The 103,183-nt window shown below is 68.7% G+C and carries 96 protein-coding genes, 1 tRNA gene, 1 other RNA gene, 1 pseudogene and 1 riboswitch; of the genes and pseudogenes, 49 read left to right on the top strand and 50 right to left on the bottom strand.

Annotated elements, in window-relative coordinates; translation table 11 throughout:
- Together DIE22_RS27120 and DIE22_RS27115 are read left to right on the top strand one after the other, a co-directional pair.
- Positions 1 to 210, top strand: a pseudogene (locus DIE22_RS27120) (ABC transporter ATP-binding protein); the annotation flags it as partial.
- Between the two features lie 246 nt (positions 211 to 456).
- On the top strand, positions 457 to 1,128 hold the full coding sequence (locus DIE22_RS27115; RefSeq protein WP_124500379.1) for a DUF2278 family protein: 672 nt from the start codon (positions 457 to 459) through the stop codon (positions 1,126 to 1,128).
- A gap of 21 nt (positions 1,129 to 1,149) precedes the next feature.
- On the opposite strand, the gene DIE22_RS27110 is transcribed toward DIE22_RS27115, so the two are convergent.
- The 3 genes from DIE22_RS27110 to DIE22_RS27100 form a co-directional block, all read right to left on the bottom strand.
- Positions 1,150 to 1,605: a GNAT family acetyltransferase gene (locus DIE22_RS27110; protein WP_124500380.1), complete on the bottom strand. Its 456-nt coding sequence runs from the start codon at positions 1,603 to 1,605 to the stop codon at positions 1,150 to 1,152.
- A gap of 13 nt (positions 1,606 to 1,618) precedes the next feature.
- Positions 1,619 to 2,803, bottom strand: coding sequence for an acetylornithine transaminase (locus DIE22_RS27105; protein WP_124500381.1), 1,185 nt, complete (start codon positions 2,801 to 2,803; stop codon positions 1,619 to 1,621).
- 292 nt (positions 2,804 to 3,095) lie between these two features.
- Positions 3,096 to 4,127: a CDP-6-deoxy-delta-3,4-glucoseen reductase gene (locus DIE22_RS27100; protein ID WP_124500382.1), complete on the bottom strand. Its 1,032-nt coding sequence runs from the start codon at positions 4,125 to 4,127 to the stop codon at positions 3,096 to 3,098.
- Between the two features lie 107 nt (positions 4,128 to 4,234).
- Between DIE22_RS27100 and DIE22_RS27095 the strand changes: the two genes are divergently transcribed.
- A complete protein-coding gene (locus tag DIE22_RS27095; RefSeq protein WP_124500383.1) occupies positions 4,235 to 5,272 on the top strand; it encodes an NAD-dependent epimerase/dehydratase family protein in 1,038 nt (345 codons plus the stop codon).
- On the opposite strand, the gene DIE22_RS27090 is transcribed toward DIE22_RS27095, so the two are convergent.
- Positions 5,255 to 5,443, bottom strand: a complete 189-nt coding sequence (locus DIE22_RS27090) for a hypothetical protein (protein WP_124500384.1) — start codon at positions 5,441 to 5,443, stop codon at positions 5,255 to 5,257. The genes DIE22_RS27095 and DIE22_RS27090 overlap by 18 nt on opposite strands.
- Positions 5,444 to 5,548: 105 nt before the next feature.
- Positions 5,549 to 6,265, bottom strand: coding sequence for a pseudouridine synthase (locus tag DIE22_RS27085; RefSeq protein ID WP_124500385.1), 717 nt, complete (start codon positions 6,263 to 6,265; stop codon positions 5,549 to 5,551).
- Positions 6,266 to 6,472: 207 nt separating this feature from the next.
- On the opposite strand from DIE22_RS27085, the gene DIE22_RS27080 reads away from it, so the two are divergent.
- From DIE22_RS27080 to DIE22_RS27070, 3 genes are all read left to right on the top strand, one after another.
- Entirely contained in the window at positions 6,473 to 6,973 is a 501-nt protein-coding gene (locus DIE22_RS27080) for a DinB family protein (RefSeq protein WP_124500386.1), read from the top strand.
- A gap of 196 nt (positions 6,974 to 7,169) precedes the next feature.
- Entirely contained in the window at positions 7,170 to 7,943 is a 774-nt protein-coding gene (locus DIE22_RS27075; RefSeq protein ID WP_027785181.1) for an SDR family oxidoreductase, read from the top strand.
- A 178-nt stretch (positions 7,944 to 8,121) separates the two neighbouring features.
- Positions 8,122 to 9,051, top strand: a complete 930-nt coding sequence (locus DIE22_RS27070) for a LysR family transcriptional regulator (protein ID WP_124500387.1) — start codon at positions 8,122 to 8,124, stop codon at positions 9,049 to 9,051.
- 83 nt (positions 9,052 to 9,134) lie between these two features.
- Here DIE22_RS27070 and DIE22_RS27065 read toward each other — a convergent pair whose 3' ends face one another.
- Positions 9,135 to 10,031 (bottom strand): LysR family transcriptional regulator, encoded by an 897-nt coding sequence (locus DIE22_RS27065; RefSeq protein WP_124500388.1) that lies wholly within the window; start codon positions 10,029 to 10,031, stop codon positions 9,135 to 9,137.
- A gap of 105 nt (positions 10,032 to 10,136) precedes the next feature.
- Here DIE22_RS27065 and DIE22_RS27060 point away from each other — a divergent pair, with 105 nt between their 5' ends.
- Positions 10,137 to 11,027, top strand: coding sequence for an alpha/beta fold hydrolase (locus tag DIE22_RS27060; protein ID WP_124606491.1), 891 nt, complete (start codon positions 10,137 to 10,139; stop codon positions 11,025 to 11,027).
- A gap of 30 nt (positions 11,028 to 11,057) precedes the next feature.
- Here DIE22_RS27060 and DIE22_RS27055 read toward each other — a convergent pair whose 3' ends face one another.
- Together DIE22_RS27055 and DIE22_RS27050 are read right to left on the bottom strand one after the other, a co-directional pair.
- Positions 11,058 to 11,957, bottom strand: coding sequence for an SDR family oxidoreductase (locus DIE22_RS27055; protein WP_124606490.1), 900 nt, complete (start codon positions 11,955 to 11,957; stop codon positions 11,058 to 11,060).
- A gap of 71 nt (positions 11,958 to 12,028) precedes the next feature.
- The gene (locus DIE22_RS27050) at positions 12,029 to 12,766 is read right to left on the bottom strand and encodes an SDR family oxidoreductase (protein WP_124500391.1); all 738 of its coding nucleotides are present in this window, start codon (positions 12,764 to 12,766) and stop codon (positions 12,029 to 12,031) included.
- A 117-nt stretch (positions 12,767 to 12,883) separates the two neighbouring features.
- Between DIE22_RS27050 and DIE22_RS27045 the strand changes: the two genes are divergently transcribed.
- Positions 12,884 to 13,786: a LysR family transcriptional regulator gene (locus DIE22_RS27045; protein WP_124606489.1), complete on the top strand. Its 903-nt coding sequence runs from the start codon at positions 12,884 to 12,886 to the stop codon at positions 13,784 to 13,786.
- A gap of 28 nt (positions 13,787 to 13,814) precedes the next feature.
- Here DIE22_RS27045 and DIE22_RS38330 read toward each other — a convergent pair whose 3' ends face one another.
- The 4 genes from DIE22_RS38330 to DIE22_RS27030 all read right to left on the bottom strand — a co-directional run bounded on the left by DIE22_RS38330 (position 13,815) and on the right by DIE22_RS27030 (position 16,478).
- Positions 13,815 to 13,982, bottom strand: a complete 168-nt coding sequence (locus tag DIE22_RS38330) for a hypothetical protein (protein ID WP_185640697.1) — start codon at positions 13,980 to 13,982, stop codon at positions 13,815 to 13,817.
- Between the two features lie 152 nt (positions 13,983 to 14,134).
- Positions 14,135 to 14,219, bottom strand: a tRNA-Leu gene (locus tag DIE22_RS27040).
- A 95-nt stretch (positions 14,220 to 14,314) separates the two neighbouring features.
- Positions 14,315 to 15,472, bottom strand: a complete 1,158-nt coding sequence (locus tag DIE22_RS27035) for an ABC transporter substrate-binding protein (protein ID WP_124606488.1) — start codon at positions 15,470 to 15,472, stop codon at positions 14,315 to 14,317.
- 64 nt (positions 15,473 to 15,536) lie between these two features.
- A complete protein-coding gene (locus DIE22_RS27030) occupies positions 15,537 to 16,478 on the bottom strand; it encodes a CysB family HTH-type transcriptional regulator (protein ID WP_085041128.1) in 942 nt (313 codons plus the stop codon).
- Positions 16,479 to 16,695: 217 nt separating this feature from the next.
- On the opposite strand from DIE22_RS27030, the gene DIE22_RS27025 reads away from it, so the two are divergent.
- The 6 genes from DIE22_RS27025 (at position 16,696) to cobA (ending at position 22,886) form a co-directional block, all read left to right on the top strand.
- Complete coding sequence (locus tag DIE22_RS27025; RefSeq protein ID WP_124500394.1) at positions 16,696 to 18,375, top strand: nitrite/sulfite reductase; 1,680 nt, start codon at positions 16,696 to 16,698, stop codon at positions 18,373 to 18,375.
- A 25-nt stretch (positions 18,376 to 18,400) separates the two neighbouring features.
- A complete protein-coding gene (locus DIE22_RS27020) occupies positions 18,401 to 18,943 on the top strand; it encodes a DUF934 domain-containing protein (protein ID WP_124500395.1) in 543 nt (180 codons plus the stop codon).
- Positions 18,940 to 19,683 carry a phosphoadenylyl-sulfate reductase gene (locus DIE22_RS27015; protein ID WP_124500396.1) on the top strand — a complete coding sequence of 248 codons (744 nt, stop codon included), beginning with the start codon at positions 18,940 to 18,942 and terminating at the stop codon, positions 19,681 to 19,683. Before DIE22_RS27020 ends, DIE22_RS27015 begins: the two co-directional genes overlap by 4 nt.
- A gap of 75 nt (positions 19,684 to 19,758) precedes the next feature.
- The gene (gene cysD / locus DIE22_RS27010; protein ID WP_124500397.1) at positions 19,759 to 20,721 is read left to right on the top strand and encodes a sulfate adenylyltransferase subunit CysD; all 963 of its coding nucleotides are present in this window, start codon (positions 19,759 to 19,761) and stop codon (positions 20,719 to 20,721) included.
- Positions 20,722 to 20,743: 22 nt separating this feature from the next.
- Entirely contained in the window at positions 20,744 to 22,060 is a 1,317-nt protein-coding gene (locus DIE22_RS27005; protein ID WP_124500398.1) for a sulfate adenylyltransferase subunit 1, read from the top strand.
- A 76-nt stretch (positions 22,061 to 22,136) separates the two neighbouring features.
- Entirely contained in the window at positions 22,137 to 22,886 is a 750-nt protein-coding gene (gene cobA / locus DIE22_RS27000; protein ID WP_124500399.1) for a uroporphyrinogen-III C-methyltransferase, read from the top strand.
- 118 nt (positions 22,887 to 23,004) lie between these two features.
- Here cobA and DIE22_RS26995 read toward each other — a convergent pair whose 3' ends face one another.
- From DIE22_RS26995 to lptF, 3 genes are read right to left on the bottom strand one after another with little or no spacing between them, the layout of a single operon-like run.
- The gene (locus tag DIE22_RS26995) at positions 23,005 to 23,388 is read right to left on the bottom strand and encodes a sirohydrochlorin chelatase (protein ID WP_124500400.1); all 384 of its coding nucleotides are present in this window, start codon (positions 23,386 to 23,388) and stop codon (positions 23,005 to 23,007) included.
- 25 nt (positions 23,389 to 23,413) lie between these two features.
- A complete protein-coding gene (lptG, locus tag DIE22_RS26990) occupies positions 23,414 to 24,562 on the bottom strand; it encodes an LPS export ABC transporter permease LptG (RefSeq protein WP_124500401.1) in 1,149 nt (382 codons plus the stop codon).
- A gap of 3 nt (positions 24,563 to 24,565) precedes the next feature.
- Positions 24,566 to 25,657 (bottom strand): LPS export ABC transporter permease LptF, encoded by a 1,092-nt coding sequence (gene lptF / locus DIE22_RS26985; protein ID WP_124606487.1) that lies wholly within the window; start codon positions 25,655 to 25,657, stop codon positions 24,566 to 24,568.
- 122 nt (positions 25,658 to 25,779) lie between these two features.
- Here lptF and DIE22_RS26980 point away from each other — a divergent pair, with 122 nt between their 5' ends.
- Genes DIE22_RS26980 through DIE22_RS26970 form a run of 3 tightly spaced genes read left to right on the top strand, consistent with a single transcriptional unit; the run spans position 25,780 to position 28,520 of the window.
- Complete coding sequence (locus tag DIE22_RS26980; RefSeq protein ID WP_124500403.1) at positions 25,780 to 27,291, top strand: leucyl aminopeptidase; 1,512 nt, start codon at positions 25,780 to 25,782, stop codon at positions 27,289 to 27,291.
- Between the two features lie 34 nt (positions 27,292 to 27,325).
- On the top strand, positions 27,326 to 27,742 hold the full coding sequence (locus tag DIE22_RS26975) for a DNA polymerase III subunit chi (protein ID WP_124500404.1): 417 nt from the start codon (positions 27,326 to 27,328) through the stop codon (positions 27,740 to 27,742).
- Positions 27,743 to 27,767: 25 nt separating this feature from the next.
- On the top strand, positions 27,768 to 28,520 hold the full coding sequence (locus DIE22_RS26970) for a DUF2486 family protein (protein WP_124606486.1): 753 nt from the start codon (positions 27,768 to 27,770) through the stop codon (positions 28,518 to 28,520).
- Positions 28,521 to 28,663: 143 nt separating this feature from the next.
- Here the strand turns inward: DIE22_RS26970 and DIE22_RS26965 are convergent, their stop codons facing one another.
- Both DIE22_RS26965 and ilvD read right to left on the bottom strand, forming a co-directional pair.
- A complete protein-coding gene (locus DIE22_RS26965) occupies positions 28,664 to 28,993 on the bottom strand; it encodes a c-type cytochrome (RefSeq protein ID WP_124500406.1) in 330 nt (109 codons plus the stop codon).
- A gap of 125 nt (positions 28,994 to 29,118) precedes the next feature.
- Positions 29,119 to 30,792 (bottom strand): dihydroxy-acid dehydratase, encoded by a 1,674-nt coding sequence (ilvD, locus tag DIE22_RS26960; RefSeq protein ID WP_124500407.1) that lies wholly within the window; start codon positions 30,790 to 30,792, stop codon positions 29,119 to 29,121.
- 135 nt (positions 30,793 to 30,927) lie between these two features.
- Here ilvD and DIE22_RS26955 point away from each other — a divergent pair, with 135 nt between their 5' ends.
- Together DIE22_RS26955 and lgt are read left to right on the top strand one after the other, a co-directional pair.
- Complete coding sequence (locus tag DIE22_RS26955; RefSeq protein WP_124500408.1) at positions 30,928 to 31,845, top strand: LysR substrate-binding domain-containing protein; 918 nt, start codon at positions 30,928 to 30,930, stop codon at positions 31,843 to 31,845.
- Between the two features lie 89 nt (positions 31,846 to 31,934).
- Positions 31,935 to 32,825 (top strand): prolipoprotein diacylglyceryl transferase, encoded by an 891-nt coding sequence (lgt, locus tag DIE22_RS26950; protein ID WP_124500409.1) that lies wholly within the window; start codon positions 31,935 to 31,937, stop codon positions 32,823 to 32,825.
- 165 nt (positions 32,826 to 32,990) lie between these two features.
- Here the strand turns inward: lgt and DIE22_RS26945 are convergent, their stop codons facing one another.
- The 5 genes from DIE22_RS26945 to DIE22_RS26925 form a co-directional block, all read right to left on the bottom strand.
- A complete protein-coding gene (locus tag DIE22_RS26945; RefSeq protein WP_124500410.1) occupies positions 32,991 to 33,731 on the bottom strand; it encodes an SIMPL domain-containing protein in 741 nt (246 codons plus the stop codon).
- A gap of 193 nt (positions 33,732 to 33,924) precedes the next feature.
- On the bottom strand, positions 33,925 to 34,386 hold the full coding sequence (locus tag DIE22_RS26940) for an EVE domain-containing protein (protein ID WP_124500411.1): 462 nt from the start codon (positions 34,384 to 34,386) through the stop codon (positions 33,925 to 33,927).
- A 70-nt stretch (positions 34,387 to 34,456) separates the two neighbouring features.
- Positions 34,457 to 34,638: non-coding RNA, 6S RNA (ssrS, locus tag DIE22_RS26935), on the bottom strand.
- An 80-nt stretch (positions 34,639 to 34,718) separates the two neighbouring features.
- Positions 34,719 to 35,033: a cell division protein ZapA gene (locus DIE22_RS26930; RefSeq protein WP_011885730.1), complete on the bottom strand. Its 315-nt coding sequence runs from the start codon at positions 35,031 to 35,033 to the stop codon at positions 34,719 to 34,721.
- Entirely contained in the window at positions 35,030 to 35,380 is a 351-nt protein-coding gene (locus DIE22_RS26925) for an ATPase (RefSeq protein WP_124500412.1), read from the bottom strand. Before DIE22_RS26925 ends, DIE22_RS26930 begins: the two co-directional genes overlap by 4 nt.
- Positions 35,381 to 35,556: 176 nt before the next feature.
- Positions 35,557 to 35,810, top strand: a riboswitch (cobalamin riboswitch).
- A 389-nt stretch (positions 35,811 to 36,199) separates the two neighbouring features.
- Here DIE22_RS26925 and DIE22_RS26915 point away from each other — a divergent pair.
- The 5 genes from DIE22_RS26915 to cobC are packed head-to-tail and all read left to right on the top strand — an operon-like array spanning position 36,200 to position 40,450.
- Complete coding sequence (locus tag DIE22_RS26915; protein ID WP_124500414.1) at positions 36,200 to 37,198, top strand: iron ABC transporter permease; 999 nt, start codon at positions 36,200 to 36,202, stop codon at positions 37,196 to 37,198.
- Entirely contained in the window at positions 37,195 to 38,007 is an 813-nt protein-coding gene (locus DIE22_RS26910; RefSeq protein ID WP_124500415.1) for an ABC transporter ATP-binding protein, read from the top strand. The genes DIE22_RS26915 and DIE22_RS26910 overlap by 4 nt, the downstream gene beginning before the upstream one ends.
- Positions 38,008 to 38,059: 52 nt before the next feature.
- Positions 38,060 to 39,115 carry a nicotinate-nucleotide--dimethylbenzimidazole phosphoribosyltransferase gene (gene cobT, locus DIE22_RS26905; RefSeq protein WP_124500416.1) on the top strand — a complete coding sequence of 352 codons (1,056 nt, stop codon included), beginning with the start codon at positions 38,060 to 38,062 and terminating at the stop codon, positions 39,113 to 39,115.
- Positions 39,105 to 39,881, top strand: coding sequence for an adenosylcobinamide-GDP ribazoletransferase (locus DIE22_RS26900; RefSeq protein ID WP_124500417.1), 777 nt, complete (start codon positions 39,105 to 39,107; stop codon positions 39,879 to 39,881). The genes cobT and DIE22_RS26900 overlap by 11 nt, the downstream gene beginning before the upstream one ends.
- Positions 39,866 to 40,450 (top strand): alpha-ribazole phosphatase, encoded by a 585-nt coding sequence (gene cobC, locus DIE22_RS26895; RefSeq protein ID WP_124500418.1) that lies wholly within the window; start codon positions 39,866 to 39,868, stop codon positions 40,448 to 40,450. The genes DIE22_RS26900 and cobC overlap by 16 nt, the downstream gene beginning before the upstream one ends.
- Before the next feature lie 47 nt (positions 40,451 to 40,497).
- Here cobC and DIE22_RS26890 read toward each other — a convergent pair whose 3' ends face one another.
- From DIE22_RS26890 to cobU, 4 genes are read right to left on the bottom strand one after another with little or no spacing between them, the layout of a single operon-like run.
- On the bottom strand, positions 40,498 to 41,415 hold the full coding sequence (locus DIE22_RS26890; RefSeq protein ID WP_124500419.1) for a cobalamin-binding protein: 918 nt from the start codon (positions 41,413 to 41,415) through the stop codon (positions 40,498 to 40,500).
- On the bottom strand, positions 41,412 to 42,431 hold the full coding sequence (cobD, locus tag DIE22_RS26885) for a threonine-phosphate decarboxylase CobD (protein ID WP_124500420.1): 1,020 nt from the start codon (positions 42,429 to 42,431) through the stop codon (positions 41,412 to 41,414). The genes DIE22_RS26890 and cobD overlap by 4 nt, the downstream gene beginning before the upstream one ends.
- Complete coding sequence (cbiB, locus tag DIE22_RS26880) at positions 42,424 to 43,368, bottom strand: adenosylcobinamide-phosphate synthase CbiB (protein WP_124500421.1); 945 nt, start codon at positions 43,366 to 43,368, stop codon at positions 42,424 to 42,426. The genes cobD and cbiB overlap by 8 nt, the downstream gene beginning before the upstream one ends.
- Positions 43,362 to 43,922 (bottom strand): bifunctional adenosylcobinamide kinase/adenosylcobinamide-phosphate guanylyltransferase, encoded by a 561-nt coding sequence (cobU, locus tag DIE22_RS26875; protein ID WP_124606485.1) that lies wholly within the window; start codon positions 43,920 to 43,922, stop codon positions 43,362 to 43,364. The genes cbiB and cobU overlap by 7 nt, the downstream gene beginning before the upstream one ends.
- Positions 43,923 to 43,997: 75 nt before the next feature.
- Between cobU and DIE22_RS26870 the strand changes: the two genes are divergently transcribed.
- From DIE22_RS26870 to DIE22_RS26860, 4 genes are all read left to right on the top strand, one after another.
- Positions 43,998 to 45,500 (top strand): cobyric acid synthase, encoded by a 1,503-nt coding sequence (locus DIE22_RS26870; RefSeq protein ID WP_124606484.1) that lies wholly within the window; start codon positions 43,998 to 44,000, stop codon positions 45,498 to 45,500.
- 82 nt (positions 45,501 to 45,582) lie between these two features.
- Entirely contained in the window at positions 45,583 to 45,723 is a 141-nt protein-coding gene (locus DIE22_RS38325) for a hypothetical protein (RefSeq protein WP_185640696.1), read from the top strand.
- A gap of 164 nt (positions 45,724 to 45,887) precedes the next feature.
- Positions 45,888 to 46,301, top strand: a complete 414-nt coding sequence (locus DIE22_RS26865) for a DoxX family protein (protein ID WP_124500424.1) — start codon at positions 45,888 to 45,890, stop codon at positions 46,299 to 46,301.
- 127 nt (positions 46,302 to 46,428) lie between these two features.
- Positions 46,429 to 47,088: a ParA family protein gene (locus DIE22_RS26860; protein WP_124500425.1), complete on the top strand. Its 660-nt coding sequence runs from the start codon at positions 46,429 to 46,431 to the stop codon at positions 47,086 to 47,088.
- 190 nt (positions 47,089 to 47,278) lie between these two features.
- Here the strand turns inward: DIE22_RS26860 and panD are convergent, their stop codons facing one another.
- The 4 genes from panD to DIE22_RS26840 all read right to left on the bottom strand — a co-directional run bounded on the left by panD (position 47,279) and on the right by DIE22_RS26840 (position 49,871).
- Entirely contained in the window at positions 47,279 to 47,665 is a 387-nt protein-coding gene (gene panD, locus DIE22_RS26855; protein ID WP_006754524.1) for an aspartate 1-decarboxylase, read from the bottom strand.
- Positions 47,666 to 47,706: 41 nt separating this feature from the next.
- The gene (gene panC, locus DIE22_RS26850; protein ID WP_124500426.1) at positions 47,707 to 48,546 is read right to left on the bottom strand and encodes a pantoate--beta-alanine ligase; all 840 of its coding nucleotides are present in this window, start codon (positions 48,544 to 48,546) and stop codon (positions 47,707 to 47,709) included.
- 259 nt (positions 48,547 to 48,805) lie between these two features.
- Complete coding sequence (locus tag DIE22_RS26845; RefSeq protein WP_059450996.1) at positions 48,806 to 49,678, bottom strand: ScpA family protein; 873 nt, start codon at positions 49,676 to 49,678, stop codon at positions 48,806 to 48,808.
- A 4-nt stretch (positions 49,679 to 49,682) separates the two neighbouring features.
- On the bottom strand, positions 49,683 to 49,871 hold the full coding sequence (locus DIE22_RS26840) for a DUF3460 family protein (protein ID WP_124500427.1): 189 nt from the start codon (positions 49,869 to 49,871) through the stop codon (positions 49,683 to 49,685).
- 266 nt (positions 49,872 to 50,137) lie between these two features.
- Between DIE22_RS26840 and DIE22_RS26835 the strand changes: the two genes are divergently transcribed.
- Positions 50,138 to 51,964, top strand: coding sequence for an autotransporter assembly complex family protein (locus tag DIE22_RS26835; RefSeq protein ID WP_124606483.1), 1,827 nt, complete (start codon positions 50,138 to 50,140; stop codon positions 51,962 to 51,964).
- 28 nt (positions 51,965 to 51,992) lie between these two features.
- Positions 51,993 to 56,048 (top strand): translocation/assembly module TamB domain-containing protein, encoded by a 4,056-nt coding sequence (locus DIE22_RS26830; protein ID WP_124606482.1) that lies wholly within the window; start codon positions 51,993 to 51,995, stop codon positions 56,046 to 56,048.
- Positions 56,049 to 56,184: 136 nt separating this feature from the next.
- Here the strand turns inward: DIE22_RS26830 and metG are convergent, their stop codons facing one another.
- Positions 56,185 to 58,347 carry a methionine--tRNA ligase gene (metG, locus tag DIE22_RS26825; protein WP_124606481.1) on the bottom strand — a complete coding sequence of 721 codons (2,163 nt, stop codon included), beginning with the start codon at positions 58,345 to 58,347 and terminating at the stop codon, positions 56,185 to 56,187.
- Between the two features lie 376 nt (positions 58,348 to 58,723).
- On the bottom strand, positions 58,724 to 59,365 hold the full coding sequence (locus tag DIE22_RS26815) for an OmpA family protein (RefSeq protein WP_124500431.1): 642 nt from the start codon (positions 59,363 to 59,365) through the stop codon (positions 58,724 to 58,726).
- Positions 59,366 to 59,717: 352 nt separating this feature from the next.
- Here DIE22_RS26815 and apbC point away from each other — a divergent pair, with 352 nt between their 5' ends.
- From apbC to DIE22_RS26790, 5 genes are all read left to right on the top strand, one after another.
- Entirely contained in the window at positions 59,718 to 60,809 is a 1,092-nt protein-coding gene (apbC, locus tag DIE22_RS26810; RefSeq protein ID WP_124500432.1) for an iron-sulfur cluster carrier protein ApbC, read from the top strand.
- 133 nt (positions 60,810 to 60,942) lie between these two features.
- The gene (sodC, locus tag DIE22_RS26805) at positions 60,943 to 61,479 is read left to right on the top strand and encodes a superoxide dismutase [Cu-Zn] (RefSeq protein WP_124500433.1); all 537 of its coding nucleotides are present in this window, start codon (positions 60,943 to 60,945) and stop codon (positions 61,477 to 61,479) included.
- A gap of 267 nt (positions 61,480 to 61,746) precedes the next feature.
- Positions 61,747 to 62,316 carry a dCTP deaminase gene (dcd, locus tag DIE22_RS26800; protein ID WP_006398615.1) on the top strand — a complete coding sequence of 190 codons (570 nt, stop codon included), beginning with the start codon at positions 61,747 to 61,749 and terminating at the stop codon, positions 62,314 to 62,316.
- Positions 62,317 to 62,397: 81 nt separating this feature from the next.
- Positions 62,398 to 64,677 (top strand): arginine/lysine/ornithine decarboxylase, encoded by a 2,280-nt coding sequence (locus tag DIE22_RS26795; protein WP_124500434.1) that lies wholly within the window; start codon positions 62,398 to 62,400, stop codon positions 64,675 to 64,677.
- Positions 64,677 to 65,507, top strand: coding sequence for a lysozyme inhibitor LprI family protein (locus DIE22_RS26790; protein ID WP_124500435.1), 831 nt, complete (start codon positions 64,677 to 64,679; stop codon positions 65,505 to 65,507). The genes DIE22_RS26795 and DIE22_RS26790 overlap by 1 nt, the downstream gene beginning before the upstream one ends.
- A 95-nt stretch (positions 65,508 to 65,602) precedes the next feature.
- Here DIE22_RS26790 and DIE22_RS26785 read toward each other — a convergent pair whose 3' ends face one another.
- The 3 genes from DIE22_RS26785 to DIE22_RS26775 form a co-directional block, all read right to left on the bottom strand.
- Positions 65,603 to 66,286, bottom strand: coding sequence for an HAD family hydrolase (locus DIE22_RS26785; RefSeq protein ID WP_124500436.1), 684 nt, complete (start codon positions 66,284 to 66,286; stop codon positions 65,603 to 65,605).
- Between the two features lie 94 nt (positions 66,287 to 66,380).
- Positions 66,381 to 67,790 carry an argininosuccinate lyase gene (argH, locus tag DIE22_RS26780; protein WP_059701917.1) on the bottom strand — a complete coding sequence of 470 codons (1,410 nt, stop codon included), beginning with the start codon at positions 67,788 to 67,790 and terminating at the stop codon, positions 66,381 to 66,383.
- 138 nt (positions 67,791 to 67,928) lie between these two features.
- Positions 67,929 to 68,738, bottom strand: a complete 810-nt coding sequence (locus DIE22_RS26775; protein ID WP_124500437.1) for a helix-turn-helix transcriptional regulator — start codon at positions 68,736 to 68,738, stop codon at positions 67,929 to 67,931.
- A 183-nt stretch (positions 68,739 to 68,921) separates the two neighbouring features.
- Between DIE22_RS26775 and DIE22_RS26770 the strand changes: the two genes are divergently transcribed.
- Positions 68,922 to 69,674 carry a class I SAM-dependent methyltransferase gene (locus DIE22_RS26770; RefSeq protein WP_124500438.1) on the top strand — a complete coding sequence of 251 codons (753 nt, stop codon included), beginning with the start codon at positions 68,922 to 68,924 and terminating at the stop codon, positions 69,672 to 69,674.
- 129 nt (positions 69,675 to 69,803) lie between these two features.
- Here the strand turns inward: DIE22_RS26770 and ppc are convergent, their stop codons facing one another.
- Positions 69,804 to 72,809, bottom strand: a complete 3,006-nt coding sequence (ppc, locus tag DIE22_RS26765) for a phosphoenolpyruvate carboxylase (protein WP_124500439.1) — start codon at positions 72,807 to 72,809, stop codon at positions 69,804 to 69,806.
- A gap of 218 nt (positions 72,810 to 73,027) precedes the next feature.
- On the opposite strand from ppc, the gene hemC reads away from it, so the two are divergent.
- The 3 genes from hemC to DIE22_RS26750 are packed head-to-tail and all read left to right on the top strand — an operon-like array spanning position 73,028 to position 77,189.
- Positions 73,028 to 74,029, top strand: coding sequence for a hydroxymethylbilane synthase (gene hemC / locus DIE22_RS26760; protein ID WP_124500440.1), 1,002 nt, complete (start codon positions 73,028 to 73,030; stop codon positions 74,027 to 74,029).
- The gene (hemDX, locus tag DIE22_RS26755) at positions 74,029 to 75,999 is read left to right on the top strand and encodes a fused uroporphyrinogen-III synthase HemD/membrane protein HemX (protein ID WP_124606480.1); all 1,971 of its coding nucleotides are present in this window, start codon (positions 74,029 to 74,031) and stop codon (positions 75,997 to 75,999) included. The genes hemC and hemDX overlap by 1 nt, the downstream gene beginning before the upstream one ends.
- Before the next feature lie 2 nt (positions 76,000 to 76,001).
- The gene (locus DIE22_RS26750) at positions 76,002 to 77,189 is read left to right on the top strand and encodes a heme biosynthesis protein HemY (protein ID WP_124500442.1); all 1,188 of its coding nucleotides are present in this window, start codon (positions 76,002 to 76,004) and stop codon (positions 77,187 to 77,189) included.
- Positions 77,190 to 77,312: 123 nt separating this feature from the next.
- On the opposite strand, the gene DIE22_RS26745 is transcribed toward DIE22_RS26750, so the two are convergent.
- From DIE22_RS26745 to DIE22_RS26735, 3 genes are all read right to left on the bottom strand, one after another.
- Positions 77,313 to 78,617, bottom strand: coding sequence for an MFS transporter (locus DIE22_RS26745; protein ID WP_124500443.1), 1,305 nt, complete (start codon positions 78,615 to 78,617; stop codon positions 77,313 to 77,315).
- A gap of 141 nt (positions 78,618 to 78,758) precedes the next feature.
- A complete protein-coding gene (locus DIE22_RS26740; RefSeq protein ID WP_124500444.1) occupies positions 78,759 to 79,517 on the bottom strand; it encodes an SDR family oxidoreductase in 759 nt (252 codons plus the stop codon).
- Positions 79,518 to 79,592: 75 nt separating this feature from the next.
- Entirely contained in the window at positions 79,593 to 81,032 is a 1,440-nt protein-coding gene (locus DIE22_RS26735) for an aldehyde dehydrogenase family protein (protein ID WP_124500445.1), read from the bottom strand.
- Positions 81,033 to 81,281: 249 nt separating this feature from the next.
- On the opposite strand from DIE22_RS26735, the gene ppa reads away from it, so the two are divergent.
- A complete protein-coding gene (ppa, locus tag DIE22_RS26730) occupies positions 81,282 to 81,809 on the top strand; it encodes an inorganic diphosphatase (RefSeq protein ID WP_011885693.1) in 528 nt (175 codons plus the stop codon).
- Positions 81,810 to 81,865: 56 nt separating this feature from the next.
- On the opposite strand, the gene DIE22_RS26725 is transcribed toward ppa, so the two are convergent.
- Both DIE22_RS26725 and DIE22_RS26720 read right to left on the bottom strand, forming a co-directional pair.
- Positions 81,866 to 82,711: a GIY-YIG nuclease family protein gene (locus DIE22_RS26725; RefSeq protein WP_124606479.1), complete on the bottom strand. Its 846-nt coding sequence runs from the start codon at positions 82,709 to 82,711 to the stop codon at positions 81,866 to 81,868.
- Positions 82,712 to 82,760: 49 nt separating this feature from the next.
- Positions 82,761 to 83,795, bottom strand: a complete 1,035-nt coding sequence (locus DIE22_RS26720; protein ID WP_124606478.1) for an AraC family transcriptional regulator — start codon at positions 83,793 to 83,795, stop codon at positions 82,761 to 82,763.
- Between the two features lie 151 nt (positions 83,796 to 83,946).
- Between DIE22_RS26720 and DIE22_RS26715 the strand changes: the two genes are divergently transcribed.
- Positions 83,947 to 86,205 (top strand): glycoside hydrolase family 3 C-terminal domain-containing protein, encoded by a 2,259-nt coding sequence (locus DIE22_RS26715; protein WP_124606477.1) that lies wholly within the window; start codon positions 83,947 to 83,949, stop codon positions 86,203 to 86,205.
- Between the two features lie 71 nt (positions 86,206 to 86,276).
- Here the strand turns inward: DIE22_RS26715 and DIE22_RS26710 are convergent, their stop codons facing one another.
- On the bottom strand, positions 86,277 to 87,452 hold the full coding sequence (locus DIE22_RS26710; protein ID WP_124606476.1) for a GNAT family N-acetyltransferase: 1,176 nt from the start codon (positions 87,450 to 87,452) through the stop codon (positions 86,277 to 86,279).
- Positions 87,453 to 87,561: 109 nt separating this feature from the next.
- Between DIE22_RS26710 and DIE22_RS26705 the strand changes: the two genes are divergently transcribed.
- Positions 87,562 to 89,268 (top strand): NAD+ synthase, encoded by a 1,707-nt coding sequence (locus tag DIE22_RS26705; RefSeq protein ID WP_124500450.1) that lies wholly within the window; start codon positions 87,562 to 87,564, stop codon positions 89,266 to 89,268.
- Between the two features lie 83 nt (positions 89,269 to 89,351).
- A complete protein-coding gene (locus DIE22_RS26700) occupies positions 89,352 to 89,690 on the top strand; it encodes a P-II family nitrogen regulator (RefSeq protein WP_006398637.1) in 339 nt (112 codons plus the stop codon).
- Between the two features lie 167 nt (positions 89,691 to 89,857).
- Here DIE22_RS26700 and DIE22_RS26695 read toward each other — a convergent pair whose 3' ends face one another.
- Positions 89,858 to 90,943 (bottom strand): porin, encoded by a 1,086-nt coding sequence (locus DIE22_RS26695; RefSeq protein ID WP_124500451.1) that lies wholly within the window; start codon positions 90,941 to 90,943, stop codon positions 89,858 to 89,860.
- Between the two features lie 577 nt (positions 90,944 to 91,520).
- Positions 91,521 to 92,447, bottom strand: a complete 927-nt coding sequence (locus DIE22_RS26690) for a LysR family transcriptional regulator (RefSeq protein WP_124606475.1) — start codon at positions 92,445 to 92,447, stop codon at positions 91,521 to 91,523.
- A 139-nt stretch (positions 92,448 to 92,586) separates the two neighbouring features.
- Here DIE22_RS26690 and DIE22_RS26685 point away from each other — a divergent pair, with 139 nt between their 5' ends.
- Positions 92,587 to 93,084: a GNAT family N-acetyltransferase gene (locus DIE22_RS26685; RefSeq protein ID WP_124500452.1), complete on the top strand. Its 498-nt coding sequence runs from the start codon at positions 92,587 to 92,589 to the stop codon at positions 93,082 to 93,084.
- A 55-nt stretch (positions 93,085 to 93,139) separates the two neighbouring features.
- Here DIE22_RS26685 and DIE22_RS26680 read toward each other — a convergent pair whose 3' ends face one another.
- The 4 genes from DIE22_RS26680 to DIE22_RS26665 form a co-directional block, all read right to left on the bottom strand.
- Positions 93,140 to 93,919, bottom strand: a complete 780-nt coding sequence (locus DIE22_RS26680) for an ABC transporter ATP-binding protein (RefSeq protein WP_124502156.1) — start codon at positions 93,917 to 93,919, stop codon at positions 93,140 to 93,142.
- Between the two features lie 16 nt (positions 93,920 to 93,935).
- The gene (locus tag DIE22_RS26675; protein WP_124606474.1) at positions 93,936 to 94,649 is read right to left on the bottom strand and encodes an ABC transporter permease; all 714 of its coding nucleotides are present in this window, start codon (positions 94,647 to 94,649) and stop codon (positions 93,936 to 93,938) included.
- Positions 94,646 to 95,335 carry an ABC transporter permease gene (locus DIE22_RS26670; protein ID WP_124502158.1) on the bottom strand — a complete coding sequence of 230 codons (690 nt, stop codon included), beginning with the start codon at positions 95,333 to 95,335 and terminating at the stop codon, positions 94,646 to 94,648. The genes DIE22_RS26675 and DIE22_RS26670 overlap by 4 nt, the downstream gene beginning before the upstream one ends.
- Before the next feature lie 228 nt (positions 95,336 to 95,563).
- Positions 95,564 to 96,340 (bottom strand): ABC transporter substrate-binding protein, encoded by a 777-nt coding sequence (locus tag DIE22_RS26665; RefSeq protein ID WP_124502159.1) that lies wholly within the window; start codon positions 96,338 to 96,340, stop codon positions 95,564 to 95,566.
- Positions 96,341 to 96,706: 366 nt separating this feature from the next.
- Here DIE22_RS26665 and DIE22_RS26660 point away from each other — a divergent pair, with 366 nt between their 5' ends.
- Entirely contained in the window at positions 96,707 to 97,405 is a 699-nt protein-coding gene (locus DIE22_RS26660; RefSeq protein WP_124606473.1) for a pirin family protein, read from the top strand.
- A 70-nt stretch (positions 97,406 to 97,475) separates the two neighbouring features.
- Here the strand turns inward: DIE22_RS26660 and DIE22_RS26655 are convergent, their stop codons facing one another.
- Positions 97,476 to 98,027: a periplasmic heavy metal sensor gene (locus DIE22_RS26655; protein ID WP_124606472.1), complete on the bottom strand. Its 552-nt coding sequence runs from the start codon at positions 98,025 to 98,027 to the stop codon at positions 97,476 to 97,478.
- Positions 98,028 to 98,253: 226 nt separating this feature from the next.
- Between DIE22_RS26655 and DIE22_RS26650 the strand changes: the two genes are divergently transcribed.
- Both DIE22_RS26650 and DIE22_RS26645 read left to right on the top strand, forming a co-directional pair.
- Entirely contained in the window at positions 98,254 to 98,979 is a 726-nt protein-coding gene (locus DIE22_RS26650) for a response regulator (RefSeq protein ID WP_009693256.1), read from the top strand.
- Positions 98,963 to 100,279, top strand: a complete 1,317-nt coding sequence (locus DIE22_RS26645) for an ATP-binding protein (RefSeq protein ID WP_124502162.1) — start codon at positions 98,963 to 98,965, stop codon at positions 100,277 to 100,279. The genes DIE22_RS26650 and DIE22_RS26645 overlap by 17 nt, the downstream gene beginning before the upstream one ends.
- 40 nt (positions 100,280 to 100,319) lie before the next feature.
- On the opposite strand, the gene DIE22_RS26640 is transcribed toward DIE22_RS26645, so the two are convergent.
- Positions 100,320 to 100,586, bottom strand: coding sequence for a hypothetical protein (locus tag DIE22_RS26640; RefSeq protein ID WP_027786765.1), 267 nt, complete (start codon positions 100,584 to 100,586; stop codon positions 100,320 to 100,322).
- A 491-nt stretch (positions 100,587 to 101,077) separates the two neighbouring features.
- Here DIE22_RS26640 and DIE22_RS26635 point away from each other — a divergent pair, with 491 nt between their 5' ends.
- Positions 101,078 to 102,835, top strand: coding sequence for an ABC transporter permease subunit (locus DIE22_RS26635; protein ID WP_124606471.1), 1,758 nt, complete (start codon positions 101,078 to 101,080; stop codon positions 102,833 to 102,835).
- 22 nt (positions 102,836 to 102,857) lie between these two features.
- Positions 102,858 to 103,183, top strand: a 326-nt coding sequence (locus tag DIE22_RS26630; RefSeq protein ID WP_124606470.1) for an ATP-binding cassette domain-containing protein, incomplete at its 3' end; no start/stop codon positions are given.

The following is a 103,183-nucleotide window of genomic DNA, read 5'->3' as shown; positions in this document are numbered from 1 at the left end:
TCGCCGATCATGGTCGAGAAGATCTTCGAAGTGGTGCGCGAGATCTCGAAGGAGGGCATCACGGTGCTGCTCGTCGAGCAGAACGCGCGTCTGGCGCTGCAGGCGGCCGATCGCGGCTACGTGATGGATTCGGGTACGGTCACGATGGAAGGCGATGCGAAGCAGATGCTCGATGATCCGAAGGTGCGGGCCGCGTATCTGGGTGAATGAGCGGGCCCGGTGCGGCGCGACGGCGGATGCCGGCGTGCCGCGCAAGGGCTGTCGAAAGGCTGTCACGGGATGCCGTGACAGCCTTTTTTTCGTGTGGCGCGCGCGGATGCGACTCCATTCATTCGACAGTGACGCCGGCCATGCGGTGCGGGACCCGGTAGCGTAAAGGCCGTCCGCCACCGGCCGTCCGCAAACCGACACGCGGGCTGCGTAGCATGATCGATCCATCGGGCACGGAGAGCACGCATGAGTCTGGACTACGGTTTCGTGAAGGCGAAGGTGACGTCGGTGGCGAAGCTGAAGGGCTCGCCGCACGGCGGCGAGATCCAGTATCACATCCACCTGACGCTCGCGTTGCCGGCGGGCGACTGGGACGTCGCGATCAACGTCGGCACCAACGACGCGGACGACCTGCTGAACTACAAGCTCGTCTACGATTTCCACCATCCGGTCACGGCGACGCTCGCGGCCGCGGCCGAAGGCTACACGGATCTCACCGGGCAAGCCGCGCTGCCGGCGCTCGACTATCTGCGCGGCGACATCCTGAACGAGACGGGCGCATGGCGCGCGAGCGCGGTGATGGACGGCACCGAGAACGCGGAGCCGATCCCGTCGCTGCTGCGGCTCGTCAATGCCGCGCAGTCGCAGGGGCTCGACGTCGTCGTGTTCGGCCGCACGTATCGGGAAGGCAACGGCATCCACGACACGCACATGAACCAGGGTTCGACGGGCTCGAACTACCTGCACCGCGCGGGCGATGACCACAACGATCACAACGACGTGTGGCAGGACGGCGCGCTGATCGTGCGCGTGAGCGAGTCGCAATGGGCCGCGTATTTCGCGGCGTTCGAGCAGCAGGCCGTGCCGACCGACGCGCTCGGCAACCCGCTGCCGGGCGCGGGGCCGATCACGCGCTGAGGGCGGCGGCCGCCGGCGGCGTCACGCGGCCGGCAGCGTCTTGCCGAACGAGATGCGCGCCTCGACGCGATAGCCGAGCGCCGCATAGAAGCAGCACGCATCGTCGTTGCCGGGCAGCACCTGCAGATTGATCTTAAGGCAGCCGCGCGCGGCGAGCGCGCGTTCCGCATGCGCGATCAGCGCGCGGCCGATGCCGAGTCGCCGCGCGTCGTTCGACACGCCGAACGAGTAGAGCCAGCCGCGATGTCCGTCGAAGCCCGCCATCAGCGTGCCGACGACCCGCGCGCCGCAGGTCGCGACGAAGAACAGCTCCGGCTGCGTCGCGAGCTTCAGCTCGATCGATCGCAGCGGATCGCGGTGCGGCGGCGCGCCGGCTTCGTCGTACTGCGGGAACGCGTCGCGCCAGACTGCCAGCACGGCATCGGTGTCGGCGCGTTCGAACGGGCGGATGGCGACGGCATCGGCAGCGGCATCCATCGCGGCGGTCTCCTTAGAGCGTGTCGAGGATCGACCGCAGCATCGCCATCATCTGGTCGATTTCGTCGGTCGTCACGTTCAGCGCGGGCATGAAGCGCAGCAGGTTCGGGCGCGCCGCGTTCAGCAGCAGGCCGTCGGGCTGCATGTCGCGCGCCTTCTCGACGATCTGCGGGCCGATGTCCTTGCCGAGCAGCAGCGCGCGCAGCAGGCCTTCGCCGCGTTCACCCTCGAAGCCGCGCTCCTCCGACAGCTCGAGCAGCTTGCGCTTCAGGTATTCGCTGCGCGCGCGCACGCCTTCGAGGAAACCCGGCGCGACGAGCTGCGAGATCACCGAATAGCCGGCCGCCGTCATCAGCGGGTTGCCGTTGTACGTGCCGCCCTGGTCGCCGGCCTCGAACACCGCGACGTCGGCCTTCGACAGCAGCGCGCCGAGCGGCACGCCGCCGCCGATGCCCTTCGCGAGCGTCATGATGTCCGGCTCGATGCCGGACAGCTCGTATGCGAACAGCGTGCCGGCGCGGCCGCAGCCGCTCTGCACCTCATCGACGATCAGCAGCAGGTTGTGCTGCTTCGTCAGCGCACGCAGCGCCTGCATGAACTCACGCGTCGCCGGAATCACGCCGCCTTCGCCCTGGATCGGCTCGAGCATCACCGCGACGGTCTTGCCGGTGATCAGCTTCTCGACCGAATTGATGTCGTTCAGCTCGGCCTTCGGGAAGCCCGGCACCTGCGGTGCGTAGATCGTGTCCCAGCCCGGCTTGCCGCTGGCCGACATCGTCGCGAGCGTGCGGCCGTGGAAGCTGTGGTCGAACGTGATGATCTCGTACGCGCCGTTCCTGAACTTGCGGCCCCACTTGCGGGCGAGCTTGATCGCGCCTTCGTTCGCCTCGGCGCCGCTGTTCGTGAAGAACACCTTGTCGAACACGCTGTGCTGCGTGAGCAGCCCCGCGAGCTTCGCCATCGGCTCGTTGTAGAACGCCGGCGACGGGTTCAGCAGCTTTTCTGCCTGGTTCTTCAGCGCTTCGACCACGCCATCGTTGCAGTGGCCGAGGCTGTTGACGGCCCAGCCCTGGATGAAGTCCAGATAGCGCCTGCCCGTGTGATCGTAGAGCCACGAACCCTTGCCGTGCGTAAACACGATGTCGGGGCGGTTCGTGATGTACATCAGCGAGTCGATCGGGTAATCGTTCAGGGGCATGGCAGCAGACTCCAGCGGGCGTTGAAAGGGAAACGGGCAATAAAAAAGCCACGGAAGGCCGTGGCTGGTGGGTCGAACAGCTTGTGCGTAACCGGTGAAGCGGAGGAGGGTTACGCGCGAGTCCGTGACGAGCCGGCGGCATCCGGGCGGAGCGGCGAGCGGCGACGTCGAAGGGCGGACAGGAAGCGGTTCATGTGCGCAAGCATAAGGCATCCCGCACCCCACTGTAAACCGCCGCGATGCCACGGATGTGACACGGCGGCGCGCAGCGGGGCGCGGGCGCGCCCGGTGCTCAGACCGGATGCGCGAGGTCGGCGGCGCTCGTGAATGAGTCCGCGTAGAACTCGTCGGCCGGCAGCGCGTGGTGCTGCGTGAAGTCGCGCTGCGCGGATTCGACCATCACCGGCGCGCCGCATGCGTACACCTGGTGACCCGACAGGTCGGGCAGGTCCTCGATCACCGCGCGGTGGACGAAGCCGGTGCGGCCGGTCCACTGGTCGGCGTCGTCCGGCTCGGACAGCACCGGCACGTAATTGAAGTTCGGGATCTCGCGCGCCCATTGCTCGGCGAGCTCGCCGAGGTAGATGTCCTTCTTGCGGCGGGCGCCCCAGTAGAGCGTCATCGGGCGCGTGATGCCCGAATGCTTCACGTGCTCGATGATCGCCTTGATCGGCGCGAAGCCGGTGCCCGACGCGAGCAGCACGATCGGCTTGTCGGAATCCTCGCGCAGGAAGAACGTGCCGAGCGGGCCTTCGAAGCGCAGGATGTCGCGCTCCTTCATCGCGCCGAACACGTGGTCGGTGAACTTGCCGCCCGGCATGTGGCGGATGTGCAGCTCGATCGGGCCTTCCTCGTGCGGCGCGTTCGCCATCGAATAGCTGCGGCGCGAGCCGTCCTTCAGGATGAACTCGACGTACTGGCCCGCGAGGTATTGCAGGCGCTCGTTGGCGGGCAGTTGCAGCTTCACGACCATCACGTCGTCGGCGCGGCGCTCGAGCGCGGCGATCCGGCACGGCAGCTTCTTCACCTGCACGCCGTCGACGCCGGCGATTTCACGCACGTCGATCTCGAGGTCGCATTGCGCCTTCGAGCAGCACAGCAGCGCGAGCCCGCGCGTGCGTTCGTCGTTGGACAGTGCCGACGCGGCGTGCGGGCCCTGTTCGATCTGGCCCGACACGATCTGGCCCTTGCAGGAGCCGCACGCGCCGTTCTTGCACCCGTACGGCAGATGGACGTTCTGGCGCAGCGCCGCCGCCAGCACGGTTTCGTCCGACTCGACCTGGAACTGCCGGCCGCTTTGCTTGAGAGTAACGTTGAATGCCATAGAACCAAAAAGAACAAAATGTGGGGGACCGTGCATGTCGCGCACGGCAGCTACAATGCAAGCCCGTTGCGCGCCGCGCAACGGTGGCTACTGATTTCGCAACCAACATGATCGCGACTCGAAACCTGCGCCGGCCGCGCGCACTGATCGTCGGCTGCGGCGACGTCGGCCTGCGCTGCGTGGCGCAATGGTGCGACGCGCGCCGCAACCTGCGCATCGTCGCGCTGACGAGCCATCCGGGCCGCCGCGACGAATTGCGCGCGGCAGGCGCGACGCCGATCGTCGGCAACCTCGATCGCCGGGCGACGCTCGGACGGATCGCGGGGCTCGCCCGCACGATCCTGCATCTCGCGCCGCCGCAATCCGACGGCCGCGACGATCGCCGCACCCGTGCGCTGATCGCCGCATTGTCCGTGCCTGCACGGCGACCCTGCACACCGTCGGTGTCTTCGGTCGGCCGGCTTCGCACGCTGCGCGCCGCGACCCGACAGGCCGGCGTGCCGGGGCGGGCAGCGCGTATTGTACCCGACGCCCTTCGCGCACCGACGCTCGTCTACGCCAGCACGACGGGCGTATACGGCGATTGCGGCGGGGCGCGAATCGATGAAACGCAGCCGCTGCGCCCCGCGAATCCGCGCGCGTTCCGGCGCGTGTCGGCCGAGCGTCAACTGCGGGCGGCGACGGTGCGCGGCGTGCTGTCCGCGCGCATCGTGCGCATTCCCGGCATCTACGCGGCGAACCGGCTGCCGCTCGCGCGGCTCGAGCGCGGCACGCCGGCGCTCGAGCCGGCCGACGACGTCTACACGAACCACATCCATGCGGACGATCTCGCAACGATCCTGCGCCGCGCGGCCGTGCGCGGCAAGCCGGCGCGCGCCGTGCACGCGTCGGACGACAGCGAACTGCGGATGGGGGAGTATTTCGACCGGGTCGCGCGGGTGTTCGGCCTGCCGCTGCCGCCGCGCATCAACCGCGCGGACGCCGAGCATCAGCTCGAGCCGTCGCTCCTGTCGTTCATGCGCGAGTCGCGGCGCCTGTCCAATGCCCGGCTCAAGGCCGAATTGTGCGTGACGTTGCGCTATCCGACCGTAGACGAATTCCTTCAAACGCTCGTGCCGGGCCGCACGTCAGGTCAGCGCCGGTAACGCCTCGATCAGCAGGAAGCACAGCAACGCGCCGATCAGTGCGCCGATCAGGTTCGGATGATATTTGTGCTTCATGTGCATCGCGGCCAGCAGCCCGCCGATCACGAGAGCACCCGCGACCGCGAACGCGATCGTCACGTACGACAGTTCGAAAGAATGGTTGAGGTTCATGATGTCTCCCCTGCATCGCTGCTCGTACAGCTTGTGATTTCAGTATAGCGGGGGATGCTGCGGCCGCGATGCGGCCGGACACCGAACGGTCGTGCGGATTTTCCCTTACAGGGTTTTGACGGGATTGCGCAGGGCTGAAAGGTCGCTTTCCCCGAGCCAGAGCCACGCGCCGGGCGCCAGGTCGTCCGGCAGCGTGAAGCCGCCGATGCTTTCGCGGTGCAGCGCCTCGACCCGGTTGCTGGCCGCGGCGACCATGCGTTTCACCTGATGATATTTGCCTTCGAGGACGGTCAGCGCGAGCGCGCGCGTGTCGCGCGCGTCGGCGGCGACCGCCGCGATGGGCTTCGGCTCGCCGTGGAGCTGCACGCCGGCGCGCAGCGCGTCCAGCTGGGCGTCGTCGAGCGGGTGGCGCACGGTCGCGACGTAGGTCTTCGGCACCTTGCGCTTCGGCGACGTGTACGCGTGCACGAACTGGCCGTCGTCGGACAGCAGCAGCAGGCCCGTCGTGTCCTGGTCCAGGCGGCCGACGCACTGCACGCCGCGTGCGACGAGCGGCGCGGGCAGCAGGCTGAACACGCTCGCGTGGTGTTGCGGCTCGCGCGAACACTCGTAGCCGGCCGGCTTGTTCAGCGCGAGATACGCGCGGGCGTGGAACGGCCAGGCGGTGTCGTCGACCGTGAACACGAGACCGTCGGTGTCGAACGACGCGTCAGGGTCGGTCGCGCTCGCGCCCGCGACGGTGACGCGACCCGTTTCGATCAGGCCGCGGCACTGGCGGCGCGAGCCGAAGCCCTGCGTGTAGAGAATGCTTTCGAGATCCATAGCGCGCGCATTCTATCAAGCTGCGTGCCGGCAGCGGCACGAACCCGTCCGCGCTGGTAAGCTGCCGGAGCGCCGCGCGCGTTCATGCTTCGCGACCGACAGGCATCGCACGCAAGGGGCGTACGGCTTCAGCGCGAAGTCGTGCCACGGCGGCGGCAGGCCGGTGCCCGGGCTGCCGCGGCCTTCATCCGACATGAGGTTTGCCGCATGAATCCGATGACGTTCGATGCACTCGCCGATTTTCCCCGCCAGCTCGAAGCCCATTTCGCCGCCGTGCCGGACGGTTATGCGAGCTGGACCCCCGACGACTGGAGCGGAATCCCGAGCGAGCACTTCTCGCCGCTCGGGCAGCTCTGCCACGTGCGCGACATCGAGATCGACGGCTACCACGTGCGGCTGCGGCGGATGCTCGACGAAGATCACCCGCTGCTCGTGTCGGTCGACGGCGACGCGCTTGCGCTCGAACGCCGCTACGACGCCGCGCATGCATCCGGCGTGCTCGCGGCGATTCGCGACGCACGGCGCGAGACGCTCGACCTCGTGGCGCGCCTCACGCCCGCGCAGCTTGCACGCACCGGCGAGTTCGAAGGCTACGGCGCGCTGACCGTGCGCGGCCTCCTTCACTACCTGTGCAGCCACGACCAGCAGCATCTGGCCGGCATGCAATGGCTGCTCGGCAAGATCGACGCGGTGCTGTACGCACGCTGACCCGCGCGACCCGGCGGCCGTGCATCGGGTCATGCCGCATCGAGCACATTTCGCGGTGGTCGTCGGTGGGGCAGGCCACCGTTCCGGCCTCGTGATTGGATCGTTTTTCTGGATAATCCATCCAGCCGCGCCCGGCTGACCGTCGCGTCGCACGTGCCTACACTCCTAGCTTCATTCAACGCTAAAAGGAGTCACCGTGGCTACTCACACGCTCGCAGACAAGGTCGTCCTGATCGCAGGCGGCGCCAAGAATCTCGGCGGCCTGATCGCCCGGGACCTGGCCGGCCACGGTGCGAAGGCGGTGGCGATTCACTACAACAGCGCGGCGTCGCAGGCGCAGGCGGAAGAGACGGCCGCCGCCGTGCGCGCGGCCGGCGCGCAAGCCGCGACGTTCCAGGCCGACCTGACGACGGCCGCCGCGGTCGAGAAGCTGTTCGACGACGCGAAGCAGCGCTTCGGCAAGATCGACATCGCGATCAACACTGTCGGCAAGGTGCTGAAGAAGCCATTCACCGAAATCTCGGAGGCCGAATACGACGAGATGTTCGCGGTGAACAGCAAGTCGGCGTTCTTCTTCATCAAGGAAGCGGGGCGGCACCTCGAGGATCACGGCAAGCTCGTCACGCTCGTGACGTCGCTGCTTGGCGCGTTCACGCCGTTCTATGCGGCCTACGAAGGGTCGAAGGCGCCGGTCGAGCACTTCACGCGCGCCGCGTCGAAGGAGTATGGCGCGCGCGGCATCTCGGTGACGGCGGTCGGGCCGGGTCCGATGGACACGCCGTTCTTCTATCCGGCCGAAGGCGCCGACGCGGTCGCGTATCACAAGACGGCGGCCGCGCTGTCGCCGTTCAGCAAGACGGGCCTCACCGACATCGAGGACGTCGTGCCGTTCATCCGCCATCTCGTGACCGACGGCTGGTGGATCACCGGCCAGACGATCCTGATCAACGGCGGCTATACGACCAAGTAACGGGCCGTGCAGGGGGCGTCGCGTGCGTGCGGCGGCCCGCAATGGACCGTTTGCATGGACAATGGACGGGCGCGCGGGCACGAAGCCGCGCGCCCGTTTCGTCTGTGCCGCCGGGATCTGCCGCGACGCGCGGCAGTGGCCGGTGACGGGCGTCTGAACCCACGTTTTCCGCCTGCCGATGGACAAGCTGGACCAGGTCAGAATCTTCCTTCAGGTTGCCGAGATGGGCAGCTTCATCAAGGCCGCGCATGCGCTCGACGTGCCGCGCGCGACCGTGTCGGCTGCTGTCCAGCAGCTCGAGACGGCGCTCGGCACGCGCCTGTTGCACCGCACGACGCGGCAGGTCCAGCTGACCGCCGACGGCGCGCTGCTGCTCGAGCGCGGCCGGCGCCTGCTCGCGGAAGCCGACGAACTCGACCGGCTGTTCCGGCGCCGCGATCGCGACGTGATCGGGCGGCTGAACGTCGATGTGCCGAGCCGGATCGCGCGCCGCGTGATCGCGCCGGCACTGCCGTCGCTGTTTCGCCGCCACCCGAAGCTGCAACTGTCGCTCGGCTCGACGGACCGCTCGATCGATCTCGTGCAGGAAGGTGTCGACTGCGCGATCCGGGTCGGGCGGCTCGCGGACAGCAGTCTCGTCGTGCGGCCGCTCGGGCAGTTCGCGCTGATCAACTGCGCGAGCCCCGACTACCTGCGCGAATGCGGCGTGCCCGAGCATCCGGATGCGCTCGCGCACGGGCACTGGGCGATCGGCTATGCGTCGCCGACGACCGGGCGCGAGCTCGGCTGGGAATACTGCGCGGACGGCGGGCGCCACACGCTGGCGCTGCCGAGCCGCGTGATCGTCAACAACGCCGAAACCTATATCGCGAGCTGCATGGCCGGGATGGGGCTGATCCAGATTCCGCGCTTCGACGTCGTGCACCTGCTCGACAGCGGCGCGCTGGTCGAGGTGATGCCCGGCCATCGGGCCGCGCCGATGGACGTGTCGGCCGTGTATCCGCATCGCCGGCACCGGTCGCGGCGGCTCAACGCGTTCATCGAGTGGTTCGGGGAGCTGATGGCGGATGCGCTGCACGACACGGGTGCGACCGCGAGCGGCGACTGAAGACGGGCGCAGTGCCTGAACGCGCTGACGGCGATCGGCGGGTGCCGGCGGTATGCGACAGGTATGGCGGCCGGCGCGCGCGTTCAGCCGGCCTGCGCGGCGAATTGCCGGGTGCGCCCGGTGGCCCGCACCGCGTCGATCAGCGCGGCGCCGGCGCCGTCAGGCCTGGACGCGAACGCATAAAAACGTGCGGCCGGCAGCGCCGGCAGACCGTCGTGCGGCCCGCACGCGCGCAGGCCGTCGCGCAGCTGGCTGCGTGCGAGTGCCGTGACCGCGAAGCCGGCGAGGGCGGCCGATATGCAGCCGGCCATGCTGCCGCTTTCGAACAGCACGCGGAATGGCCGCAGCGCGGCGGCGAGCGCGGACACCGCGGCTTCCCGATACACGCACGGCTCCGGAAACAGCGCGAGCGGCACGTGGCCTTCGGCGTCGAGCGCCGTATCCGACGCGAATGCCCACACGAGCGGTTCTTCCCACAGCAGTTCGCCCGGTGCGTCGACCCGCCGGCATTGCTTGCCGAACACGACGTCGAGCCGGCCCACCGTCTGCTCGCGCAGCAGCGACGCGGTGATCCCGACCTTCAGCTCGATCGACGTGCGCGGATGGCTGTCGCGGAACGTGCGCAGCACCTGCGGCAGCCACGTGCCCGCGAAGTCTTCCGACGCACCGACGCGCAGCCGGCCGTGCGCGGGCGCGCCGCGCAGCCGGGCGCGCACTTCGCGCTCCATGTCGACGATGTTGCGCGCGTACGCGTACAGCGTGTCGCCGGCCGGCGTGAGCGCGACACGGCGCGTGGTGCGCGCGAGCAGCATCGTGCCGGCCGCCTGTTCGAGCCGCTTGATGTGGCCGCTGACCGCGGACGGGGTCAGCGCGAGGCGTTCCGCGGCCGGCGCGAAGCCGCGGCTGTCGACGACTTCGAGGAAGGTGCGCAACAGCGCGATGTCGAGGGCGGTCGACGCGGGATCGGTCGGCGGTTCCATCGGTCGATTCAACGCAATATTCGAAGAATGGATCATGATACTCCGCGAATCGTGATTAGAAGCGGCTCTACCATCGACCTTCAGACTGACCCACCGGAGTGCACGATGACCGCTTATCGATTTGCGACGACCGCGTCGCTCGAACTCGCCTATCTCGAATGGAATCCGCGCGGCGAACGCGCGGCCGTGTTGCTGCACGGCTGGCCGGATAGCCCGGTCGGCTGGGAGGCGGTGGCGGAAGCCCTGGCTGTCCGCGGCTATCGCGTGCTCGCGCCCGCGCTGCGCGGCTTCGCACCGACCCGTTTTCGCGACGCGACCGTGCCGCGCAGCGGCCAGCTCGCGGCGCTCGGGCGCGACGTGCTCGAATTCGCCGACGTGCTCGGCCTCGAGCGGCCCGTGCTGGTCGGGCACGACTGGGGCGCCCGCGCGGCCGCGAACGCATGCGGGTTGCGCGATGGCGTCGCGTCGCGCCTGGTGATGCTGTCAGTCGGCTATGGCACCAACGATCCCGCGCAGCCGCTGTCGCTGCAGCAGGCGCGCAACTACTGGTATCACTGGTTCATGGCGACGCCGCGCGGGGAGAGTGCGTTGCGCGACGACCGCCGCGCGTTCGCACGCCTGATGTGGGACACGTGGTCGCCGCCGGGCTGGTACAGCGATGCGGAATTCGAGGCCGCCGCCGCGGCGTTCGACGGACCCGACTGGATCGACGTCGTGCTGCATTCGTACCGGCAGCGCTGGGGCTTCGCGCCCGGCACGCCGGCCTATGCGGACGACGATGCGCGGCTGAACCCGGCACCGGTGCTGGCGGTGCCGACGCTCGTGCTGCATGGCGGCGCGGATACCTGCAATCACCCGGACGGCTCGGCCGGTCGCGAGCGGTTCTTTACGGGGCGCTACGCGCGACAGGTGCTGGACGGCGTGGGGCACTTCCCGCAGCGGGAGGCGCCGGCGGCGGTCGCGGCGGCAATCCTCGGGTTCTGCGAGCGAGACTGAGGCGCGCCGGCCGGCCCGGCGCGCGGCGGATCAGTTGCCGATGCGGGGCGCAAGCAGGTCGGCGAGTCCGATGTTCCTGAACATCTCGCGGCGAATGCGATCGCCGACGCGGAATACCTCCTCCGCGCCGTCCTGCGACGGATCGACGAACACGCGGTACGGGCGCGTGCCGGACGGCGCGCCGACGATGTCGACGATTGCCGTCGCGACGGCGGCGGCATCGGCATCCGCGGGCTCGAGTGCGGCAAGGCCCTTCAGCGCGTGCTCGGCGACGCCCGCGTACGGGCCGTCGTCGTACGCTGCCTGCACCGCCGCGTCGGCCGGCTTGCCCGCGTGGGCGAAGTGATTCGTGCCGCGGGTGAACGCGCCCGGCACGACGATCGACGTTTCGATACCCCAGCGCGCGAGTTCGGCCGCATAGGACACCGCGAGCGAATCCATCGCGGCCTTCGCGGCGAAGTAGGGCGCAAGGAACGGCGGCGTGCCGCCGCGCGCCGACGAGGACGACACCCACACGAGCAGGCCGCGGCCGCGGCTGCGCAGGTGCGGCAGCGCAGCGCGGTTCACGCGCTGGGTCGACACGACGTTGATGTCGTAGAGCTGCGCCAGTTGTTCGGGCGTGAACGCTTCGGCCGGGCCGAACACCATGTGGCCGGCATTGTGGACGACGACGTCGAGGCGGCCGTTGTCCGCGATCACGCGCTCGATCGCGGCAGCGACGGATGCGTCGTCGCCGACGTCGAGTTCGACGGTGCGCAGGTCGACGCCGTGCTCCCGCGCGTAGTCGGCGATGGCGGCGACGCGCGGCGCGTTGCGGCCGGCGCTCTCGCGCATCGACGCGTAGACCGTATGACCGGCGCGGGCGAGCGCCTGGGCCGTCAGCAGGCCGAAGCCGCTGGACGCGCCCGTGACGAGTATGATTTCCTTCATGATCGATCTCCTGCGAGCGGGTTGGCGCGAACCGCGGCGGGCGGCCTGTTCGCGCGATTCATCGGTGTCCGTCAGCACATGCCGCCGTTGGCGCGCAGGATCTGGCCGTTGACCCACGCGCCGTCGGGGCCGGCGAGGAATGCGACGACGCCGGCGATGTCCCCGGGCTGGCCCAGCCGCTCGAGCGGATTCATCTTTGCCAGCCGATCGACGAGTTCGGGGCTCTTGCCCTCCAGGAACAGCTCGGTCGCGACCGGCCCCGGCGCGACGGCGTTCACGCTGATGCCACGGCCGCGCATCTCCTGCGCGAGGACCTGCGTCAGTCCTTCGACGGCTGCCTTGGTCGCGACGTACACGCCGTAGGTAGGCAGGCGCACGCCGACCATCGTCGACGACAGGTTGACGATGCGGCCGCCGTTGCGCACGCGCTTTGCCGCCTCGCGGCTGACGTTGAAGGTGCCTTTGAGGTTGATCGCGACGGTCTGGTCGAACGTGGTGTCGTCATAGTCGGCGATCGCCCCGAGCTTCATGACACCCGCGCTGTTGACGACCACGTCGATGCGCCCGAACGCCTGCTCGGCCGCGTCGAACAGTGCGGCGACCGCCGCCGGGTCGGCGATGTCAGCCTGCACCGCGATGGCTTCGCCGCCGTCGGCGGCGATCGCGTCGACCACCTCCCGGGCCGGGCCCGCGCCACCCGCGTAGTTCACGACGACCCGGAAGCCGTCCCGGGCGAGACGGCGGGCGATTTCCGCGCCGATGCCGCGCGATGAGCCCGTGACGAGGGCGACCTTTTCCGATGTGCTCATGTCCTGCTCCTTGGTTCGTGAGTGCCGGGCGATCCGGCGACAGGACAAATGTAGGCTTCCTCGGTCAATAAAAATAATGAATAATGATCAGATCAAGAATGACTGAAAGTATGTCTCATGGCCTTTGACAGCAGGCTCCTGAGCGGTATCGGCGTGCTCTCGGCGGTGATCGAGGCCGGTACCTTCGCGCGCGCGGGCGAGGCGATGGGGCTGACGCAGCCGGCGGTGAGCCGCGCGGTCGCGCGGCTCGAAGAGCGCGTCGGCATCCGGATCTTCAACCGGACGGCGCGCGCGATCACGTTGACCGACGAAGGGCGGCGCTTCTACGAGGCCGTCGCGCCGCTGCTGGCCGGCATCGAGGAGGCGGCGGTCGACGCCGGCCGTTCCCGGGCGCGTGTCAGGGGGCGGCTGCGGGTCAACGTGGACGGCACCTTCGGCCACTACGTGCTGGCGCCGAGGATGGCCGAATTCCTCGACCGCTTCCCCGAACTGTCCGTCGAGATCAGCGTGCGCGACCGGATGGGCGATCTCGTTGCCGACGGGTTCGACGTCGCGGTGCGTTTCGGCGTGCCGGAACCGTCGTCATACCGTGCGCGGCTGCTGCTCGAGACGCGCGTGCTGACCTGCGCGTCGGCGGCCTATGTCGCGCGTCATGGCGAACCGCGGCACCCTCGGGATCTCGCGGACGGGCACCGTTGCGTGCTGATCCGCGATCCCGTGACCGGACGGCCGTACGAATGGGAATTTCACCGGGGCAAGGAGGTCGTGCCGGTCGACGCCGCTGGCAGGCTGACGGTCAACGACACGGGCGGGCTGCTCGGCGCCTGCCTCGGTGGCGTCGGCATTGCGCAACTGCTGGAACTCTATGCGCGGGACATCCTCGCCGACGGGCGGCTGGTCCTGCTGCTGCCGGAATGGACGGACGAGACCTTCCCGCTTTATGCGTATCACCACGCGTCGAACCTCGTTGCCGCGAAGGTGAGGGTGTTTCTCGACTTCGTCCGCGAGTTGATGGCCTGAGCGTGACGGGCGGCACGCCGCCGCCGGATCACTCGGTGCGGTGCGGAATGTTCTCCGGGAACGGGTAGGGCGCATGCGGCCCCGGCCAGTCGGGCACGGGCGGCTCGCTCAGCAGGTCGCATCCGCCCAGCATGAGCGACAGCAACGCGGCGAGCACGCCGCGACAGATCCGGCTTGAAATGACGCGCGTGGACATGGGCGGCCTCCGTGCTTGCGTGTCCTGATGCTTGGACCGCCGGGGGGAGGTGCGCGTTGCGGTGTGCCCGGCGCGCGGCAAAAACAAAAAACCCGCGAAGCGGCGAGCTTGCGCGGGTTTCGACAGGTGCAGCACATGACGCTGCGAAAGACTGGTGCCCAGGGCCGGAATCGAACCGGCACGCCTTGCGGCGGGGGATTTTGAGTCCCCTGCGTCTACCAATTTCACCACCTGGGCTTTGATCCTGGCCGCACATACGATTGTGCGCGGCGAAACGCGGATTATGGCGGAAAACGGGGCATCGGGCAAGCTGCCCGGCACCCGTCCGTGTGTCACTGGCTCAGATAGACGAACTGGCCGTGTTTCACGATCCCCATCACGCTCGCACGCTGGTCGAGTCCCACGTGATCCCTGTCGCTCGTATTGACGATGCCGTTCGGCACGACGAGTTCGCGTGCGCGTTCGAGTTCGCGCCGCAGCGCCGCGCGGAAGGCCGGTGTGCCGGGCTGCGCGGTCTTCAGCGCGCGGCCGACCGCGTCGGCAAGGCGCGGGTACACGCCCGCCGCGTCGCCCGCGAACTGCGTGACGGTGCCGGCACCGTATTTCGTCTCATATGCATCGACGAATGCCAGTGCAGCCTTGCGGGCCGGATGGTCGGCGGGCAGCGTGCGCGCGACGACGACCGGCTGGGTCGGGAACAGCGTCCCGTCGACGTCCTTGCCGCCGAGCTTGATGAATTCCGGCGTCGCGATCCCGTGCGTCTGGTAGATCGCGCCCTTGTAGCCGCGCTCGATCAGCGTGCGCTGCGGCAGCACGGCCGGCGTGCCCGAGCCCGCGATCAGGATCGCGTCGGGTTTCGCCGCGATCAGCTTCAGCGCCTGGCCGGTGACGCTCGCGTCGGTGCGGTTGAAGCGCTCGGTCGCGATCACGCGGATCTTGCGCACCTCCGCGAAGCGCGTGAATTCGTTCAGCCAGCTATCGCCGTAGCTGTCCGCGAAGCCGATGAAGCCGACCGTCTTCACGCCGTGGTTGGCCATGTAACGCGTCATCACGTCGGCCATCGCGCTGTCGCTCTGCGCCATCTTGAATGCCCAGGTCCGCGCGCCTTCCTGCGGCTCGACGATCGCGCCGGAACCGACCAGCGTGATCATCGGCGTCTGGGCCGCCGCCACCGCGTCGAGCGCCGCGAGCGCGGCCGGCGTGATGTTCGGCCCGACCACGACGTCGACGTGATCCTCGTCGACCAGCTTGCGGATGTTGCGCACGGCGGTGCCCGGGTCGGACGCGTCGTCGAGCACCGTCACCTGCACCGGCTGCCCGGCGATCGTCTTCGGCCACATCAGGATCGCGTTCTTGCTGGTGATGCCGATCGCGGCGGCCGGGCCGGTCGACGACAGGTCGACGCCGACCTTCAGGTCGGCATGCGCGGCCGCGCAGGCGAGCACGAGGGCGGCGCCGGCGGCGCGGCGCATCAGGGCGGGAAGCGTCATGCGGGAATCTCCGTCGGGCAACAAAAAGGGGCGCGATATGCGCCCCGTCGTTTATACACGCGGGTCAAAGCTCGTACGATTCGGATTCGCCCTTGAGCGCCTGCTCGATCAGCTTGCGGTTCAGCGTCGGCGACAGCAGCTCGACCAGCGTATACACATAGCCGCGCAGGTAGGCGCCCTGCTTGAGCGCGACGCGCGTCACGTTGCTGCCGAACAGGTGGCCCACCGGAATCAGCCGCAGGTTGCGGTCGCGCTCCGGGTTGAACGCGATGTCGGCCATGATCCCGACGCCGAGGCCGAGCTCGACATAGGTCTTGATCACGTCGGCATCGATCGCCTCGAGCACGATGTCCGGCGACAGCCCGCGCAGCGCGAACGCATGGTTGATCTTCTTGCGGCCGGCGAACGCATCGTCGTACGTGATCAGCGGGTACTGCGCGAGATCGTCGAGCGTGACCGGCTTGCGTTCGAGCAGCGGATGGTCGGCCGGCACGACGGCCGCGTGGTGCCACTGGAAGCAGGGCAGCGACACGAGTTCCTTGTAGTCGGAGATCGCCTCGGTCGCGATCGCGAGATCGGCCTGGTCGTGGATCACCATCTCGGCCACCTGCGTCGGGCTGCCCTGCAGGATCGACAGATGCACCTTCGGGAAGCGCTTCTTGAACTCGGCGATCGCGGCCGGCAGCGAGTAGCGGGCCTGCGTGTGGGTCGCCGCGATGGTCAGGTTGCCCTGATCCTGTGCGGCATAATCCTTCCCGACCCTTTTAAGGCTTTCAACCTCCTGAAGAATCCGCTCGACCGACGCGAGGATGATCCGGCCCGGCTCGGTGAGCGAGCGCACGCGCTTGCCGTGCCGCGTGAAGATCTCCACGCCGAGCTCGTCCTCGAGCTCGATGATCGCCTTCGACACCCCCGGCTGCGACGTGTACAGCGCCTTGGCGGCCTCGGTGAGGTTGAAATTCTGCCGGACGGCCTCGCGCACGAAGCGAAATTGGTGCAGGTTCATTTATAACCCTTCCGCATATCAACAGAATTTTTTAGTCGTTTGAAATATAAGGCGAGTTTATTACGATTCACCGGAGTTTTTCAAATATGGATATCTGTTTTCGTCATTAGCAATCCAGCCGGGCAGCGGAAGGCCGGCGGTGGCGGCGGAACGGAGATTCGGGCGCGACGTGGCTAGGACGTCGCGCGGTCACCACGAAAACCCCTGGGGTCCCCGAATGTATCAGTACGACCAGTACGACCAGACGATCGTCGACGAGCGAGTCGCACAGTACCGCGATCAGGTGCGCCGCCGCCTGTCGGGCGAGTTGAGCGAAGACGAATTCCGTCCGCTGCGCCTGCAGAACGGCCTGTACATGCAGCGCCACGCGTACATGCACCGCATCGCGATTCCGTACGGCAACCTGCGCAGCGAACAGCTCCGCATGCTGGCGCGCATCGCCCGCGAGCACGACCGCGGCTACGGCCACTTCTCGACCCGCTCGAACATCCAGTTCAACTGGGTCGAGCTGGAAGACACGCCCGAGATTCTCGCGAAGCTCGCATCGGTGCAGATGCACGCGATCCAGACGTCGGGCAACTGCATCCGCAACATCACGGCCGACCAGTTCGCCGGCGTCGCGCAGGACGAAGAGATCGATCCGCGTCCGTGGTCCGAGATCCTGCGCCAGTGGTCGACGTTCCATCCCGAATTCGCATGGCTGCCGCGCAAGTTCAAGATCGCGGTGTCCGGCTCGAAGGACGACCGCGCGGCCGTGCAGATCCACGACCTCGGCGTGTACCTGAAGAAGAACGAGCAGGGCGAAGTGGTCGCGAGCATCCTCGCGGGCGGCGGCCTCGGCCGTACGCCGATCGTCGGCGCGGTGATCAAGGAAGACCTGCCGTGGCAGCACCTGATCACGTACTGCGAAGCCGTGCTGCGCGTGTACAACCGCTACGGCCGCCGCGACAACCTGTACAAGGCGCGTATCAAGATCCTCGTGAAGGCGCTGTCGCCCGCGAAGTTCGCGCAGCAGGTCGAGGAAGAGTGGCAGCACCTGAAGGACGGCCCGTCGACGCTCACGCAGGCCGAGCTCGACCGCGTGTCGCAGTACTTCTTGCCGCCCGTCTACGAGAAGCTCGCCGACACCGACGCGTCGTTCGAGCAGCACCTGCTCGAGAACAAGGCGTTCGCGCGCTGGGTCGAGCGCAACGTCGCACCGCACAAGGTGCCGGGCTATGCCGCCGTCACGCTGTCGCTGAAGGACCACCGCGTGGCGCCGGGCGATGCGACCGACGCGCAGATGGACCTGGTGGCCGACTGGGCCGACGCGTACTCGCTCGGCGAACTGCGCGTGTCGCACGAGCAGAACCTGATTCTCGCGAACGTCAAGAAGCGCGACCTGTTCGCGGTGTGGGAAAAGGCGAAGGCGGCCGGCTTCGCGACGCCGAACGTCGGCCTCCTGACCGACATCATCGCGTGCCCGGGCGGCGACTTCTGCTCGCTCGCGAACGCGAAGTCGATCCCGATCGCGCTGGCGATCCAGCAGCGTTTCGACGATCTGGACTACGTGTACGACCTCGGCGACCTGTCGCTGAACATTTCCGGTTGCATGAACTCGTGCGGTCATCATCACGTGGGTAACATCGGCATCCTCGGCGTCGACAAGGACGGCGCCGAGTGGTACCAGGTGTCGCTCGGCGGCGAGCAGGGCACGGGCCGGAACGGCGCGCGCCTCGGCCGCGTGATCGGGCCGTCGTTCTCGGCGGAAGAAGTGCCGGACGTGATCGCGAAGCTGATCGACACGTTCGTCGAGGCGCGCATCGACGGCGAGCGCTTCATCGACACGTACGACCGCATCGGCATCGCACCGTTCAAGGAGCGCGTGTATGCGGCGCGCCAGGCAGTGAACGCGTAACCAACCGGGTAGAAGGAATTTGCAGATGGCTTCGATTATCAAGAACCGCGCAGTGATCGACGACGCATGGCAGGTCGTGCGCGCGGCGGAAGACGGTGCGCTGCCCGCGGTCGACGCATTGCCGGCCGGCAAGGTGCTGGTGCCGTTCACCCTGTGGCAGGTCGAGCGCGCGGCGCTCGTCGCCGCGAAGACGAAGGACGAACTCGGCGTGTGGCTCGCGCCGGACAGCGAGCCGGCCGATCTCGTGGCCGACTTCGGCGCGATCTCGCTGATCGCGGTCGATTTCCCGCGCTTCGCGGACGGCCGCGGCTACAGCATCGGCCGCCTGCTGCGCGAGCGCCACGGCTGGACGGGCGAGCTGCGCGCGATCGGCGACGTGCTGCGCGACCAGCTGCTGTACATGTCGCGCTGCGGTTTCGACGCGTTCGCGGTGCGTGCCGACAAGGACATCCACGACGCGCTGAACGCGTTCGGCGAGTTCACGCAGCGTTACCAGGGCGCGTTCGACGAGCCGGCGCCGCTGTTCCGCCGCCGTGCCGCCACGGCAGACGCCAAGGTGAGCGCATGAGCACCGCGGCCGCACTGACGCCGGAGCTCGCCGCGAAGGTCGAGCGCCTCGACGCGCTGCTCGCGCAGATCGGCGCGCGTCACGAGAAGGTGAAGTTCGCGAGCAGCCTCGCCGCGGAAGACATGCTGCTCACGCACGCGATCCTGTCGAAGGGCGTGTCGATCGGCATCTTCTCGCTGAACACCGGCCGCCTGCATGCGGAAACGCTGGGCATGATCGATCGCGTGCGCGAGCGCTACGGCTACGAGATCGAGCAGTTCCACCCGCGGCAGGACGCGGTCGACCAGTACGTCGCCGAGCACGGCCTGAACGCGTTCTACGAGAGCGTCGAGCTGCGCAAGTCGTGCTGCCACATCCGCAAGGTCGAGCCGCTGAACCGCGCGCTGGCCGACGTCGGCGCGTGGGTCACGGGCCAGCGCCGCGAGCAGTCGGTCACGCGTGCGGAGCTGCACGAGGAAGAACAGGACGAAGCGCGCGGGATCGTGAAGTACAACCCGCTCGCCGACTGGACGGAAGCCGACGTGTGGGCGTACCTGAAGGCGTTCGACGTGCCGGTCAATCCGCTGCATGCGCGCGGCTACCCGAGCATCGGTTGCGAGCCCTGTACGCGCGCGATCCGTCCCGGCGAAGACAGCCGGGCGGGCCGCTGGTGGTGGGAGTCGCGCGACACGAAGGAATGCGGGCTGCACATCACGATCACGCCGATTCCCGCGGCGGCCGATGCCGGCGCCGCGCACTGACAGCCGACAAGAAACCGAATATTGCGCCGCCCGCGACAGCGGGCGGCACGAACCCAGAAGAGAAGGACTGAAATCATGAGCACGACGCTCGAGCAATCCGCCTTTGCCCCGCCCACCGGTGCCGATAACCGCATGGGCCACCTCGACTGGCTCGAAGCCGAGTCGATCCACATCCTGCGCGAACTGGTCGCCGAGTGCAGCAAGCCGGCGCTGTTGTTCTCGGGCGGCAAGGATTCGGTCGTCGTGCTGCACCTCGCCCTGAAGGCGTTCGGCCTCGGCGCGAACCGCAAGACCACGCTGCCGTTCCCGCTCGTGCACATCGACACGGGCCACAACTACGAGGAAGTGATCGACTTCCGCGACCGCCGTGCGCAAGAGCTCGGCGCCGAGCTGGTGGTCGGCCACGTCGAGGATTCGATCGAGCGCGGCACGGTCGTGCTGCGCCGCGAAACCGATTCGCGCAACGCCGCGCAGGCCGTCACGCTGCTCGAGACGATCGAACAGCACGGCTACACCGCGCTGATCGGCGGCGCGCGCCGCGACGAAGAGAAGGCGCGTGCGAAGGAGCGGATCTTCTCGTTCCGCGACGAATTCGGCCAGTGGGATCCGAAGGCGCAGCGCCCGGAACTGTGGAGCCTCTACAACGCACGCCTGCACAAGGGCGAGCACCTGCGCGTGTTCCCGATCTCGAACTGGACCGAACTCGACGTGTGGCAGTACATCGCGCGCGAGAACCTCGAACTGCCGTCGATCTACTACGCGCACCAGCGCGAGATCGTGCGCCGCAACGGGCTGCTCGTGCCGGTCACGCCGCTCACGCCGATGCGTGACGGCGAGACGAGCGAGCTCGCGCAGGTGCGCTTCCGCACGGTCGGCGACATCAGTTGCACGTGCCCGGTCGAGAGCGACGCGGACGACGTCGAGAAGATCATCGCCGAGACGGCGGTGACCGAGATCACCGAACGCGGCGCGACCCGGATGGACGACCAGGCCTCCGAAGCCGCGATGGAACAGCGCAAGAAGCAAGGTTATTTCTGAAGCACACGAGGACAATCACATCATGAGCATCATCGAGAACACCGAAGACCTCGGCGTGCTGCGCTTCATCACCGCGGGCAGCGTCGACGACGGCAAGAGCACGCTGATCGGCCGCCTGCTGTACGACAGCAAGGCCGTGCTGTCCGACCAGCTGTCCGCGCTGTCGCGCGCGAAGAACAAGCGCACGGTCGGCGACGAGCTCGACCTCGCGCTGCTGACGGACGGGCTCGAGGCCGAGCGCGAGCAGGGCATCACGATCGACGTCGCCTACCGCTACTTCGCGACCGCGAAGCGCAAGTTCATCATCGCCGACACGCCGGGCCACGAGCAGTACACGCGCAACATGGTGACGGGCGCATCGACCGCGCACGCGGCGATCATCCTGGTCGACGCGACGCGCGTGACGATCGAGAATGGCGTCGCGCAACTGCTGCCGCAAACGAAGCGTCACAGCGCGATCGTGAAGCTGCTCGCGCTGCAGCACGTGATCGTCGCGATCAACAAGATGGACCTCGTCGACTACAGCGAAGCGCGCTTCAACGAGATCCGCGACGCGTACGTCGCGCTCGCGAAGCAGCTCGGCCTGAAAGACGTGCGTTTCGTGCCGGTGTCGGCGCTGAAGGGCGACAACATCGTCGGCGCGAGCGAGCGCATGCCGTGGTACGCGGGCGAGCCGCTGCTCGACGTGCTCGAATCGCTGCCGGTCGAGACGCAGGCGCATGACGCGCTGCGCTTCCCGGTGCAGTGGGTCGCACGCCAGGACGGCAGCTCGGCCGACGATTTCCGCGGCTACATGGGCCGGATCGAATCGGGCGAGGTGAAGGTCGGCGACGCGATCGTCGTGCTGCCGTCGAACCGCACCGCGACGATCGCCGAGATCGTCGCGCCGGTGCCGGGCGGCACCGCGTCGGTCGCGCACGCATTCGCGGGCCAGACGGTGACGATTCGTCTCGAAGAGGATGTCGACGTGTCGCGCGGCGACATGTTCGTCACGACCGCCGAGCCGGTCGAGCCGGCGAAGAAGCTCGAGGCGGACCTGTGCTGGTTCGACGAGACGCCGCTGTCGCCGCAGCGCAAGTACCTGCTCAAGCAGACCACCAGCACGGTGTTTGCGAAGATCGGCGCGGTCAAGGAAGTGCTCGACGTGCATACGCTGTCGCACGCGACCGACCGCCAGGAACTGAAGATGAACGACATCGGCCGCGTCGCGCTGACGCTGCAGAAGCCGATCGTCTGCGACACGTACGACGCGCATCCGGGCACGGGCGCGTTCGTGCTGATCGACGAGGCGACGCACCACACGGTCGCCGCCGGCATGATCCGGGCATTCTCGGCGTAACCGGCATTCCGCGCCGCCCTCGCGGCGGCGCGGGCCGGCCGCCGTCCGCACGAGCAGGACAAGCGAAGCGACAATCATGGGCAAGGTGTATCTGATCGGAGCAGGGCCGGGCGCCGCGGACCTCATCACGGTGCGCGGCGCCCGGCTGCTCGAGCAAGCCGACGTGGTGCTGCATGACGCGCTCGTCGAGCCGGCGATGCTCGACTGCGCGCCGAACGCGCGGAAGATCGCGGTCGGCAAGCGCTGCGGGCAGCGTTCGACCGCGCAGCACTTCATCAACAAGCAGATCGTCGACGCGGCGCGCGAGCATGGTTGCGTCGTGCGGCTGAAGGGCGGCGACCCGATGCTGTTCGGTCGCGCCGAAGAGGAAATGCGCGCGCTCGAGGCGGCTGGCATCGACTATGAGGTCGTGCCGGGCATCACCGCGGCGCTGGCCGGCGCGGCGACGCTGAAGCGCTCGCTGACGTTGCGCGGCGTGTCGCGCAGCGTCGCGTTCGCGACGCACAGCCGCGCACCGGGCAGCGACGAGATTCGCGAGGCCGCGCGCGCCGATTCGATCGTCTACTACATGGGCCGTGACAGCGCGCCCGGCATCGCGCAGGAACTGATCGACGCGGGCCGTGCGCCCGCGACGCCGGTGGCGATCGTCGAGGCATGCAGCACCGCGCGCGAACGCACGCTGACGCTGACGCTCGGGCAGATGGCGGCGGGTGGTGCGCAGGCGTGGCTCGATCCGGCGGAGCCGAGCCTGCTGATGATCGGCGATGCGTTCGCCGAACGCGCGCGGCTCGCGAAAGAGGGCGATACGTTGCGCAGTGCCGCTTGAGTCTCGGTAGCGGTCCTGGCGGCAAGAGATGTGTCGATTGCCGTCGGTCCGCGTGCCAAATGAAAAGCGCCGGCTTCTTCGGAAGCCGGCGCTTTTTTGTTTGGGCCTGCCGATTCGCTTACGCGTCGCGGCCGATCTGGTCGATGCAGTAGCGTGCGATCGCGTCGAGCACGCCGTCGTCTTCCCCGACGGCCGTCGCGCAACGGATCTCGACGCCCGGATGCGCGGCGCGGCAGGCATCGACGAGTTGCGGCAGGTCGCGACGGACATGGCCGCCCTGGCCGAAGAACACGGGCACCACGGTGATGCGCGTGCAGCCGGCCGCGACCTGCGTGGCGACGGCTGTGTCGAGCGACGGCGTCATCAGTTCGAGAAACGCGAGCGACACATGCGGGGCAGGGTCGCCGGTCGTGCGCAGCCGTGCGGCCAGCCGTTCGAACGGCTCGGCCCAGCGCGGATCGCGTGCGCCGTGGCCGAACAGGACGATGCCGTGCGAACTCATGTCGAAGCCTCCGTCGTCGCGGCGCTCAGTGCCGGTCGACCCACTTGAGCGCGAACAGGCCGAGCGCGAGATAGATGAGACCCGGCGTCGCCGCGGTCAGCGGCGCGGGCCACGTGTTCAGCGTGCCGATGTGCGAGAACAGCGTGTTGAGCAGCTGGAAGCTCATGCCTAGCATGATGCCGCCGAACACCTTCACGCCGACCACGCCGGCGCGCGTATGCAGGTAGGCAAACGGCAGCGACAGCACGAGCATCACGAACACGGCGAACGGGTAGAGCAGCTTGCGCCACAGCGCGATGTCGTAGCGCTGCGTGTCCTGCTGGTTCTCGCGCAAGTGCTGGATGTAGCGGAACAGGTTGATGATCGACATCCGTTCCGGCGACACGAGCAGCACCGACAGGATCTGCGGCGTCAGGTCCGAGCGCAGCCGGTATTCGGGCAGCGTCACCTGCTGCGACCGGTACACGGGGTTCAGCGCGTCGGCCGGTGCGCCGCTGATCGGCTTGATCGGCGTCAGTTCGGTTTCGGTGACGCCCTTGAGCAGCCAGTGGCCGGGCGGCTCGTAGCGGCCCGTCTGCGCGATCCGCACGTTCTGCAGCTGGAATTTCGAGTCGAACTCGTAGATGCGCACGTTGCTGATCGTCGAATCGGGCGACAGGCTGCCGACGTTGACGAAGCGCGTGACCTGCTCGCCGTTCTCGCGGGCCGCGAGCGTGTCCTTCACCCACACGCCCGACTGGAAGTTCGACGACACCGACGCGCCGAGCGCCTGCAGCCGCACGCGTTCGGACAGCTGGTCGGCGTACGGGCCGACGAATTCGCCGATCAGGTAGGTGACGATCACGAGCGGCACGCCGATCTTCAGCAGCGAGCGCAACGCCTGGTTGGTCGCGAGGCCCGATACGCGGAAGATCGTGAATTCCGAGTTCGCGGCCATCTGCGCGAACACGTAGATCGCGCTGATCAGCGCGGCGACCGGGATGATCTCGTAGAAGCGCGACGGGGTTTGCAGCGCGACGCGCAGTACCGCGTAGCCGAACTTGTAGTTGCCGTGCCCGATCGAGTTCAGTTCGCTGATCAGGTCGAAGAAGAAGAACAGGCCCGAGAACGCGAACAGGATGAAGACGAACGTGACGTAGATCTGCCGCGCGAAGTATTTTTCATAGAGCCGCATCGATCATGCTCCCGAGCGGCCGAACAGCGCGCGTGTAAACAGCGGACGATTGCGCACGCGCAACCAGAAGATGATCGCGACGATCGCCGCGACGACCAGGTGCAGGCCGACCAGGCCGACGACGAACGACATCTTGCCCTGCTCGATCTGCGCCTGCACGACGTTCAGCAGGTTCGAGTACGTGAGGTAGATCAGCACGGCCATCACGAGGTTGATCGTGCGGCTGCGGCGCGGGTTCTGGTACGACAGCGGGATGCCGAGCACCATCAGGTTGATCGCGATCAGCGGCAGACCCGCGCGCCACGCGAATTCCGCGAGGTTGTCGCGCGTCGGGTTGCGCAGCAGGTCGGGCGTCGGCGTGCTGTTGGTGGTCGGCACGTTGGTGACCGGCGTGCTCGTGATCTTCACGCCGTAGCGCTGGAACTCCATGATCTTGAAGTTCGGCTGGCCGGGCGTGCCGTCGTAGCGGCGGCCGTCCTCCAGCACGACGAAACGGTCGCCGTCCTTCGATTCCGTGTGGCCCGTACGCGATACGACGATATTGACCTTGCCGTTCTCGGTCGACGTGACGAACACGTTCTGCACCTTGCTCTGGTCGGGCGTCATCTTCTCGATGAAGAACACGCGGTGGTTCGACGCCGATTCGCGGAACTGGCCCGGCGCGAGCAGCGAGATCTCGTCGCGCTGCTGGAAGCGCGCCTTGATCATCTTGCTCTGCTGGTTCGACCACGGCCAGCCGACGAACGCGAAGAACGCGATCAGCAGGACGATCGGCGTGGCGAACACGCCGATCGGCTTGATCAGGCGCGTGAGGCTCACGCCCGACGCGAGCCAGACCACCATTTCGGAGTCCCGGTACCACCGGGTCAGCACGAACAGGATCGACACGAACAGCGTGACGACGAGCATCACGGCGAGATAGCCGATCACGGTCAGGCCGATCAGCACGAGCACGTCCTTCGGATCGATTTCACCGGACGCGGCGTAGCCGACGATGCGGATCATCATCGTCGTGAGCATGATCGTGAGCAGCACCATGAACACGGCACCAGCCGTATACGCAAGCTCGCGCTGGAGGGAGCGTTCGAAGATCATTCTTGATGAGAAGAGGGCGGGAGGCTGCGCACGCGTGGTGGAGCGCTCGCGCCGCCACGGGAAAAATAGCGGATAATTGCGGCTTTCATCCTTAGCCCAGATTTTATCCGAGGACAAGCGCGATGGACTTTAGCATAAAAGGCTGTGATTGGAGCAAAGGCGAGGCCAAGGGGTTCCTGACCGGGAAGTCCGATTGCATCGTGCTCGGCATCTTCGAGGCACAGACCCTTTCGGGCGCGGCGCTCGACATCGACACGGCCACCAAGGGGCTGATCGCGCGCGTGGTGAAGGCCGGCGACATGGACGGCAAGCGCGGCAAGACGCTGTTCCTGCACGAGGTGTCGGGCATCGGCGCGTCGCGCGTGCTGCTCGTCGGGCTCGGCAAGCAGGATGCTTTCAATCAGAAAGCCTACAACGACGCAGTGACGGCCGCGTGGCGCGCGCTGCTGGCGACCAGGATCGTCCAGGTCACGTTCACGCTCGCGCAGCTGCCGGTCGACGAGCGCGGCTCCGACTGGGGCGTGCGTGCGGCGATTCTCGCGCTGCGCAACGAGACCTACCGCTTCACGCAGATGAAGAGCAAGCCGGAGCCGGCATCGCTCACGCTCAAGCGCGTCGTGTTCAGCGTCGATCCGGCCGATGAAAAGGCGGCGAAGCTGGCGGTCAAGCAGGCCGTCGCGCTGGCGAACGGGATGGATCTCACGCGCGACCTGGGCAACCTGCCGGGCAACGTATGCACGCCGACCTATCTCGGCAACACCGCGAAGAAGATCGCGAAGGATTGGGGTCTGAAGGTCGAGGTGCTCGGCCTGAAGCAGATCCAGGCGCTCAAGATGGGCTCGTTCCTGTCGGTCGCGCGCGCGTCGGTGGAGCCGCCGCAGTTCATCGTGCTGCATTACCAGGGCGCCGCCGCGAAGGCCGCGCCGGTCGTGCTGGTCGGCAAGGGCATCACGTTCGACACGGGCGGCATCTCGCTGAAGCCGGGCGAGGGCATGGACGAGATGAAGTACGACATGTGCGGCGCGGGTTCGGTGCTCGGCACGATGCGTGCCGTGGCCGAAATGGGCCTGAAGGTCAACGTCGTCGCGATCGTGCCGACCTGCGAGAACATGCCGGGCGGCAACGCGACGAAGCCGGGCGACATCGTCACCAGCATGAAGGGGCTGACGATCGAGGTGCTGAACACCGACGCCGAGGGTCGCCTGATCCTGTGCGACGCGCTGACCTATGCGGAGCGCTTCAAGCCGGCCGCGGTGATCGACGTGGCGACGCTGACGGGCGCTTGCGTGGTCGCGCTCGGCGCCCACAACAGCGGCCTGTTCTCGAAGGACGATGCACTCGCGGGCGAACTGCTCGACGCATCGCGCGAAGCGAACGATCCGGCATGGCGCATGCCGCTCGACGACGAGTACCAGGATCAGCTGAAGTCGAATTTCGCGGACATCGCGAACATCGGCGGGCGTCCGGCCGGTGCCGTGACGGCCGCGTGCTTCCTGTCGCGCTTCACCGACAGCTATCCGTGGGCGCACCTGGACATCGCCGGCACCGCATGGAAGGGCGGCGCGGCGAAGGGCGCGACCGGCCGTCCGGTGCCGCTGCTCGCGCAGTTCCTGATCGACCGCGCCGGCCAGTGATGGCAGGTCTCACGACGATGCGGGACCGCGGGCAATGACGCGAATCGATTTCCATTCGAACGTCGGCGATTCGCTCGCGTATGCATGCCGGCTGCTGCGCAAGGCCTACCTGGCCGGGCAGCCGGTCGTCGTGCTCGCGGAACCCGCGCGCCTGCGCGCGCTCGACGAGCGGCTCTGGACGTTCTCGCCGCTCGATTTCATCCCGCATTGCGGCGTCGACAGCGCGCACGCGGCCGGCACGCCGATCGTGCTGGCCGCCGATCTCGACCAGACGCCGCATCATCACGTGCTGCTGAACCTCGGCGCGGCCGTGCCCGCGCAGTTCGCCCGCTTCGAGCGCCTGCTCGAAGTGGTCGGCAACGCGCCGGACGAACTGGCCGCGGGCCGCGACCGCTACCGCTTCTACCGCGATCGCGGTTACGCGCTGAACAACTACAAGCAGGGCAGCTAGCCGCAACCGTCGACGGAGCCTTCCCGTGACACAAGCCGAATCATCCTCGATCCCGACACTGACCGACGTGCTGGTGCCGGGCAAGCCGGTGCCGGCGCGTTCGTCCGCGCCCGATGCGCCGCCGCGCGACGATGCCGCCGTGCCGGTGCTGACCGACGTGGTCGCGCCGGACCGTCCGGCCACGGCGTTGGCTGCATCGGAACAGGCGGGAACCGACCCCGAATTCGTGGTGGTCGATCCGGTACCGACGCCGGACGTCCCGACCGTCGAACTGCCGGGCGACAGCGACGCGCCGGCGCAACCCGGCGCCGCCGGGCACGTCGTCGCCGAAGAGTCGGCGGAGATGCAGGCGCCGCTGCGCTCCGCGCTGTCCGACGACGACGCGCAGGATTCCGGCTTTGCCGCGGCGCCGCCCGGGCCGGCCGGCCATGCCGAGGAAGCGGTGCTGCCCCAGGCGATCGTCCCGGCTGCCGAAGGACTGGTCGTGGATCACCTCGCCCGTGCATCACAGGCCACGCATGCGGCCGCCGCGCTGACGCCGGAGGACGCGCAGCATATCGCCGAGCGTCTGCGCAATCGGCTGACGAATTATCTGACCGGAGAAGGGCGCGAGGCCATCGAGGCCCGCTGCCGCGACGCGCTGCACGACCATACGGCCTGGCTGGTCGGCCAGATCACGCGCGAAGTGGCACTGGCACTCGAAACCGAAGTGATGGAATGGGTTCGCGACGCGGTCGACGAAGAGATCGCGCGCCGCCGGACCGGTCGTTCAGGCTGAGCGCACGATCGTTTCGTGCGCCGGAACCGCGGACGCGGCTCCGGTCACCGTCGATGACGCTCGCCGACCCGGTCATATCGAGGCGCGCGGCGCCGAGCCCGGCGAACAAGCGCAGCGCGCGTGCACGCGCCCGCTCATCCGGTTCAATGCAGCGACAGCACCCACTGCGCGAGCGTGCGCGCTTCGGCGCTCGTCAGCTGTGTATTGGCGGGCATCGGCACGCTGCTCCACACCCCGACACTGCCCTTCACGATCGATTGCGCGAGGTAGTCGGCCGCATCGGCGCGCGCCGCGTACTTGCCGGCGATGTCGTGGAACGACGGGCCCATCAGCGGCTTGCTGACCGCATGGCAGGCCATGCAGTTCTTGCGCTGCGCGAGCGCGAGCCCGTCGCCGGCCGGGTCGGCGTGCGCGGCCGCCGTGCTGCCGGTCAGCAGCGTCGCGAGCAGCGCGCGCAATATCGTCTGTTTCATGCAGTTCTCCGCCGGCGGGGACGGCCGGCTTCACGGTCCGCGCATTATAAAAGCAAAGGGAACGCGCGTTTTGCGCGTTTCCGCGGCGGCCGTCCGCAATGGGGTCGCATGCCCCGCGCGCCGCATCAGCCGGTGACGGCACCCTTGTTCGCCGGGCGGGCCAGGGCCGCATACTTGGCGAGCACGCCGCGCGTGTAGCGCGGCGCCGGCTGCTTCCACGCGGCGCGCCGGCGCGCGAGCTCGGCGTCGTCGACGTTCAGCTGCAGCACCAGCCGGTGCGCATCGATCGTGATCGAATCGCCTTCCTGCACGAGCGCGATCGTGCCGCCGACGAACGCCTCGGGCGCGACGTGGCCGACCACCATTCCCCAGGTGCCGCCCGAGAAGCGGCCGTCCGTGATGAAACCGACCGATTCGCCGAGCCCCTTGCCGATGATCGCCGATGTCGGCGCGAGCATTTCCGGCATGCCGGGGCCGCCTTGCGGGCCGAGATAGCGCAGCACCAGCACGTCGCCCGCGCGAATCCGGTCGGCGAGGATCGCGTCCATCGCGCTTTGCTCGTCGTCGAACACACGCGCCGGGCCCGTGATCACCGGGTTCTTCAGGCCGGTGATCTTCGCGACCGCGCCATCTTCCGCGAGGTTGCCCTTCAGGATCGCGAGATGGCCTTCCTTGTACAGCGCCCGATCGATCGGGAAGATGACCTGCTGGTCCGCGCGCGGCACGCCCGGCACATCCTTCAGTTCCTCGGCGATCGTGCGGCCCGTGATCGTCATGCAGTCGCCGTGCAGCAGCCCGGCATCGAGCAGGATCCGCAGCACCTGCGGGATGCCGCCGGCCTGGTGCAGGTCGGTCGCGACGTACTGGCCCGACGGCTTCAGGTCGCAGATCACCGGCACGCGCTTGCGGATGCGCTCGAAGTCGTCGATCGTCCAGTCGACCTCGGCCGCGTGCGCGATCGCGAGATAGTGCAGCACCGCGTTGGTCGAGCCGCCGGTCGCCATGATCAGCGACACCGCGTTCTCGATCGACGCCTTCGTGATGATGTCGCGCGGCTTCAGGTCGCGCTTCACGGCCTCGACCAGCACGCGCGCCGATTCGGCGGCCGAATCGACCTTCTCCTGGTCGGGGTTCGCCATCGTCGACGAGTACATCAGCGACATGCCGAGCGCCTCGAACGACGAGCTCATCGTGTTTGCGGTATACATCCCGCCGCACGACCCCGACGTCGGGCACGCGTTCCGCTCGACCCCTTCGAAATCCTCCTGCGACATCCGGCCCGCGGTGAACTCGCCGACCGCCTCGAACGACGACACGATCGTCAGGTCGCGGCCCTTCCAGTGGCCGGGGCGGATCGTGCCGCCGTACACGTAGATGCCCGGCACGTTCAGGCGCGCGAGCGCGATCATCCCGCCCGGCATGTTCTTGTCGCAGCCGCCGACCACCACCACGCCGTCCATCCACTGGCCCTGCACACAGGTCTCGATGCAGTCGGCGATCACTTCGCGCGACACGAGCGAGTACTTCATCCCCTCGGTGCCCATCGACATGCCGTCGGAGATTGTCGGCGTGCCGAAGATCTGCGGGTTCGCGTCGGCCGCCTTGACCGCCGCGACGGCCGCGTCCGACAGCCGCTGCAGGCCGGAGTTGCAGGGTGTGATCGTCGAGTGACCGTTCGCGATGCCGATCATCGGCTTGTCGAAATCGTCCTTCTGGTAGCCGAGGGCGTAATACATCGAGCGGTTCGGCGAACGGGCCACGCCTTGCGTGATGTGCTTCGAGCGGCGGTTGTACGGCATGGGGGACTCCATCGTTGTATTGGCGACGCCCGCGAACGGCGCGCCGGTTCGGATCAATCAAGAATGGAGTTTCCCGTTTGGAATGTCCAATATATTATTTGTCGCTTATTAAGTCGTTTTGCGAATGAGTGAGGCATGGCCGACCCGACGCCCGACCTGCGCCAGTGGCGCTATTTCGTGACCGTTGCCGACGAGCGCCATTTCGGCCGTGCGGCCGAGCGCCTGTCGATGACGCAGCCGCCGCTGTCGCAGGCGATCCGGGCGCTCGAGGATGCGCTCGGCGTCGCGCTGTTCGTGCGCACCAAGCGCTCGGTCGCGCTGACGGCGGTCGGCGCGGCGCTGCTGCCTGACGTGCGCCGGCTGCTCGCGTCGGCCGACGCGCTGCCGCCGCTCGCGCGGCGCCTCGCGCGCGGCGAAGCCGGCTCGCTGTCGCTTGCGTTCGTGTCGACGGCCGATTACGGACTGCTGCCGTCGCTGCTGCGCGCATTCGGCGCGCGCTATCCGCAGGTGCGGCTGCAGCTCGCGGAGGCGACGAGCGACGTGCAGATCGACGAACTCGTCGCGGGCCGTATCGACGCGGGGCTCGTGATTCCGCCGGTGCCGCCGCGGCACGCGGCCGGGCTGTCGTACCTGCCGGTCGTGCGCGAGCCGCTGGTGGTCGCAATGCCGGCGGCCGCGGCGCCCGACCTGCCCGAGGACGAACCCGTGCATCTGGCCGACGTGGCCGCGCTGCCGCTCGTGATCTTCCCGCGCCGTTTGGCGCCCGGCTTTTATGACATCATTACGGGCTGCTACGGCGCGGCAGGCGAAACCCCGCGCATCGGCCAGGAGGCGATCCAGATGCAGACGATCGTCAGCCTCGTGTCGGCTGGCATGGGCGTCGCACTGGTGCCGCAGTCGCTGTGTAACCTGCGGCGCACCGGCGTGGTCTACCGGCCGCTCGCCGGCGGCGCGCCGGTCGTCGAGACGGGCCTCGTGTGGCGCACGGGCGATGTCAGCCCCGTGCTCGCCGGCTTCATCGACGTCGTGCGCGCGCACGGTCTCGCCGCGTGATGCGAACGATGGCGCGCCGGCGCCGTCCAATGCGCGGTGCGGCGCCGGTGCGAGCGCCATACCGCATTCGAAAACTTCATCGCTAACCCATGATCATTCACCCGAATTTCGACCCCGTAGCGATCCATCTCGGGCCGCTGGCCGTGCGCTGGTACGGCCTCATGTATCTCGTCGGCTTCATCGCGGCGATCGTCGTCGGCCGGATCCGCCTGAAGCTGCCGCATGTCGCGGCGCAGGGCTGGACCGCGAAGGACATCGACGACATGATGTTCTACGGCGTGCTTGGCACCGTGCTCGGCGGCCGCCTCGGCTACGTGCTGTTCTACAAGGCCGACTTCTACTTCTCGCATCCGCTCGACGTGTTCAAGGTGTGGGAGGGCGGGATGTCGTTCCACGGCGGCTTCCTCGGCGTGACGCTCGCGATGGCGCTGTTCGCGTGGCAGCGCAAGCGCCACTGGCTGCAGGTCACCGATTTCGTCGCGCCGATGGTGCCGACGGGGCTCGCGGCCGGCCGGCTCGGCAACTTCATCAACGGCGAGCTGTGGGGCCGCGTGACCGATCCGAACGCGCCGTGGGCGATGCTGTTCCCGGGCGCGATGCGCGACGACGCGGCATGGCTGCCGAAGCATCCGGCGCTCGTCGAGAAGTGGCATCTCGCCGACGTGTTCATGCAGTACCAGATGCTGCCGCGCCATCCTTCGCAGCTCTACGAAATCGCGCTCGAGGGCATTGCGCTGTTCTTCGTGCTGTTCTTCTTCTCGCGCAAGCCGCGGCCGATGGGCGCGGTGTCCGCGCTGTTCCTGATCGGCTACGGGCTCGCGCGCTTCACGGTCGAATTCGCGCGCGAACCGGACGACTTCCTCGGCCTGCTCGCGCTCGGCCTGTCGATGGGGCAGTGGCTGTCGCTGCCGATGATCCTCGCGGGCATCGGGTTGCTGGTGTGGGCGTATCGCCGCCGCGCGGCGACTGCGGCCGCGTGATGCGGTTGCGTCATGCGCGAGCTGCATGACGCGTGATTGACGCGTGACGCATGATGCGATGCCGATGCGCAAGATCGGCATGTGCATCGATCGCGGAATCTCGAACGAAAAACGCCGGCCCGAGGGCCGGCGTTTTCGCATCTGCCGTGCGCAGCGCGATGCGCGTTACTTCATCTGCACCGAGCCGTTGACCGTGACCGACACGGTCGCCTTGCCGCCTTCGACCGAGATCGGCGCGCTCATCTTCGCGCTGTCCATCGGCGCCGCGGCCATCGCCATCATGCGCGGGTACGGCTGCACGTTGCGGCCGCCGCCGACGTTCACGTCGCGGATCGAGTAGCTGCTGTAGCCGAAGGCCTTCGCGGCTTCGTCCGCGCGTGCGCGGAACGACTTGATCGCCTCGGTCGTGAGTTTCTGCTCGGCCGCGCGCTGCGCTTCGGGCGACAGCGAGAACTCGACGTTCGCGATCTGCATCTGGTTCGACAACTGGCCCGCGAGCTTCGACGCCGCCGCGAAATCGCGCGATTCGAGCACGACTTCGGTACGGCCGCGCCATGCGGAGATCTTGCCGTCGCGATCGGTGCTCGGATACACGGAGAACGCGCCGGTATGCGCGCTGACGCCCGATACGCCCTTCGCCTGAGCGAGCGCCGCATCGGCGCGCTGGTTCAGCGCTGACGTCAGGCTGCCCGGATCCTTCGCCTGCTGTTCGTAGAACAGCGTGATGTGGATGATGTCCTGCGGCACGTCGGCGCTGGCCTGCGACGACAGCGACAGCACGCCCGCCGGCTCCGGAAAGTGCGGGTTCGCGGTCTGCGCGTGCGCGGCCGGCGACGCGAGCGTCAGCGCGACGGGCATGGCGGCGGCGAGGGCGAGCGACAGCGCGAGTGCGGATTTCTTGGTCATTGTTGGACTCCTTGTGCGAGGGCGCGCACGCGGATCACGCGTGCGCGACGCGGGCGTACCGCGCGACGAAAAAACGGCCGTCGGCCCGATCGGACGACAGCGGTTGCTTAGGCCGCGCGAACGCGCCGCGAGTTCCGTGGCGGTGGCGCGTGTTGACCGGATTTGACGTTTGGCGTGCGTTTACCGCGTGCGCCTACTTCATCAGCTTTTCGGTGATGAAGCGCCATTCGGCGCGCGTGACGGGCGTGATCGACAGCCGGTTGCCGCGTGCGAGCACGCGCATGTCGGCGAGTTCGTCGTGTTCGCGCAGCGCGGCGAGCGGCACGAGCGGCGACTTTTTCACGAAGCGCACGTCGACGAGCAGCCAGCGCGGTGCTTCCTGCGTCGACTTCGGATCGTAATAAGGGCTTTTCGGATCGAACTGGGTGGGATCGGGGTAGGGCGTCGACGAGACTTCGGCGAGGCCCGCGATGCCCGGCTCGGGGCAGCTCGAGTGATAGAACAGCACGCCGTCACCGACCGTCATCGTATCGCGCATGAAATTGCGCGCCTGATAGTTGCGCACGCCGGTCCAGGGCAGCGAGTGCTGCGGCGCGTGCGCGAGATCGTCGATGCTTGCTTCGTCCGGTTCGGACTTCATCAGCCAGTATTGCATGGATCGTGATCGACGCAGAAAGGGCCGCTGCAAAAGGAAACGGCATCGGGACTCGCCCGATGCCGTTGAATAGGTCCCCGCCTTGGCCGCTAGGCCGGCATCCTGAACCTGAGGTTCAGAATTGGTCGCAGTTAGCAGCACATCGGGTACATCAGACAGAGTGACGCGCGCGCCCGTGCTACAAATTTCCGCAACCGTGCACATGGCATTGGTTCAAGGAATATATGACCTTGGCGAACCAGGCAGGGAAGCTGACTGAACTGTGTTTCGTTGCGCCAATTTGACCACCGTTGATCGCCGAGATCAAGGGGAATCGACGCATCGATCAAACCTTACTGCGTCTCGTGCTGTGCGAGCACCGCGCCGAGCTGTTCGTTCATCTGGTGCATTGTACGACGGATTTCTTCCGCCGGAAATGCTTCACCGTGCCGCACGCTCGTTTGCAGCCGCAGCAATTCGGATGCGAGCGACAGTGCCGCCATCACCGCGATGCGATCGGTGCCGCGCACCGAGCTGTTCGCGCGGATCTTCGACATTTCGGCGTCGACGCGCGCGACGGCCTCGAGCAGCGCCGCTTCGGTCTCGGCCGAACAGGCGAGCCGATAGGGCTGACCGAGAATCGAGACTTCGATCTGCTTGGTGCTCATGCATGTTCTCCGTGGCTGGCCGCGTCGTCGCTATCCGTGCGCGCCTGCGCATCCAGCAGGTCGAGCTGGTTGTCGGCTTGCTCCACGCTCTTCGTGCGCGGCAGCTTTTCGAGAATCGCGTTCAGTTTGACCTGGGCGTCGTCGATCTTTGCCGACAGCGTGTCGCGCTCGGCCGCGAGCGCATTGCGTTCGTCGCGCAGTTGCGCGAGTTCCGCGCGGACGGTGTCCGCTTCCGCGCGCATTTGCGCGACCTGCTCCTCGAGCGCGAGCCGTTCCGAGTGATAGCGCTTGTTCAGCGAGATCAGACGGCCAATATTTTGAGATAAGGTTTCGAGTTCGTTGAGCATTTGCTGCGTCCTCTAAAGACCCAGCATTTTAGCGCGGAATAACGCGCATTCCGACATCTGTAACGTTTCCAGTCGTAACACCCCGGCTTCTTGCTGCGAATGCGCGGGTCCGGCGCGTGCGCGATGCGCTTCCGGCACGCGTCCGGCCGCTTTCTTGACGCTCGTGCGGCCCGCTCCTAAACTGGCGCCGCCTCGGTGCTCGCGCGTGCGTCGCGCGGTTAAACGGGAAGCAGGGCGCGCGCTCCGCCCGGAGATCGCCAACCTGCGCTGCCCCCGCAACGGTAAGCGGCCGCGTCGCATGATGCAGGCCGGCTCGGGCGCGTTTCGCGTGCAGGTCGCACGCGGGCGCGGGCCACTGCGCGTGAAACGCGCGGGAAGGCGAGCCGGTACGCCGCCAGCCCGGATACCGGCCGAGGCGAGGAGCCTGCACGGCTTCATGACGCGCGGCCTGCGGGGAAGCGGGGCGCGCAGTGTTTCACGGGACTTGTCTTCGATGCTGACCCCAATCGTCCGCACGGCGCTCGGCGCCCGCCGCGGCACACCGCTTGCCGCCGTCGCGCAGACTGCGGCGGAAGCCGATCGACCCGATGCGGCGCCTTCCACTATATTGCGCAGAACGCCCGCTGCGCGAAGGTGCGGCCCGAGGGGGCGCGGCCGTCGCATGCCGGTATGGCCGGCGCGCGGCGCAACAACCCGTTCGACAAGGATGACGAGCTTGCGTATGCCTACAACGCGCCGAGGCGCGACGCCCATGCCGCACTCGGCCCGCAACAGCGGTCAGCCGGCGTGTCGCGCATCGTGCACGATGCCGCGCACCGCATGAGCGCCGCGCGTGCCGCCGCGATCTGGGCCGTGCTCGCGGCCGCGGTCGCGCTGCTGTTCGTCGCGTCGCTGTCGATCGGCAGCGTGCCGATGTCGCCATGGCAGGCGCTCGCGTCGCTCGTGCCGCACGGTGGCGATGCGCTGTTCGCCGACATCGTGCGCACGCTGCGGCTGCCGCGCGCGCTTGCGGGCTTCGCGTGCGGCGCGCTGCTTGCGCTTGCCGGCGCGCTGTTGCAGGTGCTGTTGCGCAATCCGCTCGCGGAGCCATACGTGCTCGGCGTGTCCGGCGGCGCGGCCGGCTTCGCGCTCGTCTCGATGATCGCGGGCGCCGCCTGGTGGCTCGTCGATGCGTCCGCGTTCGCCGGCGCGCTCGTGTCGGTCGCGCTCGTGCTCGGGCTAGCCCGCCGCGAGCTGTGGCGCGCCGATTCACGCGACGCGTCGCCGCGGTTGCTGCTCACGGGCGTCGTGATCGCGGCCGGATGGGGCGCGCTCGTCACGCTGCTGCTGTCGCTCGCGCCCGATGCGCGGCTGCGTGGCATCCTCTTCTGGCTGACGGGCGACCTGAACGGCGTGACGGCGCCGTGGTTCGCATCGGGCGCGCTGCTGCTGGCCGCGGGCGTCGCGCTGCCGGCCGCGCCGCAGTTGAACGTGCTGCTGCGCGGCGACGCGACCGCGCTCGCGCTCGGCGTGCCGGTCGCGCGGCTGCGCATGCGGATCTACCTCGTCGCGTCGCTGGCCGCCGCGGCGGCGGTGACGACGGCCGGCACGATCGGCTTCGTCGGCCTCGTCGTGCCGCACGCGCTGCGGCTCGCATTCGGCAACGACCAGCGCATGCTGCTGCCCGCCGCGATGCTCGCGGGCGGCGGCGGCGTGATGGCGGCCGACCTGCTCGCGCGCACCGCGATCGCGCCCGCGCAATTGCCGGTCGGCGTGATGACCGCGTTGATCGGCGTACCGGTGTTCCTGTGGATGTTGCTGAGGAGACCGATGCGATGACCCACGCCGCACCGCATGCCGCCGGCGACATGACCTGCGCGGCGCTCGACCTGACACTGAAGGCCGGCGAACGGACGCTGCTCGACGGCTTCACGCAGGCGTTCCGGCCTGGCGAGATCTGGTGCGTCGCGGGACCGAACGGCGCAGGCAAGACGACGCTGCTCGCGACGCTCGCGGGTTTGCAGCGGCCGGCCGGCGGCCAGGTCGAGATCGACGGCCGGCCGCTCGCCGCATGGCCGCCCGAACAGCTCGCACGGCGCCGCGCGCTGATGCCGCAACAATTGCACGACGCGTTCAGCGCGACGGTATTCGACACGGTTCTGCTCAACCGCTTTCCGTATCTCGGCGGCTGGGGCTGGGAGCGCGACGGCGACCGCGCGGCCGCGCGTGACGCGCTCGCGACGTTCGGGCTGGCCGCGCTCGCGTCGCGCGACGTGCTGTCGCTGTCGGGCGGCGAGCGGCAGCGCGTCGCGCTGGCCGCGACGCTGTGCCAGGACGCGCCGCTGATGCTGCTCGACGAGCCGCTCGCCCATCTCGACCTGCATCACCAGGTCGACGGCCTGACCGCGCTGGGCGCATGGCTCGACGCGGGCCCGCGCACGGTGCTGTTCTCGTGCCACGACCTGAATCTCGCGCGGCGTTTCGCGACGCACGCGCTGTTGCTCGATGGCCGCGGCCATGCGTGGGCGGGCCCCGTGCACGACGTGCTGACGCCGGCGCGCGCGAGCGACGCGTTCGGCTACCCGCTCGTGCTGATCCGCGAGAACGGCCGCGACGCGCTGCTGCCCGCGTGGCCCGAGCGACGATGAACCTTCTTCTTTCGATGCGCGGCACCGGCCGCGCCAGCGAGGCAATCTTCCGATGACGAAACCGACCGACTTCCCGCCCGCGATCGCGCCGCTCGACGACACGCTGCGCAAGCGCCTGCAGCATGTGATCGATCACAAGACCAAGCCGCCCGGCAGTCTCGGCCAGCTCGAGGCGATCGCGTTGCAGATCGGCCTGATCCAGCGCACCGAGCGGCCGCACGTGCAGCGTCCCGTGACGATCGTGTTCGCCGGCGACCACGGGATCGCGGCCGAGGGCGTGAGCCCGTATCCGCAGGCGGTCACCGCGCAGATGGTCGCGAACTTCCTGGCCGGCGGCGCGGCGATCAATGCGTTCTCGGGCGTCGCGCAGAGCGTGCTCGAGATCGTCGATGCGGGCGTCGCGTCGCCGCTGCCGGTGTCCGACCGGCTCGTGTCGCTGCCGGTCGCGCGCGGCACGCGCAACTTCGCGGTCGAACCCGCGATGACGCACGACGAGGCGAGGACGGCGCTCGCCGCCGGCGCGGCGCGCGTGCGCCTTCATGCATCGCTCGGCACGAACGTGATCGGCTTCGGCGAAATGGGGATCGCGAACACGTCGTCGGCCGCGTGCCTGATGAGCCGTCTGCTCGACGTGCCGATCGACGCGTGCGTCGGGCGCGGCACGGGCCTCGACGACCAGGGGCTCGCGCACAAGCGCGCGGTGCTCGGCCGCGCGCTCGTCCGGCATTCGCATGCGATCGCGCCGCTCGACGTGCTCGCGACGTTCGGCGGCTTCGAGATCGCGATGATGACGGGCGCGTATCTCGCGGCCGCGAGCGAGCGAATGACGATCCTCGTCGACGGCTTCATCGCGACGGCCGCGCTGCTCGTCGCCGAGCGCATCGCGCCCGGCGTGCGCGACTACTGCGTGTTCTCGCATACGTCGCACGAGGCCGGCCACCGGCGCATGCTCGAGCATTTCGGCGCGAAGCCGCTGCTCGCGCTGGACCTGCGGCTCGGCGAAGGCACGGGCGCCGCGCTCGCGCTGCCGCTGGTGCGGGCGGCGGCCGCGTTCCTCACCGAGATGGCGAGCTTCGAATCCGCGGGCGTCGACGATCGTGACGCCTGAGCGTGCTCGCGGCGTACGCGCCGAACTGCGCTACTTCTTCGTCGCGCTCGGCTATTTCACCCGCGTGCCGGTGCCGCGTGCGATCGGCTACGCGGCCGGCGATCTCGACCAGGCCGCGCGTTACTTTCCGCTGGTCGGCGCATGTGTTGGCGCGTGGGGCGCGCTCGTCTATCTCGCGGCGCTGCGGCTGCTGCCCGCGTCGATCGCGGTCGGGCTGTCGATGGCCGCGACGCTGCTCGCCACCGGCGCGTTTCACGAGGATGGCCTGGCCGACAGTTGCGATGCGTTCGGCGGCGGCTATACGCGCGACGACGTGCTGCGCATCATGCACGACTCGCGAATCGGCACGTTCGGCGCGGTCGCGCTCGTGATCGCGCTCGGCCTGAAATGGCAGGCGCTCGCGGCCATGCCGCCGCTGCGCGCCGCGTGGACGATGATCGCCGCGCACGCGGCAAGCCGCGCGGCGGCCGTGAGCCTGCTGATGTCGCTCGACTACGTCCGGCCGGAGGGCAAGGCGAAGCCGGTCGCGCAGCGCATGGGCGCGCGCTCGGCCTGGGTCGCGGCCGCATTCGGGCTGCCGTGGCTGTTCTGGCCGGACTGGCGCGCGGGCGCCGCGGCCTTCGTCGCGCTCGTGCTCGTGCGTGCCTCGGTCGCCCGCTATTTCGTGAAGCGGATCGGCGGTTATACCGGCGACTGTCTCGGCTTCGCGCAGCAACTGGGCGAACTGGCGATCTACTTCTCGGTGCTCGGATGGATCTCGTCCTGATTCGCCATCCGGCCGTCGATATCGAGCCGGGCGTTTGCTACGGACGCAGCGACGTGCCGCTCGCCGCATCGGCCGATGCGGGCGCGCGGGCCGTGCGCGAGCATCTGGCGGCGCTCGGGGCGCCGTTGCCGGCGCAGGTCTGGACGAGCCCGCTGACGCGCTGCGCGTCGGTCGCCGAACGGCTCGCGCAGGCGTTCGGCGTGCCGCTGCGGCGCGATGCGGGCTGGCAGGAAATGGACTTCGGGGCGTGGGAACTGCAGCGCTGGGACGATATCGACCGCGCCGCGCTCGATGCGTGGGCGGCCGACCTGATGCATGCGTGCGCGCACGGCGGCGAAAGCGTCGCACGGTTCGCCGCGCGTGTCGCACGGATTGCGGACGCGGTCGCGCGGACCGACGCGCCGCAATGGACACTCACGCATGCAGGCGTGATTCGCGCGCTCGCGTCGCACGCGTTGCGCGTGCCGCTCGATACGCTGCTGTCGCGACCGGTGCCGACGGGCGGCGTCGTGTGGCTGCGTATGGATGATGCCGCGCGCTCGTGGGAAGTCGTCCACTGGGACGCGTAGGCGATCGCGTTCGCGCCCGAAGCGCGGAAGGGCGCCGAAGCCCGGAATCAGCGTGCCGGCCGTCGCGCCCGCGCCGCGTCGAGGTCCTCGCACAGCGCGGCCGCGCCTTGCGCGATCCGCGGCGACGGACGGGTCAGCAGGTCGCCGTCGATCGCGAACAGGTTGTTGCGCGCCACCGCCGTCAGCGCGGGCCATGCACGCCAGCGCGCGAGGCTCGGCAGCGGCGCGTCCGAGCGCGTCGCGCCGGCGCTCGTTGTCACGATCGCTTCCGGATTGGCCGCGAGCACGGCCTCGTCGGTGACGGTCGGCGCAAGCGGCTTCAGCGCGGCGAACACGTTGCGTCCGCCGCATAGAGCGATGACGTCGTTGAACAGATGCGCGCCGTTGAGCGTCGTCAGCGGCCGGTCCCATACCTGGAAGAACATCGCGACGGGCGGGCGCGTCGCGTAACGCGCGCGCAGCGCCGCGATGTCGCGCGCGAACGATGCCGCGGCCGCGTCGGCGACCGGTTCCGTGCCGAGCAGCGTGCCGAGCCGGCGCAGCGACGTCGCCACGTCGTCGAGATGCTTGGGTTCACTGAAGAACAGCGGGATGTGCAGTGCCCGCAGCGCATCGGTCTGCCGTTCGGCATTGCCGTGCCGCCAGACGACGATCAGGTCCGGCTTCAGCGCGGCGATCCGCTCGAGGTCGAGCGCCTTGTTGTCGCCGACGCGCGGCACGGCCTGCGCGGCGGGCGGGTAGTCGCTGTACGTGACGGTGCCGACCAGCTTCGCGCCGCCGCCGGCCGCGTAGACCAGCTCGGTCGCATGCGGTGCGAGACTGATCACGCGTTGCGCGGGCGCGGGCAGCGTGACGGTATTGCCCGCATCGTCGCGGGTCGTGACCTCGGCGTGAGCGAAAGGCGCGTGCGCGAGCGCGACCAGCGTCGCGAGCAACGGCAGCCGGCGGAACAGGCGGACGTTCATGCCGATGCCCGTTGCAGCGTCGGGACGCACTGCGCGAGCGCGTCGGCAACGCGCTGCCATTCGGCTTCGCTGCCCGGCAGGCCGACCCGTACGCTCGACGGTCGAGCGAAGTGCCGCGTCCAGATTCCGCGCGCGGCGAGCGCCGCATGCAATGCGGCGGCGCGCGGGTCGTCGGTCCAGCTGAAGAGCGGTGTCGCGTGCACCGCGAAGCCGTGCGTGCGCAAGAGCGTGGCGAGTCGTGCGCCGTCGGCCGCGAGCCGATCGCGCGCGGCAGCCTGCCATGCGCGATCGGCGAACGCGGCGGCGACCGCATGACGCGCGGGGCCGCTGACGGTCCATGCGCCGAGCGTGTCGCGCAGTGCGGCAATCAGGTCGGGATGCGCGAGCACGAAGCCCGCGCGAATGCCGGCGAGCCCGAAGAACTTGCCGACCGAGCGCAGCACGACGAGACCCGGACGATCGGTGTACTGCGCGAGCGATGGCGTGGCGCCCGTATCCGCGAAGGCCTCGTCGACGATCAGCGTGCCGCCGCGTGCCGACAACTGCGCGTGCCAGTCGAGCAGCCGTTCGGCCGGCACGCATTCGGCGGTCGGATTATTCGGATTCCCGGCGATGACGTGGCGCAGCGTTGCCGGCAGCACGTCAGCGTCGATGTCGAGCGGCACGACGCGATGGCCGTGGCGCGCGAAGGCAGGCGCGTATTCGCCATACGCGAGCGCCGCGACGCCGGCGTCGCCGGTCGGCAGCAGCGCGGGCAACGCGCGGATCGCGGCCTGGCTGCCGGCGACCGGCAGCACGTGCGCGGCATCGGGCGCGTGATAGTAGCCGGCCGCGCACGCGGCGAGCGCGTCGCCGTCGTCGGGCAGCCGGCGCCATGCATCGGCAGGGACCGGCGGCACCGGATAGCCGACCGGGTTGATGCCGGTCGACAGGTCGAGCCAGGCGTCGTGCGGAATGCCGTGGCGGCGCGCGGCTTCGTGCAGGTTGCCGCCGTGCGGGATGCGTGCGTCAGACATGATGGGTAGCGAGGATGAGTGCGCCGCTCGCGACGAGCAGCGCGAGCCACAGCGCGAGCGTGCGCGTGACGAGCGACAGCGCGGCGACGACGTGCACGGCCGTCGCGGGTGCGCCGGTGCCGAGCGCGGGACGGTCTTCGATTTCGCCGTGATAGACGGCCGGGCCGCCGAGCTGCACGTTCAGGCTGCCGGCGCCCGCGGCCATCACGGGGCCCGCGTTCGGGCTGTCCCAGTGGCGCGCCTGCGTGCGCCAGCAGCGCCATGCGGCGGCCGTGTCGCCGAGCAGCGCGTAGCTCGTGGCGGTGAGGCGCGCGGGAATCCAGTTGAGCGCGTCGTCGAGGCGTGCGGCGGCCCAGCCGAAGGTCAGGAAGCGCGGCGTGCGGTAGCCCCACATCGCGTCGAGCGTGTTCGCGAGCCGGAACAGCAGCGCGCCGGGGCCGCCGGCGACGACGAACCAGAAGAGCGCGCCGAAGATCGCATCGTTGCCGTTCTCGAGCGCCGATTCGACGGCCGCGCGCGACAGCGCGCCTTCGTCGGCTTCGCTCGTGTCGCGCGATACGATCCGCGCGGTCAGCGTGCGTGCGGCGTCGAGGTCGTGCCGCAGCAGCGCGGCGGCGATCGGCGCGACGTGGTCGGCAAGGCTCTTCGCGCCGAGTGCGAACCACAGCAGCGCGACGTGCAGCGCGGCCGCGAGCGGCCAGGGCAGCACGGCCGCGAGCCACGCGGCGACGGCCACCGGCGGCACCACCGCGGCGACCCACGCGGCGACGCCGACCGCGCGGCCGCGCCGTCCCGTGTTCAGTGCGCCTTCGATACGTGCGGCGAGCCGGCCGAACGCGACGAGCGGATGCCAGCCGGCCGGTTCGCCGACGATGCGATCGACGAGCGCGGCCGCGACCGCGAGCATCGCGACGACCGGCAGCGACAGCATCAGCATGACGGCGCCCCCGCCTTGAGCTCGAGCGGCAGCCCGGCCACCAGCAGCGTCACGCGCGTCGCGAGCGCGGCGATGCGCTGGTTCAGGCGTCCGAGCTCGTCGACGTAGCGGCGCGTGACCGACCCGAGCGGCACGACGCCGAGCCCGATTTCGTTGCTGACGACGATCACCTGCGCGCGCGCGCCGCGCAACGCGTGCTCGAGCCGCTCGACCTGCGCCGCGTACTGCGCATCGTCGAGCGGTTCGCCCTCGAGCGGGCACAGCAGGTTCGTGAGCCACAGCGTCAGGCAGTCGACGAGCAGGCACGCGCGCGGATCGTCGAGCCGCGCGAGCGTGCCGGCGAGGTCGACGCTCGCGTCGGCGAAGCCCCAGTCGGCCGGCCGGCGCGCGCGGTGATGCGCGATGCGCCGTTCGAATTCGGCATCGGCGGCGGTCGCCGTCGCGGTCGCGATATAGGTGACGGGGCGGCCGCTGTCGGCGGCGAGCCGCTCGGCGTGCGCGCTCTTGCCCGAGCGCGCGCCGCCGAGGACGAAGGTGAGGTCGTGCGGAATCATCGCGTGATTGTAACGGCGCGGGCGGCCGCACGCGGGCGATAATGCGGCCTTTGCCTCGCCACGACCTTGCATACGATGAACGCACCCGAACCGCAGCCGCGCGGCACGCTGATGATCCAGGGCACCACGTCCGACGCCGGCAAGAGCACGCTCGTCGCGGGCCTGTGCCGCCTTGCGCGCCGCGCGGGCGCGCGCGTCGCGCCGTTCAAGCCGCAGAACATGGCGCTGAACAGCGCGGTGACGGCCGACGGCGGCGAGATCGGCCGCGCGCAGGCGCTGCAGGCGCTTGCCGCGGGCGTGGCGCCCCATACCGATTTCAACCCGGTGCTGCTGAAGCCGACGAGCGATCGCGGCGCACAGGTGATCATTCACGGCAAGGCGCGCATGAACCTCGATGCGCGTGCGTACCACGACTACAAGCCGGTCGCGTTCGACGCGGTGCTCGAATCGTACGCGCGGCTGCGCGCCGGCTACGACACGGTGCTCGTCGAAGGCGCGGGCAGCCCGGCCGAGATCAACCTGCGCGAAGGCGACATCGCGAACATGGGCTTCGCCGAACGCGTGGACTGCCCAGTCGTGCTCGTGGCCGACATCGACCGAGGCGGCGTGTTCGCGCACCTGGTCGGCACGCTCGCGTGCCTGTCGGACAGCGAGCGCGCGCGCGTGCGCGGCTTCGTCATCAACCGCTTTCGCGGCGACCTCAAGCTGCTCGAGCCGGGCCTCGACTGGCTGCGCGCGCAGACGGGCAAGCCGGTATTCGGCGTGCTGCCGTACCTGCACGGGCTGCTGCTCGACGCCGAGGACATGCTGCCGTCGCAGGCGCGCAGCGCCGCCGCGCGCGGCAGCGGCGGCGTGCTGCGCGTGGTGGTGCCCGCGCTGCCGCGCATCAGCAACCACACCGATTTCGATCCGCTGCGCGCGCATCCGCAGGTCGAATTCACGTACTGGAAGAGCGGCCCGGTGCCGGACGCCGACCTGCTGATCCTGCCCGGCTCGAAGAGCGTGCAGCGCGATCTCGCGTGGCTGCGCGACGCGGGCTGGGATGCGGTGATCCGCCGGCACCTGCGCTATGGCGGCAAGGTGATCGGCATCTGCGGCGGGATGCAGATGCTCGGCCGCACGCTGGACGATCCGTTCGGCCTCGAGGGCGCGCCCGGCAGCGTGCCGGGGCTCGGGCTGCTCGACTTCGACACGACGCTGCAGCCGGACAAGACGCTGAAGAACGTGACCGGGCATCTCGCACTGCCCGGCGCGGCCGCCGTGCACGGCTACGAGATCCACATGGGCGACACGCGCGGGCCCGCGCTCGCGGCGCCCGCGCTGGAACTGGCGGCGGGCGACGCACCGGGCGGCGCGCGCACGGACGGCGCGGTGTCGGCCGACGGGCAGATCCTCGCGACCTACGTGCACGGGCTGTTCGACGCGCCCGACGCCTGCGCGGCCCTGCTCGCGTGGGCGGGGCTCGACGGCGCGGAACGCATCGACTATCCGGCGCTGCGCGAGGCGTCGCTGGAGCGGCTGGCCGATTCGTTCGCCGCGCATCTCGACCTGCGCGCGCTCTACGCCGAGTTCCGCTGACGCGCGGCGCGGCCGGTCTGGCATTTTGCGGCGGATCGCGTACAACTCAGGTGGGCGGAGGTCCGCCCGAAGGAGCGCGACGATGAAGGCTCGATGGTGGTTGAGCGTGCTGCTCGCGGTGCTGCTGGGCGCGTCGGCGGCCGCGCACGCGTGCGACTCGTACGCACCGGGCGGCGGCCCGGCCGGCTCGGGCGACGCCGCACAAGGCAAGAGCGGCGGCTGAGGTTCGTATCGGGTACGGGTATCGGGGCATGATCGGTCATGCCCCTTTTTTACGACCCGATTCGTTCTTGTTGGGAATCAGTTAAAGCCTGTTCGCGTGTTTATTGGCCGAATCGATTCGAATAGAGTGCGGTCCATTCTCATCCACTCACGAAGGAATTCGCCATGAACCCCCATCGCCTGAACGATCTCGGCGCGACGCTGCTGCGCGTCGCACTCGGCGTGCTGTACCTCGCGCACGTCGCGCAGAAGGTGTTCGTCTTCACGCTGCCCGGCACCGCCCAGTTCTTCGCGTCGATCGGCCTGCCCGGCTGGCTCGCGTACCTGACGGCCTTCGTCGAACTGGCCGGCGGCCTCGCGCTGCTCACGGGCTTCCGCGTGCGCATCGCCGCGCTCGTGCTGCTGCCGTTCATGCTCGGCGCAGTGTCCGCGCATCTGCCGAACGGCTGGGGCTTCGCGTCGCCGCACGGCGGCTGGGAATATCCGGCGTTCTGGGCCGTCACGCTGGCCGTGCAGGCGCTGCTGGGCGGCGGCGCATTCGCAATCGGCGCACCGCGCGCCGCGACGCGAACCGCATGAACGGGGGCGGGCATCGGCGCAACCCGTTCCGGTGACACCCCGTTTGCCGATATCATCGCTCCCTGTATCCGCAATCGAGCGGCGCCTGCCACGCGGCACGCGCCGCGCGGCCTTTCCGGGGGAATTCATGACGGTCATCGTGGTGGCGAATCCGAAGGGCGGCGTGGGGAAGAGCACGCTGTCCACCAATCTTGCCGGCTACTTCGCGGCGCAGGGCGCATGGGTCGCGCTCGCCGATCTCGACCGGCAGCAGTCCGCGCATGCGTGGCTCGACCTGCGCCCGGCCGGGCTGCCGGCGATCGAGGCGTGGGATCTCGATCCGGACGCGCCGACGAAGCCGCCGCGCGGTCTCGAATATGCGGTGATCGACACGCCGGCCGGCCTGCACGGCAACCGGCTCAACGTCGCGCTGCAGCTCGCCGACAAGGTGATCGTGCCGCTGCAGCCGTCGATGTTCGATATCCTCGCGACCCAGCAGTTTCTGGAACGTCTCGCCGGCGAGAAAGCCGTGCGCAAGGGCAACGTCGAGGTCGGGATCGTCGGGATGCGAGTCGACGCGCGCACGCGCTCGTCCGACCAGCTGCATCGTTTCGTCGAAGGGCTCGGGCTGCCGGTGCTCGGCTACGTGCGCGACACGCAGAACTACGTGCAGATCGCCGCGCACGGCCTGACGCTGTGGGACGTCGCGAAGAGCCGCGTCGACAAGGATCTCGAACAGTGGCGACCGATCGTCGAATGGGCCGAGCGCCGCGCGCCGAAAGCGGAGAAGGTCGCCAAGGCGTCCTGACCCGCGTTGGCCGAACCGGGCCAAGCCGGGCACGGTCGTGCAAGGCAGGGTGAATGACAAAGGGCCTGGTCCGGCATCGCGCCGGATCAGGCCCTTTGTTTTTATACGGCTGCGCGATGCCGGCCGTCACGACGCGCGGGGCGCCGCGACAGCGACCCGGCGTGTCGAGACACGCCGGCGGGCGGCCGCATCAGGTCCAGTTCTGCGTCGGCACGTGATCGCGGTGGCCCTTGATCTTGTTGCCTTCGTCGATGAACACGAGCTTCGGCTTCCAGCCGGCCTGCAGCTCGGCTTCGTCGACCATCGCGAATGCCGCGATGATCACGAGGTCGCCGAGTTGCGCGCGGCGCGCGGCCGAGCCGTTCAGCGAGATCATCCCGCTACCGCGCTCGCCCTTGATCGCGTAGGTCGAGAAGCGCTCGCCGTTGTTGATGTTCCAGATGTCGATCCGTTCGTTTTCGACGAGATTCGCCGCTTCGAGCAGGTCTTCGTCGATCGCGCACGAGCCTTCGTAATGCAGCTCGCAGTGCGTGACGGCCGCGCGGTGGATCTTCGATTTGAGCATATGACGCTGCATGGTATCTCCGTGATGCGTGTGAGGCGAGGGCGGGCAGCCCGTCAGATTTCCAGGTTGTCGATCAGGCGCGTCGCGCCGAGCTTCGCGGCCGCGAGCACGACGAGCGGCTCGCCGGCTTCGAGCTCGGCGGCGCTCGGCGCGATCAGGTTCGCGCGGCGGCGGATCGAGATGTAGTCGGGCGTCCAGCCGCGCTCGGCCAGGTGCGTGCACGCGTGCTGCTCGAGCTTGCCGAGGTCGCGTTCGCCGCCGAGCACGCTGTCGCGCACGCGCTGCAGCGTTTTCGCGAGTTCGGGCGCTTCCTTGCGCTCGTCGGTCGTCAGGTAGCGGTTGCGCGACGACAGCGCGAGGCCGTCCTCGTCGCGCACGGTCTCGGCCGCGATGATCTCGACCGGCAGCGCGAGCTGCTGGCACATCCGGCGCACGATCATCAGCTGCTGGTAATCCTTCTTGCCGAACACCGCGACGCGCGGCTGCACGCAGGACATCAGCTTCGCGACGACCGTGCACACGCCGGCGAAGAAGCCGGGGCGGAATTCGCCCTCGAGAATTCCGCCGAGGTCGTCGGGCGGCAGCACGCGGTACTCCTGCGGCTCCGGATACATGTCGCGCTCGGTCGGCGCGAACAGCACGTAGACGTTTTCCTTCTGCAGCTTCTCGATATCGTCCTGCAGCGTGCGCGGATATTTGTCGAAATCCTCGTTCGGGCCGAATTGCAGCCGGTTGACGAAGATGCTCGCCACGACCGGGTCGCCGTGCTGGCGCGCGAGGCGCATCAGCGACAGGTGACCTTCGTGCAGGTTGCCCATCGTCGGCACGAACGCCGTGCGGTTCTGTCCGCGCAGTTGGTCGCGCAGTTCCTGGATCGAGCTGATGACTTTCATGATCGGGTAGCGGGTTCCTCGCGCATGCGCGCGTTGGCGCCGCAGCAGCGGCGTCGGGGTCGAAGCGGAGAACGCCGGCGCGCGGGCGGCGCATCGGGCGTCGGCGGATTGTAGAGGATTTGGCCGCCGGACGCATCGAAAAAAGAACGATCGTTCACTTTTTAATCCGGCGTGCCGCTGGCGAGCCGCGCGGGCGCGCCCGGCGGCGGAATGCGGTGTGTCGCGGTGTGCGGGAGGGACGCGGGCGCGGCGGCGCGCGTTATGCGGGCAGGTAAGCGAGGCGTACGTAGATCGGCGCGAACGGTTCGGCCTGCGTGATCTCGACGAGCGATTCGCGGGCGAGTTCGAGCATCGCGATGAAGTTCACGACGACGACCGGCACGCCGCGCGACGTGTCGAACAGGTCGGCGAATTCCATGAAGCGCGCGTTTTGCAGCCGGCGCAGGATCAGGCTCATGTGTTCGCGCACCGACAGCTCCTCGCGGGAGATCTTGTGGTGCTGGACGAGCTTCGCGCGCTTGAGCACGTCGGCCCACGCGGCGCGCAGGTCGTCCGAGTTCACGTCGGGGAAGCGCGGCGTGATGCTCTGCTCGATGTAGACCTCGGCGCGCAGGAAGTCGCGGCCGAGCTGCGGCAGCTGGTCGAGGCGTTGCGCGGCGAGTTTCATCTGCTCGTATTCGAGCAGGCGGCGCACGAGTTCCGCGCGCGGATCCTCGGCTTCCTCGCCGGTATCGGCCTTCTTGACCGGCAGCAGCATCCGCGACTTGATCTCGATCAGCATCGCGGCCATCAGCAGGTATTCGGCGGCCAGCTCGAGGTTCGACGTGCGGATCTGGTCGACATAACCGAGATATTGCGCGGTGACCTGCGCCATCGGGATGTCGAGCACGTTGAAGTTCTGCTTGCGGATCAGGTACAGCAGCAGGTCGAGCGGGCCTTCGAACGTCTCGAGGAACACCTCGAGCGCATCGGGCGGGATGTAGAGGTCCTGCGGCAGCTTGAAGAGCGGCTCGCCGTACAGGCGTGCGAACGCCGCGACACCGTCTACCGTGTCGGGCGTCGAATCGGCGCCCGCGGGCGCGGCGATCGCGTCGTCCTGCCGGGCGGCGCTGGCCTCGTCGGCGGCGCTCACGTCGTCAGAAATTCTGGTAGTAGACGTAGGACGTTTGCTTCACGCGCGATTCCTGCTGCTCGGTGCGCTCGTCGAGGTCGATCGGCTGCTTGTCCCACAGCAGGGAGCGGCCCTTGCGCTGCTCTTCCTCGAGCGTCGGCTTCTGTTGCTTGAGCTGGTTCAGGAATTGCGTGACGTCGGACTGATACGGCATGGCTTGGCTTTCCGTTTCGGGCGGCGCACGGTGCGCCGGATTCTCGATGGCGGGATTTTACCGCATCGCGGGGAACAGCCGGCGGCAATCACGCGTCGAATCCGCTGGCCGGGGCACATCCGGCGCCAGAGCGGGTGCCGGCAGGCGGTGCGCCGCGGTCATGTCCGCCCGCGCGCGGTTTACAAACATTAAGCTTCGCGGCCGGCGCCCTGTGGTCAAATACAGGGTTTTCCACGGAACCAAGACAACCGAGGGCGAGGTCATATTTGGCGGGTCAGGCGAACCAGCAAGCACATCCGGCGCATGAGGCCAATCCGCGCGCGGCCCGTGACCCCGGTGATCGCGCACGACGCGGCGCCGGTGCCGCGGCCCGGACCGCCCTCGCGGGCTGTCTCGCCGCGTGCGTCGTGTTGCCGGCCTACGCGAAGTACGACGTCTCCATCGACGCGCCGAGCTCGATCCGCAAGCTCCTCAAGGCCCATCTCGACATCGCGCGCTTCGCGAAGCGCGACGACATCAGCGACGACCAGTTCGACTTCCTCGTGACCGCCACGCCGCAGCAGGTGCGCGACCTGACCGCGACGGCCGGCTATTTCTCGCCGGTCGTGCGCACCGACGTGCGCACGCGCGACGGCAAGCGCGACGTGCGCGTCGCCGTCGATCCGGGGCCGCAGACCGTCGTGTCGACGGTCGACCTGACGTTCAAGGGCCCGGTCGACACCGAGGATCCGAAGCAGGAGGCCGCGACCCGCTTCGCGTTCTCGCTGAAGCCGGGCGACCCGTTCACGCAGTCCGACTGGGACGGCGCGAAGGGGGCGGCGCTCAAGCAATTGCAGTCGCGCCGCTACCTGGGCGCGAAGATCGTGTCGTCGGAGGCGCGCATCGATCCGCGCACGCAGCGCGCGACGCTGGCCGTCGCGTTCGACAGCGGCCCGACGTTTACGATCGGCAAGGTCGACGTCGACGGCGTGCGCCGCTATCCGGAGAAGATCGTCACGAACGTCAATCCGCTGTCCGAAGGCGAGATCTACGACGCGCGGCGGATCACCGAGCTGCAGCGGCAACTGCAGAACACGCCGTACTACGCGAGCGTCGCGATCGACGTCGGCGACGATACGGCCAAGCCCGAGCGCACGCCCGTGCACGTGAAGGTCAGCGAGTTCCCGTACAACAACATTCGCGGCGGCGTCGGCTACGCGACCGATACGGGCCCGCACGTGCAGGGCTCGTACACGTACCTCGACACCTTCGGCGCAGCGTGGCCGCTCACCGTGTCGGGCCGGCTCGACCAGATCCAGCAGTACGGCCAGGTCCAGCTGTCGATGCCGCCCGGCCAGAAAGGGTGGACCAACAGCGTGCTCGCGTCGTACACGAACACCAACGTGTCGGACACGCGCATCTACAGCGCGCGGGTCGGCGTGCAGCGCACGCGCACGGGCCAGTTCATCGACTACGCGTACTCGCTGATGTTCTACCAGGACCGGCTCGACCAGAACAGCGCCGGCCCGACCACGAGCCGCGCGCTCGTGCCGCAGTGGGCATGGACGCGCCGCAATGTCGACGATCCGCTGTTCCCGCGTTCGGGCAACCTGATCCATGCGGAGGCCGGCTTCGCCGTCAAGGGCGTGCTGACCGACCAGACCTTCATCCGCGGCTACGCGCGCGGCCAGCAGTACGTGCCGGTCGGCAAGCGCGACCTGTTCGTGTTCCGCGCGGAGCTCGGCGGCGTGTTCACGAGCGGCAGCTCGACCGGCGTGCCGGCATCGCTGCTGTTCCGCGCGGGCGGCTCGAACTCCGTGCGCGGCTACGGTTACCAGAGCATCGGCAACAGCGTCGGCGGCTCCGTGCTGCCGACCAAATACCTGATGACGGGCACCGCCGAATACCAGCACTGGTTCAACCGCGACTGGGGCGCCGCAACCTTCTTCGACATCGGCACCGCGACCGATGCGTGGGGCGAGAAGGTGTTCTATCCGGGCGTGGGCATCGGCGCGCGCTGGCGCAGCCCCGTCGGCCCGATCAACGTCGACGTCGCGTACGGGCTGCGCAACCACAGCGTGCGCCCGTACCTGACGCTCGGCATCGCTTTCTGACCTTATTGCACGATCCACGACGAATCGCATGACGAAGGACCCGAACGACACGCCGCCGCCTCACGATCCGGACTCGCCCGAGCGCGCGCCCGACGCGCCGCCGCGCGCGCCGCGCCGCGCTCGGGCGGGCCGGGTCGTCGCGTGGACGCTCGCGACGGTCGTGCTGCTCGTGGTGCTGGCGGCCGGGCTCGTGCTGGCCGCCGCGACGACCGAGCGCGGCACGCGGCTCGCGTGGCAGGCGGCCGTGCGCGTGCTGGGCGGCCGGCTGACGGGCACGCTGGAGGGCGGCGCGCTCGCGACCGGCGTGCGGCTGCGCGGCTTCGCGTGGACGAGCCCCGGCGGCGCCGGCACCGAGGTGCGGATCGACCGGCTCGACGGCCGCTGGGCGCTGACCCGTGCTCCGTGGCGGCTGTCGGTCGCGTACCTGCGCGCGGGCACGATCGACGTGCGGATCGCGCCGGGGCCGTCGACGCCGGCCACGACGCCGCAGGACCTGAGCCTGCCGCTGCAGTTGCGGATCGACGACCTGCGCGTCGATCACCTGGCGATCCACGAAGGCGGCTCGACGACGCAGCTCGACCATCTCGCGCTGAACGGCCGCAGCGACGGACGTCACCATGAACTCGCGCTCGACGGCGTCGACACGCCGTACGGCGCGCTGACCGCGCGCGCGAAACTCGACGGCGTGAAGCCGTTCGCGCTGACGGGCAATGCGACCTACGTGGGCAAGCTCGCCGACGAGCCGGTCAACGCGAGCGCGAACGTATCGGGTTCGCTCGAAGTGCTCGTCGCCGACGTCGCCGCGAGCGGGATGAAGCTGAACGGGCGCGCGCACGTCGAGGCCGCGCCGTTCGGCGCGGTGCCGCTCACGCGCGCGTCGCTCGCCTTCGATCACGTGAACCCGCAGGCGATTTCGCCGGGCGCGCCGGCCGCCGATCTCGCGGTGCGCGCGGAGCTGGCCCCCGTGAGCGCGCCGGCCGGCGCCGCACCGGCGCAGGGATTCGCGGTGACGGGCCCGGTGTCGATCGTCAACGCGAAGCCCGGCACGCTCGGCGAGCACCTGCTGCCGGTCGTCGACGCGCATGCGACCGTCAATCTCGACGCGCACGCGCAGCGGATCGACGGCCTCGCGCTGAAACTGATCCGCGACGGCAGCGTGACCGGCAGCGGCACGCTGACGGGCGGCAAGGGCCGCTTCGACCTGAAGGTCGCGAATCTCGACCTCAATGCATTCGTCGCCGAGCTGCGGCCGATGCGCCTCGGCGGCCCCCTCGGCGTGACGCTCGCCGGCGACGTGACGACCGTCGACTTCAACCTGAACGATCCGAAGCTCGCGCTCGGCGCCCGCGCGAAGGTCGCGCTGACGGCGCAGCAGACGGTGCTGACCGATGCGCGCGTGACGGCGGGCAAGGGCCGCATCGACCTGACCGGCGTGTTCCGTCACGACGCGCATTCGAGCTACGACGCGAAGGCGACGCTGACCGCGTTCGATCCGTTGCTGCTCGCCGCGCTGAACGCGCCGAGCGCGGGCAGCGGCAAGCCGGCTGCCAAGGCGGCGAAGGCAGCGGCCAAGGCGCCGGCCAGGCGCGGCGAGACGCGCGTGTCGGGCACGCTGACGGCCTCCGGCGCGTTCGCGCCGCAGGTGTCGACGAAGGCGACCTTCAAGCTCGGCGACAGCCTGTACGACGGCGTGCCGCTGACCGGCGCCGGCGTCGTGCAGCTCGCCGGCTCGCGGATCCTGCCGAGCAACGCGACCCTGTCGATCGCGGGCAACCACGTCGACCTGCGCGGCAGTTTCGGCGCGCCTGGCGACCGGCTGCGCTTCGTGATCGACGCGCCGGAGCTCGATCGGCTCGGTTTCGGCATGCAGGGCCTCGTGCAGGCGCAGGGCGACCTGACCGGCAGCTTCGCGCATCCGAACGTGACGGCCACCTACAAGGCGCAGCACGTCGTGGTCGGCTCGAACCGGATCGGCGCCGCGCAGGGCCGCGCCGACATTCGCGACGGCGCGCATGGCGCGCTCGTGTTCACGGTCGATGCGACCGACGTCGCGCTCGGCTCGCTGCAGTTGAAATCGCTGCGCGCGAATCTCGACGGCACGCGCGCGAAGCACACGCTCGACGCGTCGGCGATCGGGACGGCCGGCGGCCGCGTGGTCGACCTGACGCTCGCGGCGAACGGCGGCGTGGTCGAAAACCGCGACGGGATGCGCTGGGACGGCACGATCACGCGTCTCGCGAACCGCGGCACGCCGGCGGTGGCGCTGCGCTCGCCGCTCACCGTGTCGGCCGGTGCCGGCCGCGTGACGCTCGGCGCGACGCGGCTCACGCTCGAAGGCGCGGCGATCGACCTGAAGTCGTTCGTGTTCGATCACGGCCAGATGCGCTCGGCGGGCTCCGTGCGCGACGCATCGGTCGCGCGTTTCCTCGAGATCCGCCAGGAGCTGACCGGCCAGCGGCCGCCGATTCGCACCGACGTCGTGCTCGATGCCGACTGGGACTTCTCGCTTGGCGCGAACGCGACCGGCTACGTGCAGGTGAAACGGCGCGGCGGCGACGTGACGATCGAGTCCGGGCGCGGCATCGCGTCGCTCGGGCTGACCGACCTGTCCGCGCGCGCGAGCTTCGCGCCGGGCAACCGGCTCAACGTGGTGGCGCTCGCGAAGGCGAACCGGATCGGCACGCTCGACGCGAACGTCACCGTGCCGTTTGCACTGCGCGACGGCGTGTTCGGCATCGTGGACGACGGCCCGCTGTCGGGCCGTATCGACGCGGACATCCCGTCGCTGAAGGCGACCGGCAACCTGTTCGGTCCGAGCTACCTGCTCGGCGGGCGCGCGGCGCTGAAGCTGACGGTCGCGGGCACGCCGGTGAAGCCGAACGTGTCGGGGATGCTGACGGGCGACGAGCTGTCCGCGACGCTCGTCGATCAGGGCGTGCAGCTGAAGGACGGCATCGTGCGCGTGAAGCTCGCGGAGAACCTCGTCGAATTCCAGCAGGTCGAGTTCCACGGCGGCGACGGCACGCTGCGCGCGCTTGGCCGCGTGCGCCTCGACGGCGAGGCGCCGGACCTGACCGCGAGCATCGTCGCGGACAAGCTCGAGCTGTTCGCGGCGCCGGACCGCAAGCTGTCGCTGTCGGGCAAGGCGACCGTCGCGAACGACGGGCCGCGCGGCGCGCTGTCGATCGACGGCAAGTTCGTCGTCGACCGCGCGCTGTTCGACCTGCCGGAGGACGCGGCGCCGCACTTGTCCGACGATGTCGTCGTGGTGCGGCCGGACGGGACGGTGCGCGGCGAGACGCCGACCGGCACGGCCGTCGCGAAGCCGCAGAAGGCGACCGACAAGCCGGCGCCGTCGCTCGCGCCGCGCGCGAACATCGACATCGGCCTCGGCAACAACTTCCGCTTCAAGGGCCACGGCGCGGATCTCGGCCTGCGCGGCACGATCACCGTGATGAGCGCGCCGGGCGTACCGCTGCGCGCGGTCGGCAACGTGCGCGTGACGGAGGGATCGACGTATACGTCGTTCGGCCGCAAGCTCGCGGTCGAGAACGGCTTCTTCACGTTCAACGGCCCGGTGTCGAATCCGGGCATCAATATCCTCGCGATGCGGCGCAACCAGGAGGTCGAGGCCGGCGTGCAGGTGACGGGCACGATCCAGTCGCCGACGGTCAAGCTCGTGTCCGAGCCGAACGTCACCGACAACGAGAAGCTGTCGTGGCTGCTGTTCGGGCACGGCACCGACCAGGGCAACAACGTCGGCCAGCAGAACGCGATGACCGCCGCGCTCGCGCTGCTCGGCAGCGCGACCGGCAAGCGCGTCGCGCAGAGCATCGGTCTCGACGAATTTTCGATCGGCCGCAGCGACGTCGGCCTGACCGATCCGCAGGTCGTGCAGATCTCGAAGGCGATCAACGAGCGTTTCGTGCTCGGCTACGAGCAAGGGCTGCAATCGGCGAGCAACGCGTTCAAGGCGACGATCAACCTGACGCGCTTCTGGTCGGTGTCCGCGTATGGCGGCACGTTCCAGGGCGTCGACCTGAACTACACGCGGCGCTTCGATCGGTGGTTCGGGCAGCGGTGATGGCGGCGCGTACCGCGCGCGCATCGGGATCGTTGCCGCGGCCCGCCTGTCCGGTCGCGCGTCCCGTGGCGCGAACGTAAAAAAGCCCCGCACGCATCGTGCGGGGCCTTCCTGCGCGGGCGGCGGTGTGTGCCGCTTACTTCACGCGCATGCCGGGCTTCGCGCCGCTGTGCGGCTCGAGGATGTAGAGGCCCGGCTCGGCCTTCTCGTCGGCAGCCGACGCGGCGAGCACCATCCCTTCGGACAGCCCGAACTTCATCTTGCGCGGCGCGAGGTTCGCGACCATCACCGTCAGCTTGCCGACCAGCTGCTCGGGCTGATAGGCCGACTTGATGCCCGAGAACACGTTGCGGGTCTTTTCCTCGCCGATGTCGAGCGTGAGCTGCAGCAGCTTGTCCGAACCTTCGACGGCCTGGCACGCGACGATCTTCGCGATGCGCAGGTCGATCTTCGCGAAATCGTCGATCGAGATCGGGCCGTCGTCGGCGCCGTTCGCGGCAGCGACCTTTGCGTTCGCCTTGGCGTTCTTCGCGTCCTTTGCGGCATTGGCCGCGGTCGCCCCGGCGGCTGCGGCGCCGGCGGCGTCGGCCTGCAGCGAATCGCGGTTCGCGGCGAGCAGCGCGTCGACCTGCTTCGGATCGACACGCGTCATCAGGTGCTGGTACGCCTTGATCGGCTGCGCCGACGACAGCGGCTTCGCGGCATCGGCCCACGCGAGCGGCGCGATCCCGAAGAAGGCCTCGACGGCTTCGGCTACGCGCGGCATCACCGGCTTCAGCGCGAGCGACAGCAGGCGGAACGCCTCGAGGCTCACGCTGCAGGTTTCGTGCAGCGCGACCGCGTTGGCAGGATCCTTCGCGAGTTCCCACGGCTTCGCGCCGTCGACGTACGCGTTCACTTCGTCAGCGAGTTCCATCGTCTGGCGCAGCGCGCGGCTGTATTCGCGCGCTTCGTAGTGCGCGGCGATCGCGGGGATCGCATCGCGCAGCTTCGTGACGAGCGGATGGTTCATCGCGCTGTCCTGCACGCGGCCGTCGAAACGCTTGATCAGGAAGCCGGCCGCGCGGCTCGCGATGTTCACGTACTTGCCGACGAGGTCGCTGTTCACGCGCGCCTGGAAGTCGTCGAGGTTCAGGTCGATGTCTTCCATCGTCGCGTTCAGCTTCGCGGCGAAGTAGTAACGCAGCCATTCGGGGTTCAGGCCCGTGTCGATGTAGCTTTGTGCGGTGATGAACGTGCCGCGCGACTTCGACATCTTCGCGCCGTCGACCGTCAGGAAGCCGTGCGCGAACACGTTGGTCGGCGTGCGATGGCCCGAGAACTCGAGCATCGCCGGCCAGAACAGCGTGTGGAAGTACAGGATGTCCTTGCCGATGAAGTGGTACTGCTCGGCGGTCGAGCCCGCGCGGATCCACGCGTCGAAGTCGATGCCCTTGCGGTCGCACAGGTTCTTGAAGCTCGCGTAGTAGCCGACCGGCGCGTCGAGCCACACGTAGAAGTACTTGCCGGGCGCGCCCGGGATCTCGAAGCCGAAGTACGGCGCGTCGCGCGAGATGTCCCAGTCGGCGAGCCTGGCTTCACCGGCGTCGCCGAGCCATTCGCGCATCTTGTTGGTGGCTTCGGGCTGTGCGAGGCCGCTGACCCATTCGCGCAGGAACGACTCGCAGCGCGGGTCGGACAGGCGGAAGAAGTAGTGCTTGGACGTCTTGCGCACCGGCGTCGCGCCCGACACCACCGAATACGGGTTCAGCAGTTCGGTCGGCAGGTAGGTCGAGCCGCACACTTCGCAGTTGTCGCCGTACTGGTCCTTCGCGTGGCACTTCGGGCACTCGCCCTTGATGAAGCGGTCCGGCAGGAACATTTCCTTGACCGGGTCGTACGCCTGCTCGATCTCGCGCTCGGCGATCAGGTCGTTTTCCTTCAGCGCGAGGTAGATGTTCTCGCTCAGCACGCGGTTCTCGTCCGAGTCGGTCGAGTAGAAATTGTCGAACGACACGCCGAAGCTGTCGAAGTCGCGCTTGTGCTCGGTCCACACGCGGTCGATCAGCTGCTTCGGCGTGAGGCCTTCCTTCTCCGCGCGCAGCATGACCGGCGTGCCGTGCGTGTCGTCGGCGCCGATGTAGTAGACCTCGTGGCCGTGCATTCGCAGCGTCCGCACCCAGATGTCGGTCTGGATGTACTCGACCAGGTGGCCGATGTGGATCTGGCCGTTGGCATAGGGCAGTGCGGACGTAACGAGGATCTGGCGGCTGCCTTGCGGCGCCGCGGCCTGCACGGAAGTGAGGTCGGATGCGGACATAGGGTCTGTAGAAGAACGGCGGAAACGACGGAAACTGCGATTCTAGCAGGGGCGCGGGCCGGCCAGTCGGGGCGGGCGCCATGGATCGGGCGCCGGAACGGGCGGGGCCGTCGGGGCGGCATGCCAGGCAACGTCATGCTGCAATGCAGCACAATTTTCGCGGGCAAAAAAAACCGGGGCGGATACGGCCCCGGAGCAACAACGACAAGAGGAGAATGGTGACGCGCCGGCAGCGCCAGCCGCGTACCGTAAAGAGAGACCACGGCCCGCGGCAGAAGTTCGAAAAATTTTTCGATTTGTTACCGGTCCCGCCGCAAGCCTTGTGCGGCGGGGCCGTGCGTCCGGCACGCGCCCCCGTTCCCTGTCGATGCGATGCTTACTGTTGCGCCGCGCGCAGGTAGATCTCGACGCGGCGGTTCTGTGCGCGGCCGGCTTCGGTCGCGTTGTCCGCGATCGGGTTCGACGGGCCCATGCCCTGTGCCGACAGGCGGCCGCCGGCGACGCCGCGCTGCGCGAGCGCGTTCACGACGCTCTGCGCACGGTTCTGCGACAGCGTCTGGTTCAGCTGCGCCGAGCCGGTGCTGTCCGTGTAGCCGACGACCGAGGCCGTCACTTGCGGGTTCTGGTTCAGCGTCGTCGCCAGGTCGTTCAGCAGCGGCGTGAAGGCCGGCGTGATCGTGTACTGGTTCGTCGCGAACGTGACCGAGCTCGGCACGTTCAGCTTCAGCGAGCCGTCCGGCTGCTCGGTCACTTGCGTACCCGTCTTCGCTGCCGACGGCGCGAGCTTGTTCTTGATCGCTTGCCAGTTGTAGCCCGTCACGCCGCCCACCAGGGCGCCGACGCCCGCGCCGATCGCCGCGCCCTTGCCGCCACCGGCCAGTGCGCCGATACCCGCGCCCAGCGCCGCACCCGCGCCGGTGCCGACGGCCGTGTTGCTGCCTTGCTGCGTGGCGCAGCCTGCCAGCAAGGCGCCGGCCAATGCGAAGACGGACAAGCGGGTCGCGATTTTCATGTTCATCTTGGATTCCTCTCTTGGTTGAACGAGTCGACAACGACGACAAACAACAGTTACGGCTCCCTGCACGGGCGCCCGAAAAAGGAGGGCAGGCCCGTGCTCGCGGCAGCCGCCGAGGCGGCCGCATGCCCCGTTCGCCAGCGTGGCTGTTCCGGACAGGGTGACGCGTCAGCCTCTACAATATAGGCGGATGGTGGCCCATTTGGCCCCATAGCATGCCGCACGCGAAGATTGCGCCGCCGCGCGCGTTCGCGCAATGGCGTGCAACAGATTCTTTCACTTTTCCCGATTTTCGCTGCGTAATTTGATATTTTTTGACGTTTGCGCGAGAGAAAAACGTTTTCACGGAGTTTCGATGAGCATTGACCGGGCACAAGTCGACGCCGCGCTGGCGGCTGTCGTCGACCCCAACACCGGCCGTCCGTACGCGGCGAACAAGGGCGTGCGCAACGTCGCGATCGACGGCGACGCCGTGGTGGTCGACGTGGTGCTCGGCTATCCCGCGCGCAGCCAGCACGACGACGTGCGCGCGCGCATCGCCGATGCGCTGAAGGCCGTGCCGGGCGTGCGCGATGCACGTGTCACCGTGTCGCAGGAGATCGTCGCGCACACGGTGCAGCGCGGCGTGAAGCTGCTGCCGAACGTGAAGAACATTGTCGCGGTCGCGTCGGGCAAGGGCGGCGTCGGCAAGAGCACGACGGCCGTCAACCTCGCGCTCGCGCTCGCCGCGGAAGGCGCGTCGGTCGGCATTCTCGACGCCGACATCTACGGCCCGTCGCTGCCGACCATGCTCGGCATTCACGGCCAGCGCCCCGAGTCGCCGGACAACCAGTCGATGAACCCGCTGGTCGGCCACGGGCTGCAGGCGAACTCGATCGGCTTCCTGATCGAGGAAGACAACCCGATGGTGTGGCGCGGTCCGATGGCGACGTCGGCGCTCGAGCAGTTGCTGCGGCAGACCAACTGGCGCGAGCTCGACTACCTGATCGTCGACATGCCGCCGGGCACGGGCGACATCCAGCTCACGCTCGCGCAGCGCGTGCCGGTGACCGGCGCCGTGATCGTGACGACGCCGCAGGACATCGCGCTGCTCGACGCGAAGAAGGGCCTGAAGATGTTCGAGAAGGTCGGGATTCCGATCCTCGGCATCGTCGAGAACATGAGCATTCACATCTGCTCGAACTGCGGCCACGAGGAGCACATCTTCGGCGCGGGCGGTGCCGAGCGGATGGCGCAGGACTACGGCGTGAACGTGCTCGGCAGCCTGCCGCTCGACATCGCGATCCGCGAGCGCGCCGACGGCGGCACGCCGACGGTCGCGGCCGATCCGGAGGGCGCACTGGCGCGGCGTTACCGCGACATCGCGCGCGGGGTCGCGCTGGCGATCGCCGAGCGCGCGCGCGACATGACGTCGAAGTTCCCGTCGATCGTTGTTCAAAATACGTAAAACCCTTGCGGGGCGGGGCCTCACGCTGTTTACGGCGTCGCGAGGCGCGGTATCATGGCGACTTTTCCCGGGTCCCTTTACCCGCCCGGCATGGCCGCCGTGTCAAACGGCCGCCAGCCGGCATGAGGATCGAATGAACCAACGACATCACGGCGTGCGCGCCGGCCGCGCGCGGCGCGCGCTGCTGGCCGCCGCCGCGCTGGGCCTGCTGGCCGGCTGTACCTCCTTTTCCTCGTCGCACGAAAAGCGCGCCGACGCGCAACTGCAGCCGACCGTCGGCTCGCAGGCACGCGGCGCGGTGACGTTCGTCGAACGCCCGGACGGCGTCCAGGTCACGTACAACCTGGTCGGCTTGCCGCCGAACAGCGATCACGCGCTGCAGGTGCATGAGCGCGGCGACTGCAACGCGGGTGACGGCTCGAGCGCCGGCCAGGTGTTCGCGCCGGCCGCCGACCGGCTGCGCGCGGGCGCGCGCGTCGCCGGCGATCTCGGCAACATCCATGCGGATGCGAACGGCGTCGCGGCCGGTTTCATCGTCGCGCCCGATCTGGCCCTCGACGGCGTGCGCTCCGCGCTGAACCGTTCGGCGCTGGTGCATCGCGACCCGAGCGATCCCGCGTTTCCGCAGCATGGCGCGGGGCCCGCGCTCGCCTGCGGCGTGATCCGTTGACGGCCGCCGCGTGCGTGGGCCGATGATCGCGTAAAATGTGCGCCTTTCCGGGTTGCCGCCTCGCGCGAGCGGCCCTCACCGACTGTCACGCAGCGTTTCCAGGCGCCCCGATATGAAACGACCCCAACGCTCACTTCGTTCGCTGTCCCCCGACGGGACGGCCAGCCGCCCACGGCCGGCTTTGCAAAGCCGGCCGGCTGCGCAGGCGCAGAGCGATGCTCTGCGAATTCCCTGCTACGCCCTTGGGACGGCCCGGCGGAGGCTGGCATGAGCATCAAGTCCGACAAGTGGATTCGGCGCATGGCCGAAGAGCACAAGATGATCGAGCCGTTCGTGCCCGATCAGGTTCGCGCGTCCGAGGACGGCCGCCGGATCGTCAGCTACGGCACGTCGAGCTACGGCTACGACATCCGCTGCGCGGACGAATTCAAGATCTTCACGAACATCAACTCGACGATCGTCGATCCGAAGAACTTCGACGAGGGTTCGTTTGTCGATTTCAAGGGCGACGTGTGCATCATCCCGCCGAACTCGTTCGCGCTGGCACGCACCGTCGAATATTTCCGCATCCCGCGCACCGTGCTGACGGTCTGCCTCGGCAAGTCGACGTACGCGCGCTGCGGGATCATCGTCAACGTGACGCCGTTCGAACCCGAGTGGGAAGGCTACGTCACGCTGGAATTCTCGAATACCACGCCGCTGCCCGCGAAGATCTACGCGAACGAAGGTGTCGCGCAGGTGCTGTTCTTCGAAAGCGACGAAGTGTGCGATGTGTCGTACGCCGATCGCGGCGGCAAGTATCAGGGTCAGCGCGGTGTCACGCTGCCGAAAACCTGATCTGGTTGCATAACGTCTCACCGGTTTCCGGGTGACCGCTGCGCGTGACGCGCCGCGGTCGTTCTTTTTGGAGAATCGCCCATGAAGTTTCGTTTCCCCGTCGTCATCATCGACGAAGATTTCCGCTCCGAGAACATCTCGGGCTCCGGCATCCGGGCGTTGGCCGAAGCGATCGAGAAGGAGGGCGTCGAAGTCCTCGGCCTCACGAGCTACGGCGATCTGACGTCGTTCGCGCAGCAATCGAGCCGCGCGTCGTGCTTCATCCTGTCGATCGACGACGACGAACTCATGCTCGGCGAGACGGGCCCGGACGGCGAGCTGCCCGAGCTGGCGACCGCGATCATCGAGCTGCGCGCGTTCGTCACCGAAGTGCGCCGCCGCAACGCGGACATCCCGATCTTCCTGTACGGCGAGACGCGCACGTCGCGCCATCTGCCGAACGACATCCTGCGCGAACTGCACGGCTTCATCCACATGTTCGAGGACACGCCGGAGTTCGTCGCGCGCCACATCATCCGCGAGGCGAAGGTCTATCTCGACTCGCTCGCGCCGCCGTTCTTCAAGGAGCTGGTGAAGTACGCGGACGAAGGCTCGTACTCGTGGCACTGCCCGGGCCACTCGGGCGGCGTCGCGTTCCTGAAGAACCCGCTCGGCCAGATGTTCCACCAGTTCTTCGGCGAGAACATGCTGCGCGCGGACGTCTGCAACGCGGTCGACGAACTCGGCCAGCTGCTCGACCACACGGGCCCGGTCGCGGCGTCCGAGCGCAATGCCGCGCGCATCTTCAGCGCGGACCATTTGTTCTTCGTGACCAACGGCACGTCGACGTCGAACAAGATCGTCTGGCACGCGACGGTCGCACCGGGCGACATCGTGCTGGTCGACCGCAACTGCCACAAGTCGATCCTGCACGCGATCACGATGACGGGCGCGATCCCGGTGTTCCTCACGCCGACGCGCAACCACTTCGGCATCATCGGGCCGATCCCGCGCGACGAATTCAAGCCGGAGAACATCCGCAAGAAGATCGAGGCGAATCCGTTCGCGCGCGAGGCGATGCGCCAGAACCCGGAGATGAAGCCGCGCATCCTGACGATCACGCAGAGCACGTACGACGGCGTCGTCTACAACGTCGAGATGATCAAGGACCTGCTCGGCGACCTGCTCGACACGCTGCACTTCGACGAAGCATGGCTGCCGCACGCGACGTTCCACGACTTCTACCGCGACATGCACGCGATCGGCGACGGCCGCCCGCGCACGGGCGCGCTCGTGTTCGCGACGCACTCGACGCACAAGCTGCTCGCGGGCATTTCGCAGGCCTCGCAGATCGTCGTGCAGGATTCCGAGAACCGCACGTTCGACAAGCACCGCTTCAACGAGGCGTACCTGATGCACACGTCGACGAGCCCGCAGTACGCGATCATCGCGTCGTGCGACGTCGCGGCCGCGATGATGGAGCCGCCGGGCGGCACCGCGCTCGTCGAGGAGTCGATCGCCGAGGCGATCGACTTCCGCCGCGCGATGCGCAAGGTCGACGCCGAGTACGGCGACGACTGGTTCTTCAGCGTGTGGGGCCCGGACGACTTGTCGGAAGAAGGCATCGGTTCGCGCGAGGACTGGATGCTGAAGCCGAACGACCACTGGCACGGCTTCGGCCCGCTGGCGGAAGGCTTCAACATGCTCGACCCGATCAAGGCGACGATCATCACGCCGGGGCTCGACGTCGACGGCGAGTTCGGCGAGACGGGCATTCCGGCCGCGATCGTCACGAAGTACCTGGCCGAGCACGGGATCATCGTCGAGAAGACCGGCCTGTACTCGTTCTTCATCATGTTCACGATCGGCATCACGAAGGGCCGCTGGAACTCGATGGTGACCGAGCTGCAGCAGTTCAAGGACGACTACGACAACAACCAGCCGCTGTGGCGCGTGCTGCCGGAGTTCGTCGCGCAGCATCCACGCTACGAGCGCGTCGGCCTGCGCGACCTGTGCACGCAGATCCACGACGTGTACCGTGCGAACGACATCGCGCGCCTGACGACGGAGATGTACCTGTCGGACATGGAGCCGGCGATGAAGCCGTCGGACGCGTTCGCGAAGCTCGCGCACCGCAAGATCGACCGCGTGCCGCTCGACGAGCTCGAAGGCCGCGTGACGAGCATCCTGCTGACGCCGTACCCGCCGGGCATTCCGCTGCTGATCCCGGGCGAGCGCTTCAACAAGACGATCGTGAACTACCTACGGTTCGCGCGCGACTTCAACGAGCGCTTCCCGGGCTTCCACACCGACATCCACGGCCTCGTCGCGGAAGAGGTGAACGGCCGCGTCGAGTACTTCGTCGACTGCGTGCGCGACTGATGGCGACCCACGGACGAATCCGGACGATGCGCGCGGCGCTGGCCGCGCTCGTCGCCTGGGCGGCGTGGTCGGCCGGGCCGGCGGGGCTGAATGCCGCGCATGCGGAAGTGGCCGCGGCCGACCCGATCGACGTCGCGATGCGGCAGTGTCTCGCGCGGCGCGACCGGTCGTCGACGGCCGGCCAGATCCAGTGCATGGGGGAGGCGCAGCAGCAGTGGCAGGCCGTGATGGACGGCGCGTATCAGCGCCTGTCGGACGATGCGCCGGCCGACGCGAAGCGCGGCTGGCAGGACAGCCAGCGCCACTGGGTCACGTGGCGCAAGGATGAAGTGCAGTTGCTGAAGGCCGTGTACGACACGACGCGCGGCACCGCGTATACGATGGCGAGCGCCGACATGCAGCTGCAGCCGGTGCGCGATCGCGCGCTCGCGCTGCGCGCGGCGGCCGACCGTTATGCGCCGCCGCCTGCCGCCGTGCCGGTGGCAGCCGCGAGCGATGCGCAGGGCGGTGCGGGCGTGGCGCCGGGCGCTGCCGTGACGGCCGCCGGCAAGCCGGCGAACGCGTCGCGCGATCCGGCGATCCGCCGTGTGCGGCCGTGCGAGCAGGATGCCGCGTGCGAGCACGCGCTGTTCGACTTGAACCGCTATTACCAGAAGCTGCGTCGCAAGATGCCCGCGCATTCGGCCGCGACGCTCGTGCGCGCGCAACGCGCGTGGGTGGCGTTCCGCGATGCGACGGCGCCGCTCGTCGGCGAGGACGGACGCGTCGATCTGATCGGTGCGCGCATCGCGACGATGAAGCGGCTGTCGGAGACGGCCGGCAACAAGTAAGGATCGCCGCGACGCCGGCGTTCCGGCGCGGCAACGCGAAACGGGCACCGACGGTGCCCGTTTGCTTTTGGCGTGTCGCGTGCCGCGTGCGGCGGCTACGCGGGTTGCTGCGTGTCCAGACGGCCGAACCACGACGGCACGAGCGCGACGGCATCGTCGAGCGACCCGAGCACGTGCAGGCTCAGCGCGACGATCTCGGGCGTCGGCGCCTTCAGGTCCGGCACGGTGACGACCGATGCGCCGGCGCCGGCGGCCGACTGCGCGCCGAAGTCACTGTCCTCGAACGCGACGCACGCGTGCGCCGGCACGCCGAGGCGTTCGGCCGCGAGCCGGTAGACGGCCGGGTCGGGTTTGCCGCGCGCGACTTCGTCGCCGCCCGCGATCGCGCGGAAGAACGGCAGCACGCCGACCGCGTCGAGCCGCGCACGGATCACGTCGCGGGCGGACGACGACGCGACCGCGCACGGGATGCCGGCCTGCGCGAGCGCCTCGAGCAGCGCAAGCGCACCGGACTTCAGCGGAAATTTCGGATGGGGTTCGGGCGCCGCGAGCTGCTCGCGCACGCGGATGCGCACGGCGTCGAACGTGTCGGCGTCGCCGATCAGCCGCGCGAGAATGACCTGGCCTTCGGCGAACGAGCGGCCGACGATCTGCAGGTAGTCGATCTCGGTCAGCACGACGCCGTGTGCGTTCGACACGTCGATCCACGTGTTCATGATGGTCCGCTCGGAATCGACGAGCAGGCCGTCCATGTCGAAGAGCGCGGCGGAGAAGGTCATCGGCGGTATCCGGAAAGCGGGGAAGGCGATGGGCGGCACAGCGGCCGCCCGAATGAAAAACGGACGCCGAAGGCGTCCGTCCGTGACGACAGGCTTACTTGCCGAGCGCGGCGCGGGCGGCCTTGACGGCCGCACGCACTTGATCGGGCGCGGTGCCGCCCGGGTGGTTGCGGCTTGCGACCGAACCTTCGAGCGTCAGGTAGCCGAACACGTCGTCGCCGATCAGGTGCGCGACGTTCGGCAGTTCCTGCTTCATTTCGTCGAGCGTCAGGTCGGCGAGGTCGATCCCGCGGTCGTCGCAGATCCGCACCGCGTGCGCGACGGCTTCGTGCGCATCGCGGAACGGCAGCCCGCGCTTCACGAGGTAGTCGGCGAGGTCGGTGGCGGTCGAGAAGCCCTGCAGCGCGGCCGCGCGCATCGCGTCCGGCTTCACGGTGATGCCCGCGACCATCTCGGCGAAGATCCGCAGCGTGTCGGCGACGGTGTCGACCGTGTCGAACAGCGGTTCCTTGTCTTCCTGGTTGTCCTTGTTGTACGCGAGCGGCTGGCCCTTCATCAGCGTGAGGAGCGCCATCAGGTGGCCGTTTACGCGGCCCGTCTTGCCGCGCGCGAGCTCGGGCACGTCCGGGTTCTTCTTCTGCGGCATGATCGAGCTGCCGGTGCAGAAGCGGTCGGCGATGTCGATGAAGCCGACGCGCGGGCTCATCCACAGCACGAGTTCCTCGGAGAAACGCGACACGTGCGTCATCACGAGCGCGGATGCCGCCGTGAATTCGATCGCGAAGTCGCGATCCGACACCGCGTCGAGCGAGTTCGCGCAGATGCCGTCGAAGCCGAGCGTCTTCGCCACCGCGTGACGGTCGATCGGGTAGCTGGTGCCGGCGAGCGCGGCCGCGCCGAGCGGCAGGCGGTTCACACGGGTGCGGCAGTCGCGCATGCGCTCGGCGTCGCGCGTGAACATCTCGACATACGCGAGCAGGTGGTGGCCGAACGTGACCGGCTGCGCGACCTGCAGGTGCGTGAAGCCCGGCATGATCGTGTCCGCGTTCTGCTCCGCGAGGTCGATCAGCGCGCCGCGCAGGTCGTTCAGCAGGCCGCCGATGCGGTCGATCTCGCCGCGCAGCCACAGACGGATGTCGGTCGCGACCTGGTCGTTGCGCGAGCGGCCCGTGTGCAGGCGCTTGCCGGCATCGCCGATCAGCGCGGTCAGGCGCGCCTCGATGTTCAGGTGGACGTCCTCGAGATCCAGCTGCCATTCGAATTCGCCGCGCTCGATCTCGCCCTTGATCTGCGTCATCCCGCGTTCGATCGCGGCGAGGTCGTCGGCGCTGATGATCTTCTGCGCCGCGAGCATGCTCGCGTGCGCGAGCGAGCCGGCGATGTCGACGAGCGCGAGGCGCTTGTCGAAAAACACCGACGACGTGTAGCGCTTGACCAGCTCCGACATCGGTTCCGAGAAGCGGGCCGACCAGGCCTCGCCCTTTTTGTGCAGTTGGGACGTCATGGCGATTCTTCGAAGGGGAGTTGGGCGGCGTGCGCCGCCGAGGGAATCCTTGAATTCTAACATTCGCGCGGCTGGCCGCCGGCCCTCGCCGGCGCGGGCCGGCCGTGGCGCCGGTTTCCTTGTCGGCGGGAACCGGCGTCAGTCGCGCACGAGCACGACCAGCTTCAGGTCCTCGCGATGTGCGGGCTTCAGCGTGATCTGCTGGTACACGACGCGGCCGTCGGCCGGATGGTCGAATTCCCGCAGGCCGCCTTCGCGCTCGAACACGTCCTGCGACGCCCAGTACTGCGCGAATGCATCGCTGCCGGCCATCAGCGCGTCGATCAGCGCGCGGGTCGGCGCGTCGGCGAGGTGGCGGATCGAGTCGGCGCGGAATTCGGCCGCGAGCCGGCGCGCGCGGGTTTCCCAGTCGACGATCAGCGTGCGCGCGGCCGGCGCCATGAACGTGAAGCGCAGCAGGTTGCGGTCGTGCTCGCCGTCGAGCCAGCCCGTGAGCAGCGCGGCGGCCGGCGCATTCCAGGCGAGCGCGTTCCATTGCCGGTCGAGCACATAAGCCGGCGTCGCGATCGCGGCGACGGTCGCCGCGAGCGTCGGCGGCAGGTCGCCGGCCGCGACGTCGGGCTCGGCCGGATCGCGCTGCGCGGCCAGCTCGAACAGGTACGCGCGCTCGGCCTTCGACAACTGCAGTGCGACGGCGATCCGCGCGAGCGCGTCGGCCGACGCCGACACCGGGCGGCCCTGCTCGATCCACGTGTACCAGGTCGGGCTGACGCCGCACAGCTGCGCGACTTCCTCGCGGCGCAGCCCCGGTGTGCGGCGGCGCGGGCCGGGCGGCAGGCCGACGGCCTGCGGCGACAGCCGTTCGCGGTGCGCGCGGATGAATTCACCGAGCGCGCGGGCGGGTGTGGCGTCGAGCGGCGGGGTGGGGGCGGAGGACGGCTGGTTCATGCGGAAAACGGCTGAAACGACAAAAAGGGGCGCGGGATGCGCGGCGAGGACCGGGTCAGCGATCAGGCAGGTGTAACAAATACCAGAATAACTGCTTAACTTGTACTGGTACAAGCGCGGCCCTATTGTAGCGATTCGCGCGCTGGCAGGCAGCGCGCGCCCCACCCAAGGAAGGAGCCAACGATGAAACACCACGACCAGGTCGCCGACGCATTCGGCACGACGGCCGCCGCCTACCTGACGAGCACGGTCCACGCGACGGGCGCCGATCTGCAGGCACTGGCCGACGCCGTTCGCGCGACGCCCGATGGCGCGGTGCTCGATCTCGGCTGCGGCGCGGGCCACGCGAGCTTCGCGGTCGCGCCGCACGTGCGCGACGTGGTCGCCTACGATCTCGCCGCGCCGATGCTCGCGACCGTCGACGCCGCCGCGCGCGAGCGCGGGCACGCGAACATCCGCACGCAGCAGGGCCCGGCCGAGCGGCTGCCGTTCGACGCGGGCACCTTCGACTGGGTGGTCAGCCGGATGAGTGCGCACCACTGGCACGACGTGCGCGCGGCGCTTGCCGAGGTGCGGCGCGTGCTGAAGCCGGGCGGCCGCGTGCTGATGATCGACATCGCGGGCAACGACCATCCGCTGCTCGACACGTATCTGCAAGCCGCGGAAGTGCTGCGCGACGCGTCGCACGTGCGCGATTACCGCGCCGACGAATGGCTCGCGATGTTTCGCGGTGCCGGTTTCGACGCGCACGTGCAGAGCCGCTGGCGCCTGCCGATCGATTTCGATACGTGGGTCGAGCGGATCCGCACGCCGGCCGACAGCGTCGCGGGCATCCGCGCGCTGTGGGCGCATGCGCCCGACGAGGTGCGCGGCTACTACGCGGTGCAGCCGGATGGATCGTTCGAGCACGATGCGTTGCTGATCGACGCGCAGTGAGCACGCGGCGCGTCGGCCGGTGCCTTCGCGCCTCCCGATGAAAAAAGCCGCGATACGCGTGAATTGCGTATCGCGGCTTTCGTTTCGCGATGCCGGCGCGGAGCGGGGCAGGCTCGCGCCGCGCGCGGATCAGCCCGTGTTGCGCAGGCCGGCCGCGATCCCGTTGATGGTCAGGTGAATCCCGCGGCGCAGCCGCGCGTTCGTGTCCCCCGCGCGGTGACGCTTGATCAGCTCGACCTGCAGGTGGTTCAGCGGATCGAGATACGGGAAGCGGTTCTTGATCGAGCGCGCGAGCAGCGGGTTGGTCGCGAGGCGGCCTTCGTGCCCGGTGATTTCCGCGAGCGCCTGCGCCGTGCGCTCCCATTCCGCGACGATCCGCTCGAACACGTGCTTGCGCAGCTTGCGGTCGGCGACCAGCTGCGCGTAGCGCGACGCGACCGCGAGATCGGTCTTCGCGAGCACCATGTCCATGTTCGACAGCAGGTTCGCGAAGAACGGCCAGGTCTTGTTCATCTTCTTGAGCAGCGTCACGCGCTTCGTGCGTTCGGCCGCGTCCTGCGCGCCGTCGAGATACGCGCTCACCGCGCTGCCGAAGCCGTACCAGCCCGTCAGCAGCAGCCGGCACTGACCCCACGAGAAGCCCCACGGAATCGCGCGCAGGTCCTCGATCTTGCGCTGCTTCGGATCCTGCAGCTTGCGCGAGGCCGGGCGGCTGCCGATGTTCAGCTCGGCGATCTCGGTGATCGGCGTCGACGAGAAGAAGTAGTCGGTGAAGCCGGGCGTTTCATAGACGAGCGCGCGATACGACGCCATCGCGGCGTCCGACAGCGTCTGCATCGCGGCTTCGAACGCGGGCAGTTGCGCGGGCGCGTTCGACTGCGGCAGCAGCGATGCCTCGAGCGTCGCGGCGACCACCGTCTCGAGGTTGCGCCGGCCGATCTCGGGGTTCGCGAACTTGCTCGCGATCACCTCGCCCTGTTCGGTCAGGCGGATCTGGCCGTTCACGGTGCCGGGCGGCTGCGACAGGATCGCCTGGTAGGTCGGGCCGCCGCCGCGGCCGACCGTGCCGCCGCGGCCGTGGAACAGCCGCAGCGTGATCTTGCGGTCGCGGAACAGGTCGACGAGCGCGAGTTCGGCGCGATACAGCTCCCAGTTCGACGTCAGGAAGCCGCCGTCCTTGTTGCTGTCCGAGTAGCCGAGCATCACTTCCTGCTCGGCGCCCTGGTGCGCGATCAGCGCGTCGACGCCCGGCAGCGCGAAGTATTCGCGCATGATGCGCGCGGCGTCGCGCAGGTCGGGGATCGTCTCGAACAGCGGGATCACCATCAGGCCGTTGCGCGCGCCGTCATGGGCGGCGCCGAGCGCGCCTTCGAGCAGCCCGGTTTCCTTCTGCAGCAGCAGCACTTCGACGAGGTCGCTGACCGTCTCGGTGTGCGAAATGATGTAGTTGCGCACCGCACGCGCGCCGAACTGCGCACGCACTTCGCGCGCCTTCTCGAACACACCCAGCTCGCTTTGCGCGAGCGCCGAGTATTCGATGTACGGCGAGCGCAGCGGGCGCGGATCGGCGAGTGCGGCGAGCAGCACGCGCAGCTTGTCTTCCTCGGCGAGTGCCGCGTAGTCGGCCTCGACGCCCGCACGCGCGAACAGCTCGGCGACCACGGCTTCGTGGATGTCGGAGCTCTGGCGCAGGTCGATGCTCGCGAGGTGGAAGCCGAACACCTCGGCCGCGCGCACGAGCGGCGTGAGGCGCGGCGCGGCGAGCGACGCGCCGTGGTGCGCTTCGAGCGATGCGGTCAGCACCTTCAGGTCGGCGACGAACGCTTCGGAATCCGCATATGGAATCGCCCGCACGGGCGGCGCGCCGCGGCCGGCGCTGCGCACCGGCACCGTGCCTTCGCCCAGACGCACGCGCGCGCTCGCGGCGAGCCGCGTGTAGATGCCGATCAGCGCGCGGCGATACGGCTCGTCGACGCGGTGCGGCGACTGGTCGGGCGATGCGGCGGCGAGTGCCTTCACCGCATCGTTCGCACCGACCAGCAGGTTCGACACCGACAGCTCGGCGCCGAGCTTGTGCACCTGTTCCAGATAGTGTTCGAAGATCACCGCGGCCTGGCGGTTGATCGCTTCGTCGAGCGTCGGGGCGGTCACGTTCGGGTTGCCGTCGCGATCGCCGCCGATCCAGCTGCCCATCTGGAAGAATGCGGGCACGCGCGCGGACAGGCCGTGTTCGGCAAGCGCGGCCTCGATGTCGCCGTACAGCGCCGGCAGTTCGTCGAGGAACGTCGCGCGGTAGTACGACAGCGCGTTCTCGATCTCGTCGCCGACCGTCAGGCGCGAGTCGCGCAGCATGCGGGTCTGCCACAGCGCGGTCACGCGCGCGCGCAGCATCGATTCGTTGTACGAGCGTTCGCGCGCCGTCAGCGGCTGGTCGCGTTCGGCGAGCAGGCGCGCGATGTCGTGCTGCGCGTCGAGGATGCTCTTGCGCTGCACTTCGGTCGGGTGCGCGGTCAGCACCGGCACGATCAGCGCATCGTCGAAGAAGCGCTGCAGCAGGCGCTTGGACGCGTTGCCGGTCGTCTTCAGCTGTTCGAGCGCGTACGCGACGGTGCCGGGCTGCGGTGCGGAGCCGGCCAGCGCGTGGATGCGGCGGCGGCGGTTGTGGTGGCGGTCTTCCGCGATGTTCGCGAGGTGCGAGAAATAGCTGAACGCGCGCACGACGCTCACGGTCTGCTCCGGGGTCAGCTTGCGCAGCTTCTTCTCGAGCGTCTGCGCGGCTTCGCTGTCGTCCTCGCGGCGAAACTTCACCGCGGTCTGGCGAATCGTTTCGACGACGTCGAACACGGTGTCGCCTTCCTGTTCGCGCACGACGTCGCCGAGCAGGCGGCCGAGGAAGCGGATGTCCTCGAACAGCGGGCCGTCCTTGTCCTCGCGCGTGCGCGTGCCGGGCTTCGCCGCGCGGGCGGCCGGGCCGGCGGTCTTGATCGCGCGTTTCGTCTGACGTATCGGGTCTTTCGGTTTCGTTGCCGTTTTCGCACGGCCGTTCGCGGCGGTGGCGACGGTGCCCGTCTGGGCGTCGGGGGAGGGCAAGGCAGCATTGCGGCGCGCCGTACGCGCCGATCCGGAAGACTTCACGATGGGTTTCCTTGGGAAAGCTCGAGTCAAAAAGGGACTGCGGGGACTACGGAAACTACGGGAACTGCGGTCAAGCAACCAGCTACGTGCGGCACATCCGCGCATCGGTGTCGCCGCCCGCGCCGAAGCGCGGCGGGCGCAGGCTCCGGGCCCGGGCGGGCTGGGGCGTGCGTGCTACCATTGTTCGATCTTCAATCCCGTCCTTCGATGTTCCAGCAATGAATTCCGAGACCTTTTCGGCCGGGCCGCGATCGGCACAAGCCCCTGCAACGCTGACGATTGCTTCGCGCGAAAGCCGCCTGGCGATGTGGCAAGCCGAACACGTGCGTGATGCGCTGCGCAAATTATATCCAGCTTGTGACGTGAAAATCCTCGGGATGACGACCCGTGGCGATCAGATTCTCGATCGTACGCTGTCGAAGGTCGGCGGCAAGGGCCTGTTCGTGAAGGAGCTGGAGAATGCGCTCGCCGACGGCCGCGCCGACCTGGCCGTGCATTCGCTGAAGGACGTGCCGATGGCGCTGCCCGACGGCTTCGCGCTCGCCGCGATCATGGAGCGCGAGGATCCGCGCGACGCGTTCGTGTCGAACGATTACGCATCGCTCGACGCGCTGCCCGCCGGCGCCGTCGTCGGCACGTCGAGCCTGCGCCGCGAGGCGATGCTGCGCGCGCGCTATCCGCACCTGAACGTGCTGCCGCTGCGCGGCAATCTCGACACGCGCCTGTCGAAGCTCGATCGCGGCGACTACGCGGCGATCATCCTCGCGGCAGCGGGCCTGAAGCGCCTCGGTCTCGACGCGCGCATCCGTGCACTGATCGACGTCGAGGACAGCCCGCCGGCCGCCGGCCAGGGCGCGCTCGGCATCGAGATCGCCGCGCGCCGCACGGACGTCGCCGCGTGGCTCGCGCCGCTGCACGACCCGCGGACCGCGCTCGCGGTCGAGGCCGAGCGGATGGTGTCGCGCGCGCTCGGCGGCAGCTGCGAGGTGCCGCTCGCCGCGCACGCGGTGTGGCGAGCGGGCGAGCTGTACCTGACGGGCCGCGTGTCGACGACCGACGGCCAGCGCGTGCTGACCGCCGAGGAGTGCGGCGCCGTCATGACCGTTGCCGACGCGCTCGCGCTCGGCCGCGCGGTGTCCGACGAACTCGAGGCGCAGGGCGCGCTCGACATCGTCAATGCACTGCTCGCCGGCTCGCAGGCCGGCAAGGGCGACGCCTGATGGCGAGCGGCGCGCGCGCGTTCACCGCCGTCCTGACGCGCCCGGACGGCCAGTCGGCCGCGCTTGCGGCCCAGCTGGCCGAGGCTGGTTGCGACGTGCTCGAATTCCCGCTGATCGACATCGCGCCGCTCGACGATCCGGCGCCGCTCGACGCCGCGTTCGCGGCGCTTGGGCGTTATGCGCTCGTGATCTTCGTGTCGCCGAACGCGATCGACCGCGCGCTCGCGCAGTACGGCGCGATCTGGCCGAATGCGCTGCCGGTCGGCGTGGTCGGCCCCGGCAGCGTCGCGGCGCTCGAGCGCCACGGGATCGCGGCGCCCGCGCATCGCGTGATCGCGCCGCAGGCGCCCGCCGACGGCGGCGCCCCGCATTACGATTCGGAAAACCTGTTCGCGAGCATCGAGGCCGCGTTCGGCGGCGCGCAGGCGCTCGCGGCCAAGCGCGTGCTGATCGTGCGCGGCGACGGTGGGCGCGAATGGCTCGCCGAGCGGCTGCGCGAAGCCGGCGCGGACGTCACGCTGGTCGCCGCGTACCGGCGCGTCGTGCCCGAGCCGCGCATCGTCGCATGGGAGCGCGTGCATGCGCTGCTCGCCGGCGCGCCGCACGCGTGGCTCGTCACGAGTTCGGAAGGCGTGCGCAACCTGCACGAACTCGCGCGCGCGCACCTGAACGACGCCGAGATCGAGGCGCTGAAGCATGCGCCGCTCGTGACACCGCACCCGCGCATCGAGCAGACCGCGCGCGCATTGGGTTTTGATAGGATTACGCTGACCGGCGCGGGCGATGAGCGCATCGTCCGCGCGTTTCGAACGATGGCCGACGAGGCCGTCCAACCGGCGACAGCCGCACCGGTGACTAAACGCATGACAGATACCAACGATTCCAAAAGCGTCGCTTCCCAGCCGGCCGCTGCATCCGCACCGCCGTCCCGTCCTGCCTATATGGGCGCCGAACCGCCCGCGCGCCGCGGCGGCAGCGCGGCGCTGTGGTTCGTCGTCGTCGTGCTCGGCTGCGCGGCGGGCGTTGGCGGCTACGCGCTGAACCGCAAGGTCGACCGGCTCGACGACACGTTCGTCGCGCGCCAGAAGGCGCTCGACGCGCAAACGGCCGAGACCCGCATGAAGACCGAGCAGGCGCTCGCGGGCACGCACCAGGTCGACACGCAGCTCGCGCAGCTCGACGGCAAGCTCGCCGATGCGCAGAGCGCACAGCAGGCGCTGCAGCAGCAATACCAGGACCTGTCGCGCAACCGCGATGCCTGGATGCTCGAGGAAGTCGACCAGATGCTGTCGGGCGCGAGCCAGCAGCTGCAGCTGACCGGCAACACGCAGCTCGCGCTGATCGCGCTGCAGAATGCCGATGCGCGTCTCGCGACGTCGCAGAGCGCGCAGGCCGTCACGGTGCGCAAGGCGCTCGCGCAGGACATCGAGAAGCTGAAGGCCGCACCGTCGGCCGACCTCACGGGCCTCGCGATCAAGCTCGACGACGCGATCGCGAAGATCGACGCGCTGCCGCTGTCGGGCGAGGCGATCGTCCCGCACGCGGCGCCGAAGGCCGCGCCGGCCGACGCCGCCTCGCCGGTCGCAGCGGATACGCCGCGCTGGAAGGTGTGGTGGCATGACTTCTCGGCCGGGCTCGGCCAGCAGTTGAAGGGCCTCGTGCAGGTGCGCCGGATCGACAATGCCGACGCGATGCTCGCATCGCCCGACCAGGGCTACTTCGTGCGCGAGAACGTGAAGCTGCGCCTGCTCACCGCGCGGCTGTCCCTGCTCGCGCGCAACGACGGCGCGATGAAGGCCGACCTGCACGCCGCGCAGGCGTCGCTCGGCAAGTATTTCGACCAGGCATCGAAGGACACGCAATCCGTCGAGGATCTGCTCAAGCAGGTCGACGGCGCATCGCTGACGGTCGCGGTGCCGGACCTGAACACGAGCCTGAACGCCGTTCAGCAGTTCAAGAGCCGGGGGTAACGATGACGCTTCGAGGAATCGTCTGGCTCGCGATCCTGTTCGCGATCGCCGCGGCACTCGCCACCGTCGGCCGTTTCGACGCGGGACAGGTGCTGCTCGTCTATCCGCCGTACCGGATCGACGTGTCGCTGAACCTGTTCGTGATCGCCATCGTCGTGCTGTTCATCGTCGTGTACGCGCTGCTGCGCATCGTGCGCAACATCTGGCGCATGCCGCAGCGGGTCGCCGCGTATCGCGCGCGTTCACGCAACGAGAAGGCCCAGGCGTCGCTGCGCGATGCGATCGCGAACCTGTACGCGGGCCGCTTCTCGCGCGCCGAGAAGGCCGCGCGCGACGCGCTCGCGGTCGATGCGAACCAGGGCGCCGCGAGTCTCGTCGCGGCGACCGCCGCGCACCGGATGCACGAGTACACGCGTCGCGACGACTGGCTGTCGAAGGTCGACGCGCCCGAATGGCAGGATGCCCGGCTGCTCGCCGCGGCCGACATGCGCGCGGATGCACGCGATGCGGACGGCGCGCTCGCCGCGCTGGCCGACCTGCAGGCGGGCGGCAAGCGCATCCATGCGCAGCAGGTCGCCCTGCGCGCGCAGCAGCAACTGAAGAACTGGGCCGAGGTGCTGAAGCTCGCGAAGGCGCTCGAGAAGCGCGAGGCGCTGCATCCGGCCGCGGCCGTCCGGCTGCGCCAGCAGGCGGCGGAGAACCTGCTGCGCGAACGCCGGCACGACCCGGACGCGCTGCTCGAGGTGTGGCAGTCGCTGTCGCCGCTCGAGCGCCAGTCGCCGCGCCTCGCCGATCTCGCGGCCGACCTGCTGGTGCTGCTCGAGCGCCGCACCGAGGCGCGCCGCATCGTCGAGGAAGCGCTCGCGCACAACTGGGATGCGCGGCTGCTGCGCCGCTATCCGGATACCGCTGGCGGCGATGCGCTGCCGCTGATCCAGAAGGCCGAAGGGTGGAAGAAGGATCACCCGGACGATGCCGACCTGCTGTTCGCGCTCGGCCGTCTCTGCCAGCAGCAGCAGCTGTGGGGCAAGGCTCAGTCGTTCCTCGAGGCGGCGCTGAAGCAGGCCGACAACGAGGCGCTGAAGGTGCGTGCGCACCGTGCGCTCGCGCGCCTGTTCGAGCATCTCGGCGAAACCGACAAGGCGGCGAAGCACTACCGCGAAAGCGCGCTCGCGATCACCGTGGTCTGACGCGGCGGCGCTCGTGCGCCATACACGGAAATGCCCCGAACGCCGGATGGCCTTCGGGGCATTTTTTTGCTCGTCGAGGATCGGTCCGGCCGCCGTGCGGCCGGCGCATTCATGCGTCGTGCATCACTTGTCGACCAGCCGCTTCGGCACCGACAGCGCGAGCAGCCCGCCGAGCACGAGGAACGCGGCGAGCATATACATGCCCGCGTCGTTCGCGCCCGTCGCCTGTTTGAGCCAGCCCATCAGGTACGGGCTCAGGAAGCCCGCGAGGTTGCCGATCGAGTTGATCATCGCGATGCCGGCCGCGGCCGCCGCGCCGCCGAGGAATGCGGTCGGCAGGCTCCAGAACAGCGGCAGCGTCGTCAGGATGCCCATCGTCGCGAGCGTGAGGCCGAGCATCGCGAGCGCCGTCTGGTGCGCCCAGATCACCGACAGCACGAGCCCGAGCGCGCCGAACGCGGCCGGAATCGCAAGGTGCCAGCGTCGTTCGCGGCGCTTGTCCGCGCTGCGCGCGATCAGGATCATCGCGACCACCGCCGCCGCATACGGAACCGCGGACAGCAGGCCGATCATGAACGTGTCGGTCACGCCGGTCGCCTTGATGATCGTCGGCAGCCAGAAGCCGACGCCGTACAGCCCCATCACGAACGAGAAGTAGATGAGCGCCATCAGCCACACGCGCGGGCTCGACATCACCGCGCCGAGCGGCAGGTCTTCCTTGGTCGCTTCCTCCGCGTCGACGTTGCGCGCGAGCAGCGCCTTTTCCTCGTCGGTGAGCCATTTGGCCTTCGCGATCCGGTCGTCGAGCGCGAAGAACACGAGCACGCCGGCCAGCACCGACGGGATCCCTTCGAGCAGGAACAGCCATTGCCAGCCATGCCAGCCGCTCACGCCGTTGAACGCCTTCAGGATGAAGCCCGAGATCGGTCCGCCGATCACGCCGGACAGCGCGACGGCGGTCATGAAGAAGGTCGTCATCCGGCCGCGCCGGTGTGCGGGATACCAGTACGTGAGGTACAGGATCACGCCGGGAAAGAAGCCGGCTTCGGCGACGCCGAGCAGGAAGCGCATCACGTAGAACATCGCGGGTGTCGTGACGAACATCGTCAGGATCGAGATCACGCCCCACGTCGCCATGATGCGCGCGATCCAGACGCGCGCGCCGACCTTGTGCAGGATGATGTTGCTCGGGACTTCGAACAGGAAGTAGCCGAAGAAGAAGATCCCGGCGCCGAGCCCGTAGACGGTGTCGCTGAGATTCAGGTCGCTCGCCATCTGCAGCTTCGCGAAGCCGACGTTCACGCGGTCGAGATACGCGACCACGTAGCACAGCAGCAGGAGCGGCGTGAGCCGCCACGACACCTTGCGGTAGGTTGCTTCCTCGAATGCGCCGGACGAGCCCGGCAGCGACTGCGTCGATGTTGCCATGTTGTCTCCAATCCTTGTTTTGTCTTGTCATGGGCCGGCGCCGGCGCGTTGGCGCCCGATCCGGTGTCGTGCGAAGCAATGTCAATGCGTGGATGCGGTGCCGGCCGGCGCTGCCGGCGCGGCGCAAGCACGGTCGTGCGGCTAGATGCAGCGTCCGCCGTCGACTTCGAGGCAGACGCCGGTGATGAACTCGGCTTCGTCGGATGCGAGGTACAGGGCCGCGTTCGCGATGTCCTGCGGCGTCGAGAAGCGGCCGAGCGGAATCGTCGACAGGAACCGGCGGCGATTCTCCGGCGTGTCCTCGCAGCCCATGAACTCGGTCATCAGGCCCGTCTCGCCGAGCACCGGGTTGATGCAGTTCACGCGGATCCGGTCGGCGCCGAGCTCGGCCGCGAGCGACTTGCTCGCGGTGATCATCGCGCCCTTCGTGCTGTTGTACCAGACGAGGCCCGGGCGCGGCCGCACGCCGGCCGTCGACGCGACGTTCACGAACACGCCGCCGCCCTGCGTGCGGAAGTACGGGACGAAGGTCTGCACGCTCCAGAACAGGCTCTTCATGTTGACGGCGTACACGCGGTCGAACTCGGCTTCCGTCACGTCGAGCACCGGCTTGTTGCGGTGCGTGGTGCCGGCGTTGTTGACGACGATCTGCACCGCATGGAAATCGTCGAGCGCGGCCTGCAGCAGCGCGCGCCAGTCGGCGTCCTGCGACACGTCGCCCGCGACCGCGATCGCCTTGCCGCCCGCCAGCGCGATCTCGCTCGCGACGCGCTCGGCCGCCGCGCCGTTCAGGTCGTTGACGACGACGTTCGCGCCTTCGCGCGCATAGGTCTTCGCGATGCCTTCGCCGAAGCCCGAACCGCCGCCCGTGACGATGGCTGTCTTGCCGCTCAACCGCATGGTGTGTCTCCTGTGTTGGAAGAGTGCGTGGTGTTTCGGTGCGCGGCCGGTCGTCGCCGGCCGCGTTCAGCCAGTTCAGCCGTGCCGGATCGCGATCGTCTTCAGCGCGGTGAAGCCGTACAGCGCCTCGAAGCCTTTCTCGCGGCCATGGCCCGAGTGGCCGACGCCGCCGAACGGCAGCTCGACGCCGCCGCCCGCGCCGTAGTTGTTGATGAACACCTGGCCTGCGCGCAGGCGCCGCGCGAGGCGCAGCTGGCGTGCGCCGTCGCGGGTCCAGATGCCCGCGACGAGACCGTACGGCGTGCCGTTCGCGAGTTCGACCGCTTCGTCTTCGTCGACGAAACGCATCGCGGCGAGCACCGGGCCGAACACTTCCTCCTGCGCGAGCCGGTGCGACGGCGGCACGTCGCGCAGCAGCGCGGGGGCCTGGTAGAAGCCGCTTTCCGGCGCGTCGGCGACGACCTGGCCGTGCGCGGCCATCGGAATGCCGTCGTGCTGCGCGTCGGACAGGAAATCCCACACGCGTTGCTGCTGCTTCGCGTTGATCAGCGGGCCGCAGTCGAGATCCGCGCGGCTCGGGCCGACCCGCAGCCCGTTGAAGGCGGTGGCGAGCCGTTCGACGAGCGGCTCGTAGACCGCGCGCTCGATCAGCACGCGGCTGCCGGCCGAGCAGGTCTGCCCGCCGTTCTGCACGATCGCCGACACGAGCACGGGCAGCGCCGCATCGAGATCGGCGTCGGCGAACACGATCTGCGGCGACTTGCCGCCGAGCTCGAGCGTGACGGGCACGTGGTTCTCGGCGGCCATCTGCGTGACCAGCTTGCCGGTCGCGGGCGAGCCCGTAAACGAGATGTGGTCGATGCCGGGGTGGCGCGCGAGCGCGGCGCCTGCTTCATGGCCGTAGCCGGTGACGATATTCAGCGCACCGGCCGGCAGCCCGGCTTCGGCGGCCAGCTCGGCGACGCGCAGCACCGACAGGCACGCATCCTCGGCAGGCTTCACGACGCACGCATTGCCGGCCGCGAGTGCCGCGCCGACGCTGCGCCCGAAGATCTGCATCGGGTAGTTCCACGGCACGATGTGGCCGGTGACGCCGTGCGGCTCGCGCACGGTCAGCACCGTGTAGCCGGCTTGATAGGGGAGGGTCTCGCCGTGCAGCTTGTCGGCGGCGCCCGCGTAGAACTCGAAGTAGCGCGCGAGCGCGGCGGCGTCGGCGCGCGCCTGCTTCAGCGGCTTGCCGGTGTCGCGCGCCTCGATCGTCGCGAGTTCCTCCAGGCAATCGGCGATGCGCGCCGACAGCCGCATCAGCACGCGGCCGCGCTCGGCGGCGCTCGCCGCGCCCCACGGGCCCGCGAACGCGTCGCGGGCCGCGGCGACCGCGCGCTCGATGTCGGGCGCGGTGCCGCGCGCGATCGTCGCGAACGGCTGGCCGTCGGAGGGATCGACGACCGGAATCGTCTCCAGTTGCGCGGGCAACGTCCATTCGCCCGCGATGAAGTGCTTCGCTTCTTCCATGCCTGCTCCTGTCGACCCGAGTTAGCGCTTCAGCGCTTACTCGGGTCCCATGCTTCGCGGTCGACGTGCAACGCGGCCCTGTCGTTCGATGGTTCGGTGGCCGGACATCCGGAACGATTATCGCGCCGATCGTCATCCGGACGCCACCGGTCGATTGGCTATAATGGCGCATTCCCTGCGGGGACGCCCGCGGCGGTGCATCGGCCGCGGCGCCCTGTCCCGAATTCCCATCGACCAACAGAGAGCGCTATGAGCTTCAATCATGTTCCGGCCGGCAAGGACCTGCCGCACGATTTCAACGTGATCATCGAGATCCCCGCGCAAAGCGATCCGGTGAAGTACGAGGCGGACAAGGAGCTGGGTCTCCTCGTCGTCGACCGCTTCATCGGTACCGGCATGCGCTACCCGGTGAACTACGGCTACATCCCGCAGACGCTGTCGGGCGACGGCGATCCGGTCGACGTGCTGGTGATCACGCCGTTCCCGCTGCTGGCTGGCTCGATCGTGCGTTCGCGCGTGCTCGGCATGCTGCAGATGACCGATGAGTCGGGCGTCGACGCGAAGCTGGTCGCGGTGCCGCACGACAAGGTCTGCCCGATGACGGCGAACCTGAAGTCGATCGACGACGTGCCCGAGTACCTGAAGGATCAGATCAAGCACTTCTTCGAGCAGTACAAGGCGCTCGAGAAGGGCAAGTGGGTGAAGGTCGAAGGCTGGGCCGGCATCGATGCCGCGCACAAGGAAATCGCCGACGGCGCCGCGAACTACAAGAAGTAAGCCGGCTGGCCGGCCTCGCGGCCGGTTCGTTCGGAACGCAAACCGCGCGTGTCTCCTCAGGAGGCCGCGCGGTTTTGTTTTGTGCGCGGTGCGACGCGAGCGGCGGTTTTCTTGTGGGCGGGAGCGGGCACGGTGCCCGCATTCGGCGCGGCCTTCGCGCGTTTCGCGCCCGTTGCGCGGCGCGCGGGGGCAGGGGCGGCCTCGATGAGTTCGGCGGCGGCCTTTCTTGCCGACGGACGGCCGCGCGCTGGTGCGCAAGCGGCGGCGGGCTGGCCGCCGCTTGCCGGCGTTTTCCGTTTCGGCGCTGCGTTCGTGGCCGGCTTGTCCCGTTTTGCCGGCATGCCGGGCGAGGCGGTCTGTTTCCCTTCCGCGTCGTCCGCGGTCCTGGCACGCTTCGAGGCGGCAGGCGCGGCCTTTGCCGACTTTGGCGCCGTTGCGGCTCGTGCAGGCTTCGCGGTTTTCGTGGACCCGGACTTTTTTCCGGGAGTTCCGGTCTTCGCGGCTTTCCCGCCGGCCTCTTCAGTTTCGGCCGGCTGAGCCGCAATGTCGGCGCGCTTCGCCTTTACCTTCTTCTTTCCGCGTGTGCCGTCCTGCAGCCCGGCCGCCTCGACGTTCCCGTCGATCGACATCCCGGCCGGCAACACCGACTCGAGTGTCCGGATCCCGGCCGCCAGTTCACGCTTTTGCACGGCCGTGAGCCGCTTCACCCAGTACTCGGCACGCGATGCGATCGACCGGTCGGGCAGCGGGAACGACGCGAGCACCGCGCGCGGCTTGCGCGAGCGCGTGTAGCGCGCGCCCTTGCCGGAGGCGTGCTCGTCGAAGCGCGCGGCGACGTCGGTCGTGATGCCCGTGTAGACGCTGTCGTCGGCGCACTCGATCAGATACAGAAACCAGGACATGGGAAGGCGGCGGGATGCGAAGCCGTCAGTGTCTCAGAATTGGCGTGCGTCAACGCCACCGATCGCCGTGCCCGTCGCGAAAGCGGCTGGGCGCCGCGCCGAGTTCGCGCGTGAAGAAGCGCGTGAAGGCGCTCGTCGAACGGAACCCGACGCGCACGCCGATCTCGCCGACCGGCAATTGCGTATGCAGCAGCAGGTCGCGAGCCTCGCCGAGCCGTGCCTGCGCGACGAGCGCGTGAAAACCGACGGCTTCGCGATGCAGCCGCCGGCGCAGCGTCCAGCGCGACATCGCGAAGCGCGTGCACACGTGTTGCATCAGCGTGTCGGTTGGCACGTCGACGTCGTCGGCGCTGCGCAGCCAGTCGCGTACGCATTGCGCGACGGACGCGCCGAAGGTCGAGCGCATGCGCACGCGATCGCGCGCGGTGTCGGCCGCATGACGCTGGATCTCCGCGAGCGGCGCGTTGTAGCGCTCGAACGGCGTGTCGAAGTGCGCGGAGCGCAGCACGATGCGATTGCGCGCGGCATCGAACGACACCGGCGTGCCGAGCGTGTCGCGCAGCACGGCCGCGGGCGCGAACGCGCGGCCGGCAAATTCGGCGTCGTCGACGCGCACCCGTGGATCGTACAGGCGCGCCAGCGCGGCGAGGATCGCGAGGTTCGCGAACGCGCTGCTCCCGTGCCGGCCATCCCCTTCGTTCACGTATTCGAACGCGATCGCATCGCTGTGCTCGCGCGCAAGCACCCAGTCGACGTTGCCGATCAGCTCGCGATAGTGCACGTAACGACGCAGCGCGTCGCGCAGCGTGGCCGCGTTGCAGGTGACGCCGGCGAGCTCGGGAAACGGCACGAGCCACGATACGGCCTGCCGCGGCGGGCGAGGCCAGGACAGCGGCCAGCCGCTCGTCAGCCGCATCGCGGCGACGTGGCGGTCGCCGGCGATGCGGCGCGTGTCGTCGGCGAGCTCGGCCGGCCCGATGCCGAGCGCTTCGTAAAGCGGTGCGAGGTCGATGCCGTTCGCGCGCGCGTCTTCGCACAGCGCGCGGTAGATCCGGACGGATACCGATTTCTGTCGCAACTCCATGTCTGTCTCCCTGTCGTCATGCCGTTCGGGTTTGTCCCCGCTGCGAGAGGTCAACGCATGCTCCTGCCGGTCAAGCATGGTGACCGGTCGATTTATAGACTCGGACGCTGGAGTGTGGCGACAAGTACAACAGATCGACTCAGGAGGATCAATGAAAACTTCGCTGTTCCGGTGTTCGACGATTGCGTCCGCGTGCGCGCTCACGGTGCTGCTCGCCTCGTGCGGCGGCGACGACATCCATGCGGGGCCGGCCGCACCGGTCGACCTCGATGCCGCGGCCGACCAGCGCGCGGCCGCGCTCGTCGCGCAACTGACGACCGACGAGAAACTGCAGCTCGTGCACGGCACCGGCATGCCCGCGCTCGACCTGGGCGGCCCGTTTCCGGCCGACGCGCTGAACGGCGCGAGCTATATCCCGGGCGTGCCGCGGCTCGGCATTCCGGCCGTCAGCAGCGCCGATTCGGCCGGCGGCGTGAACGTGAAGAACGCGCGCGTGACCGCGCTGCCCGCGCCGATCGCGCTCGCGGCGACGTGGGATCCGGCGCTCGCGGGCACCTACGGCACGCGCATCGCGCTCGAATTGCGCGCGCTCGGCTTCGCGGAAGGGCTCGGCGGCGGCGTGAACCTCGCGCGCGAGCCGCGCAACGGCCGCACGTTCGAATACATGGGCGAGGATCCGGTGCTGGCCGGCACGCTGAGCGCCGCGCGCACGCAGGGCACGCAGGCGCGGAAGGTGATCGCGACGATCAAGCATTTCGCATTCAACGACCAGGAAACCAACCGGATGACGATCGATTCGGTCGTCGACGAGCGGACCATGCGCGAGGCCGAGCTGCTCGCGTTCGAGATCGGCGTGAAGGACGGCCAGCCGGGCAACGTGATGTGCTCGTACAACCAGCTGAACGGCGTGTATGGGTGCGAGAACCCGTACCTGCTGACGACGGTGCTGAAGAACGAATGGGGCTTCAAGGGCGTCGTGCAGTCGGACTGGGGCGCGACGCACTCGACGGTCGCGGCCGTGCAGGCGGGGCTCGACGAGGAACAGCCGGGCGCGGCCGACGACGGCAACGCGCCGCTCGGCTCGTACTTCAATACGAAGCTGCGCGCGGCGCTGCAGGCCGGCAGCGTGTCGGTCGCACGGCTGAACGACATGGTGCAGCGCAAGCTGCGCACGTTGATCCGCATCGGCGTGATGGATGCGCCGCCGAAGCCGGGCGGCGCGATCGACGAAGCCGCCGGCAACGCCGACGCGCTCGCGATCGCGCGGCAATCGGCGGTACTGCTGAAGAACGCGGCCGCGCCGGGCGATGCGCAGCCCGTGCTGCCGCTCGCGGCCGGTGCGCTCAAGTCGGTCGTCGTGATCGGCGGGCACGCGGACGCGGGCGTGCTGTCGGGCGGCGGCTCGGGCGCGGTGCCGGCGATCGACGGCAATGCGGTGACGACCTGCCGGCAGCCGGCCGACATGCTGTTCGGCGGCTGCGCGACCTGGTACAAGTCCGCGCCGCTCGCGGCGATCCGCGCGAAGGTGCCGAACGCGTCGGTCAGCTATGTCGACGGGACGGACGCGACGGCCGCCGCGTCCGCGGCCGCGCAGGCCGATGTCGCGATCGTGTTCGCGACGCAGTGGCAGACGGAAGGGCTCGACCTCGCGAGCCTGTCGCTGCCCGACGCGAAGGCCGATCCGTACAACCAGCAATACGACCAGAACGTGCTGATCGCGGCAGTGGCGGCGAAGGCGAAGCGCGTGATCGTCGTGCTCGAGAACGGCAGTCCGGTGCTGATGCCGTGGCTCGCGAACGTGCACGGCGTGCTCGACGCATGGTATCCGGGCGTGCAGGGCGGCCAGGCGATCGCCGACCTGCTGTTCGGCGATGCGAATCCGTCGGGCCGGCTGCCGCTGACGTTCCCGAGGCAGGAGGCCGACCTGCCGCAGCCGGCGATCGATCCGTCGAACGCGCAGACCGTCTATGCGGAAGGGCTCGCGTACGGCTATCGCTGGTTCGACGCGAAGGCGATCGAGCCGCTGTTCCCGTTCGGCCATGGGTTGTCCTACACGACGTATGCGCTGTCGGCGATGACCGCGCGGGCCGACGCATCGGGCAACGTGACGGTCGGCGTGACGGTGACGAATACGGGCGCGCGGGCCGGCACGCAAACGGTGCAGATCTACGCGGCGCTGCCCGCCTCGCTCGGCGAGCCGCCGAAGCGGCTCGTCGGCTGGACGAAGGTCGCGCTGCAGCCGGGCGAGGCGCGCACGGTCAGCATCGCGGTGCCCGCGCAGCGCTTCGCGGTCTGGGATGCGGATGCGCACGCATGGCGGATCGGTGCAGGCAGCTACGGGCTGTCGGCGGCCGCGTCGTCGCGCGACCCGCAGGCGTTGTCGCAGACGGTGACGCTCGCCGCACACTGAAGCGGACGGCCGGATGGCACGCGGCGGGGCGTTCGACCGTCGCCGCGTGCCGGTGCGCCGGCGGGCCGATGTTAGCCGGCGCGCCGGAACGGATCGTGCTCGTGCAACTCGTCGACGTACGTGTGAATATGCTCGGTCTCGCGTTCGAGAAAGTGCGCGACCGCATCGGAAAACGCCGGATGCGCGAGCCAGTGCGCGGAATGCGTGACGGTTGGCAGGAAGCCGCGCGCGAGCTTGTGCTCGCCCTGCGCACCACCCTCGAACGTGTCGAGCCCGGCCTCGATGCAGAATTCGAGCAGCTGGTAGTAGGCCGTTTCGAAATGCAGGCAGGGCACGTGCTCGAGCGCGCCCCAGTAGCGGCCGTACAGCGTGCCGCCGCCGTTCGCGCCGCGCCGGTACACGGCGAGCGAGCTCGCGATCGGCTGCCCGTCGGCTTCCGCGATCACGAGCAGCAGGTTCTCCGGCATCGTCGCGCCGATCGCGCGGAAGAAGTCGAGATTCAGGTATGGGCTCGAATAGTGCTCGCGATAGGTTTGCCGGTAGCAGCGCGAGAAGAAGCGCCAGTCGGCATCGGTGATCCGGTCGCCGGTGAGCCGCCGGAACGTGATGCCGGCATCGCGCACCTTGCGCCGTTCCGCGCGAATGTTCTTGCGCTTCTTCTGCTCGAGCGTGCCGAGGAAGTCGTCGAAGTCGCGGTAGCCGTCGTTGAGCCAGTGGAACTGCACGCCTTCGCGCAGCATCATCCCCATCGATTCGAGCAGCCGCGCTTCGTCGCCGGTCGGGAACAGCACGTGCAGCGACGACACGTCGCTCTGCTCGGCGAACGCGAGCAGCGTCGCGGCGAGCTGGCGGCGCGCGGCGTCGTCGGCCGCGAGCAGGCGCGTGCCCTGCACGGGCGTGAACGGCACCGCGCACAGCAGCTTCGGGTAATAGGACAGGCCGTTGCGCTGGTACGCGTCGGCCCATGCCCAGTCGAACACGTATTCGCCGTACGAATGCTGCTTCGCATAGACGGGCGCAGCGGCCGCCAGACGGCCCGTGCGCGCATCGCTCAGCGTGACGAAGTGCGGCGACCAGCCGGTATCGTCGACCGCGCAGCGCGCGACCTGCAGCGCGTCGAGGAATTCGTGGCGCAGGAACGGCGTCGGCTGCGCGTCGCGCTCGAGCAGCGCGTTCCATTCGTCGGCCGGCACCTCCGCGGGGGACGACAGGATGCCCGTGCGATAATCGATGCGTTCGTGTTTCAAGCGTGAATCCGTACTGTTGGATGCCGCCGGATGCGTGCCGCCGTGGCCCGCGTCCGGGACGATTTCGTCAGCCGTTCAGGGCGCGCCGCCGGGCTGCGCCGATCCCGTCATGAAGACCCGACTCGCTCTCGCCCAGATCAACGTCACCGTCGGCGATTTCGCCGGCAACGTCGCGCGCCTCGTCGCGGCCGCCCGCGCCGCGCACAACGATGGTGCGCAGTTGATGATCGCCCCCGAACTCGCGCTGTCCGGCTATCCGCCGGAAGACCTGCTGCTGCGGCCCGCGTTCTACACGGCGGCGGCCGCCGCGCTCGCCGCGCTCGCCGATGCGCTGCGCGCGTTCGACGGGCTCGCGGTGCTGGTCGGCCATCCGCTGCGCAGCGCGGGCGGCGATGCGCACGCGCCAGCCGTCGATGGTAATGCAAACCGCCCGATCGAGCGCGGCGTGCCGCCGACCGACACCTACAACGCGGTGTCGCTGATCGTCGGCGGCGAGATCGTCGGCACCTACCGCAAGCAGGATCTGCCGAACGCCGACGTGTTCGACGAGAAGCGCTATTTCGCGACGGACACCCAACCGCTCGTGTTCGCGCTGAACGGCGTGAAATTCGGCGTGATCATCTGCGAGGACGCATGGCATGCGTCGGCCGCGCAGATCGCGAAGGCCGCCGGCGCGCAGGTGCTGCTGATTCCGAACGGCTCGCCGTACCACATGAACAAGGAAGCGCTGCGCATCGACATCCTGCGCGCGCGAATCCGCGAAACCGGGCTGCCGATGGTGTACGTGAACCTCGTCGGCGGCCAGGACGAGCTCGTGTTCGACGGCGGCTCGTTCGTGCTCGACGCGCAGGGCGCGCTCGTCGCGAAGATGCCGCAGTTCGACGAAGGGCACGCGATCGTCGAATTCGACGGTGCGCGGCCGCTGCCCGGCGCGATCGCGCCCGAATTGCCGACCGACGCGCAGGTCTATCGCGCGCTCGTGACCGGCGTGCGCGACTACATCGGCAAGAACGGTTTTCCCGGCGTGCTGATCGGGCTGTCGGGCGGCGTCGATTCCGCGCTGGTGCTCGCGGTCGCATGCGACGCGCTCGGGCCCGAGCGCGTGCGCGCGGTGATGATGCCGTCGCGCTACACGGCCGGCATCTCGACGACCGATGCGGCGGAGATGGCGCGGCGCGTCGGCGTGCGCTACGACGAGATCGCGATCGCGCCGATGTTCGACGCGTTCCGCGCGGCGCTCGCGGGCGAATTCGCGGGCCGCGCGGAGGACGCGACCGAAGAGAACATCCAGGCGCGCATCCGCGGCACGCTGCTGATGGCGCTGTCGAACAAGTTCGGCTCGATCGTGCTGACGACCGGCAACAAGAGCGAGATGGCGGTCGGCTACTGCACGCTGTACGGCGACATGGCCGGCGGCTTCGCGGTGATCAAGGACATCGCGAAGACGCTGGTCTACCGGCTGTGCCGCTATCGCAACGCGGCCGCCGACTACGAACTGCGTGACGTGATCCCCGAGCGGATCCTGACGCGCGCGCCGTCGGCCGAGCTGCGCGAGAACCAGACGGACCAGGACAGCCTGCCGCCGTACGACGTGCTCGACGCGATCATGCGGATGTATATGGAGGAGGACCGGCCGCTCGCGGAGATCGTCGCGGCCGGTTATGCCGAGGCCGACGTCGCGCGCGTGACGCGGCTCATCAAGATCAACGAATACAAGCGCCGCCAGGCGCCGATCGGCATTCGCGTCACGCATCGCGCGTTCGGGCGCGACTGGCGCTACCCGATCACGTCACGCTTTACCGAACGTCTCGATTGAGCCGTGCTGGGCCGTACGCGGCTGGCCGGCTTACAATCGGGATCGCGATTTTGCATCCAAACGAGCATTGAGGGACAACCATCATGAAACGCATCACCGCCATCATCAAGCCGTTCAAGCTGGACGAAGTCCGCGAAGCGCTCGCCGAAGTCGGCCTCACGGGCCTGACCGTGACGGAAGTGAAGGGCTTCGGCCGCCAGAAGGGGCACACGGAGCTGTATCGCGGCGCCGAATACGTCGTCGACTTCCTGCCGAAGATGAAGATCGAGGTGGTCGTCGCGGAAGCGCAGGTCGACCAGGTGATCGACGCGGTGATCGGCGCGGCCCGCACGGGCAAGATCGGCGACGGCAAGATCTTCGTGTCGGACGTCGAGCGCGTGATCCGCATCCGCACCGGCGAAGAGAACGAAGCGGCGGTCTGAGCGCCGCAACCGGCCATTCGGCGGACGCGGCAGATTCGGCCGCGGGCCGCACGATTCCCGCCCGCCAATAAAAAACGGTGCGGATACCCGGGTGGGTACCGCACCGATACGCGCCTCTCGCAGCAGCGTGGAAAGTGTTGTCGAATCGTTCTCTGGACGGCGCCTGATCAGAACAGGTGCTGGATGCCGGCGTAGACGCCGGTCTGGCTGCCGCCCGCATGCGGGTTGCCCGTCGACACGGCGGTGCCTGCACCGTTCGCGTTCAGGCCGAAGTTCGCGGTCTTGCTGTTGCGCACCGTCGCGACCTGCACGTCGAACAGCGTGCGCTTCGAGATGTTGTACGAACCGCCGACCGTGTAGATGTTCGCGTTGCCGCCGCCGTGGTTCGCGTTCACGTGATAGACGGCCGCGATCAGCGCTGCTGCCGGCGTTGCCTGCCACGTCACGCCGCCCCAGACCTGCTGGGTGCCGGTGATACCGTTGTTGACGGCCGGGCCGCCGCTGCCGTCCGCGTGCGACGCCTGGTAGGCGGCCTGCAGCTTGAACTGGCCGAGGAACACGTTCGCGCCCGCGAAGTATTCACGCGAGTAGTTGAACACGTCGGAGAAGCGGCCGTTGCTGTCGCGCGTTTCGTCGTAGATGCCGCGCAACTGGAACAGCGAGTTCGTGTACGTGATCTGTGCGCCGGCCGCACGACCCGGCTGGCCGGCCGTCGTGTTGCCGTTGAAGCTGGTGGAGTTCGAGAAGGCGAACTGGCCGTAGAAGTCGAGGCCGTAGAACTGCGGCGACTGGTACGACACGTTGTTGCTGGTCTTGTTCCAGTTGCGGCCGCGCACGAGCGATGCCGACGACCAGCTCGACTGGCCCAGCGGATCGAAGTCCCACACGCCGTTCGCGATCGCGAGTTCGCGGCCGAACAGCAGCGTACCGTAGCGGTCGTTCGTAATGCCGACGGTCGCGAAACGATCCCAGATCGAGCCGCTCGTGCCGAGGCCACCGTTCATCGTGTTGAACGCGCCTTCCAGGTGGAACAGGATCTTGTTGCCGCCGCCGATGTCCTCGCTGCCCTTCAAGCCCCACAGGCTCGTGCCCCAGTCGCCGCTCTCCGCGCGGTAGCGATGGCCGTCCTGCAGGCCGTTCATGTACTCGAGGCCGGCATCCAGGCGACCATACAGCGTGACGCTGCTCTGCGCGTGCGCCGTTACCACTCCAGCAGCCATCAGCGCGGCCGCGACCAAAGCTTTCTTCATCATCTCCTCCATACCCTGTCAAAAAGTCAACCCAGACTGCACGAGATGCCCGGCGCAGCGAGCGCCGGGCAAAAGCGAAAAGCGGGATAACCAGGGAGACCTCGTGCAGGGCCGGTAAGCGTGGCACGCGGGCAAGCGGACGGAACACCGTTGAGCGGTCCCGCGCTGCCGGGTCGGCTTGCGGGTCTCCTTGTTGTGTCGTGAAGCTAAACTACATTTCACGAACTTCGTTTTGCTACTTTGGTTACTAATTTAGCAAAAATACAATTTTGTGGCGATGGAAATCGTTGTTTGACTAACACGTGTCGCCAAATTGCCATGCAACAGAGTACGCAGCAGGTGCCCGAGAAGGAGCCGGCTCCCGGAAAACCCTTCTCCAGCAAGGGAGACATGGATTCGGCGGTCATGGGTCAAGGATTGCCACTATTGACGTCGCCGGGGGCGCCGGCGTAGGCGCCGGGGAGACGGAATTAGTCAGCATTTCGTAATGATCGGGCGGCTGTCGCCGTCGCCCGAATGCGCCGGAAACGCCAGCCCGACAAGGGACACCGCACGCCGTGCGGGCCCATGAGCGTGCTGCTCAACCGGGCGCCGGCCGTGCTTCGAGCAACTGCGCGCGAATCCACCGGTGCGCATCGGTGCGCGCGTGCTTCGCGTGCGAGTAGACCTTCACCGTATAGCGCGGGATCTCGAACGGCGCGGGGAAGATGCGGATCGGCGTCGCGTGGCGCAGTGCCTGCGCGGCGCGGTTCGGCACCGTCATCAGCAACGCCGATTCCGCGATCACGAACGGCGCGGCCAACACGCTCGGCAGCTGCACGGCGACCTGCCGCGCGAGGCCGAGCCGGTCGAGCACGTAGTCCACGACGCCTCGCGACTCGTTCCAGGGCGTGACGACGACGTGGCGCGCGGCGAGATACTGGTCGAGCGTCAGCCGCCGGCGGATGTCGGGATGCGCGGCGCTCGCGATCACCACGTAGTCGTCCGAGAACCAGTCGAAATCCTCGATGCCCGGCGCGTCGGCGGCCGATTCCTCGTGATAGCCGAGCGCGAAATCGATGCGGCCGGCCGCGAGTTCGTCGATCGAGATCTTTCGGTCGGAATGGACGACGCGGATCCGCAGCCGCGGCGCGACCTGCCCGATGCGCGCGAGCAGCGCCGGCAGCACGGCGAACGCCGTGTAGTCGCTCGCGGCGAACACGAACGTACGGTCGCTTTGCGCGGGATCGAAGCGGCGCGCGCGCGCGAGCCCCTTCGACATCGTGTCGAGCGCGTCGCCGGCCCAGGTGGCGATGTCGTCGGCGCGCACGGTCGGCTGCATCTCGTTGCCGAGCCGCACGAACAGCGCGTCGCCGATCGCTTCGCGCAGCCGCGCGAGCGCGTGGCTCAGCGCGGACGGGCTCATCGCCAGTTCGTGCGCGGCCGCGGCGACCGACCGGTGGCGGTACAGCGCGTCGAATGCGAGCAGCAGGTTCAGGTCGAGACGGCGCAGGTCGGGATGCATCATGTTCATGTCAGGATGAATAAACTGCACTTCCTGCAGTTGAGCCGCGAACGTAGCATGTCGATCCGGGCGACGCTATGCGCATTTGCGCGGGCGGCATCGCATTCCATTTTCAGTTCGGGCCGAAGGAGGGCTCCCTACCGTGCAAATCGACATCCGTTCCGCCACCGTCGCGGACGTGCCGCAGATCCTGCGTTTCATCACCGAGCTGGCCATCTACGAGAAGGCGGAGCATGAAGTGGTCGCGACACCCGCGTCGCTCGAGCGCAGCCTGTTCGGCGAAGGAACGCCCGCGCGCGCGCTGATCTGCGAGGTCGACGGCGAGCCGGCCGGCTTCGCCGTGTATTTCTTCTCGTATTCGACGTGGCTCGGCCGCCAGGGGCTGTATCTCGAGGATCTGTACGTATCGCCGCGCTTTCGCGGCGCGGGCGCCGGGCTGCGGCTGCTGAAGGCGCTCGCGCGCATCGCCGTGGACACCGGCTGCGGGCGGTTCGAATGGAGCGTGCTCGACTGGAACGAGCCGGCGATCCGCTTCTACGAAAGCGTCGGCGCGGCGCCGCAGAGCGAATGGGTGCGCTACCGGCTCGCGGGCGATGCGCTGCGCGCGTTCGCGGACGGCGCGCCGGCGGACGCCGCGTAAAGGCAAAACGGGCGCCGCATGGCGCCCGTTCGTGTGGTGCAACGCGTCGTGTGCGTTACTTGAGGCTACCCGACAGGAACCCGCGCAGGCGTTCGCTCTTCGGGTTGGCGAACACCTCGGCCGGCACGCCTTCTTCCTCGACGCGCCCCTGGTGCAGGAACATCACGTGGTTCGACACGTTGCGCGCGAAGCCCATCTCGTGCGTGACGACGATCATCGTGCGGCCTTCCTCGGCCAGCTTCTGCATCACCTTCAGCACTTCGCCGACGAGTTCCGGATCGAGCGCCGACGTCGGCTCGTCGAACAGCATCACGTCCGGATGCATCGCCAGCGCGCGCGCGATCGCGACACGCTGCTGCTGGCCGCCCGACAGGTGCGACGGATACTGCTTTTCCACGCGCGGCGCGAGGCCGACCTTCTCGAGATATTCGCGCGCACGCTCCTCGGCTTCCTTCTTCGGGATGCCGAGCACGTTGACGGGCGCTTCCATCACGTTCTCGATCACGTTCATGTGCGACCAGAGGTTGAAGTGCTGGAACACCATCGACAGCTTGGTGCGCACGCGCTGCAGCTGCTTCGAATCGGCCGCGCGCAGCGCGCCCGTCTTGTCGGGGGTGGTGCGCACTTCCTCGCCGTCGACGACGATGCGGCCCGCGTTCGGCTGCTCGAGGAAGTTGATACAGCGCAGCATCGTGCTCTTGCCCGAACCGGACGAGCCGATCACGCTGATCACGTCGCCCGAGTTCGCCTTCAGCGACACGCCCTTGAGCACCTCGTTGTCGCCGTATCGCTTGTGCAGATCGTCGACGAAAAGCTTCTGAGTCTGGGAATTCATATAGTCCTGCGAAAACTTACTTGCCTTGCGGGCGCAGATACGCGAGCCAGCGACGCTCGGCCTGGCGGAACAGCCACACGAGCGTGAACGAGATCACGAGATAGAGCAGGGCGGCGATGCCGAATGCGTGGAACGACATGTAGGTCGCCGAGTTGACGTCGCGGGCGATCTTCAGGATGTCCGGCACGGTCGCGGTGAACGCGACGGTGGTTGCGTGCAGCATCAGGATCACTTCGTTGCTGTAGAGCGGCAGCGAGCGGCGCAGCGCGGACGGCAGGATCACGCGGCGATACATCGTGAAGGTGGACATCCCGTACGCGCGCGCGGCCTCGATCTCGCCGTACGACGTCGACTTGATCGCGCCCGCGAAGATCTCGGTGGTGTACGCGCAGGTGTTCAGCGTGAACGCGAGCAGCGTGCAGTGCATCCCGTCGCGGAAGAACGCGTCGAGCAGCGGCGTGCCGCGCACGAACTGCAGGCTGTAGAGGCCGGTGTAGCAGAGCAGCAGCTGCACGTAGAGCGGCGTGCCGCGGAACACGTACGTATAGAGCCATACGGCGCCCGACAGCCACTTCTTCTTCGACACGCGGGCCACCGCGAGCGGCACCGACAGGCAGAAGCCGAGGCCGATCGACACGACGAGCAGCCACAGCGTGATCGCGACGCCGGTGAGCCGGAAGCCGTCGGTGTAGAGGTAGTTGCGCCAGTATTCTTGGATGAGTTCGATCATAGGTCAGCCTTGCGGACACCGGTCGAGTAGCGCTTTTCGAGCCACATCAGCACGAAGTTCGAGATCGTCGTGATGGCGAGGTAGACCGCACCGGCGATCAGCGTGAAGAAGAAGAACCGCAGCGTGCCCTTGCCGGCGTCCTGCGACGCCTTCACGACGTCCGCGAGGCCGATGATCGACACGAGCGCGGTCGACTTCACGAGCACCTGCCAGTTGTTGCCGATGCCCGGCAGCGCGAAGCGCATCATCTGCGGGAACATGATCCGCGTGAACACCTGCCAGCTGGTCATCCCGTACGCGCTGCCGGCCTCGAGCTGGCCGCGCGGCACCGACAGGAACGCGCCGCGGAAGGTCTCGGTGAAGTACGCGCCGTAGATGAAGCCGAGCACGAGCACGCCGGCGAGGAACGGGTCGATGTCGATCTGGTCCCAGCCGAGCGCGTCGGTCGCCACGTTCAGCCAGATCTGCAGGCTGTAGAACAGCAGCAGCATCAGCACGAGGTCGGGGACGCCGCGGATCAGCGTCGTGTAGACGGTGCCGGCGCCGTTCGTGAAGCGGTTGCGCGACAGCTTCGCGCCCGCGCCGAGCAGGCCCAGCAGGAACGACAGCGCGAGCGACAGCACCGCCAGTTTGACGGTTTGCCAGGTGCCTGCGAGGATCAGCGGGCCGTAGCCTTGTAGAAACATATGTGGTCCCTGGTGTGGTCCCTGAGGGCGCGCGCGGTGCGCCGTGAAAGACGCGCCCGCCAAGCTGCGCGGAACGCCCCGTGCGTATCATGACCGTCCGCCCCGGCAACGGTGCCGGGCCAGCCCGTCGCGCGGGCGGCGGGCGAGGGGGCGGGCGGCGCGTGGTTGACTGCCTGTACTGCCGGACGCGGGGCCGCCCCCACATCCGCTTCCCGTCATTGTCGGCGCTCAGCGCGCCGAGTAGACGCTGAACGAGAAATACTTGTGCGACAGCCGGTCGTACGTGCCGTCCTCGTGCATGTCGGCCAGCGCCTTGTTGAGCTTGAGCTTCAGGTCCGTGTCTTCCTTGCGCAGGCCGATCGCGGTGCCGTCGCCGATCGTCTTCTGATCCTTCACTTCCGGGCCGGCGAACGCGAAACCCTTGCCGCGCGGCGTGCGCAGGAAACCGTAGTCGGCCTGCAGTTCATCCTGCAGCGTCGCGTCGAGGCGGCCCGAGCCGAGATCGGCATAGACCTGGTCCTGGTTCTGGTAAGGAACGATCGTCACGCCCTGCGGTTCCCAGTACGCCTTCGCGTAGGATTCCTGCGTCGAGCCCTGCTCGACGCCGACACGCTTGCCCTTGAGCGACGCGACCGTCGGCAGCAGCGGCGAGCCGGCCTTCGCGATCATGCGAGCGGGCGCGTCGTACACCTTGTCGGAGAAGTCGATCTGCGCGCGGCGCTTGTCCGTGACGGTCAGCGACGACACGATGACGTCGTACTTCTTCGCCTTCAGCGCCGGGATGATCCCGTCGAGATCCTGCGCGACCCACACGCACTTCACGTTGATCCGCTTGCAGATTTCCTTGGTGAGATCGACGTCGAAACCGACGATCTCGCCGCTCGGCGCGGTCGACTCGAACGGCGGGTAGCTGGCATCGACGCCGATCCGCACGGTCTTCCACTCTTTCGCGAAGGCGCTGCCCGCCACGAGGGCGAGGGCGGCGCACAGGGCGGCCTTCTTCATTTCCATCCTTTTGTCGCTCACTTCCGGGGGGCGCTCGCGGCCGGTCGGGCCGGGCGCCGCGGCGTATTCTAGACGGCCAAAATTCGTGTTTCGGCGCGCTGGCAACGGCGCCCGCCGGACGGGCGAGCGCCAAAAGGGCGGTATTTTACCCGAACGCGATATCCGGAAAACGGCAATCCGGCGCGACCGATCGATTCTTCGATCGGGGTGTTGCGGCAATCGTGGTATTTGCAACGGGTATTGCGTCGATTGGGTGCGTCGGCGCAACGATGCGGTGCGCGTGCGGCGGATTGTGGCGCGCGCCGCGCGCCCCTACAGTGCTGGTAAACCCGAAAAAGAAGACCTGCCCGCCGGAGTGCCCGCCCCATGTTCCAGATCCGCCGCGCCGCCGACCGTTGCCACACGCGTCAAGGCTGGCTCGAATCGAGCCACAGCTTCCCGCTCGCCGGCCACGCCGGGGCCACGCATCCGCCGTTCGGCGCGCTGCGCGTGCTGAGCGAGGACCGGATCGCACCGACGCGCGGTTTCGGGATGCAGCCGCGCCGCAATCTCGAAATCGTCACCTACGTGCTGGACGGTGCGCTCGCGCATCGCGACAGCCTCGGCAACGGCGCAATCGTGCGGGCCGGCGGCGTCCAGCGGATGAGCGCCGGCACGGGGCTCATGCACAGCGAAACCAACGCGTCGTGCGACCGGGCGCTGCATCTGCTGCAGATCTGGCTGCAGCCGGCCGAGCGGGGCGGGGCGCCCGGCTATGCGGAGCGGCGTTTCGCCGACGACGAGAAGCGCGGGCGCCTGCGGCTCGTCGCATCGCCGGACGGCGACGACGGCGCGCTGTCGATCCGTGCGGACGCGCGGATCTTCGCGGGGTTGATCGACGGCGACGAGGAGACGGCCTTCGGCGTGCGGGCCGGACGCGGCACGTACGTGCATGTGGCCCGCGGCGAGGTGGAGGTCAACGGCCACGCGCTGGCCGCGGGCGACGGCGCGCGGATCGCGGGGGTGGACGCGGTCGCGTTCGCACGCGGCCGGGCGGCCGAGGTGCTGCTGTTCGACGTCGCCTGAAATGAAACAGGGGACGCGGGCCGGGCGCCCGCGTCCCCTGCGATGCCGCGCGGGGCGGCGGCCCGCCGGCTTACTGCGCCGGCGCCGACGCGCCCTTGGCCGCGCGGTGCTGCTGCCAGCGCTCCTTCATCTTCTCGTGACGCTGTTCCATCCGTGCGAACTGCTGCTTCAGCGCGGTGCTGACCGTCGTCTTCTGCTGGTCGTTCAGCCCGTTGTAGAACGCGAGCCAGGCCGCCGAGCTCTGCTCGCGCAGCTGCGCATTCTGCTGCTCGGCCTGCTGACGGGCGGCGTGCATCGCGCTCAGGTCGAGGATCGGCTGGTTCTGCTGCGCCTTGAACTGCTCGCGCATCTGCTCGTGGCTCTTGCGCATCGCTTCATGGTTCTGCTTCATCGTGTTGACGGCCGTCTGCCATTGCTGTTCCTGCGACGCGTTGAGCTTCAGCTGGTCGTGCAGCTTCATGATCATGCCGAACGGGCCGCCGTCATGGCCGCCGTGCATCTGGTGCATGCCGGGGCCGCCCGGCGGCGGCATGTCGTCGGGTTGCGCGGCATGCGCGGTGCCGAAGGCGAGAGCGAGCACGGTGGCGGCCGCAATGGCCACGCGGGAAGTCTTCTTATACATTTCAGAAACTCCTTGTATCCAGAGGGTCCGGCGATGCGGGGCGCGGGGTGATCCGTGTACCGCATCCGGTAAGACGCAGGTTAGCGGCGCGTGCCCCGGCCGGTGTTACGCGGGGTGGCTGCCGGGTTACGGCGCATTACAGTTCCCTTGCGCCGTAACCCGCAGTAACCCTTTCGTCCCTTTGTTTCGTTCTTCGACTCCGCACTCGCGCGGTAAACTTCAAGCCATGACTACCCAGATCCTCATCGTCGACGACGACCAAGAACTCCGAGACCTGCTGCGCGACTATCTCGTGCGCCAGGGGATGGAAGTGTCCGTGCTGCACGACGCGGCGACGCTCGAGAAGCGCCTCGAGCGCGAGCGGCCCGACCTGATCGTGCTGGACCTGATGATGCCGGGCGTGGATGGCCTGACCGCGCTGCGCCAGCTGCGCGCGGCCGGCGACGACATCCCCGTGATCATGCTGACCGCGCGCGCGGACGACGTCGACCGCATCGTCGGGCTCGAACTCGGCGCGGACGACTACCTCGGCAAGCCGTTCAACCCGCGCGAGCTGCTCGCGCGCGTGCAGGCCGTGCTGCGCCGCCGCCGGGCGACGCCATCGGCGGCGGCGCCCGAGCAGCGCGAGCCGTTCGCGTTCGGCCGCTTCGTGCTCGACTTCCAGGCGCGCACGCTGTCGGTCGACGGCAAGCCGGCGACGCTGTCGAGCAGCGAATTCGCGCTGCTGAAGATCTTCGTGAACCATGCGCTGCGCACGCTCACGCGCGAGCGGCTGCTCGAGCTGCTGCACGGGCCCGAGTACGACGGCACCGACCGCGGCATCGACGTCCAGGTGTGGCGCCTGCGCCGCATCCTCGAAACGGATCCGTCGACGCCGCGCTTCATCCAGACGGTTCGCGGGCGCGGCTACGTGTTCGTGCCCGACGGCGAGGCCCATGCGCAAACCCATTGATTCGCTGTTCGGGCGGCTGGCGCTGCTGGTCGTCGGCGTGCTGCTCCTGTCGCACTTCGCATGGTTTTTCGCGATGCGCCTCGAGCGCAGCCAGATGCAGACGCGCTACGCGGTCGAGGAGGCCGCGTTCCTCGTCGACGCGGTGCGCCAGCACGTCGAGCGCACGCCCGACCAGCCGCTGCCGTCGCGGGTGCGGCTGGTGTCGCCGGACAGTGCCGACGTACCGAAGGACGCCGAGTCGAACCTGCCGGCGCCGCTCAAGCGTTTCCGCGACGACGTGAGCGAGCGGATGCCGGCCGGCACCCGGGTCGAGATCGGCGCGCCGGGCCATCCGCCGGTGCTGTGGGTCAAGGAGCCGACCGACCCCAACTGGATCGTGGTGCCGGTGCAGCCGCTGCGGCCGCCGCGCTCGCTCGACCGGATGCTGTTGTGGCTCGGCACGATCTTCTCGGCCGGCGTGATCGCCGCGCTGTTCGCGGCCTGGCAGCTGCAGCAGCCGCTGCGCTCGCTGGCGCGCGCGGTCGCGCGCTTCGGCCGCGGCCAGCCGGTGCCGCCGCTGCGCGAGCGCGGTCCGCGCGAGCTGCGCCAGCTCACGCACGGCTTCAACCAGATGGTGGAACAGGTGTCGCAGGCCGAGAGCGACCGCGCGGTGATGCTGGCCGGCGTCGCGCACGACCTGCGCACACCGCTTGCGCGGATGCGCCTGCGCGCGGAAATGATGGACGACGCGCGGCTGCGCGACGGCGTGGTGCGCGATGTCGACTCGATGTCGCACATCGTCGACCAGTTTCTCGTGTTCGCACACGGCGGGGCGGACCGCAGCGAGCCCGTGCCGGTCGACCAGACCTGCGAGCGGATCGCGCGCAGCTATCGCGCGGTCGCACCGAACGCGCCGGCGGTCCAGACGCATCTCGCGGCAGACGAGGGCTTCCGCCTGCCGACCGCGACGCTCGACCGGATCCTGTCGAACCTGCTGGACAATGCGCATGCGTACGGCGCACCGCCCGTGCTGGTCGAGACGGCGCGTACGCCGACGGGCTACGTGCTGTCGGTCAGCGACAGCGGCGGGGGGATTGCGCCGCGCGACCTCGCGGCCGCGACGCGGCCGTTCGTGCGGCTCGACCCCGCGCGCGGCGGGAACGGCCACAGCGGGCTGGGGCTCGCGATCGTCGAGCGGCTCGTGCTGAGGCTGGGCGGGGCGTGCGAGATCGGCAACCGTCCCGAGGGCGGCCTGCGCGTGGCGATGACGTTCCCGTTCGACGTGGTGCCGAAGGACGAACGTCACGCACAGGCCGCGTAAGCGGCGCATGCGGCGCCTGCCGGGCAGGCGCCGCGCGGCATCATTCGCCGAACAGCGTGCCGAGCGTCTCGGCGGCGTTGCTGTCGATGGTGTTGTAGGTCACGCTGGTGGCCTCGAAGATATAGACGGTCGTATAGCGGCCCAGGCGTTCCAGGATTTCCTCCTGCAGCGATTCCGGCACGACGTTCATGTTCAGGTACCACGCCGTCGACGACAGCCGGGTCTGGAACGACCCGTATTCCTGCATCAGCTCGTAGAACGCATCGGCGTCCTGATCGCGGCAGACGATCACCAAGTTTCCTGCCATTCCCTTCCTCCCGCTGGTCGGTCGATCCCCGGGGGCTGCCGGTCGGCAGACCCCAGGGGCTAGCCCCGATCATACCTGCTTCGCCGCAATCGTCCGCCGACGTCCGGCATGGTTTGCGCCCGTGTGCGGCTGCCGGGTTCCCGGCCGGCCCGGATCACGGCATAATTCGGGGCCTGCACGCCGGCCGGACGACTGCGGCCGGGCTGCTCCGCACCGCGCGCCGTCCGCCTGCGCGCCGGGCACGATCCGTGCACCGCCCGCGCGTCGCCGCACTGCCCCCGGACGGTTGAACCTGAAATACAGGTTGGTGTAGTGTCGTGCCGTCGCAGCCGACTCGCCGCGCCGGGGCGCAGCTTGCACGCCCGGCGCGTCGCGCCGGCGTGAGATCGTGAATCAATCGAATTACCGCGTCGAATTACCGCGCCCGTGCGCTTTGCCATGAATCAACATCGTCTGCCGGCTTCGTTCGGCCTTACCGGGGAGGGCGCCTGATGGACGTCGGATTCTTCAATCCGAACCGGACCGCCAACGCGTCCGCGTGGCGCGTCCTGCCGAACCGGTGGGACTTCATCGCGTTCCCGCTGATCATCTGCCTGATCGCGATGGCGGTCGTCGGCTTTCATGAAACGATGGCGCCGATCGGGACCCTTCAGACCCAGAAGATTTCGCTCGATCCGTCGAACCTGCCCGAATACGCGTTGCGCACGACGCTGCGGATGCTCGCCGCGATGGTCGCGTCGCTCGCGTTCACGCTGGTCTACGGCACGCTCGCGGCGAAAAGCCGCCGCGCGGGGATGGTGCTGATCCCGATCCTCGACATCCTGCAGTCGGTGCCGGTGCTCGGCTTCATCTCGTTTACGGTCACGTTCTTCCTCGCGCTGTTCCCGAGCCGCGTGCTCGGCGCCGAGCTCGCGGCGATCTTCGCGATCTTCACGAGCCAGGCGTGGAACATGACGTTCAGCTTCTACCAGTCGCTGCGCACGGTGCCGCGCGATCTGGACGAAGTGTCGCGCGGCTTCCACCTGACGTCGTGGCAGCGCTTCTGGAAGCTCGAGGTGCCGTTCTCGATGCCGGGGCTGATCTGGAACATGATGATGTCGATGTCGGGCGGCTGGTTCTTCGTCGTCGCGTCGGAGGCCATCACCGTCGGCAATCACACGATCACGCTGCCGGGGATCGGCGCGTACCTCGCGCAGGCGATCTCGGACCAGAACTTCAGCGCGATCGGCTGGGTGATCCTCACGATGACGGTCGTGATCCTCGCGTACGACCAGTTCCTGTTCCGTCCGCTGATCGCGTGGGCCGACAAGTTCCGGATGGAGAACACCGCATCGGGCGATGCGCCGCAATCCTGGCTGCTCGACCTCGTGCGCCGTACGCGCCTGATCCATCAGCTGCTGGTGCCGGCCGGCTGGTTCTTCGCGAAGGCCGCGCGGATTCCGCTGCGCCTGCCGCTGTCGGGCGCGATGCGCTTCACGCTGCCCAAAGTCGAGAAGAAGGCGTCGCGCACGGTCGACATCGCGTGGGCGGCGCTCGTGCTGATCGGCACGCTCTATATCGTGTGGCGCGTCGTCAGCTTCGTGTCGACCGGCGTGACGATGGCCGAGGTCGGCCACGTGATCGGCCTTGGGCTCATCACGCTGCTGCGCGTGGTGGTGCTGATCTCGATCGCATCGGTGATCTGGGTGCCGATCGGCGTGTGGGTCGGGCTGCGCCCGAAGCTCGCCGAGAAGCTGCAGCCGCTCGCGCAGTTTCTCGCCGCGTTTCCGGCCAACCTGCTGTTCCCGGTGTTCGTGATCGTGATCGCGCGTTTCCACCTGAACGCCGACATCTGGCTGTCGCCGCTGATCGTGCTCGGCACGCAGTGGTATATCCTGTTCAACGTGATTGCCGGCGCGACGTCCTATCCGAACGATTATCGCGAAGCGGCGACGAACTTCCGGATCCGCGGCTGGCAGTGGTGGCGCCAGGCGATCCTGCCGGGCATCTTCCCGTACTACGTGACCGGCGCGATCACCGCGTCGGGCGGCGCGTGGAACGCGAGCATCGTGTCGGAAGCGGTGCAGTGGGGCACGACCAAGATCGAGGCGCACGGCATCGGTGCGTATATCGCAGAGACCACGGCCGCCGGCGACTTTCCGAAGATCATCCTGGGCATCGCCGTGATGTCCCTGTTCGTTACCCTGTTCAACCGCCTGCTGTGGCGCCCGCTGTATGCCTTCGCCGAAGCGAAGCTGCGGCTCGACTGAGACCGATTGAGAGCGAAACGCGATGCACAATCCGAATGCTGTAAACGCCCCCGTCCAGACGTCCCAGCCACCGCGCCTCGGCGAGGAAATCCTGCGTGTCGATCACGTCTGCCGCGGCTTCAACAAGACGCAGGGCGAACTGCTCGTGCTCGACGACGCGAACCTGTCGCTGCGCGAAGGCGAGATCGTCGGGCTGCTCGGCCGCTCCGGCTCGGGCAAGTCCACGCTGTTGCGAATCATCGCCGGGCTGATCGAGCCGACCGGCGGTGAGGTGACCTATCTCGGCAAGCCGCTGCGCGGCCCGGCCGAAGGCGTCGCGATGGTGTTCCAGACCTTCGCGCTGTTCCC

Origin of the sequence: Burkholderia sp. Bp9142, assembly GCF_003853415.1 — a bacterium.
Classification (GTDB): Bacteria; Pseudomonadota; Gammaproteobacteria; order Burkholderiales; family Burkholderiaceae; genus Burkholderia.
Note: the sequence above shows the minus strand (reverse complement) of the source record. Positions and strands in the feature narration are given on the sequence as shown.

Bases quoted from the DNA above. Each gene is read 5' to 3' on its own strand.
- argH (WP_059701917.1), bottom strand. From the start codon at position 67,790: ATGACGTCCCAACTGCACAAAAAGGGCGAGGCCTGGTCGGCCCGCTTC.
- DIE22_RS26705 (WP_124500450.1), top strand. From the start codon at position 87,562: ATGAAGACCCGACTCGCTCTCGCCCAGATCAACGTCACCGTCGGCGAT.
- DIE22_RS26915 (WP_124500414.1), top strand. From the start codon at position 36,200: ATGAGCGCCGCGCGTGCCGCCGCGATCTGGGCCGTGCTCGCGGCCGCG.
- DIE22_RS26660 (WP_124606473.1), top strand. From the start codon at position 96,707: ATGTTCCAGATCCGCCGCGCCGCCGACCGTTGCCACACGCGTCAAGGC.
- panD (WP_006754524.1), bottom strand. From the start codon at position 47,665: ATGCAGCGTCATATGCTCAAATCGAAGATCCACCGCGCGGCCGTCACG.
- cobU (WP_124606485.1), bottom strand. From the start codon at position 43,922: ATGATTCCGCACGACCTCACCTTCGTCCTCGGCGGCGCGCGCTCGGGC.
- DIE22_RS26860 (WP_124500425.1), top strand. From the start codon at position 46,429: ATGACGGTCATCGTGGTGGCGAATCCGAAGGGCGGCGTGGGGAAGAGC.
- DIE22_RS26740 (WP_124500444.1), bottom strand. From the start codon at position 79,517: ATGCGGTTGAGCGGCAAGACAGCCATCGTCACGGGCGGCGGTTCGGGC.
- DIE22_RS27050 (WP_124500391.1), bottom strand. From the start codon at position 12,766: ATGAGCACATCGGAAAAGGTCGCCCTCGTCACGGGCTCATCGCGCGGC.
- DIE22_RS26945 (WP_124500410.1), bottom strand. From the start codon at position 33,731: ATGACCAAGAAATCCGCACTCGCGCTGTCGCTCGCCCTCGCCGCCGCC.
- DIE22_RS26735 (WP_124500445.1), bottom strand. From the start codon at position 81,032: ATGGAAGAAGCGAAGCACTTCATCGCGGGCGAATGGACGTTGCCCGCG.
- DIE22_RS27005 (WP_124500398.1), top strand. From the start codon at position 20,744: ATGAGCATCATCGAGAACACCGAAGACCTCGGCGTGCTGCGCTTCATC.
- DIE22_RS27115 (WP_124500379.1), top strand. From the start codon at position 457: ATGAGTCTGGACTACGGTTTCGTGAAGGCGAAGGTGACGTCGGTGGCG.
- DIE22_RS26715 (WP_124606477.1), top strand. From the start codon at position 83,947: ATGAAAACTTCGCTGTTCCGGTGTTCGACGATTGCGTCCGCGTGCGCG.
- ilvD (WP_124500407.1), bottom strand. From the start codon at position 30,792: ATGCCGTACAACCGCCGCTCGAAGCACATCACGCAAGGCGTGGCCCGT.
- cobA (WP_124500399.1), top strand. From the start codon at position 22,137: ATGGGCAAGGTGTATCTGATCGGAGCAGGGCCGGGCGCCGCGGACCTC.
- DIE22_RS26775 (WP_124500437.1), bottom strand. From the start codon at position 68,738: ATGAACCAGCCGTCCTCCGCCCCCACCCCGCCGCTCGACGCCACACCC.
- DIE22_RS26830 (WP_124606482.1), top strand. From the start codon at position 51,993: ATGACGAAGGACCCGAACGACACGCCGCCGCCTCACGATCCGGACTCG.
- cobD (WP_124500420.1), bottom strand. From the start codon at position 42,431: ATGTCTGACGCACGCATCCCGCACGGCGGCAACCTGCACGAAGCCGCG.
- cobC (WP_124500418.1), top strand. From the start codon at position 39,866: ATGGATCTCGTCCTGATTCGCCATCCGGCCGTCGATATCGAGCCGGGC.
- DIE22_RS26655 (WP_124606472.1), bottom strand. From the start codon at position 98,027: ATGTATAAGAAGACTTCCCGCGTGGCCATTGCGGCCGCCACCGTGCTC.
- DIE22_RS26925 (WP_124500412.1), bottom strand. From the start codon at position 35,380: ATGCTCAACGAACTCGAAACCTTATCTCAAAATATTGGCCGTCTGATC.
- lptF (WP_124606487.1), bottom strand. From the start codon at position 25,657: ATGATCTTCGAACGCTCCCTCCAGCGCGAGCTTGCGTATACGGCTGGT.
- DIE22_RS26890 (WP_124500419.1), bottom strand. From the start codon at position 41,415: ATGAACGTCCGCCTGTTCCGCCGGCTGCCGTTGCTCGCGACGCTGGTC.
- DIE22_RS26995 (WP_124500400.1), bottom strand. From the start codon at position 23,388: ATGAGTTCGCACGGCATCGTCCTGTTCGGCCACGGCGCACGCGATCCG.
- DIE22_RS27055 (WP_124606490.1), bottom strand. From the start codon at position 11,957: ATGAAGGAAATCATACTCGTCACGGGCGCGTCCAGCGGCTTCGGCCTG.
- DIE22_RS26940 (WP_124500411.1), bottom strand. From the start codon at position 34,386: ATGCAATACTGGCTGATGAAGTCCGAACCGGACGAAGCAAGCATCGAC.
- DIE22_RS26785 (WP_124500436.1), bottom strand. From the start codon at position 66,286: ATGACCTTCTCCGCCGCGCTCTTCGACATGGACGGCCTGCTCGTCGAT.
- DIE22_RS26645 (WP_124502162.1), top strand. From the start codon at position 98,963: ATGCGCAAACCCATTGATTCGCTGTTCGGGCGGCTGGCGCTGCTGGTC.
- cobT (WP_124500416.1), top strand. From the start codon at position 38,060: ATGACGAAACCGACCGACTTCCCGCCCGCGATCGCGCCGCTCGACGAC.
- DIE22_RS27030 (WP_085041128.1), bottom strand. From the start codon at position 16,478: ATGAACCTGCACCAATTTCGCTTCGTGCGCGAGGCCGTCCGGCAGAAT.
- DIE22_RS26865 (WP_124500424.1), top strand. From the start codon at position 45,888: ATGAACCCCCATCGCCTGAACGATCTCGGCGCGACGCTGCTGCGCGTC.
- DIE22_RS26665 (WP_124502159.1), bottom strand. From the start codon at position 96,340: ATGAAGAAGGCCGCCCTGTGCGCCGCCCTCGCCCTCGTGGCGGGCAGC.
- DIE22_RS26910 (WP_124500415.1), top strand. From the start codon at position 37,195: ATGACCCACGCCGCACCGCATGCCGCCGGCGACATGACCTGCGCGGCG.
- DIE22_RS26695 (WP_124500451.1), bottom strand. From the start codon at position 90,943: ATGATGAAGAAAGCTTTGGTCGCGGCCGCGCTGATGGCTGCTGGAGTG.
- DIE22_RS26975 (WP_124500404.1), top strand. From the start codon at position 27,326: ATGACGCGAATCGATTTCCATTCGAACGTCGGCGATTCGCTCGCGTAT.
- DIE22_RS26965 (WP_124500406.1), bottom strand. From the start codon at position 28,993: ATGAAACAGACGATATTGCGCGCGCTGCTCGCGACGCTGCTGACCGGC.
- lptG (WP_124500401.1), bottom strand. From the start codon at position 24,562: ATGCGGCTCTATGAAAAATACTTCGCGCGGCAGATCTACGTCACGTTC.
- DIE22_RS26725 (WP_124606479.1), bottom strand. From the start codon at position 82,711: ATGTCCTGGTTTCTGTATCTGATCGAGTGCGCCGACGACAGCGTCTAC.
- ppa (WP_011885693.1), top strand. From the start codon at position 81,282: ATGAGCTTCAATCATGTTCCGGCCGGCAAGGACCTGCCGCACGATTTC.
- DIE22_RS26815 (WP_124500431.1), bottom strand. From the start codon at position 59,365: ATGAACATGAAAATCGCGACCCGCTTGTCCGTCTTCGCATTGGCCGGC.
- DIE22_RS26635 (WP_124606471.1), top strand. From the start codon at position 101,078: ATGGACGTCGGATTCTTCAATCCGAACCGGACCGCCAACGCGTCCGCG.
- cbiB (WP_124500421.1), bottom strand. From the start codon at position 43,368: ATGCTGATGCTGTCGCTGCCGGTCGTCGCGATGCTCGCGGTCGCGGCC.
- hemC (WP_124500440.1), top strand. From the start codon at position 73,028: ATGAATTCCGAGACCTTTTCGGCCGGGCCGCGATCGGCACAAGCCCCT.
- DIE22_RS26840 (WP_124500427.1), bottom strand. From the start codon at position 49,871: ATGCCGTATCAGTCCGACGTCACGCAATTCCTGAACCAGCTCAAGCAA.
- hemDX (WP_124606480.1), top strand. From the start codon at position 74,029: ATGGCGAGCGGCGCGCGCGCGTTCACCGCCGTCCTGACGCGCCCGGAC.
- sodC (WP_124500433.1), top strand. From the start codon at position 60,943: ATGAACCAACGACATCACGGCGTGCGCGCCGGCCGCGCGCGGCGCGCG.
- DIE22_RS26930 (WP_011885730.1), bottom strand. From the start codon at position 35,033: ATGAGCACCAAGCAGATCGAAGTCTCGATTCTCGGTCAGCCCTATCGG.
- DIE22_RS27100 (WP_124500382.1), bottom strand. From the start codon at position 4,127: ATGGCATTCAACGTTACTCTCAAGCAAAGCGGCCGGCAGTTCCAGGTC.
- DIE22_RS26650 (WP_009693256.1), top strand. From the start codon at position 98,254: ATGACTACCCAGATCCTCATCGTCGACGACGACCAAGAACTCCGAGAC.
- DIE22_RS26745 (WP_124500443.1), bottom strand. From the start codon at position 78,617: ATGGCAACATCGACGCAGTCGCTGCCGGGCTCGTCCGGCGCATTCGAG.
- DIE22_RS26700 (WP_006398637.1), top strand. From the start codon at position 89,352: ATGAAACGCATCACCGCCATCATCAAGCCGTTCAAGCTGGACGAAGTC.
- DIE22_RS26980 (WP_124500403.1), top strand. From the start codon at position 25,780: ATGGACTTTAGCATAAAAGGCTGTGATTGGAGCAAAGGCGAGGCCAAG.
- apbC (WP_124500432.1), top strand. From the start codon at position 59,718: ATGAGCATTGACCGGGCACAAGTCGACGCCGCGCTGGCGGCTGTCGTC.
- DIE22_RS26670 (WP_124502158.1), bottom strand. From the start codon at position 95,335: ATGTTTCTACAAGGCTACGGCCCGCTGATCCTCGCAGGCACCTGGCAA.
- DIE22_RS27110 (WP_124500380.1), bottom strand. From the start codon at position 1,605: ATGGATGCCGCTGCCGATGCCGTCGCCATCCGCCCGTTCGAACGCGCC.
- lgt (WP_124500409.1), top strand. From the start codon at position 31,935: ATGATCATTCACCCGAATTTCGACCCCGTAGCGATCCATCTCGGGCCG.
- DIE22_RS26870 (WP_124606484.1), top strand. From the start codon at position 43,998: ATGAACGCACCCGAACCGCAGCCGCGCGGCACGCTGATGATCCAGGGC.
- DIE22_RS38330 (WP_185640697.1), bottom strand. From the start codon at position 13,982: ATGTCCACGCGCGTCATTTCAAGCCGGATCTGTCGCGGCGTGCTCGCC.
- DIE22_RS26750 (WP_124500442.1), top strand. From the start codon at position 76,002: ATGACGCTTCGAGGAATCGTCTGGCTCGCGATCCTGTTCGCGATCGCC.
- DIE22_RS27065 (WP_124500388.1), bottom strand. From the start codon at position 10,031: ATGGAACCGCCGACCGATCCCGCGTCGACCGCCCTCGACATCGCGCTG.
- DIE22_RS26640 (WP_027786765.1), bottom strand. From the start codon at position 100,586: ATGGCAGGAAACTTGGTGATCGTCTGCCGCGATCAGGACGCCGATGCG.
- DIE22_RS26690 (WP_124606475.1), bottom strand. From the start codon at position 92,447: ATGATGCATCCCGACCTGCGCCGTCTCGACCTGAACCTGCTGCTCGCA.
- DIE22_RS26955 (WP_124500408.1), top strand. From the start codon at position 30,928: ATGGCCGACCCGACGCCCGACCTGCGCCAGTGGCGCTATTTCGTGACC.
- DIE22_RS27095 (WP_124500383.1), top strand. From the start codon at position 4,235: ATGATCGCGACTCGAAACCTGCGCCGGCCGCGCGCACTGATCGTCGGC.
- DIE22_RS27105 (WP_124500381.1), bottom strand. From the start codon at position 2,803: ATGCCCCTGAACGATTACCCGATCGACTCGCTGATGTACATCACGAAC.
- DIE22_RS27015 (WP_124500396.1), top strand. From the start codon at position 18,940: ATGAGCACCGCGGCCGCACTGACGCCGGAGCTCGCCGCGAAGGTCGAG.
- cysD (WP_124500397.1), top strand. From the start codon at position 19,759: ATGAGCACGACGCTCGAGCAATCCGCCTTTGCCCCGCCCACCGGTGCC.
- DIE22_RS26790 (WP_124500435.1), top strand. From the start codon at position 64,677: ATGGCGACCCACGGACGAATCCGGACGATGCGCGCGGCGCTGGCCGCG.
- DIE22_RS27060 (WP_124606491.1), top strand. From the start codon at position 10,137: ATGACCGCTTATCGATTTGCGACGACCGCGTCGCTCGAACTCGCCTAT.
- DIE22_RS27025 (WP_124500394.1), top strand. From the start codon at position 16,696: ATGTATCAGTACGACCAGTACGACCAGACGATCGTCGACGAGCGAGTC.
- DIE22_RS38325 (WP_185640696.1), top strand. From the start codon at position 45,583: ATGAAGGCTCGATGGTGGTTGAGCGTGCTGCTCGCGGTGCTGCTGGGC.
- dcd (WP_006398615.1), top strand. From the start codon at position 61,747: ATGAGCATCAAGTCCGACAAGTGGATTCGGCGCATGGCCGAAGAGCAC.
- DIE22_RS27070 (WP_124500387.1), top strand. From the start codon at position 8,122: ATGGACAAGCTGGACCAGGTCAGAATCTTCCTTCAGGTTGCCGAGATG.
- DIE22_RS26795 (WP_124500434.1), top strand. From the start codon at position 62,398: ATGAAGTTTCGTTTCCCCGTCGTCATCATCGACGAAGATTTCCGCTCC.
- panC (WP_124500426.1), bottom strand. From the start codon at position 48,546: ATGAAAGTCATCAGCTCGATCCAGGAACTGCGCGACCAACTGCGCGGA.
- DIE22_RS26720 (WP_124606478.1), bottom strand. From the start codon at position 83,795: ATGGAGTTGCGACAGAAATCGGTATCCGTCCGGATCTACCGCGCGCTG.
- DIE22_RS26770 (WP_124500438.1), top strand. From the start codon at position 68,922: ATGAAACACCACGACCAGGTCGCCGACGCATTCGGCACGACGGCCGCC.
- DIE22_RS27020 (WP_124500395.1), top strand. From the start codon at position 18,401: ATGGCTTCGATTATCAAGAACCGCGCAGTGATCGACGACGCATGGCAG.
- DIE22_RS27045 (WP_124606489.1), top strand. From the start codon at position 12,884: ATGGCCTTTGACAGCAGGCTCCTGAGCGGTATCGGCGTGCTCTCGGCG.
- DIE22_RS27090 (WP_124500384.1), bottom strand. From the start codon at position 5,443: ATGAACCTCAACCATTCTTTCGAACTGTCGTACGTGACGATCGCGTTC.
- DIE22_RS27080 (WP_124500386.1), top strand. From the start codon at position 6,473: ATGAATCCGATGACGTTCGATGCACTCGCCGATTTTCCCCGCCAGCTC.
- DIE22_RS27035 (WP_124606488.1), bottom strand. From the start codon at position 15,472: ATGACGCTTCCCGCCCTGATGCGCCGCGCCGCCGGCGCCGCCCTCGTG.
- DIE22_RS26675 (WP_124606474.1), bottom strand. From the start codon at position 94,649: ATGATCGAACTCATCCAAGAATACTGGCGCAACTACCTCTACACCGAC.
- metG (WP_124606481.1), bottom strand. From the start codon at position 58,347: ATGTCCGCATCCGACCTCACTTCCGTGCAGGCCGCGGCGCCGCAAGGC.
- DIE22_RS26680 (WP_124502156.1), bottom strand. From the start codon at position 93,919: ATGAATTCCCAGACTCAGAAGCTTTTCGTCGACGATCTGCACAAGCGA.
- DIE22_RS27085 (WP_124500385.1), bottom strand. From the start codon at position 6,265: ATGGATCTCGAAAGCATTCTCTACACGCAGGGCTTCGGCTCGCGCCGC.